Origin of the sequence: Streptomyces sp. NPDC098789 (genome assembly GCF_044759975.1) — a bacterium.
GTDB lineage: Bacteria > Actinomycetota > Actinomycetes > Streptomycetales > Streptomycetaceae > Streptomyces.
Window position 1 is genome coordinate 1 of sequence record NZ_JBIWAJ010000020.1, and the last position, 114,610, is coordinate 114,610.

Genomic DNA, 114,610 nt, shown 5'->3' on the forward strand with positions numbered 1-114,610 from the left:
CGCGCCACCCGCGACGACGGCCTTGACCGCCGCGATCCCGCCGTCCACCGTCGGGAAACCCGCCGGGAGATACGCCACCAACGCCGCACGATTCTGCGACTTGGCCTTCGCCAGGGTGCGGGCGAGGAGATCGACGTTGCCCGTGTGCGCGCTCACTTGGTGGCTCCTTCGGTGCCGTCGTAGAGGCCGAAGTAGCGGGCCGCCGTGTCCATGTCCTTGTCACCGCGACCGGACAGGTTCACGATGATCAACCCGTCCTTGCCCAGCTCCTTGCCCAACTCCAGAGCCCCGGCCAGCGCATGCGCCGACTCGATCGCCGGAATGATGCCCTCCGTGCGGGAGAGGAGACGCAGGGCCTGCATCGCCTGGTCATCGGTCACCGCCCGGTACTCGCCCCGGCCCGCATCCTTCAAATACGCGTGCTCCGGGCCGATCCCCGGATAGTCCAGACCCGCCGAGATCGAATACGGCTCGGTGATCTGACCCTCCTCGTCCTGGAGAACGTAGGAGCGTGAACCGTGCAGGATTCCCGGCTCGCCAGCCGACAGGGTCGCCGCGTGCTCACCCGTCTCGATCCCGTGCCCGGCCGGCTCGAAGCCCACCAGGCGCACGTCCGTGTCCGGGATGAACGCGTGGAAGAGACCGATCGCGTTCGAACCGCCACCCACACACGCGGCGACCGCGTCCGGCAGCCGACCCTCGCGCTCCAGGATCTGGCGACGCGCCTCCACACCGATCACCCGATGGAAGTCACGCACCATCGCCGGGAAGGGGTGCGGACCCGCGACCGTACCGAACAAGTAATGCGTGCGGTCCACGTTCGCGACCCAGTCACGGAACGCCTCGTTGATCGCGTCCTTCAACGTCCGCGAACCCGACTTGACCGCGATGACCTCGGCGCCCAGCATCCGCATCCGGGCGACGTTCAGCGCCTGGCGCTCGGTGTCGATCTCACCCATGTAGATCGTGCACTCAAGACCGAACAACGCACAGGCGGTGGCCGTCGCCACGCCGTGCTGACCCGCGCCGGTCTCCGCGATCACCCGCGTCTTACCCATGCGCTTGGTCAGCAACGCCTGACCCAACACATTGTTGATCTTGTGCGAACCCGTGTGGTTCAAGTCCTCACGCTTGAGGTACACCGTCGCCCCGCCCGCGTGCTCCGCGAACCGCGACACCTCGGTCAGGGCGCTGGGGCGGCCCGTGTAGTTCACGAGCAGGTCGTTCAGCTCGGCCGCGAACGCCGGATCGACCTTCGCCTTCTCGTACTCCGCCGCAACCTCATCCACCGCGGCGACCAACGCCTCCGGAATGAACTTGCCACCGAAATCACCGAAATAGCCCTCGGTGTTCGGGACCGGTCCCCCCGCGTCCGGGAAGAAGGAAGTGGTGCTGGTCGTGGTCATGACCGGGTCTCCTCGGGGGTGTTCTCTGCGTGCTCTGCGTGCTCTGCGTGCTCTGCCTGCTCTGCGTTCTTCAGTTGTGCCACCAGCGCCGCCGGGTCGGCCGAGCGCATCAGCGTCTCGCCGACCAGGACCGCGTCCGCGCCGTCCGCGCGCAGGCGGCGGGCGTCCGCCGGGCCGCGTACGCCGCTCTCGGCGATCAGCACCCGGTCGGCCGGGACCTGCGGGCGCAGCCGGCCGGTGAGCCCGAGGTCCATGCGGAAGTCGCGCAGGTCGCGGTGGTTGACCCCGATGTTCACAGCGCCGAGGCCGAGCGCGGTGTGCGCCTCCGCCTCGCTGTGCACCTCCACCAGGACGTGCAGGCCGAGGCCGGTCGCGTACGCGTACAGCTGGGCCAGCCGCTCGCCGGTCAGCGCCGCGACCACGAGCAGGACCGCGTCCGCGCCGAAGGCCCGGCCCTCCGCGATCTGGTACTCGTCGACGATGAAGTCCTTGCGCATGACGGGCAGGCCGACGGCCTCCCGTACGGTCGCCAGGTCCTCGGGGCGGCCGCCGAAGCCCTCGGTGTGCGCGAGGACCGAGAGCGCGCAGGCGCCTCCCGCCTCGTAGGCGCGGGCCAGCTCGGCGGGCCGGTAGTCGTCGGTGAGCGGGCCCTTGAGCGGGCTACGGGGCTTGAGCTCGGCTATGACGCCGAGGCCGGGGGCGCGCAGGGCCGCGCCGAAGTCCCGTACGGGGGGAGCCACGGCGGCCCTGCGCTCGATCTCGGCGAGCGGGACCTCGGCGCGGCGGGCCTCGGTCTGGCGGTGAGCGGCCGCGATCAGCTCGGCCAGCAGACTGCTGCCGGGTGCCGCTGCCGCTGCGGGCTCTGCCGCGGGCTCCGGGGTGGTGGTGCGGGTCAACGTACGACTCCTCGTCGTGTCATGGGGTGCGTGTCACGCGGCGGCCGGGACCGGGCTGCGGGCCGCTCCCACGGCCGTCCAGGCGTCGAGCACGGCGGCGGCGCGGCCGCTGTCGATGGCTTCGGCGGCGCGCGCGATCCCCGTGTGCCAGTCCTCGCAGCGCCCGGCCGCCCGCAGCGCGGCGGCCGTGTTGAGCAGCACGATCTCCCGGTGCGGGCCGGTTGCACCGCCCAGGACGCGGCGTACGGTCCGGGCGTTCGCGGCGGCGTCGCCGCCCCGCAGGTCCGCCAGGGTGGCGGGGGCGAGGCCCAGCTCGGCGGGGTCGAGCCGGTAGGAGGTGGTGCGGCCGTCGGCGAGTTCGACGACCCGGGACGGGGAGCAGGTGCTCAGCTCGTCCAGGCCGTCCTCCGCGCAGAACACCAGCGCGCGCTCGGTGCCGAGCCGGTGCAGGACCTCGGTCATGACCTCCAGCAGGGCCGGGTCGGAGACGCCGAGGGTCTGGTAGCGGGCGCCGGCCGGGTTGCAGAGCGGGCCCAGCACGTTGAACACGGTCCGCACGCCCAGCTCGCGGCGGGGCCCGGACGCGTGCCGGAAGGCGGGCTGGAAGACGGGCGCGAAGAGGAAGGTGATGCCCACCTCGGCCAGGCAGGCGGCCGCCTCCGCCGGGCCGGCGTCGATCCGTACGCCCAGGGCTTCCAGGACGTCGGCGCTGCCGCAGGCCGAGGAGGCGCTGCGGTTGCCGTGCTTGGCGACCGGTACCCCGCAGGCCGCCGCGACGATCGCGGCGGTGGTGGAGATGTTGAAGGTGTCGTGGCCGTCGCCGCCGGTACCGCAGGTGTCGAGGACCCGGCCGTCGCCGGGCAGGCGGGTCCCGAAGGAGCGGGCGGTGGCGACGAGGCCGACGATCTCCTCGACGTCGGCGCCGCGGGCGGACAGGGCCATGGCGAATCCGGCGATCTGGCCGGGGGTGGCTTCCCCGGCCAGTACGGCGGCCATGGCGCTGCCCGCCTCGTCGCGGCTGAGGCGGCGGCCCGCCGCCAGGGTGCGCAGGGCGTTCTTCACCGGGCGGCTCCTTCGAGCGGGAGCGCGGGCTCGGGCGTGGGCGCAGGGGCGGGGACCCGGACCGAGTCGACGAAGTTGGCGATGATCCGGTGGCCCTGCTCGGTGAGCACCGACTCCGGGTGGAACTGCACGCCGTACGTGGGGTGCGCGCGGTGGCGCAGGCCCATGACGGTGCCGTCCTGGGCCCAGGCGTGGGCGACCAGTTCGGGCGGCAGGCTCGCGGGGCCCACGGCCAGGGAGTGGTAGCGGGTCGCGGTGAAGGGGTCCGGGAGGCCGGTCAGGACGCCCGTGCCGTCGTGCCGCACCCGGTCGGTCTTGCCGTGTACGGGCCCCACCCGGACCACGTCGGCGCCGAAGGCCTCGGCGATCGCCTGGTGGCCCAGGCAGACGCCGAGCAGCGGGAGCCGGCCGCTGAGCGCGCGCACGGCGGCGAGGCTGATGCCCGCCTGCCCGGGGTTCCCGGGGCCGGGCGAGATCAGGACGGCGTCGTGGGCGGCCAGCTCCTCGATGGTGACGCCGTCGTTGCGGTGGACGAGCGGCTCGGCGCCCGCCTCGGCCAGGTACTGGACGAGGTTGTAGGTGAAGGAGTCGTAGTTGTCGATGACCGCGATGCGCGGGGCCGGGACGGACGCGGGGGTGCTCATGCGCCGGCCTCCGCCCGCTCCACCGCGGCGAAGAGCGCCTGCGCCTTGTTGAGGGTCTCGCGGTACTCCGCGGTCGGGTCGGAGTCGGCGACCACCCCGGCTCCGGCCTGGACCCACGCCCGGCCGTCGGCGATGACCAGGGTGCGCAGCGCGATGGCCGTGTCCAGATCGCCGCCGGTGCCGATGAAGCCGAGCGCGCCGCCGTAGACCCCGCGCCGCTCCTGCTCCAGCTCGGCGATGATCTCCATGGCGCGGATCTTCGGGGCGCCGGAGACGGTGCCCGCGGGGAAGGTGGAGCGCAGCGCGTCGAGCGGTGTACGGCCCGGGGCGAGGTCGCCGCTGACCGTGGACGACAGGTGCATGACGTGCGAGTAGCGCTCGACCTCCATGAGCCGGTCGACCCGGACGGTGCCGGGGGCGGCGATCCGGCCGATGTCGTTGCGGCCGAGGTCGACGAGCATGACGTGCTCGGCGCACTCCTTCTCGTCGGCGAGCAGCTCCGCTTCCAGGGCCGCGTCGGCGGCGGCGTCGGTGCCGCGCCAGCGGGTCCCGGCGAGCGGGCGGGTCTGTGCCCGGCCGTCCTCGACCTTGACCAGGAGCTCGGGCGAGGCCCCGATGACGTGCCGGCCGCCGCCGAGGGAGAGGTGGAACATGTACGGCGACGGGTTGACGGCGCGCAGGTGGCGGTAGACGTCCAGGGGCGCGGCGGCCAGCGGCTTGCTGAACCGCTGGGAGAGCACGACCTGGAAGATGTCGCCGGCGCGGATGTACTCGCGGGCGGTCTCGACCATGTCGAGGAAGCGTTCCTCGGTGGTGTGGGCGCGCCAGGCGGAACGGTCCTGCTGATCGGCGGTCCGGGTCCGGGCCAGCGGTCGGTTCCCCGCGCCCGTGGCGGCCACCGCGGGGTGGTCGCCGTAGAGCCGCTGGTGGGTCGCGCAGATCCGGGCGACGGCGTCCTCGTAGCTCTCGGCGGCCGTGTCGTGCAGGGTCGTGATCAGCACCCGGCGGGTGGCGTGGTCGAAGACGACCAGGTCATCGGCCTGGAGGAACACCGATTCGGGCATGTCCGGACCGGGTCGGGGCGCGCTGGGCAGCCGCTCGAAGTGACGGGCGCTCTCGTAGCCGAGGTAGCCCACGGCCCCGCCGTGGAAGGGCGGGAGCCCGGGCAGCCGGGCGACGTCGCGCTCCGCCAGCGGCTGGAGCGCGAGGAGCGGGTCCCCGTCGCCGAGCGGGAGCGGGCGGGTGCGGTGGGCGATGTACGAGTACCGCGCGACGGCGACGCTCGTGTCGGTCCCGATGACGCTCTCCAGCAGCAGGCCGGTCTCGTCGGGTCCGCAGAGGCGGGCGAAGGCCGTCACCGGGGTGAGGGTGTCGGAGAGCAGCTCGATGTAGAGCGGTACGAAGGCGTGGCGGGCGGCGAGGTCCAGCGCGGCGCCGGCGTCGGGCAGCACCCCCGCCCGCAGGTCGACACCCTCTTCGACGGGGGCGGTCATGCGTCGGCCCCCGATCCGGGAGTCGATCCGGGAGTCGGCCCGGGGATCGGTCCGGTAGTCGGCCCGCGCAGCGATCCGGGGAGCGGATCCACCCCGCGGTCCACGGCGGCCTCGGCCAGGTCGAGGATCCGCGCGCAGTCCTGCGCGTCCGCTCCGACGGCGACCAGCGCGGCGAGCCGCGGGATGGCCTGGCGGGGCGGCAGGAGCAGGGTGTCACCGGGCCCGGCGAGCACCACGGTGTGCGCGATGCCGGGCACGGCCGCGGCGGCGGTGAGGTCGAGCGGACGGGCGAGGCCGTCGGTGGCCGCGTACACGAAGCGGACCTCGGCGGTGTTGCCGCGCGTCGGGGTCAGGTCGGGGAGCCGGCCGAACGCCAGCTCGGCGGCGACGGCGACCAGGTCGATCCCGCTGGCCAGGGCGCTGATGAAGGGGATCAGGTCGCCGCCGAGGCGGGCGTTCAGCTCGATCAGGCGCGGACCGCGGGAGGTGAGGCGGACCTCGGCGTGCGTGACGCCGGTGGTGACGCCGAGCACCCGGTGCACGCCGATGACCAGGTCGCGGACCTCGTCCGCCCAGGGCTCGCCCTCCGCGGTGGCGACCAGGTGGCCGACCTCCTCGAAGTACGGGGCGAAGCCGAGGCGCTTGCGCGCGACGTGGACGACGTGGACCTCGCCCTCGTGGACGGCGCTGTCGATGCTGATCTCGGGGCCGTCGAGGTACTCCTCGACCAGGACGCCGTGGCCGGTGGGCAGCGTGGCGAAGGCGGCGCCGTCGGCGAGGGCGAAGGCCGCCCGCACCTGGTCCTCGTCGTCGGCTCGGGTGACCCCGATGCTGCCGGCGAGGGCGCGCGGCTTGAGGACCACGGGATAGCCGAACTCGGCGGCGGCCAGGGCCGCTTCGTCCGCGGAGGTGACGAGTCGGTGGCGCACCGCGGCGAGGCCCGCACCGGCGAGCAGCGTGCGGGTCGCGTACTTGTCGCGGCAGCGGCCGGCGGCCTCGGCGGACAGGTGCGGCAGCCCGAGCTTGGCGGCGGCCGCGGCGGTCGCCTCTACGGCCGTCTCGTCCCAGGTCAGCACGGCCGCGGAGGCGATGTCGGGACCCGCGAGGGCGAGTACGGCATCGGCGATCGCGACCGGATCGGACAGGTCGGTGACGGCGTAGGAATCGAGGTGCTCGCGCTGCCAGTCCGGCTCCGCGGAGAGCACCGCGGAGAGGGTGTAGCGGGCGTGCAGGGACTCGAAGGAGTACGCGCGGTAGGGGCGCCCGCCGCTGCCGACCACGATCAGCCGCGGGGCGGCCGGGGCGGCGGACGGGGCTGCGGACGTGGTCGCGGAGGCGAGCGCGGGAACGGCTACGGGCGCGGGCGCGGGCGGGGGCGGGGGCGGGGAGTGCGAGGTCATGGCCGCGCCCCTCAGACCTGGGCCGCGTCGGACGCGTCGAGCGGCGCGAGGAGCTCGGTCAGCTCGTCGAGCACGCCCTTCAGGTCACCCGCGAGGTCGGCCGGGGCGTGGAAGACGGACGGGTCGGCGGGGTCGGTCAGCTCGCCGACACCGGGGACGGACAGGCTGCGCTCCGCGGCGCGGAAGCCGATCCGGGTGAGGATCGGGCGCAGCATCTCGACGGCCGGCACGCCGCCCGAGGGGCCCGCGGTGTAGCTCAGGAGGGCGACGGGCTTGTCCTGCCACTCCTGGTACAGGAAGTCGATGGCGTTCTTCAGCGGCGCGGTGAAGGCGCCGTTGTACATGGGCATCACGAAGAGGTAGGCGTCGCCGCGGGAGACCGTGGCGCTCCAGTCCTTGGTGTGCTGGTGGACGTACGCGCCCTCGGACGGGTGTCCGGGCTCGTCGAAGAAGGGCAGGGCGGCCTCGGCGAGGTCGACGGTCTCGACCTCGAAGCCGCCGTGGCGGCCGGCCTCGGCGGCGGCCCAGGTGGCGACGGCGGGGCCGACGCGGCCGGGGCGGGTGCTGGCGATGACGATCTGCAGGCGGGGCATGTGGGTTCTCCCTGGTGGACGTTCCGGTGGTCACCGCGGATCGTCCGGAGGGGCGTGGGCCCCTGCAGTGATCCGTAGGTAAGCAGCCGAGCGGGGCCCCGCGCAACCGGATCCGGCCGCCCCGGACGGTCCGGCCCGATCCTTCGCCCCCTTCTGTCCGTTTCTGGCCGCCCGGAGCTCCCTGGCGCATTCACGACAGCCGTAAACGCGCAGCCCGGGACGCGGGTGCCGCCGGGGGTCGCCGCTGCCACAGTGAAGCCACGTCACCGCGGATCACACCGCTTCCCACCTCCCCCACAGGGCCCCTGCCCCGCCCGGGGCCTGTGCCCCATCCGGGGCCTGTGCCCCATCCGGGGCCTGTGCCCCACCGCAGCCTCCGGCGGCGCCTCAAACGCCGGCGAGGCTGCGGCGGGACCCCACCGCGCCGCCGCGCATTCGGCGGCTTCCCCTTCGTGCCGTGATCCGGCATGCCCCGATCCGGCAGAAATGGAGACCGCCCATGGAGAGTCCCGTCACCGGCCGCTACGTCGAGGAGACCCGGCGCCCGGACAGCGAGCTGCGCACGCTCACCGCACGCGCCACCGTCCCCGCCGCCTACGCCAAGACCTACGGGCACGTACTGCTGCCCCGGCCCGCCTTCGTCTCCGAGCGCGAGATCAGCGCCTTCGCCGACGACCTCGCCGCCCTCTTCCGCGTCCTCGTCTCGCTGCCGGAGCGCTGCTACGGCGGCGACCTCGACCGCTACGGCGCGGCCATCGGCCTGCCGCCCGAACTCTGCGAGGTGATGCGCGAGGGCGCCGGTGGCGACCCGCTGCTCTACGCCCGCGCCGACGCCTTCCACGACGGCACCGGCTTCCGCCTGCTGGAGCTGAACGTCGGCAGCGAACTGGGCGGCATCGACAGCGCCCAGCTCAACCGTGCCTTCCTCGACGTCCCGGCCTTCCGCGCCTTCGCCGAGCAGCACCGGCTGGGCCACACCGACACCATGGCGGAGCTGGTCACCGAGCTGTACGCCGCGGCGGCCGCCCGGACCGGAGCCGGACCCGTCACCGGCGCCCCGGCCGTGGCCCTGTTGGAGGCGCCCGGCGCGCTCGGCGAGCACGACGGGGTCTTCCTCTCCATCCAGGAGGACCTGCGCGGCCACGGCATCGACCTCCAGCTCGGGGAGGTCCAGGAGCTCACCGAGGGGCCGGACGGCAGGCTGAACCTGCACGGCCGCCCGCTCGACGTGATCCTGCGCTTCTTCGCCGCGGGCCAGATCGCCGGCGACCCGACCGCTCGGGCCGCGCTGAGCCTGGTCAACCGGGCCCACGCGCAGGGCCGTACCGCCCTGTTCACCCCGCTCGAAGGGGCCCTGTTCACCAGCAAGGCCGCCCTCGGCCTGCTGCACCGTCCGGCCGTCCGCGCCGAGCTGACCGGGGCCGAGCTGGAGCTGATCGACCGGGTGCTGCCGCGGACCTGGGTGCTGGGGGCCGACGGGTGCGAGGACGCCCTGGAGCACGCCCGTACGCACCGCGCCTCGCTCGTGCTCAAGCCCGGCATCGGCTACAGCGCCGACGGCGTGGTCATCGGCCGGGACGTCGACGACGAGGCGTGGGCGGCGGCCCTGGAGGCCACCGCCCTGCGCGACTACGTGGCGCAGGAACTGGTCGTACCGGCGCTGGAGCCCGCCCTCGACCCGGACACCGGCCTCATCGGGGAATGGGTCGCGAACTGGGGGATCTTCGTCACCCCGCGCGGGTACGGCGGCGCCTTCGTCCGCGCCCTCCAGCCGCGGGACGGCTCGGTCATCACCTACGCGAACCCCGGCACCCGCGGCACCTGCGTGTTCACCCACCCGGAAGACGAGGAGCCCCTGGCATGAGCATCAGCATGAGCACCGAAAGCCTCACCGAAGACCTCACCGAGCAGAGCCGCGCCGCCGCACACCGGCCGCACGTCGTCGTCGTCAACCGCTGGCGCGAGCGGTACGCGGAATTCACCCGCTACATCGACCACTCCGCGCACCGCGTGAGCTACGTGAGCACCGAGGTCGGCACCGGTTCCGTGCCCGCCGAGGCCCACGAGGTCGTCCTGGTCCCCGCGACCGACGACCTGGAGCGGGTCCGCGCCGAGGTGCGCGCCCTGGCCGCCCGGCACGGTGCGCCCGCCGCGATCGTCGCCCTCAAGGAGGACGACCTGCTGGTGGGGGCCGCGCTGCGCGAGGAGTGGGACGTACCCGGCCCGCGCCAGGCCTCGCAGATCGTCTTCCGCGACAAGTACGTGATGTGCCGCGCGGTCGCCGAAGCGGGCCTGGACGTACCGGACTTCGCCGCCGCCACCGACGCGGCCGCCGTCCGCGCCTTCGGCGACGACACCGGCTGGCCCGTCATCGTCAAGCCGCGCACCGGCAGCTCCAGCTCCGGCGTGGTGCGGGTGGACCGCCCCGAACAGGTCGCCGAGCTCGACCTGGACAGCGAGCCGATGCTGGTGCAGGCCTTCGTCGACGCACCGATCTCGCACGTCGACGGGGTCTTCGACGGCGAACGGCTGCTCGCCTGGCGGGCCTCCCGCTACCTCAACACCTGCCTGGGCTTCCGCGACGGGAACCACCTCGGCTCCGTCGAGATCGACGACCCCGAGGTCAACGCGGCCGTGGAGCGGGCGGCCACCGCCTTCCTCGGCGCGCTCTCCCCCGGCCGGGCCACCGTCTTCCACCTCGAAGTCTTCATCGACCGGGACGCGGACGGCAGCCCCCACTGCCGCTTCCTCGAATGCGGCGCACGGGTCGGCGGCGCCGAGATCGCCTTCCTCTGGCGCGAGGTGCACGGCTACGACCTGATGCACGCCGCGTGGCAGCTCCAGCTGGACCTCCCGCTGCCGCCCGTCCCGGCGGCGGCCGCCGCTCCGCACGCCGCCGACGAGGTGGCCGGCTGGATGCTCGTGCCCGCCCCGGCCGAACGGCCCTGCCGCATCACGGAGTCGACCTCCATGACCGGCCGCGCCCGCGGACCGTACGCCGAGGTCGTGCTGCGCCCGGGCGAGGTGCTGCCCGACGCGGACGCCTACTACGAGCACGTCGGCGGCAGGTTCCGCTTCCGCGCCGCGACCGGCGCCGAGGCCGAGGCCGCCATCACCGCCACCGCCAAGGACTTCCGGGTGCGCGCCGAGCCGCTCGCCCTGTCCACCACCACCGCCTGACAGGAGCACCGTGGCCAAGGACTATTCGGTTCCCGTACTCGACGGAGACGGGGACAACGACTACACGCGCTACATGCGGACCGACACGCTGCTGTCGCTCCAGCGCCGCCCCGAGGACATGATCCACCGGGACGAGATGCTCTTCCAGGTCGTCCACCAGTCGACCGAACTGTGGCTCAAGCTCGCCTGCCACGAGGTCGAGGAGGCCACCCGGCAGATCGACGCGGGGCAGCTCGACACCGCCGCCCGGCTGCTCGGCCGCGCCTCGCTGAGCGCGCGGATGACCGCCGACCAGCTGGAGATGATGCGGCAGCTGGCCCCCTGGGACTTCCAGATCATCCGTACCGTCCTCGGGCACGGTTCGGGCTTCGAATCCCCGGGCTGGAAGGCCGCCCGGCTGGTCAGCCAGGACCTGGAGAAGGCGTTCCGGCGGCTGACCGAGGCCCGCGGCACCGACCTCGTCGAGGTCTACCGCAGCGGCCAGGACACCCCGGAGTACCGGCTCGCCGAGGCGCTCATCGACTGGGACGAGCGCATCTCGCTGTGGCGCACCCAGCACTACAAGATGGCCACCCGGGTCATCGGCCACTCCGTGGTCGGCACCAAGGGCGCGCCGGTGGAGTTCCTGGCCAAGCTGATCGGGCACAAGTTCTTCCCGCAGCTGTGGGAGCTGCGCACCGAGCTGACGCTGAGCGGTCCGATGGGCGAGGACGAGCCGGCCCCCGAGTACGCCGAGTACCTGGAGGGCGTCGCGCCGCCGGCCTGCCCGATGGGCCCGGCGTGAGCTCCGTCGCCACCGGCACCACGGACGGCACCACCACGAACGGCATGGACACCACCGGCACCACCACCGGCGTCACGGCCGCCGCCTTCCGGCGTGCCTTCCCGATGCTGGAGCGGACGGTCCACCTGGCCAGTTGCAGCCTCGGCGCCCGGTCCGACGCGGTCGACGCCTCCCTGGAGCGCATGCAGGAGGCCATCGGCGCGCGCGGGGCGCCGTGGGACCGCTTCGAAGGGGAGGTGCACGAGGCCCGGGAGAACATCGCCGCCCTGATCGGCGCGAGCCCGGACCAGATCGCGATCCTGCCCAACGCCTCCGTCGGCGCCTACCAGGTGGTCTCCACCCTGTCCCTGGAGACGCCCCGGACCGAGATCGTCACCACGGTCGAGGAGTTCCCCTCCATCGCGCACGTCTGGCTCGCCCAGCGACCGCGCGGCGCCCGGGTCCGCTTCACCGGGGACCGGGCGGGCGGGCGGGTCACGACGGCCGACTACACGGCCGTCCTCGGCCCCGGCACCGCTCTGGTCTCGGTGCCGATGTCCACCTACCAGTACGCCGAGCGGCCCCCGGTGGCGGAGATCGTCGGGGCCGGCCGCGAGGCCGGGGCGCTGACCTTCGTCGACGCCTACCAGGCCGTGGGCGTGATGCCGGTGGACGTCACCGAGATCGGCTGCGACTACCTGGTCGCGGGCACGATGAAGTACCTCGCCGGCCTGCCCGGCCTGGCCTTCCTCTACGCGCGCGCCGGCCTGACCACCGACCGGGAGCCGCGGCTCACGGGCTGGTTCGGGCGCATCGAGCCGATGGCCTTCGACCCGCTGCGGCTCGACTTCCCGGCCGCCGCCCGCCGCTTCGAGACCGGGACCCCGGCCGTGCCCGCCGTCTACGCCGCGAACGCCGCCTTCGGCCTGTTCGACGGCGTCGACTGGGCCGACGTACGACGCCACGTCGGCGCCCTGGTCGACCTCGCCGCACGCACCCTGACCGCCCAGGGCGAGCGGGTCCGCCGGGCCCGGACGCCCGAAGTCCAGGGCGCCCACCTCGCGCTGTACGACGTCGACCCGCGCTCCCTGTCCGGATGGCTGGCGACGCGGGGCATCGCGGTCAGCCCGCGCGGCCCCGTCGTGCGCCTGTCCTTCCACTACTACAACTCCGCGGCCGACGTGGAAGCCCTGTGCCAGGCGGTGCGCGCCTTCCGCGCACTGACCGGACCCGCCGTCCCTCCGGTCGCCGTCCCCGTCCCGCTCCCGCACCCGCTCCCGAAGGTGAGACCCCCAGAGTGAAAGAGCTGACCGACTGGCTGGCCGATCCCGTACCCGGCCGGTTCCCCTACCCCGCGGTGCTCCAGGAGTTCCACCTCGTCGGCAAGCACTTCGTGTCCGACGCCACCCTGAAGTCCCTGGCCCTGGCCCGCGAGCGGCTCGCCCCGCAGCCGACCCCGGCCGCCGACGCGGCCGGGCGCCTGCTCCTGGACCGGTTCCTGGACACCGCGCTCGACAAGTGGGACGGGCGCTACGACTACCCCACCTACACCTCGCTCGGCGTGCTGGGCCTGCCCACCGCCGACGACGGCCCGCAGGCCGCCGCCGCGGCCCGGGTCACCCGGGACCGACTGACCGCGCAGCTCCTCGCCGACCTGCTGCGGTTCGAGCTGGCCGCCGCCGAGGGGCGCACCGCGTGGCTGCCCGAGATGCGGCCCGACGCCCGGATGGTGGAGAAGCGCCACCGGCTCGCCGTCCGCGTGGCCCGGCCCGCCCTGGAGCGGCTCGGGCTCGGGGACCGGCTCACCGCCGCCGACCCGGCCGGGCAGGCCGCCCAGCTGTGGGCGCTGGCCGACGGCGAACTGCTGGACGAGCACGAGCGCCAGGTGCTGCGGCTCAGCATGCTGCCGGTCTACGTGTCGCACGACGAGCACATGTTCATCCGGGTGCTCCAGACCTTCGAGACGACCTTCGCGCTGCTGGCGCTGAGCATCCGTACGGCCATCGGCCACCTCGACGGCGCCCGCACCGAGGAGGCCGCGGCCCACCTGGCGGTCGCCGAGAGCGCGCTCGCCGAATCGGCCCCGCTGTTCTCGCTGCTGGCGACGATGCAGGTCGAGTCGTTCCGGGTGTTCCGCGACTACACCGAGGGCGCCAGCGCGATCCAGTCCCGCAACTACAAGCTGGTCGAGTCGCTGTGCCGGGTCCCGGACCAGGACCGGCTCGACTCCCCCGCCTACCGCTCCACCCCCGAGGTGCGCGAGCGGATCCTGGCCGGCCAGCAGACCCTCGACGAGGCCTGCGCCGGCGCCCAGGGCGACCCGCGCTTCACGGCCGCCGACCGCGAGGTGCTGACCGCCTCGATGCTCGGCTTCGCCGGGGCGCTGCGCCGCTGGCGCCAGACCCACTACCGGATCGCCGTGCGGATGCTCGGCACCCGCTCGGGCACCGGCGCCACCGAGGGCACCCCGTACCTCAGCTCCGTGCGCAAGATCCCGGTCTTCCGCAGCGTCACGGAGGAGCCGGACACCGACGGCGCCCCCCGCGACCTCCCCAGCGGCCTCCCCGCCGATCTCCCCGCCAACCTCTCCGGCACCCTCTCCGGCTCCGGCGGCCACCCGAACGAAGGCGAAGCAGCAGCATGAACAGCGACCAGATCCCCGTGGGCATCGTCGGCGCCGGCCCCGTCGGCATGGCCCTCGCCGCCCGCCTGGCCTCCTTCGGCATCCCCTCCGTGCTCTTCGAGCGCGATCCCGAGCTGCGCAAGCAGGGCTCCAAGGCCTGCCTGATCCAGGGCGACGTGCTGGAGGTGCTCGACAAGTTCGGTTGCGCCGAGACCATCGGCGCCGAGGGCGTCACCTGGACCACCGCCCGCACCTACGTGCGCGGCAAGGAGATCCGCGCCGCCGAGTACACCCGCCGGATCGGCTACGGCCCCTTCGTCAACATCTCGCAGTTCCGCATCGAGCAGCTGCTGCTGGAGAAGATCGAGTCCGAGCCGCTCGCCGAGGTCCGCTGGGCGCACGAGATCACCGACGCCGTGCAGGACGCCGACGGGGTCACCGTCACCGCCGACACCCCGGCCGGCCCGCGCACCTACACCTGCCGCTACCTCGTCGCCTGCGACGGCGTGCGCAGTCCCATGCGGGCGCTCACCGGCGTCGCCTGGACCGGCTACAGCCACCAGGACCGCTTCCTGATCACCGACCTGAAGGTGAAGCTGCCGCTCGCCAAGGAGCGCCACTTCCACTACGACCCGCCCTTCAACCCGGGCCGCCAGCTGGTCATGCACCCGCAGCCGAACGACATCTGGCGCATCGACTGGCAGCTCGCCCCGAACACCGACATCGAGGCCGAGCGCGCCGACGGCCGCTTCGACGAGCGCGTGCGCGCGGTGATCGGTGACGTGGACTACGAGATCGACTGGCTGTCCACCTACCGCTTCCACCAGCGCGTGGTGGAGAACTTCCGGATCGGCCGGATCTTCTTCGCGGGCGACTCCGCCCACTCCCTGCCGCCGTACGGCTCCCGCGGCATGAACAGCGGCATCCAGGACGCCGACAACCTCGCCTGGAAGCTCGCCCTCGTGCTGCGCGGCCGGGCCGACGACGCCCTGCTCGACACCTACCACGACGAGCGCTACGCCGCCGCGAAGGAGAACCTGGCCGTCACCGAGGCGACCATCAGGTTCATGGTGCCGCCGAACCTGCTGCGGCGCACCGTCCGCAAGGTGCTGCTGACCCTCTCCCGGCCCTTCCAGGGCGCCCGCGACAAGGTCAACAGCGGCAAGATGGCCGAGCCGCACACCTACGTCGACTCCCCCGTCGTCGAATCCGCGCTGCGCCACCCGCTGTTGGGCGCCTTCGCCCCGGACGCCCGGATCTCCGCGCCCGGCGCCGCCCGCCTGCGCGAGCTGTACGGCGCCGGTTTCACCGGCCTGTACTTCGCCCCGGACCGGGAGACCGCCCGCGCCTTCGCCGAGCGCGCGCTCGCCGACACCCGCGGCCTGACCGCCGACCTGATCGTGGTCCTGCGCGAGGGCGAACTGGCCGTACCGGCCGCCGGCCCCGCCGACGACATGCCCGCGGGCGTGACCGTACTGCGCGACCGCGACAACGTGCTGCGCGCCGCCTACCTGGCCACCGAGGGCACCTGCCTGGTCGTCCGCCCCGACGGCCACCTGGGCGCGCTGGCCGACGCCGACCGTCCGGAGCGCTACGGCGACACGCTCGCCCGCTGCGCGCTGGCCACGGCCGGCGCCGCCGAGGACACCGCGGCCGACGTCCGGGTCCCGGTCGGCGTCTGACCCGGCCCCGCACCCCCCACCCCTCTTCCCTTCCCCCGCAGGAGCACCCCATGACCGTCCCCCGACTCCCCACCCACGGCTGGCTCAACGGCGCCGTCGTCGACTGGGAGAACTGCACCGTCCACGCCCGCTCGCAGGGCGCCTTCTGGGGCGCCAACGTCTTCGAGGGCCTGCGCGCCTACCGCCGCCCCGACCGCTCGGGCCTCGCGGTCTTCCGCATCGACGAGCACCTCGCCCGACTGCGCCGCTCGATGAAGGCGCTGCGCATGGAGATCCCCTTCACCGACGAGCAGCTCAAGCAGGGCGTGCTCGACGTGCTGAAGGCCAACGCCTTCGACGAGGACGCGCACATCTGCGTCGTCTCGTACTTCAACATGGGCCCGAACGGCGACCCGCTCAGCCACACCGACGACGCCGGCGCCCACATCACCACCACCCGCGCCCCGCGCGGCCGCGGCTTCGACGGCGGACTCTCCGCGACCATCTCGTCCTGGCGCCGGATCAGCGACGACAGCATGCCGCCGCGCATCAAGGCCGGTGCGAACTACCACAACAGCCGGCTCGCCCACCACGAGGCCGTGCGCAACGGCTACGACACCACGCTCCTGCTCAACCAGCGCGGCACCGTCTCCGAGGCGCCCGGTTCCTGCGTCGTGATGCTGCGCGACGGCAAGCTCATCACCCCGCCCGGGACCAGCGGCGTGCTCGAAGGCATCACCGTCGCCACCCTCGGCGAACTCGCCGCGAACGAGCTGGGCATCCCGATGGAGCGCCGCGAGATCGACCGCACCGAGCTGTACACCGCCGACGAGGTCTTCGTCGCGGGCACCCTCGCCGAGGTCGCCCCGGTCACCACCATCGACCGGATCCCGGTCGGCGACGGCGCACCCGGCGTGACCACCCGCAAGCTCCAGGAGCTCTACGACGCGGTGGTGCGCGACCAGCACCCCGACTACCGGCACTGGAACACGATCGTCCACACGACGGAGACCTCCGCATGAGCACCGCCGCCGCCAACGTCCCCACCACGGCCACCGCCCTCGCGCCGCTGCTCGGCGCCCTCCTCGACGGCTCCGTCGAGGTCGTCGACCTCACCTCGCCGCTGTCCGAGCAGACCCCGCTGATCCAGCTCCCGCCGGAGCGCGGCCAGCCCTGGCCGTTCGCGCGCGAGGTCATCAGCCACTACGACGAGGCCGGACCGACCGTCTACTGGAACAACATCCGCCTCTCGGAGCACACCGGAACCCACTTCGACGCGCCGGTCCACTGGCTCACGGGCCGCGACCTCGACGACGTCTCCCAGGTACCGCCGCAGCGCCTGGTCGGCCCCGCCGCCGTGCTCGACTTCTCCGCCGAAGCCGCGGCCGACCCCGACTTCCTGCTCCAGCGCCACCACGTGGAGGCCTGGCAGCAGGAGCACGGCGACCTCCCGGCGGGCGGCTGGCTGCTCTACCGCACCGGCTGGGAGGCCCGCCAGGGCGACCAGGACACCTTCCTCAACGGGCGGCACACCCCCGGCATCGCCCCGGACTGCGCCCGCTGGCTCGCCGAGGAGACCGCGGTCATCGGCATCGGCGTGGAGACGGTCGGCACCGACGCCGGACTCGCCGGCGAGTTCGAGGACCAGCCCTACCCCTGCCACTGGTACTTCCACGGCGCCGACAAGTACGGCATCACCCAGCTGCGCAACCTGCACCGGCTGCCCGCCCAGGGCGCCGTGCTGATCGCCGCGCCGCTGCCCATCGTCGGCGGATCGGGCAGCCCCGCCCGCATCCTCGCCCTCGTACCCGCCGCCGTACCCGCCGCCGGCGCCTGACCGTCCCCCGTTCCCGCCGCCCCGGAAGGCACCCATGAGCCCGACGCCCGACGCCCTGGCCGCGCTCCGCCGCAGGTCGGTCAACCGCATCCTGGTCCTGCACGGCCTGTCCTCCTTCTGCTACGGCATGGTCTTCCCCTTCATCGGGATCCACCTGGCCGCCCAGCCGCGGATCGGGACGGCCGGGGTCGCCGTCTACTACGGCGCCAGCGGCCTGGCCAACCTCGCCGTGTCACTGCTGCTCACCGCCGCGGTCGTACGCGTCCCCCGGCACCTGCTCGGCGTCCTCGGCCTGCTCCTGTGGGTCGGCTGCTTCGGGGTGCTGACCGGCGCCACGACCCTGCCCGAGGCGGGCGCGGCCGCCGTGCTCGGCGGCGCGGGCCAGGGCGCCTTCATGGCCGCGATCATCCCGATCGTCAACTCCCTGGTACCGCCCGAGGAACGGCGCGCGGTCTTCGCCCGCCGCTACCAGATCCTCAACGCCACGCTGGCGGGCGGCTCCCTGGTGGCCGGCCTGTTCCTCGCCGCCTTCTCCCGGGAGGCCATCACCTGGCTGCTGCTGGTGAACGCCGCCGGATACCTGCCGGTCGCCCTCGTCTTGGTCCTGGCCCGCAAGGTCCCCGGGATCGCGGAATCCGCGGCGGCCGGCCCGGCACCCGACGGCGCGGCGCCCGAAAAGGCCGCCCCCGCCTTCGGCACCGGCATGCTCGTCCGCGCCTCGCTGACCGCCGCCCTGTTCCAGTTCGGCGCGTACCTCTTCGGCTTCAGCCAGTTCGAGGCCACCGCCCCGCTCGTCGCCGACCAGCTCATGGGCACCGGCATCGGCTGGATCTCGGTGATGCTCACCGTCAACGTCGTGGTGATCGTGGCCTGCCAGCGCCCGCTCGGGAAGCTGCTGGAGAAGCACTCCGAGGAACGCGGACTGCGCCTCGCCGTGGCCCTGTGGGTGATCGGCTTCCTCTGCGCCGGCCTGAGCGCCTTCGGCCCCGGGCCCGTCCAGCTCACCGGGCTGATCCTCTACGCGGCCTTCTTCGGCCTCGGCGAGTGCGCCTACTCGTGCTCGTTCCACCCCTGGCTGATCTCCAAGGTGCCCGACCGCGAGCTGACCCGGGCCAGCGCCCTGTGCAACTCGATGATGGGCATCGGCATGTTCTTCGGCCCCTCCGCGGGCATCGCGCTCATCGGCCTCGGCGACCCGCTCTGGGTCTGGCTGCCGCTGGCCGCCCTGTGCGGGCTCGTCGCCCTCACCACCCTGCGCCGCAGGGCCCGTACCGCCGCCGACTCCGGCGCCACCGCGCTCGTACCGGCCGGCTGACCCCCGTGACCACCACAACGGAGAACCCCATGCAGCCCGACGACATCGCCGTCCTCGACCAGCAGATCATCCACCTCGTCGGCCGGCGCGCCGAGGCCGCCCGCGCGCGCACCCGCGCCCGCGTCACCTCCGGCGGCGCCCGGACCTCCCTGACCGAGGAGAACGTGGTCATCGACCGCTACCAGGAGGAATTCGGCCGCCCCGGGGTCAACCTGGCCCTGCTGCTCCTCGGCCTCCCGGACCGGCTGCCCCGGCGGTGAGCGCCGTCCGCTGCTACGTCTACGCCCGCACGCCCGCCGCGGAAACCGGCGCCCCGGCCGGCCCCTGGCGGGTGGGCGTCCTGCCCGGCGGGACGCTCGCCCTGCCCCACGCCCCGCTGGCCGCCGCGGCCGACCCGGCCGCGGCGGCGGCCGCACTGGTACGGGAGCTGACCGGCCGGATCCCCCGGCTCGTCGCCCCGCCGGTGCCCCCGCTGGAGGGGGCCGGAGCCGCATGGTGGATCCGGTCGCCGCACGGGGGCCCGTACGCGCGCGAACACGAGCACGTGATGGTCCTGCCGGGCCCGCCGCCGCCCGGCCTGGACTGGCTCGCCCCGACGCCCGCGCGGCCCCTGCTCCGGGACGAGAACCTGCGGCTCGCGGCGGCGCTCGGCGCCGTCCTGGACGCACTGCTCGCCGGGCGCACCGACCCCGCCGTCATGCGGGCCATGACCTTCGGCCACAGCCGCCGGGACGTGGGCCCGCCTAGGCCCCGGGCCCAGTGGTGACGGGGGCCGCACCCTCCCCGGCCGCACCCTCCCCGGCCGCGCCTTCCACGACCGCACCGCCCCCGGCGCCGCCCGCCCGGGACTCGCCGTCGAGCACCACGCCCGCCTCCTCCAGGCCGACCAGGTAGCCGATCTGGAAGCGGCTCTTCGCGTCGAGGGACCGCATGATCTCCGCGACGTGCCGCTGCACGGTCCGCACCGACATCCCGAGCCGGCGCGAGATGGCCTTGTCGTCCAGGCCCTCGGTCAGCAGCCGCACGATCGAGTGGCGCAGGTCCTCGGAGACCTGCTTCGCCCACTCGCGGTCGAAGCTCACGGGGAACGGGTCCGCCGCCCGCCACGCCGTCTCGAACGAGGTCACCATGAACGCGACCAGATTGGGCTCGTAGACCACCAGGGCGTGCGCCGAGTTCCCCTGCACGCTGACCACCGCCGCCCGGCGGTCGTAGATCAGCATCCGGTCCGGGCCGTCGGCGAGGGTGCGCACCTCCGCGCCGCGCTCCATCATCCACTCGGCGAACTCCACCGTGTGCTGGCTGTAGCGGGCCGGGTGCTGGTAGATCGACCGGCTGCTCACCCCGCGTTCGAGCAGCCGCGCCATGCTGCCGCGCGCCTTCTGCAGCGCCTCGGGGTCGCGCGCGCCGCCCGGCTGCACGTGCAGCGCCTCGGTCTGGCAGCTGTCCGTCAGCCCGTCGATCAGCCGTCGTACGTCGTCCAGATCGGTCAGCAGTTCCACGGCCTTGCGCTGCTGGCGCTGCTGACCCAGCTGGTAGCAGGGCCCCAGCGTGGCGAAGGAGGTACGGATGCGCTCCACCGCTTCGGCCTGCCGGCGGATCCTGCGCTCCATCGGCCACAGCAGCTGACCGGCCGCGAACTGCGGGGAGACCACCGCCAGCCGGTTCGCGTTCTCCGCGTCCCGGCGCAGCAGCCGCAGCGCCTCCAGCTGCTCGACCGCCGCCTGTAGCTCCAGCTCGCCGAGCCCTAGCGGACCCGCCACCTCCTCCGGGGTGAAGGAGGGCAGACCGGCCACGAACTCGTAGAGCCGCAACCCGTCGGGCGTCAGCTCCGCCGGCGGCACCTCAGCGGCTCCGTTTTCGCCGTACTCCATCGACTTCGCCACCCTTCGTGTTTGCGACAGACGTGAATACCGCAGGTCAAGGGGGGTCCCGTGCGGCTCCTGCGCGCGGCAAGCTACTCGAAGACAAGCCAGCCGGCCATCCGGAATATGTCAAAAACTGGCTGATCAGCGCCGCATGTCGACCGGCAATCTGATGCTGTTCTGACCTATCAGCATGAAAAGGACCCACACAATGCAGTCGATCTCTGCCCGAATCGCCCTGCTCATCACCGGTGTAGCCGCGGCGCTGGCCCTCATTATCGGCCAGTCCCCTATGAATTCCAGCACCGGGCAGAACGTCGCCGGCGACAACGGCTGGTCCGCCCCGGTGAAGACGGCCACCACCTTCGACAACGGCTGGTCGTAGCACGCCCCCCGGGCACGACCTCCGGGGGGAAACGCCGAGGGGCCCTTCCCCGTCGCTCTCGCGACGGGGAAGGGCCCCTCAGTGCATGGTGCTCCGCAGAGCTACCAGGTCGGATCAGGCCTGAAATCAGGCGTTGATCTTGGTGACCTGGCCGGCGCCGACGGTCCGGCCACCCTCACGGATGGCGAACTTCAGGCCCTCTTCCATGGCGACCGGCTGGATCAGCGCGACGGTCATCTCGGTGTTGTCACCGGGCATGACCATCTCGGTGCCCTCGGGGAGGGTCACGACGCCCGTTACGTCCGTGGTACGGAAGTAGAACTGCGGGCGGTAGTTGTTGAAGAACGGGGTGTGACGGCCACCCTCGTCCTTCGACAGGATGTAGGCCTGAGCCTCGAACTCCTTGTGCGGGGTGACCGAGCCGGGCTTGATGATGACCTGGCCGCGCTCGACGTCCTCGCGCTTGATGCCGCGGAGGAGCAGACCGACGTTCTCGCCCGCCTGGCCCTCGTCGAGGAGCTTGCGGAACATCTCGATACCGGTGACCGTGGTGGTGGTCTTGGTCTCCTTGATACCGATGATGTCGACGGTCTCGTTGACCTTCAGGACACCACGCTCAATACGACCGGTGACGACGGTGCCACGACCGGTGATCGTGAAGACGTCCTCGACGGGCATGAGGAACGGCATCTCGGTGTCACGCGGCGGGGTCGGGATCGCCTCGTCGACAGCGTCCATCAGGCCGAGGAGCTTCGCGCTCCACTCGGGGTCACCCTCGAGCGCCTTGAGCGCGGAGACCTGGACGACCGGAAGGTCGTCGCCCGGGAACTCGTAGTCGGAGAGGAGCTCACGGACCTCGAGCTCGACGAGCTCCAGGATCTCCTCGTCGTCCACCATGTCGGCCTTGTTCAGGGCGACGACGATGTACGGAACGCCGACCTGGCGGGCCAGGAGCACGTGCTCCTTGGTCTGCGGCATCGGGCCGTCGGTGGCGGCGACCACGAGGATCGCGCCGTCCATCTGCGCGGCACCGGTGATCATGTTCTTGATGTAGTCCGCGTGACCCGGGCAGTCGACGTGGGCGTAGTGACGCGCCTCGGTCTGGTACTCGACGTGCGCGATGGAGATGGTGATACCGCGCTGACGCTCTTCAGGAGCCTTGTCGATCTGATCGAAGGCCGAAGCCGCGTTCAGGTCCGGGTACTTGTCGTGCAGCACCTTGGTAATGGCGGCCGTGAGGGTCGTCTTACCGTGGTCAATGTGACCGATGGTGCCGATGTTGACGTGCGGCTTAGTCCGCTCGAACTTCGCCTTCGCCACGGGGTCCTCCTGGAGAGTGGTTCTGTACGCCTTACAGATTGGCGCCAGGTGATCTTTGCTGGAAAGCCGGTACCCCGGGGCAACCGGAGGGTTGCTCCTGTTGCCCCTGAGGCTCCGGTGACAAGCCTAAAGCGTGTACTCGGAAGAGTTACTCGCCCTTGGCCTTCGCGATGATCTCCTCAGCGACGTTCCGGGGAACCTCGGCGTAGGAGTCGAACTGCATCGAGTAGCTGGCGCGACCCGAGGTCTTGCTGCGGAGGTCTCCGACGTAGCCGAACATCTCCGAGAGGGGCACGAGGCCCTTCACGAGGCGAGCGCCGTGACGCTCCTCCATGGCCTGGATCTGGCCACGGCGGGAGTTGATGTCACCGATGACATCGCCCATGGACTCTTCGGGCGTGGTGACCTCAACGGACATCATCGGCTCGAGGAGCACGGGAGACGCCTTGCGCGCGGCCTCCTTGAAGGCCTGCGAACCGGCGATCTTGAAGGCGAGCTCCGAGGAGTCGACCTCGTGGTAGCCACCGTCGAGAAGAATGACGCGGACGCCAGTCATCTCGTAGCCCGCGAGGATGCCGAACTGCATGGCTTCCTGCGCACCCGCGTCGACCGAGGGGATGTACTCCCTCGGGATGCGGCCACCGGTGACCTTGTTCACGAACTCGTACGCCGGACCGTCGGCCTCGAGGATCGGCTCGATCGCGATCTGCACCTTGGCGAACTGACCGGTACCACCGGTCTGCTTCTTGTGGGTGTAGTCGTGACGCTCGACGGTCTTGCGGATCGTCTCGCGGTAAGCGACCTGCGGCTTGCCGACGTTGGCCTCGACCTTGAACTCGCGCTTCATACGGTCGACCAGCACCTCGAGGTGCAGCTCGCCCATACCGCCGAGAATGGTCTGGCCGGTCTCCTCGTCCGAGTGGACGTGGAAGGAGGGGTCCTCCTCGGCCAGGGACTGGATGGCGACACCCAGCTTCTCCTGGTCGCCCTTGGACTTCGGCTCGATGGCGACCTGGATGACCGGAGCCGGGAAGTCCATGGACTCCAGGATCACGGGGGCCTTGTCGTCACACAGCGTCTCACCGGTCGTGGTCTGCTTCAGACCCATGACGGCGACGATGTCACCGGCGCCCACCGCGGCGATCTCTTCACGCTTGTTCGCGTGCATGCGGTAGATCTTGCCGATGCGCTCCTTCTTGCCCTTGACGGAGTTCAGCACCGCAGTGCCGGCCTCCAGGCGGCCCGAGTAAACCCGGACGAAGGTGAGCTTGCCGAGGTGCGGGTCGCGCATGATCTTGAACGCGAGCGCCGAGAGGGGCTCGTCGTCCGAGGGCTTGCGCTTCACGACGACCTCGGCGTCCCGGACGTCGTGGCCTTCGATGGCCTCGATGTCCAGGGGCGACGGGAGGTAGCGGATGACGGCGTCGAGCAGGGGCTGAACACCCTTGTTCTTGAACGCCGTGCCACAGAACACCGCGGTGATCGTGGCGCCGGTGCCCTTGCCGGAACCGATGATGATGCGACGCACGGCGTCGTGCAGCTGCTCGGCCGTGGGCTCGATGCCCTCGAGGAACAGCTCCATGATCTGGTCGTCGTTCTCGGCGACCGTCTCCACCAACTTGGCGTGCCACTCAGCGGCGGCTTCCTTGTGGGTGTCCGGGATGTCGACGATGTCGTACATCTCGCCCTTGGTCGCCTCGGCGGACCAGACGAACGCCTTCATGGTGACCAGGTCGACAACGCCCTGGAAGTCCATCTCGGCGCCGATGGGGAGCTGCATGACGATCGGAACCGCACCGAGGCGGTCCTTGATCATGTCGACGCAACGGTGGAACTCGGCGCCGGTGCGGTCGAGCTTGTTGACGAAGCAGATGCGCGGGACGCCGTAGCGGTCCGCCTGACGCCAAACGGTCTCGGACTGCGGCTCGACGCCGGCCACACCGTCGAACACGGTGACGGCGCCGTCGAGGACGCGGAGCGAACGCTCCACCTCGACGGTGAAGTCGACGTGACCCGGGGTGTCGATGATGTTGATGGTGTGGTCAACATCTTCGAGCGGCCAGTGACAGGTGGTGGCGGCAGACGTGATGGTGATACCACGCTCCTGCTCCTGCTCCATCCAGTCCATCGTGGCTGCGCCGTCGTGGACCTCACCGATCTTGTACGACACACCGGTGTAGAACAGGATGCGCTCGGTGGTGGTCGTCTTGCCCGCGTCGATGTGGGCCATGATGCCGATGTTGCGCACCTTGGCCAGGTCAAGCGAAGTGGTAGCCATATCGGCTCAGTCTTCTCTCGGTCTCGATGTGGGTTCGGACTACCAGCGGTAGTGCGCGAAGGCCTTGTTGGACTCGGCCATCTTGTGCGTGTCTTCACGCTTCTTGACGGCAGCACCGAGACCGTTGGACGCGTCCAGCAGCTCGTTCATGAGGCGCTCGGTCATCGTCTTCTCGCGGCGGGCGCGGGAGTAACCCACGAGCCAGCGCAGCGCGAGGGTCGACTGACGACCCGGCTTGACCTCGATCGGCACCTGGTAGGTGGCGCCACCGACACGGCGGGACTTGACCTCAAGCGACGGCTTGACGTTCTCGAGCGCGCGCTTCAGCGTGATGACCGGGTCGTTGCCGGTCTTCTCGCGGAGGCCTTCCATGGCGCCGTAAACGATGCGCTCAGCGGTGGAGCGCTTGCCGTTCATGAGGATCTTGTTGATGAGCGACGTCACCAGGGGAGAACCGTAGACCGGGTCGATGATGACCGGGCGCTTCGGGGCGGGGCCCTTACGAGGCATTTCTACTTCTCCTTCTTGGCGCCGTAGCGGCTGCGGGCCTGCTTGCGGTTCTTGACAGCCTGGGTGTCAAGCGCACCGCGGATGATCTTGTAACGAACACCCGGCAGGTCCTTCACACGGCCACCACGCACGAGCACGATGGAGTGCTCCTGCAGGTTGTGTCCCTCACCCGGAATGTAGGCCGTGACCTCGATGCCGGAGGTCAGACGCACGCGCGCGACCTTACGGAGCGCCGAGTTCGGCTTCTTCGGGGTGGTCGTGAACACACGCGTGCAGACGCCGCGACGCTGGGGCGAAGCCTCAAGCGCGGGGGTCTTTGTCTTCTCGACCTTGTCCTGCCGGCCCTTACGGACCAGCTGCTGGATCGTAGGCACTACTTCTCCGGTTTCTGTGTGCCGTGTAGTGAAGCTAACCTGGAACATTTGCCGACCCACGCGGTCGGGTGTGTCGTACCCGCTCAGCCCCCGCTCAGCGCGGAGACCCTACGGATAACGGTGGCCAGTGCGGCTCGCGTGCGGTTGATGGACACGCACGGGAGCCCAGGCACACCCCAGGCACAAGGTCTGAGCGTACCTACCGCATTCACTCCGGTCAAAACAAATGCCCCCGCCGGGTCGCTCGCCCCCGGGGGCCCGGCCCACGGCCGCTTAAACTACCCGAAACGATCCATCGTACCGATCATCGAACAGCGCGCGACCCGGCGCCGGCCCCGGTGGGCCCCCGCGGACGCACGGCGCACCGACGGCATCGGCGAGCATCAGGAGCAAGACATTGGGCACCGTGGCATCGGAGCGGTCGACGGTCGGCGATCCGCCCCCAGAGCCCGCACGGCCCGCCCGCCGCCGCCTGCGGCCGGTCCTGCGGCGGCTGTACGCGCCCCTGCTCGCCTTCCTCGTCACCTCGGCCGCGTTCTGCTCGGCCTGGGCGCTGCGCGGGAGCTACCCCTTCGGCAACACCGGGCGGGCCCTGAACGACCAGGCCAACCAGTACGTGCCCTTCCACCGCGCGCTCTGGGACCTGGTCCACGGGCAGGCCGCCGGCGACCTGCTCTTCACCTGGCGCGGCGGCTTCGGACAGCAGTTCCTGTCCGACTACTACACCTACCTCGGCAACCCGCTGTCCTGGCTGACCGTGCTGGTCCCGCGGGCCCGCGTCGACCTCGCGGTCTTCCTGGTCACCCCGCTCACCATGGGGCTCGCGGCGGCCCTGATGGCCGTCTACCTCGGCAAGCTGGTCCCGGGCCCGTGGTGGCAGCGCGGGGTACTGGGCGCCTGCTACGGCCTGTGCGGATGGGCGCTGAGCGACGCCTCGTACATCCCCATGTGGCTGTGGGGCCTGGTGGCGCTGCCCATGCTCGGGATCGCGGTCGAATGGTGCCTGGAGCAGCGGCGCTGGCCCTCGGTGGCCCTCCTCGTCGCGCTGGCCTGGTACGGCAACTTCTACACCGCGATGATGGCGACGATGGCGGCCTGCGTGCTGCTCGCCGTCCGTCTCATCACCCGGGACATGGAGTCCGGTGCGCGGCTGCGGGCCGTGTGGCGCGCGGGCTCCGCGGCGGCGGTGGGCATCATGCTCACCCTCCCCCTCCTCCTTCCGTCCTTCCTCTCCAGCGGCGCGGCGCAGCCCACCGACGCCTCCTCCTTCCACCCGCAGCGCATCGAGGTCTTCCTCAGCGGGATGCTGCCCGCGACCCACCTGTGGGGCGGCCGGCCCCGGCTCTACATCGCCTCGCTCGGCCTGATCCTGGCCGGCTCCTTCCTCCTGAACACCGCCGTCGCCAAGCGCACCCGCCTGGTGTGGGGCGCCGCGATCGTGCTGGTGGCGGCCTCGTTCCAGTTCCCGCCGACCCAGTACCTGTGGCACGGCCTGGCCGTCCCGAACGGCAACCCGTACCGCGAGGCCTTCGTCTTCAGCGGGATGCTGGTCGTGCTGGCCTGGCTGGCCCTCGCCCACCGGCCGCGCCCGCTGCACCTGGCGCTCAGCGCGGCCCTGCTGGTCGTCGCCACCTTCGTCCTGCGCCACACCAACGACTTCGGCGGCGCCACCTGGGCGGCGGTCCTCGGCGGCGGGGGCGTCTCGCTGCTCGCGCTGCTGCTCCTCGTGACCAGCGGCAAGCGGCGCTACCTCGTGCCCGTCGCCGCCGTCCTCATGGTCGGCGTCGTCTTCGCGGAATCCACCCTGGCCGCGGTGAACGCCGACGAGCGCCGGGCCCGCGAACGCTGGGCCGCGCCCGCCGTGACCTCGAACCGGTCGATCTCCCAGCACTTCGACGCCGTCCGCGACGTGGACGGCTGGCCCGCATACCGGACCGACTCCGGCGCGCCGCAGACCGCGTACAACGACGCCCTCGCCCTGCGGGCCGAGGGTCCGCAGTACTACAGCAGCTACCTCCCCGAGGCCACGTACAAGGCCCTCGAACCCCTCGGCTTCGGCTACAAGAACGACGGCCGCACCTTCTTCGGCGCCGACAACCCGGTCCTCGACGCGATCTTCTCGATCGGCGCCCGGGTCCGCCCGGGCGACGCCCCGAACAGCTGGACTGCCAGCCGCTTCCCGGCCCCGCCCCTGGTGACCGTCCACAGCGCCCCCTTCACCTCGCCGAACCCCGCCGACAGCGTTTACGCGCACCAGGAGGACGTGCTGGGCGCCGCCGTCTACGACGTCCCGAAGGTCACCCGCACGGGCCCGGACACCGCACAGACGTACACCGCCCGGTGCACGCCCGGCTCCGAGCTGTACTGGTACTCCCCCGCCCTCTACGGCACCGTCGTCAGCGACGGCACCCGGCGCCCGATCGAGGACAAGCTCTCCGGGGTCATGAAGCTCGGCGCGGTCCCGGCCTCCGGCACGGTCGAGGTGACCGTGGAGACCCGCTCCCAGGGCGCCGCCCCCGAGCACCCCGTCGGCTGCCTGGACCGCGGCCGCCTCGACGCGGCCGTCGCCCACCTGAAGGCCACCGGGGCCACGAAGGTCACCGCGAGCGGCCACGGCATCGAGGCCACCCTCCCCCGCGGCGCCTCCGGCACGGCCGTCTTCGCGATGACCGACGTCCCCGGCTGGCAGTGCACCGCGGGCGGCGCCGCCACCACCCCGACCGCCCACCACGGCCTGGTCGCCCTCCCGGTGACCCCGACCACCGGCACGGTCGCGTGCAGCTTCACCCCCCGCGGCCTCACCCCGGGCCTGGCAGCCGCCACCCTGGCCCTCCTGGCCCTCACCTCGGTAACGGTCACCTCCCTCCGCCGCCGCAGGACGGGCGCCGCGTAGGGGGGACGCACCCACGCACACGCCGAAGGGGGGCGCCGCCGGATCTCCGGCGGCGCCCCCCTTCGGCGTTTCGCAGCGCCGCTCCGGGTTCCACGACCCGGGAACGCCGCAGGGCGGTCACCCTCTCGGGTGACCGCCCTGCGGTGCTTGTCTACTGCGCTACTGGAGCGACTCAGCCGTTGTACGGGCCGTAGTCGTAGTCCTCCAGCGGGACGGCCTGGCCGGAGCCGGTGCCGAAGGGCGAGTAGTCGATGTCGTCGTAACCGACGGCCGAGTACATCGCGGCCTTGGCTTCCTCGGTGGGCTCGACCCGGATGTTGCGGTAGCGGGACAGACCCGTACCGGCCGGGATGAGCTTACCGATGATGACGTTCTCCTTGAGGCCGATGAGGCTGTCGGACTTGGCGTTGATCGCCGCATCCGTCAGGACTCGGGTCGTCTCCTGGAAGGAGGCGGCCGACAGCCAGGATTCCGTCGCCAGCGAGGCCTTGGTGATACCCATCAGCTGCGGACGGCCGGAGGCGGGGTGACCGCCCTCGGTGACCACACGACGGTTCTCGGTCTCGAACTTCGACCGCTCGACGAGCTCGCCCGGAAGCAGCTCCGCGTCGCCGGACTCGATGATCGTCACGCGGCGCAGCATCTGCCGAATGATGATCTCGATGTGCTTGTCGTGGATCGACACGCCCTGCGAGTTGTAGACCTTCTGGACTTCGCCGACCAGGTGGACCTGGACCGCGCGCTGACCGAGGATGCGCAGCACGTCGTGCGGGTTGGTGGCACCCGCGGTGAGCTTCTGGCCCACCTCGACGTGGTCACCCTCGTGCACGAGGACCTTGGCGCGCTTGGAGATCGGGAACGCCGTCTCCTCGGCACCGTCGTCCGGCGTGATGACGATCTTCTTCGTCTTCTCGGTCTCCTCGATCCGCACGCGACCGGCGGCCTCGGAGATCGGGGCGACACCCTTCGGCGTACGGGCTTCGAAGAGCTCGACGACACGCGGCAGACCCTGCGTGATGTCGTCACCGGCCACACCACCGGTGTGGAAGGTACGCATCGTCAGCTGGGTACCGGGCTCACCGATGGACTGGGCGGCGATGATGCCGACCGCCTCACCGATGTCGACCAGCTTGCCGGTGGCGAGCGAGCGTCCGTAGCAGAAGGCACAGGTGCCGACCGCGGACTCACAGGTCAGGACCGAGCGGGTCTTGACCTCCTCGACGCCGTTCGCGATGAGGGCGTCGATGAGCACGTCACCGAGGTCCACGTTGGCCGGCGCGATGACCTTGCCGTCGATGACGACGTCCTCGGCCAGCATGCGGGCGTAGATGGAGGTCTCGACGTCGTCGGCCTTGCGCAGAACACCGGTCTCGTCCTTGACGCCGATCTTCAGCTTCAGGCCGCGCTCGGTACCGCAGTCCTCCTCGCGGATGATGACGTCCTGCGAGACGTCCACCAGACGACGGGTGAGGTAACCCGAGTCGGCGGTACGCAGGGCGGTGTCCGCCAGACCCTTACGGGCACCGTGCGTGGAGATGAAGTACTCCAGAACGGTGAGGCCCTCACGGAAGGACGCCTTGATCGGACGCGGGATGGTCTCGTTCTTCGCGTTCGACACCAGACCACGCATACCGGCGATCTGTCGCATCTGCATCATGTTTCCTCGGGCACCCGAGTCAACCATCATGAAGATGGGGTTCGTCTTGGGGAAGTTCGCGTTCATCGCCTCGGCAACCTCATTGGTCGCCTTGGTCCAGATCGCGATGAGCTCCTGCGTGCGCTCGTCCTTGGTGATCAGACCGCGCTCGTACTGCTTCTGGACCTTCTCGTCCAGCTCCTCGTAGCCCTTGACGATGGCCTTCTTGGCCTCGGGCACGACGATGTCGGAGACGGACACGGTGACGCCCGAACGGGTCGCCCAGTGGAAGCCCGACGCCTTCAGGTTGTCGAGCGTCGCCGCCACGATGACCTTGGGGTAGCGCTCGGCCAGGTCGTTGACGATCTCGGAGAGCTGCTTCTTGCCCACCGAGTAGTCGACGAACGGGTAGTCCTCGGGCAGCAGCTCGTTGAAGAGCGCACGGCCCAGGGAGGTGCGCAGACGGAAGCTGTCGCCCGGCTGGAACTCCTGCTCGCCCTCTTCGGCCACCGGGGGCACCCAGCCGCGCGGCGGGATGGTGCCCACCGGGAAGCGGATGTCCACGGAGGACTGGAGCGCCAGCTCACCGTTGTCGAACGCCATGGTCGCCTCGGCCGTGGAGCCGAACGCGCGGCCCTCGCCCTTGGTGTCACGGAGCTCACCGTCGGTGGTCAGGAAGAACAGACCGAGGACCATGTCCTGGGTCGGCATCGTGACCGGACGGCCGTCGGCGGGCTTCAGGATGTTGTTCGAGGACAGCATCAGGATGCGGGCCTCGGCCTGCGCCTCCGCGGAGAGCGGGAGGTGCACGGCCATCTGGTCACCGTCGAAGTCCGCGTTGAACGCGGTGCAGACGAGCGGGTGGATCTGGATGGCCTTGCCTTCGACCAGCTGGGGCTCGAAGGCCTGGATGCCGAGGCGGTGCAGCGTGGGCGCACGGTTCAGGAGAACCGGGTGCTCGGCGATGACCTCTTCGAGCACGTCGTAGACGACCGTGCGGCCGCGCTCGACCATGCGCTTCGCCGACTTGATGTTCTGCGCGTGGTTCAGGTCGACCAGGCGCTTCATCACGAACGGCTTGAAGAGCTCCAGCGCCATGGCCTTGGGCAGACCACACTGGTGCAGCTTCAGCTGCGGACCGACGACGATCACGGAACGCGCTGAGTAGTCCACGCGCTTACCGAGAAGGTTCTGACGGAATCGACCCTGCTTGCCCTTGAGCATGTCGCTCAGGGACTTCAGCGGGCGGTTACCGGGACCGGTCACCGGACGACCACGACGACCGTTGTCGAAGAGGGCGTCGACGGCCTCCTGGAGCATGCGCTTCTCGTTGTTCACGATGATCTCGGGGGCACCGAGGTCGAGAAGGCGCTTCAGGCGGTTGTTGCGGTTGATCACGCGGCGGTACAGGTCGTTCAGGTCGGAGGTCGCGAAGCGGCCACCGTCCAGCTGCACCATCGGACGCAGGTCCGGCGGGATCACCGGCACGCAGTCCAGCACCATGCCCTTGGGGCTGTTGCTGGTCTGCAGGAACGCGGAGACGACCTTGAGGCGCTTGAGCGCACGGGTCTTCTTCTGGCCCTTGCCGGAACGGATGATCTCGCGGAGGCGCTCGGCCTCTTCCTCGAGGTCGAAGGACTCCAGGCGCTTCTGCAGCGCCGCGGCACCCATCGAACCGTCGAAGTACGTGCCGAAGCGGTCACGCAGCTCGCGGTAGAGCAGCTCGTCGCCCTCGAGGTCCTGGACCTTGAGGTTCTTGAAGCGCGACCAGACCTCGTCCAGACGGTCGATCTCGCGCTGCGCACGGTCGCGCAGCTGCTTCATCTCGCGCTCGGCACCTTCGCGCACCTTGCGGCGCACGTCGGCCTTGGCGCCCTCGGCCTCGAGCTCGGCCAGGTCGGTCTCGAGCTTCTTGGCACGGCCTTCGAGGTCCGAGTCGCGGCGGTTCTCGATCTGCTGGCGCTCGACGGAGACGTGGGCCTCCAGCGACGGGAGGTCGCGGGTGCGGCGCTCGTCGTCCACGAACGTGATCATGTACGCGGCGAAGTAGATGACCTTTTCGAGGTCCTTCGGCGCGAGGTCCAGCAGGTAGCCAAGACGCGACGGAACGCCCTTGAAGTACCAGATGTGGGTGACGGGAGCGGCAAGCTCGATGTGGCCCATCCGCTCGCGGCGCACCTTGGCGCGCGTGACTTCGACGCCACAACGCTCACAGATGATGCCCTTGAAGCGGACACGCTTGTACTTGCCGCAGTAGCACTCCCAGTCCCGGGTCGGACCGAAGATCTTCTCGCAGAAGAGTCCGTCCTTCTCGGGCTTGAGCGTGCGGTAGTTGATGGTCTCCGGCTTCTTGACCTCGCCGTGGGACCAGGTTCGGATGTCGTCCGCGGTGGCAAGGCCGATCCGCAGCTCGTCGAAGAAGTTGACGTCGAGCACTGTGCGTCAATCCCTCTTTCGGGGTCGAGTCTCAATCATGGTCTGAACGGTCCCGGGGATGACGGGGGGCTCTTGAGCGAGCCCCCCGTCAGGCCCGTCAGACCTCTTCGACGCTGCTCGGCTCACGCCGGGACAGGTCGATACCGAGCTCCTCCGCCGCGCGGAAGACGTCCTCGTCGGTGTCGCGCATCTCGATGGACATGCCGTCCGAGGACAGCACCTCCACGTTGAGGCAGAGCGACTGCATTTCCTTGATGAGCACCTTGAAGGACTCGGGAATGCCCGGCTCGGGGATGTTCTCGCCCTTGACGATGGCCTCGTAGACCTTCACGCGGCCGGTCACGTCATCGGACTTGATGGTCAGCAGCTCCTGGAGGGCGTAAGCGGCGCCATAAGCCTCGAGCGCCCACACCTCCATCTCACCGAAGCGCTGGCCACCGAACTGCGCCTTACCACCCAGCGGCTGCTGCGTGATCATCGAGTACGGCCCGGTCGAACGGGCGTGGAGCTTGTCGTCGACCAGGTGGTGGAGCTTGAGGATGTACATGTAGCCGATCGAGACCGGCTCCGGGAACGGCTCGCCGGAGCGGCCGTCGAACAGGTGCGCCTTGCCGGTCGGGAGGACCAGACGGTCCCCGTCGCGGTTCGGGATCGTGTGCTCGAAGAGGCCGGAGATCTCGTCCTCGCGAGCACCGTCGAACACCGGGGTGGCGACGTTGGTGCCGGGCTCGACGCGGTCGGCGCCGATCACCTTCAGGCGCTCGGCCCACTCCTCGCCGAGGCCGGAGACGTCCCAGCCGCGGCTGGCGAGCCAGCCGAGGTGGATCTCCAGGACCTGTCCCGGGTTCATTCGGGACGGGACACCCAGCGGGTTCAGGATGATGTCGACCGGCGTGCCGTCCTCAAGGAAGGGCATGTCCTCGATCGGAAGGATCTTGGAGATGACACCCTTGTTGCCGTGGCGGCCGGCGAGCTTGTCACCATCGGTGATCTTGCGCTTCTGGGCCACGTAGACGCGGACCAGCTGGTTGACGCCCGGGGGAAGCTCGTCGCCCTCTTCGCGGTCGAAGACGCGGACGCCGATGACCTTGCCGATCTCACCGTGAGGAACCTTGAGCGAGGTGTCGCGCACCTCGCGGGCCTTCTCACCGAAGATCGCGCGGAGCAGACGCTCTTCCGGGGTCAGCTCGGTCTCGCCCTTGGGCGTGACCTTGCCGACCAGGATGTCGCCCGCGACGACGTCCGCACCGATGCGGATGATGCCGCGCTCGTCGAGGTCCGCGAGGACCTCCTCGGAGACGTTCGGGATGTCCCGGGTGATCTCCTCGGGGCCCAGCTTGGTGTCACGGGCGTCGACCTCGTGCTCCTCGATGTGGATCGAGGAGAGGACGTCGTCCTGCACGAGGCGCTGCGACAGGATGATCGCGTCCTCGTAGTTGTGACCTTCCCAGGGCATGAACGCCACGAGCAGGTTCTTGCCGAGGGCCATTTCGCCCTCTTCGGTCGCGGGACCGTCGGCGAGGACCTGGGACTCGATGATCCGGTCACCCTCGTTGACGATGACCTTCTGGTTGACCGAGGTGCCCTGGTTCGAGCGGGAGAACTTCGCGACGCGGTACGTGGTGTACGTGCCGTCGTCGTTGGCGACGGTGATGTAGTCGGCCGAGACCTCCTGGACGACACCGTCCTTCTCCGCACGGATCGAGTCACCGGCGTCGACCGCACAGCGGTACTCCATGCCGGTGCCGACGAGCGGCGCCTCCGCCTTGATGAGCGGAACGGCCTGGCGCATCATGTTCGCGCCCATGAGGGCACGGTTGGCGTCGTCGTGCTCCAGGAAGGGGATCATCGCGGTCGCGACGGACACCATCTGGCGCGGGGAGACGTCCATGTAGTCGACGTCGTCGCCGGCGATGTAGTCGATCTCGCCACCACGACGGCGGACCAGCACGCGGTTCTCGGTGAAGCGCATCTCGTCGTTCAGGCCGGCGTTGGCCTGGGCGATGACGAAGCGGTCTTCCTCGTCGGCCGTCAGGTAGTCGACGTCGTCGGTGACGACACCCTCGATGACCTTGCGGTACGGGGTCTCGACGAAACCGAACGCGTTGACGCGACCGTAGGACGCGAGCGAACCGATCAGACCGATGTTCGGGCCTTCAGGGGTTTCGATCGGGCACATGCGGCCGTAGTGCGACGGGTGAACGTCTCGGACCTCGAAGCCGGCCCGCTCGCGGGACAGACCACCGGGACCCAGCGCCGAGAGACGACGCTTGTGCGTCAGACCCGACAGCGGGTTGTTCTGGTCCATGAACTGCGACAGCTGGCTGGTGCCGAAGAACTCCTTGATGGAGGCGACGACCGGCCGGATGTTGATCAGGGTCTGCGGCGTGATCGCCTCGACGTCCTGGGTCGTCATGCGCTCGCGCACGACGCGCTCCATACGAGCCAGACCCGTGCGGACCTGGTTCTGGATGAGCTCGCCGACGTTGCGCAGACGACGGTTGCCGAAGTGGTCGATGTCGTCGGTCTCGACGACGATCGCCCGACCCGACTCGCCCACCGTCTCGGTCTCGCCGGCGTGCAGCTTGACCAGGTAACGGATGGTGGCGATGACGTCGTCCGTCGTCAGCACACCGGCGTCGAGGGGCTCGTCCGCGCCGAGCTTCTTGTTGACCTTGTAGCGACCGACCTTCGCGAGGTCGTAGCGCTTCGGGTTGAAGTAGAGGTTCTCGAGCAGCGTCTGCGCGGCCTCACGGGTCGGCGGTTCGCCCGGACGCAGCTTGCGGTAGATGTCGAGCAGCGCGTCGTCCTGGCCCTGGGTGTGGTCCTTCTCCAGGGTGGCGCGCATGGACTCGTACTCGCCGAACTCTTCCAGGATCTGCTCGGTGGTCCAACCGAGAGCCTTCAGGAGAACGGTGACGGACTGCTTGCGCTTGCGGTCGATGCGGACACCGACCATGTCGCGCTTGTCGACCTCCATCTCCAGCCAGGCACCCCGGGACGGGATGATCTTGGCGGAGAAGATGTCCTTGTCGGACGTCTTGTCGATGGAGGAGTCGAAGTAGACACCGGGGGAACGGACCAGCTGCGACACCACGACACGCTCGGTGCCGTTGATGACGAAGGTGCCCTTGTTCGTCATGAGCGGGAAATCGCCCATGAAGACCGTCTGGGACTTGATCTCACCGGTCTCGTTGTTGGTGAACTCGGCCGTGACGAACAGCGGCGCCGCGAAGGTGAAGTCGCGGTCCTTGCACTCGTCGACGGAGTTCTTCGCAGGCTCGAAGCGGTGGTCGCGGAAGGTCAGCGACATCGACCCGGAGAAGTCCTCGATCGGCGAGATCTCCTCGAAGATCTCTTCCAGACCGGACTTGGTGGGGACGTCCTGTCCGCTCTCCAGAGCCGACTCGACGCGAGACTTCCAGGCGGCGTTACCGAGCAGCCAGTCAAAGCTCTCGGTCTGCAGCGCCAGGAGGTTCGGAACCTCGAGAGGCTCCTTGATCTTTGCAAAGGAGATGCGCAGCGGGGCGGTGCTGGCACCGTTGTTCGTATTGGTCGAGGCGTTGCGCGAGGCGGCCAAGAGGGGGTCCTTCCGAGGGCTCGGACTCACTACGCGCGTACCGGTCCCAGCTGACACAGAAGAGGAACTTCCCCTATCCGGTCCAAAGGACCAGGTGAGGGTGCTCGATCAGGTGTGCTTCAGCGTAGGTATGCCCCTGGCGACGGGCAGGGGGCAGCTAACAGGCAGCGCAAAGGGTCAGTGTAGCCACTTGGCTCACTGATGTCCAGACCAGATTTCTGGAGTCCGGCAACAGGCCTTCCCCTTGTTGTTGAACGCTGCGGCGCTCGCACACAGAGCGCGTATCAGTACTGCCCTCTTTGTAACCGATCCATACCTCGGGATCCGGATCGGCCTCCTTCATGTGGCAACGGGACTGAGAATTGCGCGCCGCGTGCCGTTCGTCAAGGCCCCCTGCTCCGAGCGGATCATCACCGGGCCCTGTCTCGGAGCAACGATGATCACCCTACTCCCCAACGAGAGCAGGGCAAATCAGGCACTGCGGGTACGCCAAAGGGCGACCACCCTTACGGGTGATCGCCCCTTGGAGAGGCCCTGTGAGGGCCTCAGAGGTGTTACTTGACCTCGACCGAGGCGCCGGCGCCCTTGAGGGACTCGGCAGCCTTCTCAGCGGCCTCCTTGGCGACCTTCTCGAGGACGGGCTTCGGAGCGCCGTCGACGAGGTCCTTGGCCTCCTTCAGGCCGAGGGAGGTCAGCTCACGCACGACCTTGATGACCTGGATCTTCTTGTCACCGGCGGCGGTGAGGATGACGTCGAACTCGTCCTGCTCCTCGACCTCGGCGGGGGCGGCAGCGCCACCGGCCGGGGCAGCGGCGACGGCCGCGGCGGCGGTGACGTCGAACTTCTCCTCGAACGCCTTCACGAACTCGGAGAGCTCGATGAGGGTGAGCTCCTCGAACTGGGCGAGGAGTTCGTCCTGGGTGAGCTTCGCCATGATGGGCGATCCTTCCACTAAATCGGCAGGTGCCGGATGTATATAGAGGCGGGCGTGACGGCCCGCTTTGACCCACGCACTAGGCGGCGTGGGTCAGTGCGCGAGCCGAATTACTCGGCACCGCCCTGCTCGGCGAGCTTGACGCGAAGCGCTTCCGCAGTGCGGACGAACTTCGACGGCAGCGCCTGGAAGAGCGAGGCAGCCTGAGACTGCTTGCCCTTGAACGCGCCGGCCAGCTTGCTGAGCAGAACCTCGCGGGACTCGAGGTCCGCGAGCTTCTTGATCTCATCGGCGGTGAGCGCCTTACCATCAAGGACACCCGCCTTGATGATGAGGTTCGGGTTGTCCTTGGCGAAGTCACGCAGGCTCTTCGCCGACTCCACCGGGTCACCGGTGATGAAGGCGACCGCGGTCGGACCAGCAAAGTGCTCGTCCAGCGCGGTGATCCCGGCCTGGTTGGCCGCAATCTTGGTCAGCGTGTTCTTCACCACGGCGTACTGGGCGTTCTCACCGAGGGAACGACGCAGCGTCTTGAGCTGCGCCACGGTGAGGCCCCGGTACTCGGTCAGCACGGCGGCGTTCGAGTCGCGGAACTGGTCCGTGAGCTCGGCTACCGCGGCAGCCTTGTTGGGCGTCGGCATAGTGCTTCGGCCTCCTTCCGGGTGATGAGGACCGCTCAGAAGGGGCTAGACAAACAAAAACGCCCCGGCGCAGGCGCTCGGGGCACGGCTCGACCGGAACGAGTCCGGGAACTATCCACTGAACACCTGCGCAGGTCGTCCGCATCTAGCGAATCCTTCGGCCACCGTCCTCTTGCGAGCACGGCAACGACCAGCGGTCTTTGGCTTCTCCGGAAGCGTACGCGAACATCCCGCCCCGGAGCAAATCGTCCTTCAGCGCCCTCCCGCGCCCCGTGCGGGCCCCTGGCGGGCGCCGTACGGCCCCGGGCGCCCCGGCGGACCCGGGAGGCCGGGAAGCCCCGGCGAGGGCCGGCGAGGCTCCATGCGGCCGGGGAACGAAAACGGGCCCCCCACCTCCCGTGAGGGAGGCGGAGGGCCCGCCGAGATGCTGCCGGTGGGCCCGGGGGCCCTGCCGGATCAGACCGCGGCCGGGTCTTCCTCGACGAGGAGGTTCCGGGTGCGGTTCTGGTCCAGGATGATGCCGGGGCCCATCGTGGTGCTCAGGGCGGCCTTCTTGATGTAGCGGCCCTTCGCGGCGGACGGCTTCAGACGGAGGATCTCGTCCAGCGCGGCGCCGTAGTTCTCGACCAGCTGCTCATCGGTGAAGGAGACCTTGCCGATGATGAAGTGCAGGTTCGAGTGCTTGTCGACGCGGAACTCGATCTTGCCACCCTTGATCTCGGTGACAGCCTTGGCGACGTCCATGGTGACGGTGCCGGTCTTCGGGTTCGGCATGAGGCCACGGGGACCGAGCACGCGGCCGAGGCGGCCGACCTTGCCCATGAGGTCCGGGGTGGCGACAACGGCGTCGAACTCGTTGAGGCGGTTGCCCTTGGCGATCTCGTTGATCAGCTCGTCGTTGCCGACAATGTCGGCGCCGGCGGCTTCCGCGGCCGCTGCACGGTCACCGGTCGCGAAGACCAGGACCCGGGCGGTCTTGCCGGTGCCGTGCGGGAGGTTCACGGTGCCGCGGACCATCTGGTCGGCCTTGCGCGGGTCGACACCCAGGCGGAAGGCGACCTCGACGGTGCTGTCGAACTTGGTCGCGGAGGTCTCCTTGGCGAGACGGACGGCCTCGAGCGGGGCGTAGAGCTTTGCCCGGTCGACCTTGGCGTCCGCAGCGCGGAGAGTCTTGCTGCGCTTCACTTCTGCTCCTGTTTGCAGATAGCACCATGCGGCTTCCGCCGCGTGGCAGGTGTGGAGTCGTGGTGCGGACCAGCGCTGGTCCTACCACTGGGGGCGTGCGAGGGGCTGGATCAGCCCTCGACCGTGATGCCCATCGAACGAGCGGTGCCGGCGATGATCTTCTCGGCGGCCGCCAGGTCGTTGGCGTTCAGGTCGGGCATCTTCAGCGTGGCGATCTCGCGGACCTGGGCGCCGGTGAGCTTGGCGACCTTGGTCTTGTGCGGCTCGCCCGAGCCCTTCTCCACACCCGCGTGCTTGAGGATGAGGCGCGCGGCCGGGGGGGTCTTCGTCACGAAGGTGAAGGAGCGGTCGTCGTAGACCGTGATCTCCACCGGCACGACCATGCCACGCTGCGACTCGGTCGCGGCGTTGTAGGCCTTGCAGAACTCCATGATGTTGACGCCGTGCTGACCGAGCGCGGGGCCGACCGGCGGCGCCGGGTTGGCCGCACCGGCCTTGATCTGGAGCTTGATGAGCCCCGTGATCTTCTTCTTCTTGGGAGGCATTGCTCTCTCCGGGTCCTGTGAGAGTGTTTCGCCGCCAACCGGTCATCCGGATGGAGGCATACCGCACCACGATAACGGGTATCAGGGCGGGGCATAAAACCCAGCAGGTCAGACCACCCTTTTCGGGGCGATCTGACCTGGCGGGAAGCGTGTGTCAGAGGACTGACTCAGACCTGCTGGATCAGTTCTTCTGGATCTGGTCGAAGCTCAGCTCGACCGGGGTCTCGCGGCCGAAGATCTCGACGAGACCCTTGACCTTCTTCGAGTCCGGGTTGATCTCGTTGATGGTCGCCTGGAGCGTCGCGAACGGGCCGTCGGTGACGGTGACCGAGTCGCCGACCTCGAAGTCCAGGACCTCGATGGTGCGCTTGACGGCGGGCGCGGGCAGGCCGGCCTCTTCCGCGGCCAGCTTGGCGGCCTTCTCCTGCGCCTCGGGGGCGAGCATCTTGACGATCTCGTCGAGGGTCAGCGGGTACGGGTCGTAGGCGTTGCCCACGAAGCCGGTGACGCCGGGGGTGTTGCGGACGACGCCCCAGGACTCGTTCGTCAGATCCATGCGGACGAGAACGTAACCGGGCAGCTTGTTCTGCCGGACGTTCTTGCGCTCGCCGTTCTTGATCTGGACGATCTCTTCCTCGGGCACCTCGGCCGAGTAGATGAAGTCCTCGACGTTCAGCGAGACGGCGCGCTGTTCGAGGTTCGCCTTCACGCGCTTCTCGTAGCCCGCGTAGGTGTGGATGACGTACCACTCGCCGGGCAGGCTGCGGAGCTCGTCGCGCAGGGCCTGGATCGGGTCGACCGGCTCCGCGGGCTCTTCGTCCTCGGCCTCGGCGTCGGCCTCGTCGACCTCGGCGTCGTCCTCGGACTCTTCCTCGTCGGAAGCCTCGTCCTCGTCGGAAGCCTCGTCGGCCTCGTCCTCGACCGCGCTTTCGTCGACCTCGTCGGCCTCGTCGGCGTCGATCTGGGCGGCCTCGTCGGTCTCGTCGGCCTCTACGACGTGCACAGCAGCCTCTTCGGCGGCGACGCCGGCGTCGGCGTCCGCGATCTCGGCCTCGTCAGGGTTCGCAGCGTCCGCCGCCTCGACGATGTCGAGCGCGTCCTCGACGGACTCGACGGAGTCGGGGCTCGCGTTCAGGTTCGGGTCAGACACGGTGGCTGCTTCTTCCTGGATACAAAATGGGGTGGAACATGCGAAAACGGGCGGCACCCATCAAGGTGCCGCCCCCCGCGGGGACTAGCCGAAGACGAACTTGATGGCCGCGTTGAAGCCATAGTCAATCACGGTAACGAGACCGATCATGATGACCACGAACACGATCACCACGGTGGTGTAGGTGCTCAGCTGGTTGCGAGTCGGCCATACGACCTTGCGGAGTTCCGCGACGATCTGCCGGTAGAAGAGCGCGAGACGACCCAGAGGGCCCTTCTTGCCGCGCTTGCCGCCCTTTCGGGCCTTCTTCTCGCGGGTCTCGTCCTCGGCGTCAGGCATGTCGATGGAGCCCACGGCGTCCGTCACGTCTCTCACCTGAATCCGGGTCATGGCCGTGCCGCGCCCCGGTTGAGCCGCACGGCGGTGCATAGATGTAGGTACCTGCGCACACATCCGGCGAAGGAGTGTGGAGCAGGGCCGGAGGGACTCGAACCCCCAACCGCTGGTTTTGGAGACCAGTGCTCTACCAATTGAGCTACGACCCTTTGCGTCCCCCAACCTACCGCATCCGGACGAGTGCACGGAGTGCACGCGTTTTGGGGCGGTTGGTGAGGTCCAACGACAGGTGAGCATACGTGGTCGCGGCGCCGACGTCGAACAGACGCCGTCGGAGCTGCTCCGTCCGGTACCTGAAACGGTGTGCGGCGCCGGTTTGCAGTCTGGGACGATTGGCCGCATGACCTCTGCAACGCCTTCTTCCGAGCGCCGGGTGTCCGCCCGTATCGGCGCCATTTCCGAGTCCGCCACCCTCGCCGTCGACGCCAAGGCCAAGGCCCTCAAGGCCGCGGGCCGTCCGGTGATCGGCTTCGGCGCCGGTGAGCCCGACTTCCCGACCCCCGACTACATCGTCGAGGCGGCGGTCGAGGCCTGCCGCAACCCGAAGTACCACCGCTACACGCCGGCCGGCGGCCTGCCGGAGCTGAAGAAGGCCATCGCGGAGAAGACGCTGCGCGACTCGGGCTACGCCGTCGACCCGGCCCAGATCCTGGTGACCAACGGTGGCAAGCAGGCCATCTACGAGGCCTTCGCCGCGATCCTCGACCCGGGCGACGAGGTCATCGTCCCGGCCCCGTACTGGACCACCTACCCCGAGTCGATCCGCCTCGCGGGCGGTGTCCCCGTGGACGTCGTCGCCGACGAGACCACCGGCTACCGGGTCTCCGTGGAGCAGCTGGAAGCGGCGCGCACCGACCGTACGAAGGTCGTGCTCTTCGTCTCCCCGTCGAACCCGACCGGTTCCGTGTACTCCGAGGACGACGCCCGCGCCATCGGCGAGTGGGCCGCCGAGCACGGCCTGTGGGTCCTGACGGACGAGATCTACGAGCACCTGGTCTACGGCGACGCGAAGTTCACCTCGCTGCCGGTGCTGGTGCCCGCGCTCGCCGACCGCTGCATCGTCGTCAACGGCGTGGCCAAGACGTACGCCATGACCGGCTGGCGCGTCGGGTGGGTCGTGGGCCCCAAGGACGTCATCAAGGCCGCGACGAACCTCCAGTCGCACGCCACCTCCAACGTCTCCAACGTGGCGCAGGTGGCCGCGCTGGCCGCGGTGGCCGGGAACCTGGACGCCGTCGCGGAGATGCGCAAGGCCTTCGACCGCCGCCGCCAGACCATGGTCAAGATGCTGAACGAGATCGACGGCGTCTTCTGCCCGACCCCGGAGGGCGCGTTCTACGCGTACCCCTCGGTCAAGGAGCTGCTCGGCAAGGAGATCCGCGGTCAGCGCCCGCAGACCTCGGTCGAGCTGGCGGCCCTGATCCTGGACGAGGCCGAGGTCGCGGTCGTCCCGGGCGAGGCCTTCGGCACCCCGGGCTACCTGCGCCTGTCGTACGCCCTCGGTGACGAGGACCTGGTGGAGGGCGTGACCCGGATCCAGAACCTGCTGGCCGAGGCCAAGGCCTAGGCCTAGAGCGGCCGGCAGCCAGGTCCGAGCGGCGGTTCCCCTCGGGGGAGCCGCCGCTCGGGCGTTTCCCGCCCGGACCCGGTGCTGCCGCTGCGCGGGACTTGTCCCCTACCCGCCCTTCGCCCGTTCCCGGGGCTCTGCCCGGACCCGCGCCTCAAACGCCGGCGAGGCTGGATTTCCAGCCTCGCCGGGGCGGAAAGATCAGCCCCGTCCAGGGGCACTTTCAGCCTCGCCGGCGTTTGAGGCGCGGGGTCCGGGGCGGAGCCCCGGGGGGCCCGCGCAGCGGTACCCGCGCCCCCACCGGCCCCGCGCGCGCGTTCGGGCAAGCCCCCGATCGGTAAAACCCCCTCCCGCCGAGCGCCGCGGTACGGCAGGATCACCGGATGGAGCACGTACGCGATCTCACGCTTCTGCCGAAAGCCCACCTCCACCTGCACTTCACGGGGTCCATGCGCCCGTCGACCCTGCTGGAGCTGGCCGACAAGTACGGCGTGCGGCTGCCCGACGCGCTGACCGGCGGAGAGCCACCCAAGCTGCGGGCCACCGACGAGCGCGGCTGGTTCCGTTTCCAGCGGCTCTACGACGCCGCCCGCTCCTGCCTGCGCGAGCCCGACGACATCCGGCGCCTGGTGCGCGAGGCCGCGGAGGAGGACGTCCGGGACGGCAGCGGGTGGCTGGAGATCCAGGTGGATCCCACCTCCTACGCCCCGCTCCTCGGCGGGATGATCCCGGCCGTGGAGATCATCCTGGACGCCGTGGACGCCGCCTCCCGCGAGACCGGCCTCGGCATGCGCGTGGTCATCGCCGCGAACCGCATGAAGCACCCGCTGGACGCCCGCACCCTGGCCCGGCTCGCCGTCCGCTACGCCGACCGCGGCATCGTCGGCTTCGGGCTCTCCAACGACGAGCGCCGCGGCATGGCCCGCGACTTCGACCGGGCCTTCGCCATCGCCCGGGAGGGCGGTCTGCTCGCGGCCCCGCACGGCGGCGAGCTGAGCGGTCCCTCCTCCGTCCGGGACTGCCTGGACGACCTGCGCGCCGCCCGCATCGGCCACGGCGTCCGGGCCGCCGAGGACCCGCGGCTGCTCCAGCGACTGGCGGACCGCCAGATCACCTGCGAGGTGTGTCCGGCGTCCAACGTGGCGCTGGGGGTCTACGAGCGCCACGAGGACGTTCCGCTGCGGACCCTCTTCGAGGCCGGGGTGCCGATGGCCTTGGGCGCCGACGACCCGCTGCTCTTCGGCTCGCGGTTGGCGGCGCAGTACGAGATCGCCCGCCGCCACCACGCCTTCACGGACCAGGAGCTGGCCGAGCTGGCCCGCCAGTCGGTGCGCGGTTCGGCCGCGCCCGAGGACGTGCAGGCCAAGCTGCTGGCCGGGATCGACCACTGGCTGACCGGGTGAGCGCCGGGTGGGCGTCGGGGGCGGAGGTCATCGGGTGAGGCGCAGGTCGCCTTCCCAGCAGTCGGCCCGCACCCGGTAGCCGTCGGTGAAGCCGATCTCCAGGTGGGTGCGGCCCTGCTCGGGCACGGCGAACTCGGCCACGGTCGCCACGGTGTCGCCGAGGTGGCGCAGGAAGGGGTGGTCGCCGAGGTCGTCGCCGACTTCGATGCGGCCCCACTCCCCCATGTCGTACGGCTCGTGCGGCCGGGCCGACTCGACGATGAGGCACCAGTCGGAGCCGGTGGTGATCCGGGTGCAGTCGCCCTCGCTGTCGATCAGCCAGACGTCGAGCGGGGCCTCGGAGCGTTCGCCCTCGTAGACGTGCCAGGACGCGACGACGCTGCTGATCGCGCGCCCCACGAGCCGGGTGGGGTCGGTACCGGCCCCGTGCAGGGGACAGAGCATGGGCGGCCGGGGCTCCTCAGATGCTGACGCCGACCGTCACCGGTTCGTTGACCAGGGTGACGCCGAAGGCAGCGTGGACGCCCGCGACGACCTCGCGGGCCAGGGCGAGCAGGTCCTCGGTGGTGGCTCCACCGCGGTTGGTGAGCGCGAGGGTGTGCTTGGTGGAGATGCGGGCGGGGCCGGTGCCGTAGCCCTTGGTGAAGCCCGCCTTGTCGATCAGCCAGGCCGCGCTGGTCTTCGTACCGCCGCCGGCGGCCGGGTAGGCGGGCGGGGCGGTGTCGGGGCCGAGCCGGTCGTGGACGCGGGCGAGGAAGTCGGCGTAGGCCTCCTCGGTCAGGACCGGGTTGGTGAAGAAGGACCCGGCCGACCAGGTGTCGTGGTCCGCGGGGTCGAGCACCATGCCCTTGCCGGCGCGCAGCCGCAGGACGGTCTCGCGGGCGGTGGCGGCCGGGACCCGGTCGCCCGCCTCGACGCCGAGGGCGCGGGCGGTCTCCGGGTACTTGATCGGCGCGGAGAGCCCGCCGGCGGCCTCCAGGGCGAAGCGGACGCGCAGGACGACGTAGCGCTCCGGGTGCTCCTTGAAGGTGCTGTGCCGGTAGGAGAACGCGCACTCGGCGTTGGAGAGGGTGACCGTCTCGCCGAGGGCGCGGTCGTAGGCGACGACCTCGGTGATGGTGCTGGAGACCTCCTGGCCGTACGCCCCGACGTTCTGGACCGGGGTGGCACCGGCGGAGCCGGGGATTCCGGCGAGGCATTCGATGCCCGCGAGGCCGGCTTCGACGGTGCGGGCGACGGCGTCGCTCCAGTTCTCGCCGGCCGCGAGTTCGAGGGTGGTGCCGTCGAGGGCGAAGCCGGTGGTCGCGATGCGCAGGGCGGTGCCGTCGAAGCCCTGGTCGCCGATGACCAGGTTGCTGCCGCCGCCGATGAGGAGGAGCGGCGTACCGCTCTCGTCGGCCGCGCGCACGGCGGCGGTGACCTCGGCGTCGGTGGTCGCGGTGACCAGCCGGGTCGCCGGGCCGCCGAGGCGGAAGGTGGTCAGCGGGGCGAGGGGGGCATCGTGGAGTTCCTGCACGTGGACAAGAGTACGGTCCGCGTCCCCCTGTCGATGCGGGGCCACGGACCGTACGCGCTCTGGTCGGGTGGGATGGGACTCAGTGGTTCCGCTTCTCCTCGGCGAGCCGGCGCTCGGCCTCGGCCCAGGAGATCGGGAGCTCGCTCGCCCGAACGGTCCAGAAGGTGAAGGCGGCTTCCTTGGTGTAGGCGCTCGCCGCCCGGGCGCTGGAGCGGTGCGGCTCGCTGCCGGCGAAGCGGTAGAGCGCGCCGCGGTCCTCCCAGGCGGAGAGGGTGAGGAAGGTGCGTCGGAAGGTCCGGGCCCGCAGGGCGGCGCCGTGGGCGCCGGGTGCCTTGCGGATCTGCCCGATGATGCGGGGGGCCTTGAGGAAGAACCGGAAGGCCCCGGTGAGGGTGGCGGTCTCGAAGCGGGAGGCCATGACGTAGACCTCGGCGTCGGGCTCCGCCCGGTGGGGCGTGGACCAGGGGATGTCGGGCACGGCGGCCACTCCTTCGGTGGATCCGGGGCGGGGGCGGGGTGGGGCGGGGTGGGCTGGGGCGGGTCAGTGGGTCGACACCTTCTCGGGCGCGGCGGCGGCGCCCCCGGCCCGGTCGGCCGCCGGGGCCACGACGGGCGACGGCCCCGACTGCTGCGGCTGCTTGGCCTTGCGGGGCAGCAGCAGGGCCAGCAGGGCGGCCAGCGCGACGGCGCTCGCGCCGATCCACAGGGCCGGGACGGTGCCGTCGGTGAAAGTCTGGGGCGTCTCGTAGCCGCCCTGGGAAGCGAAGACCGAGGCCAGGACCGCGACGCCGAGGGCGCCGCCCAGCTCGCGCAGGGCGCTGTTGGCTCCGGAGGCCCTGCCCTGGTCGGCGACGCTCACCGTGGACATCAGGACGTTGGAGGCGGGGGCGAAGTACAGGGCCATGCCGATGCCGCTGAGGATCAGCGCGGGCAGCTGGGCGGCGTACGTCACGTCGGCGGCGAGCACCGCGGCGAACCAGCCGAGCCCGAGCGCCTGGAAGGCGAGGCCCGCGGCGACGACCGGGCGGCCGCCGATCCGGTCGGAGAGGATTCCGGCGATCGGGGCGACGATCATCGGCATCCCGGTCCAGGGCAGCATGCGCAGGCCCGCCTCGGTGGGCGAGTAGCCGGCGGCGCCCTGGAGGAACTGGCTGAGCAGGAAGATCGAGCCGAACATCCCGAGGAACATCAGCAGGCTGGCCAGGTTGATCCCGAGGAAGCCGCGGTCGCGGAAGAGCCGCATCGGGAGCATCGCGTGGGGGTTGCCGGAGCCGTGGTAGACGAAGCCGGCGACGAGCAGGACGCCGACGATCAGGCCGGTCAGGACCAGGGGGCTGGTCCAGCCGTCGGCGTTGGCGTTGACCAGGGCGTAGACGATGCCGAAGAGGCCGGCGCTGATCAGCAGGGTGCCGGGGATGTCCAGGCGGGAGCCAGGCGCGGTGGACTCGGCCAGGCGCAGCCGGGCGAGGGGGATCAGGGCGAGGCCGATCGGCACGTTCAGCCAGAAGATCCACTGCCAGGAGATGTGCTCGGTGAGGCTGCCGCCGATGAGCGGACCACTGGCCACCGCGAGGCCGGTGACGGCTCCGTAGATGCCGAGGGCCATGCCGCGGCGGGCGGCCGGGACGGCGGCGGTGAGCAGGGTGAGCGTGAGCGGCATCATGACCGCGGCGCCGATGCCCTGGATGGCGCGGGCGGCGATGAGGGCGTCGATGCCGGGCGAGAGGGCGGCCGCGGCGGACGCGCCGGTGAAGACGGTGAGGCCGGCGATGAAGAGCTTGCGGCGGCCGAACCGGTCGCCGAGGGCGGAGCCGAACATCAGCAGGACGGCGAAGGTGAGGGTGTAGGCGTTCACCGTCCATTCGAGGTCCTCCAGCGCGCCGCCGAGATCCGTGCGGATGGCGGGGAGGGCGGTGGTGACGACCAGGTTGTCGAGGGCGGCCATGAAGCTGGCGACGCCGGTGAGGACGAGGGCCCAGACGGCGGGGCCGCGCAGCCGGGTGTCGGTGGCGGGCTGGACTGGAGTGTTCACGGTTCCCCCTGGAACGTTAGTTATCAATTACTAACTTTCGTGCCCAAAAAAAGGGAGATGCACGGGAACGCGCACCTCCCGACCCTCACGCCTCGGGGCGCTCCGGGCGGGTCCGGGACGGGTAGCACCCTTCCCAGACCCGGTGGCCGGGCGGAAATCCCATGGCGGCCAGGGTGTTGATCAACATCCCGCAGGCCATGAACTCCGTGACCCCGCCGGGGCCGTCGCCGAGGGCCGCCTCGACGGTCTCCCAGAGCTCCATCCAGCCGCTGCGGACCATCTCGCCGAAGGCGGGCTCCCCGGCCGCCTCGGCGGCGGCGACGGTGACGTAGAGCTGGAGCTGCATCTGGAGCTTGTCGGGGTGCTCCGCGATCAGCCGCATGTAGGCCGTGGCCATCGAGTCGAGGGCTTCCTCGCCCTCCAGCCCCTTGGCGGACTCCTCGAAGACGGCGCGGATGTCCTGCACGCAGCGGGCGGCCGCGGCGAGGAAGATGGCCTGCTTGTTGGGGAAGAGGCGGAAGAGGTAGGGCTGGGAGACACCGACGCGCTTGGCGATCGCCTCGGTGGAGGTCCCGTAGTAACCACCGCGGGCGAATTCGTGCATCGCCGCGCGAATGACGCTCTCGCGCCGCTCGTCTGCGCTCATCCTGGCCATGCCCCTAAGTTAGTGGCCAATCACTAACTAAGTCAACCGCCAGAACCCCCACACACACGACCACCGAGGGCCGCCCCCGCGAACAGGGCCGGCAGAACGCCCGGGACGGCACGGCGGGCGACGCCAGCCGGTGCCCCCAACCCGAGCAGACAGGCAGGGCCCATCGGAGACCCGGGGGTGTCCCCGCAACCCGAGCAGGCGGGCCAATCGGATGCCCGGGCGGTGTGGCGCGGGCGCCGGGGGGTGTCCCCGCAGGTCGAGCAGAACACCACCGCCCACCCACTCCGACCCGCCCAGTTCTGCGAGCCGAGGAGACACCCCCCGGCGCCCGCGCCACACCGCCCACCACCCCGACCCGGCCAGTCCGAAACCAGCCCGAGGCCGGGGCAGGGCCGGGGCCGGGGCAGGGCCGGGGCAGGGGCAGGGCAGGGGCCGGGGCAGGGCAGGGCCAGGCCAAGGGGCCAAGGCAGGCCCCGGCCCATCAGGCCAGCTGGACCACCGCGCGGGACATGCCCAGAACCTTCAGCCCGGCACTGGTGGCCGTCAGGTCCACCCGCACCCGGTTCTCGTCCAGCTTCGCCGCGACCTTGGCCGTGACCTCGATCACCGCACCCAGATCATCGTTCGGCACCACGACCGGCTTGGTGAACCGCACCCCGTACTCGACCACCGCACCCGGGTCGCCCACCCAGTCCGTGACCACCCGGATCGCCTCGGCCATGGTGAACATGCCGTGCGCGATCACGTCCGGCAGCCCGACCTCCTTGGCGAACTTCTCGTTCCAGTGGATCGGGTTGAAGTCACCCGACGCCCCCGCGTAGCGGACCAGGGTGGCCCGCCGCACCGGGAAGCTCCCGGCCGGCAGCTCGGTGCCGACCTCCACGTCCGCGTACTGGATCCGCGCAGCCATGTCAGACCTCCTCAGTGACGGCGGCCGGTTCGGCGGGCGCCCGGGACACGAGCTTCGTCCAGGCCGTCACCACGTGCTCGCCGGTCTCGTCGTGGACCTCACCGCGGATGTCGATGATGTCGTTGCCCGCGAGGGACTTCACGGCCTCGATGGTGGACGTCACCAGCAGCCGGTCACCCGCCCGGACGGGCCGGGTGTAGGCGAACTTCTGGTCGCCGTGCACCACGCGGCTGTAGTCCAGGCCGAGCTGCGGGTCCTCGATGACCTGACCGGCCGCCTTGAACGTGATGGCGAACACAAAGGTCGGAGGCGCGATCACGTCCAGGTGACCCAGCGCCTTGGCCGCTTCGGGGTCGGTGTAGGCGGGATTGGCGTCGCCCACCGCCTCCGCGAATTCGCGGATCTTCTCCCGGCCGACCTCGTACGGATCGGTGGGCGGGTAGCTCCGCCCCACGAAGGACTGGTCGAGCGCCATGGCTCACTACCTCCTGTGTTGGATACGAAAGGACATGCAGAAACGACACAAGGCCGCCCCCCTTGCAGGGGACGACCTTATGACGGAGCCTGTATTCGAGAAACCGCTGGGGTCAGCGGGTCTCGCGGTGCGCGGTGTGCGAGTTGCAGCGCGGGCAGTGCTTCTTCATCTCAAGACGGTCCGGGTCATTACGCCGGTTCTTCTTGGTGATGTAGTTCCGCTCCTTGCACTCCACGCAGGCCAGCGTGATCTTCGGGCGGACGTCGGTGGCAGCCACGTGAGTGCTCCTTGACGGAAAATAGGACGGATGAACGCATACAAGAGTAGCCGACCGGGAGACCGACCCCGCAATCGGCTACTGTGTGTAGCGGCGACCGGACTTGAACCGGTGACACAGCGATTATGAGCCGCTTGCTCTACCGACTGAGCTACGCCGCTTTGGTGTTGATTGCTCCCCCACCCTAAAGCAGGTGGAGGGACTTTCTCACCAGAGCCCCAATGCGGAATCGAACCGCAGACCTTCTCCTTACCATGGAGACGCTCTACCGACTGAGCTATTGGGGCGAGCGATGAAGACATTACACGGTTGCCCGCCGATCGCCCAAATCCTTTGCGGCAGCTGGCCTCCGGCCGTGATCCAGAACTCGGATCGGGCCGGCCCGGAAGCCTGATCGGGGCCGGATCACCCCGGCCCCGCCGATCGAACCCGGCTCCGCCAGAGCCATTCCAGCCTCGCCCGGGGGCCCCTCCAGCGGTAGCTGGGGGAGTTCGAGGCGCGGGTCCGGGTGGAGCCCGGGGCGGCCCGCCAGGGCCGTTGTCCCCTGCGGGGCTCCTGGGGCTCCGCCCCAGACCCCGCGCCTCAAACGCCGGCGGGGCTGAAACTTCCGCACCCGCACCCGCAGGGAAGGGCACCACACCGGTACGACTATTGCGCCCTTCCCCGAAGCGGACGGCACCGCACCCTAGGCTCTGAACACGCTGCGTGATCTTGGGCCGCGGGCCGCGGCCACGGGGGCCCAGGAACCGCCCGAGCCCCCGCAGGAGCGCGATGCCCGACAGCCAGCCGCCGCAGCCGTCCCATTCCCCGCGCGGCGGCCGCGACGAGGGCGGCGGCCAGGGCCCCGCTCCCACCCCCGCCGACACCACCACCCTGCTGCTGGCCGGCGCCCGCCTCCTCGACGGGCGCACGGTCGACGTGCGGCTCGGCGGCGGTCGCATCCAGGCCGTCGCCGCCGCCGGGAGCCTGCACTCCCCCACCTCCTCGCGGGTCGACCTGACCGGCCACCTCCTGCTCCCCGCCCCCGCCGAACCACACGCCCACGGGGACACCGCGCTCACCGCCGACGGCGAAGGGCCCGTGTCCCACACGGCCGACGAGGTCCAGCGCCGGGCCACCGAGGCGGCGCTGCTCCAGCTCGGCCACGGCGCCACCGCCATCCGCTCGCACGTCCGCATCGCCGACGCGCACGGCCTCGGCCCGATGGAGGCGGTGCTCCAGGCCCGCCGCTCGCTGCGCGGGCTCGCCGACCTCACGGCGGTCGCCGTGCCCCGCCGACTGACCGGGATCGCGGGGGCCGAGGGGCGGGCGATGCTGCGCGACGCGCTCAAGATGGGCGCGGCCGTCGTCGGCGGCTGCCCGGACCTCGACCCGGACCCGACCGGCTTCGTCGAGGCCGTCCTGGAGCTGGCCGGCGAGCACGGCTGCCCGGTGGACCTGCACACGGACGGTGACGATCCCGCCCGCCTCGCCCGGCTCGCGGCCATGGCCGGCGGGCTGCGCCCCGGCGTCACCATCGGCCCCTGCGGCGGCCTCTCCCGGCTCCCCCTGGACGTGGCCGCCCGCGCCGCCGACCAACTGGCCGCGGCGGGCGTACGGGTCACCTGCCTGCCCCAGGGGGATTGCGCGGCCCTGGAGCGGCGCGGGCTGCGCACGGCGCCCGTACGGCTGCTGCGGGCGGCCGGGGTGCGGGTCGCGGCGGGCAGCGGGGCCCTGCGGGACGCCGGGAACCCGGTCGGTCGCGGGGACCCCCTGGAGGCCGCGTACCTGCTCGCCTCGCAGGGCGGGTTGCGGGCGGCGGAGGCCTACCACGCGGTGAGCACGGCGGCCCGGGAGGCGATGGGCCTGCCGGAGGTCCGGGTGGAGGCCGGGTTCCCGGCGGAGCTGCTCGCCGTGCGCGGCGAGCGGATCGCGGCGGTGCTGTCCCTCGCCTACAGCCGGATCGTGATCCACCGCGGGCGGGTGGTGGCCCGTACCAGCGCCGTGCGCGAGTACTGCGACTCGGCGGTCGCGGTCGCCCTCGACCTGCCCCGACAGGGCCGTACGGAGCCCGGCCCCTGAGCGTCGGCGCCGACTTCGGGCGCGGGGGCGCGCGCGTCGACGTACGGTCGACTCATGCGCATTGTCATCGCTGGTGGACACGGTCAGATCGCCCTGCGGCTGGAGCGCCTGCTCGCCGCACGCGGATACGAGGTCGCCGGGATCATCCGTGATCCGGCACAGGGCGACGATCTCCGGGCGGCCGGTGCCGAACCCGTCCTGTGCGACCTGGAGTCGGCGACCGTCGAGCACGTGGCGGGCATCCTGCAGGGCGCCCAGGTCGCGGTGTTCGCGGCCGGCGCGGGCCCGGGCAGCGGCGTCGGCCGCAAGGACACCGTGGACCGGGGCGCGGCGGTGCTGTTCGCCGACGCGGCCGAAAGGGCGCGCGTACCGCGGTTCCTGATGGTGTCTTCGATCCGGGCGGACGCGAACCACCCGGGTGACGACGTCTTCGACGTCTACCTGCGCGCCAAGGGCGAGGCCGACGACCACGTACGGACCCGGCTGGGCCTGGACTGGACGGTCCTGCGGCCCGGGGCGCTCACCGACGAGGCGGGGACGGGCCTGGTCCGCCTGGAGGCGACGACGGGCCGCGGGCCGGTCTCCCGCGACGACGTGGCGGCGGTCCTGGCCGAGCTGGTGGAGACGCCGGCGACGGCCGGACTGACCCTGGAGCTGGTGTCGGGCACGACGCCGGTCGCGGTGGCCGTCAAGGCGGTAGCCGGCAACTGACGGCCGGACCGTCCGCCCCTCGGACCCTCGGACCCTCGGACCGTCGGACCGTCAGAAGTCGGCGTCCACCCGGTCGTCGGAGCGCAGCACGGAGTCCTGCGCGAACTGCTTCTCGTACGCCCGGCGGATCCGTTCGATGCTCGCGCCGCGCTCGTCCGCACCCTTCTCCGGATAGAGCAGGACGACCTCGTAGGAGGTCTCGCGGACGACCTTGCCGTCGGGACCGCGCCACTGTCCGCGGCCCGGCTGCACGGTCAGCCCCTCGGGGAAGGCGGGGGTGATCTCCCGGTCCAGGAAGCGGTCGAACTCCCGCTCCGCGACCGGGGGCGCCCCGCCGGGGCGCGCGGTGCCGAAGTAGAGCCGGGTCTCGCGGTAGGGATCGCCCGTGTGCCCTTGCAGCGCGGCCCCGACCAGGGCCGGGATGCCCGCTCCGAGCAGGGCGAGCAGCACCCCGCCGCCGACCTTCCCGCGGGTGTCAGTAGTCCACATCACGCCGGGTGAACGACCGTCGGCCCGCGACGTTGCGGCCGCCGCGCCCCGCGCGTGGCATCCGGACGAGGCGCCCGACGGCCGCCGCGGGGCCCCGACCGCCGCGCCCCGGGGGCGTTTTCACCCGCCGAAGCCGGGTAGCCGCGCCGTCAGACAACCAATCAGCGGAGGCAACTCATGGGCATCGGTGGATGCATCATCCTGATCGTGGTGGGCGCCATCCTCACCTTCGCCACCGACTGGAAGCTGGAGAGCGTCAACCTTCCCCTGGTCGGTCTGATCATGATGGCGGTGGGTGCGATCGGCCTCGCCGTGTACACGAGCATCTACAAGCGTCGCCGCACCGCGGGCGCGATCCCGGTCGTGGAGGAGACCCGCCGGGACATCCTCTGACCCCGGCGACCTCCATCGCCGCCTGCCCGACTCCGGCGACCCCGGCAACTCCGGCGACCCGGGCGACCCCCGGAGAACGAAGAAGTCCCCCTCTTCCGCGTTTCCGCGAGGGAGGGGGACTTCTTTACCACGTGGCGGCGCCAGGATTCGAACCTGGGTAGGCTAAGCCGACGGATTTACAGTCCGTTCCCATTGGCCACTCGGGCACACCGCCATGGGAGGAAGCCGTTGATCTCCGCCTTGCGGCGGTGCTCTCTGGCAACGACGTAAACGATACCCGATGGACAGGGGTGCTTCGCCACTCGATTCCGCCGCGCGGCCGGTGACGTGCTCCGCAGGGGGTCCGCGGGGGTGTGCGGGTGGCGGATCGGACACCGACGCCCGGGCTGTCCGGTCCGATCAGGGAGACAGGGCCTAGGCTTGACGGCGCGGCCGGGGAACATCCGGCGCGTGCCCCTGTGGGCCATCACAGCCGACTTCAAGGAGCCACAGCACATGGCCGACTCCAGTTTCGACATCGTCTCGAAGGTCGAGCGGCAGGAGGTCGACAACGCCCTCAACCAGGCCGGCAAGGAACTCTCGCAGCGCTACGACTTCAAGGGCACCGGCGCCACGATCGCCTGGTCCGGCGAGAAGATCGTCATGGAGGCGAACTCCGAGGACCGCGTCAAGGCCGTCCTCGATGTGTTCGAGACCAAGCTGGTCAAGCGGGGCATCTCGCTGAAGGCGCTCGACGCCGGTGAGCCGCAGCTGTCCGGCAAGGAGTACAAGATCTTCGCCACGATCGAGGAAGGCATCTCCCAGGAGAACGCCAAGAAGGTCGCGAAGATCATCCGGGACGAGGGCCCCAAGACCGTCAAGGCCCAGGTCCAGGGCGAGGAGCTGCGCGTCACCTCGAAGAACCGCGACGACCTCCAGGAAGTCCAGGCCCTGCTCAAGGGCAAGGACCTGGACTTCGCGATCCAGTTCGTGAACTACCGCTGACCCACGGGCAACCGGGTACGGCCGCCGAGGGCGCAATGGGGATCCTCCCGTTGCGCCCTCGGCCGTTCGGGCGGGTGTTCAAGGGACGGCGCCCGGGGGGACGGCGCTCGGTGGGGTGTGCGCGGGGCGCGTGCGGCGCGCGGGCCCCGGGGGGCTTCGGTGCGGACTGGGCCCGGCGGGATGCGCCCCACCAGGCTGGGTGGCATCGATCACCGCGTGGGCAGGGGGACCCGAATGCCAGGGGACGGCACTTTCCGTCAGGACGTGGGAGCGTCCGTCGTGGTGGCGCTGGTGGCGCTGCCGCTGTGCGTCGGAGTGGCGGTGGCCTCCGGGGTGCCCGCCGAGCTGGGGATCGTCACCGGGGTGGTGGGCGGGCTGGTCACCGGCTGGTTCCGCGGGAGTTCGCTCCAGGTCAGCGGTCCGGCGGCGGGGCTCACCGTGTTGGTCTTCGAGGCGGTGCGGACGTACGGCGTCGCCGCGCTCGGGGTGCTGGTCCTCGCCGCCGGGCTGATCCAGCTGGCGATGGGGGCGCTGCGCCTGGGGCGGTGGTTCCGGGCGATCTCGGTGGCCGTCGTCCAGGGGATGCTCGCCGGGATCGGGCTGGTGCTGATCGCCGGGCAGTTGTACGCCGTGGCCGGGGTGGACGCGCCCGCGCGGACGCTGGCGAAGTTCGCGGGGCTCGCGCGGCTGCTGGCGGAGGCCGACTGGGCCGCCATCGCGCTCGGGGCCGCCACCGTGCTGGTGATGGTGGGCTGGCGGCGGCTGCCGGAGCAGGTCCGGGTGGTGCCCGGGGCCCTCGTCGCGGTCGCGGCGGCGACCGGGGCCACCGTGCTGCTGCGGCTGCCGGTGGCCAAGGTGGAGGTCACGGGGGTGCTGGACGCCGTATCGACGCCGGGCTGGGGGCAGTTCGCCGTACTGGGCTCCGCGGGCGCCCTGGGGACGGTGGCGGCCTTCGCACTGATCGCCTCCGCCGAAACCCTCTTCAGCGCGGCCGCCGTGGACCGGATGCACCACGGGCCGCGCACCGACTACGACCGCGAACTCATCGCCCAGGGCGCCGGGAACACGGTCTGCGGGCTGCTCGGCGCGCTGCCGATGACCGCCGTGATCGTGCGCAGCGCCGCCAACGTCGAGGCGGGGGCGCGCACCCGGGCCTCGCGGGTGCTGCACGGGGCGTGGCTGCTGCTCTTCGCCGTGCTGCTGCCGCACGCGCTGGCCGTCGTACCGCTGGCCGCGCTGGCCGGCGTACTGCTGCACGCGGGGTGGAAGCTGCTGCCGGTGCGCGGGGTGGCGGCGCTGTGGCGCTCGCACCGCGGGGAGGCGGTGGTGCTGCTGGCGACGGCGGGGGCGATCGTGGCGACGAACCTCTTCGAGGGGGTGCTGGTGGGGCTGGTCCTCGCGGTCGCCAAGGCGGCCTGGGAGACCTCCAGCGTGCAGGTGGAGGAGGTGTGGGAGGGGGACGTGCTGTGCCTGCGGGTGGCGGGCAACGCCAGCTTCCTGCGGTTGCCGCGGCTGCTCGACGTGCTCGACGCGCTGCCCGGCGACCGGGCGGTGCGCTTCGACCTGACCGGGGTGCGCCACCTCGACCACGCGTGCCTGACCGCGCTCGACGGGTGGCAGGCGCAGCGGGCGAAGCGCGTGGCTTCGGCTCCTGGTCACGGGGGCGTCACCGGGCTCGGTTAAAGTCCCGGCCGTGATGGGGACGCGGGCGGGAACAGCGGGTAGTGGCGGACCGGGTCGTGGTGGACCGGGTGGCGGGGCGGCCGGTGGGCTCAGGCGGAGCCTCGGGGTGGGCGACGCGGTCGTCGTCGGCCTGGGCGCGATGGTCGGGGCGGGCATCTTCGCGGCGTTGGCCCCGGCGGCCCGGGCGGCGGGCGGCGCCCTGCTCACCGCGCTCGCCGTGGCCGCCGTGGTGGCCTCCTGCAACGCGTGGTCCTCGGCCCGGCTGGCCGCCCGCCATCCGGCGTCCGGGGGGACGTACGTGTACGGGCGCGAGCGGCTCGGGCCGTTCTGGGGGTACCTGGCGGGGTGGGCCTTCGTCATCGGCAAGACCGCCTCCTGCGCGGCGATGGCGCTGACCGTGGGCGCGTACCTGTGGCCCGGGCGGGAGCACGTGGTGGCCGTGGTCTCCGTGGTGGCGCTGACCGCCGCGGGGTACGGCGGCGTGCAGAAGTCGGCCCGGATCGCCCGGGTGATCGTGGCGGTCGTACTGGCGGTGCTCGCCGGGGTCGTGGCGGCCTGCCTGACCTCCGGCGCGGCCGACGTCGCCGGCGCGTTCGGCGGGGGCGGGCCGGGGCCGGACGGGTCCGGGGGCGTGCGGGGGGTGCTGGGGGCGGCCGGGCTGCTGTTCTTCGCCTTCGCCGGTTACGCCCGGATCACCACGCTGGGCGAGGAGGTCCGCGATCCGCGGCGGACCATCCCGCGCGCCGTGCCGCTGGCGCTGGGCGTCGCGCTGGCCGTCTACGCGGCGGTGACGGTGGCCGTGCTGTCGGTGCTGGGGGTCGACCGGTTGGCCGGGTCGGCGGCGCCGCTGTCCGACGCGGTCCGGGCCGCGGGATGGGGCGGGCTGACGCCCGTGGTGCGGGCCGGGGCGGTACTGGCGGCCCTGGGCTCGCTGCTGGCGCTGGTGCTGGGGGTCTCGCGGACCGCGCTGGCGATGGCCCGGGACGGTCACTTGCCGCGCGCGCTGGCGGCCGTGCACCCGCGCCACGGGACGCCGCACCGGGCGGAGGCCGCGGTGGGGGCGGCGGTCGCGGTGCTGGCCGCGACCGTGGACCTGCGGGGGGCGATCGGCTTCTCGTCCTTCGGGGTGCTCGTGTACTACGCGATCGCCAACGCGGCGGCGTGGACGCTCGGCGGGAGCGAGGGGCCGGGCGCGGACGGTCGCGGGGTGGACCGCGGCGGGCGGGTGGTGGCGGCCGCGGGGCTGGCCGGGTGCGCGGCGCTGGCCTGCGCGCTGCCGCCGGCCTCGGTGGCGGCGGGCGCGGGGGTGCTGGCGCTGGGCGCGCTGCTGTACGGCGTCGGCGAACGACGGCGGCCCGGCCCCCCTGCGGGGTCCGGGCCGGCGGCGTAGCTGCGCGGGAGGGGTCAGACCCCGGCGTTCTCCCGGCCCTTGGCCCCGGAGCCCTTGGCTCCGGAACCCTTGGCCTCGGGGCCCTTGGCGGGGGACGCGTCGGAGTCGTAGCCGATGAAGAACGTGGGACGGCGCTGCACGGCGGTGTAGATGCGCCCGATGTATTCGCCGAGCAGTCCGACGCATATCAACTGGACGCCGCCGAGGAAGAGCATCGCCACGAAGAGCGAGGTCCAGCCCGGGACGGTGTGCCCGACGAGCCAGATGACGAAGGTCACGGCCATCAGCACGAAGCAGGAGAAGAAGCTGAAGACGCCGAGCCAGGTCGCCAGCCGCAGCGGGGCGGCGGAGAAGTTGGTGATGCTGTCGACCGCGAGCCGGATCATCTTGCTCAGCGGGTACTTGGTCTCGCCCGCCACGCGCTCGTCGCGGTGGTAGGTGACCTCGCCGCTGGGGAAGCCGAGCCACGGCACGAGCAGGCGGTACACCTGGTGCTGGTCCGGCAGCGCCTTGAGCGCTTCGACGGCCTCGCGGCTGAGCAGTCGGAAGTCGCCGGCCTGCGAGGGGACCTGCTTGCCGACGATGCGGCGCATCAGCCAGTAGTAGAGGCCCGCGGTGCGGCGCTTGAAGCCGGTGTCGGTGCTGCGGTCGCTGCGGACGCCGTAGACGATGTCGAGGCCCTCGGCGACGGCCAGGTCGAGCATCTCCGGGATCTTCTCCGGCGGGTCCTGGAGGTCGGCGTCGATGCTCGCGACGTACGCGCCCTTGGAGCTGTGCAGACCGGCGGTCAGGGCGGCCTGGTGGCCGGAGTTGCCGCGCAGCTTGACGATGCGCAGCTCGGGCCAGGTCTGCCGGAACTCCTCCAGCAGCTCGGCGGTGCGGTCGGCACTGCCGTCGTCGACGGCGACGACCTCGTAGCTGACACCCGTACCGTCGAGCGCGGGCCGCAGGCGTTCCACCAGCGCGGGGAGGGCTTCCTCCTCGTTGTACATCGGAACGACAACCGACAGTGTCGTCGTGGACGACGCTTCCGACATGGGTAATCCTGCCCGTGGTTTGACCTGATGGTGCCTGGGTATCAGAAACGAATCATAGTACGAATCGACTCCCCTGCTGCCCTCCGGCCCACCGGAGCCCTCTGTCGTGGCCGCTCGGCTGGTAGCCTTGCGATAGCCTGACAGCTTTCTTGCGCCCCTGGGTCCCTTTGCGAGTTCACGGCCGGTACGCAGCTCGCCGCGACTCTGCGCGCGGCTGCCTGCTCCCCCGCTGACGCTCTTGCCACTGCCGCTCACTGCTGTGCGCCGGGCGGCTGTCCTCATGACTCCCCGGCTCACCGGCGGGATGTCCATGACAGGCATTCGATCGGCGAGACAACGGGAGCAGAACGTCTGATGGGCACGATGCACAGCAGCCCCTCCATACCGGACACGGAGACGGGGACCACCACGAGACCGGGCGGTAGGGGTCCCGGAGGGCCCGCCACCACGGCCGGGCCACGGACGGTGCTCCTGCGCTTCCTGCCCGCCCTCGCCACCGTCGCCTTCTTCGTCGCGGCCCTGGTCGCCTCGGACACGTCGCTCGGCGACATCGGCCGCTACGCCTTCTACGTCCTGTGGGGCGTTCTGCTCCCCGGCACCCTGGTCTACCGGTCGCTGCGGCGCCGCGCCCACACCCTGATCGAGGACCTCGCCTTCGGCGCCGTCACGGGTCTCGCCCTCGAACTGGTCGCCTGGGCCGTCTTCATGGCCCTCGGCATCCAGTCCGCGGTGACGCTGTGGCCGCTGGCCGTCGTGATCCCCTTCGCCGCCGTACCCCGGCTGCGACGGCACTGGCGGGTACGCGGCTACACACCGGTACCGATGGGCTGGTCCTGGTCGATCGCGGCCACGGTGGCGGGCGCCACCGGCTACCTCTACCGGGTCTACATGGACCGCAACCCGATCCTGCCCCTCAACGACCAGACCCGGCAGTTCGTCGACGTCTCCTACCAGATGTCCCTGGCGGGCAACGCGAAGCACAACTTCCCGCTGACGCTCCCCCAGGTCTCCGGCGAGCCACTCGAATACCACTGGTTCGCCTTCGTCCACGAGGCCATGACCAGCATGGTCGGCCACATCGACCTGCCGGTCGTCCAGCTGCGCCTGATGATCCCCGCGCTCGTCGCGCTCACCATCGTCATCACCGCCGTCGTCACCTGGCGGCTGTCCGGTCGGGCCTGGGCCGGACCGGTCGCCGCCCTGCTCATCTTCCTGGTCGGCGAGTTCAACGCGGGCCCGGCCTGGACCCCCTTCGGCTCGCCCCAGACCACGCTGATGATCTGGGCGAGCATCTCCATGACCTACAGCATCCCGCTGCTGGTGGCGCTGATCGGTGTCGTCGGCGAGGGGCTGCGCGAGCGGTCCGCGGACGATCCCGTACCCGCTCTGGGCCGTACGACGGTCATCACGCTCGTCGCACTGTTCGCCCTGGCGTCCTGCGCCGCGAAGGCCACCTCCGTACCCGTGACGCTCGCCGGGCTGGCGCTGGCCGGACTCGTGGTGCTCCTGCGGACCCGCCGGATCCCCTGGCTGATCGTCGGCATGGGCGGCGCGGTCGGCGCGGCCCAGCTCTTCTCCACCGCCGTGATCTTCAACTTCAAGAGCTACGGCCTGAAGGTCGCCCCGCTGTCCAACATCCAGGGGCTGTGGGCCGATCCCTCGGACGTCCGGACCGGGCTCGGACAGCTCGTCCTGGTCGCCCTGGTGTGGTTCGCGTTCCTGATCAACACCCAGCTGCGACTGGCGGGCGCGCTGCCGCTGCTGTGGCGCGGGAAGCTGAAGCTCGATTCCGTGCAGTGGTTCCTGCTCGGCGGGACCATCGCCGGACCGGCCGTCTACCTGCTCCTCAACGGCTGGAACTCCAGCTACTTCACCCACGCCGGGCTCGCCTTCGGCGTCATCCTGTCGGGCTGGGGCTACGCCGAGGCCTTCGAGCGGGCCGGGCTCTCCGCCCGCGGCCGCTGGCTCCTGGCCGCCGCGTCGGTGTTCTTCACCCTGGCCCTCACCTGGGTCTTCGTCGTCCACGGCCCCGGCTGGCAGCACCGCGTCGAGCACGCGATCGCGACCCGACACCCCGCCCCGGGCTCGGTCCTGGGTGCCTTCGCATCCTCGTCCAGCGGCAGCGGCCCCGCGGCCGCGCTGGCCCCGATGGTCGCCGCGGGGCTCGCCCTGCTGCTCCTCGCGGTCGTCGGCGGGCTCCTCTGGTGGCTGGCCGCCCGCCGCTTCACCGCCCTGCGGCGGCGCGGCACGGTCGTCCTGCTGAGCGCCGCGCTGCTGGCGGGCGCACCGACGCTGGTGTCGGACCTGCGGACACCGAAGTGGGACGCGACCGTATGGGGGTCCTTCCCGCTCCCCGCGGGCAAGGTCGACGCGGCCCGCTGGCTGCGCGCACACAGCGAACCCTCCGATGTCATCGCGACCAACGAGCACTGTTGGTCCCCGGACGACTTCCAGGACCCCACGGCCTCCTGCACGGACTACCGGACCTTTGCCGTCAGCGGCTACTCGGAACGATCGGTGCTGGTCGAGGGCTGGGGCTTCGCACCGCGGGTCATGGCGATGGGCGACGCGGGCGGCGCCGGCCCCGAGTTCTGGGACGCGGACCTGCTCAAGAAGAACGACGCCGCCTTCTACGCGCCGACGGCCGCCCTGCTGGACGAGCTGCGCGACCGGCACGGGGTGCGCTTCCTCTTCGTCAACCGCAAGGCGGGGGCCGAGTCCGGCGAGTTGAAGAAGCTGGCCGACCCCGTCTTCGACAACGGCCGGATCGCGATCTATGAGATCCGCGGGGCGCACGGGACCCGCTGATCCCGACCGGGACCCACTGATCCCTACGTACCGAAGACCGAAAGGGCCGGTCGACCGCCGTGGCGGTCGGCCGGCCCTTTCGGTGTGCGGGCGCGGGTGGGGCGGGGGCGCGGGTGGGGCTCAGCGCGAGGCGAAGGGGGCGTCGGTCGGGACGATCTCGCGGCCGAGCGGGAGCAGGGCGAGCGGGACCATCTTGAAGTTCACGATGCCGAACGGGATGCCGATGATCGTGACGCACAGCGCGAGGCCCGTGACGATGTGGCCCAGCGCGAGCCACCAGCCCGCGAGGACCAGCCACAGGACGTTGCCGACGCAGGACGGGGCGCCCGCGTCCCGACGCTCGACCGTGGTGTACCCGAAGGGCCACAGGGCGTAGATCGCGATCCGGAACGCGGCTATGCCGAAGGGGATGCCGATGATCGTGATGCAGAGGACCAGGCCGGCCAGGGCGTAGCCCATGCAGAGCCAGAATCCGCTCAGCACGAGCCAAATGACGTTCAGGATGGTTTTCACTGCTGACGGCCTGCCATCTGTTCGAGCCGGGCGATGCGCTCGGCCATCGGGGGGTGGGTCGAGAACATCTTCGACATTCCTTCGCCCGGACGGAAGGGGTTCGCGATCATCATGTGGCTCGCGGTCTCCAGCCGGGGCTCCGGGGGCAGCGGGAGCTGCTTGGTCCCCGCGTCGAGCTTGCGCAGGGCGCTCGCGAGGGCCAGCGGATCACCGGTGAGCTGGGCCCCGGAGGCGTCCGCCTCGTATTCGCGGGAGCGGCTGATGGCCAGCTGGATCACGGACGCGGCGACCGGGCCGAGGATCATGATCAGCAGCATGCCGATCAGGCCCGGGCCCTCGTTGTCGTTGGACCGGCCGACCGGGATCAGCCAGGCGAAGTTCACCAGGAACATGATCACGGAGGCGAGGGCTCCGGCGACCGAGGAGATCAGGATGTCCCGGTTGTAGACGTGGCTCAGCTCGTGGCCGATGACCCCGCGCAGCTCGCGCTCGTCGAGGATGCGCAGGATGCCTTCGGTGCAGCAGACGGCGGCGTTGCGCGGATTGCGGCCGGTGGCGAAGGCGTTTGGGGCCTCGGTCGGGGAGATGTAGAGGCGGGGCATGGGCTGGCGCGCGGAGGTCGAGAGCTCGCGCACCATCCGGTAGAGCTCGGGCGCCTCGAACTCGCTGACCGGGCGGGCGCGCATCGCGCGTAGAGCCAGCTTGTCGCTGTTCCAGTACGCGTACGCATTGGTCCCGAGGGCGACGAGGACGGCCACGACGAGGCCGGTCCGGCCGAAGAAACTACCGATGACGATGATGAGTGCCGACAGCCCGCCGAGGAGTACGGCGGTCTTCAGCCCGTTGTGCCGGCGGTGCACGGTACGCCCTCCAAGTGGTGCGGCAGGGGACCCGTCCAGGATCGGTGGATCAATGGATCTGTGAGCTGTGAGCTGTGGGCTCGGAAGCTGTGGGCTCTGAGCTGCGATCTGTGGATATGTGATCTGTGGATCTTTTGGATCGGCGGATCCGAGGGTCTCCGGTCCAGTGGACCCTTCCTCCCTGGTCAACGCCAGGCGGGCGCGACGGGTTCCCGCCGCGGCCCCGGGCGGGGGCGGGGGCGGGCCGGGCGGCGGCCGGGGGCGGGCCGCCGGGCGGGCGTTACTCCGTACGGGTTACTGCGGGAACAGTGCGGTGGATGCGAAACGTAGTACCAGCTGAGGGGCGCCCGACAACACAAGAGCGACAGCAGCGGTGAGGGCGATGGCCGCGACGACGGGCAGCGGGGCCTTGGGGCGGGATGCAGCCGGGGCCACCGGGGCCGGAGCGGCCGACGCGGAGTCCGCGTCCGGGGAGCGGAAGAGCAGCGCCGTCCACTGGAGGTAGTAGTAGAGCGCCACGACGACGTTCACCGCCATGACGACCGCGAGCCAGCCCAGCCCGGCGTCCACGGCCGAGCGGAAGACGGTGACCTTGGCGAAGAGGCCGATGATGCCCGGGGGCAGGCCCGCCAGGCACAGCAGGAAGAAGGCCAGCGACAGGGCGGCGAAGGGCCGCGTCGCGTACAGGCCGCGGTAGTCGCTGATCCGGCCCAGTGGGCTCGTACGGGCCACCAGGGCGGCCACGGCGAAGGCGCCCAGGTTCACGGCGGCGTACATCAGGGCGTAGGCGACGGTGGAGCCGATCTGCTCCCGGCCCGCGTGTGCCGCGGCCGCGATGGGAACCAGCAGGTAGCCGGCCTGGCCGACCGAGGACCAGGCCAGCAGGCGGACGGCGCTGTGCGCGCGGTCCTTGGCCTGGCGCAGCGCGGCGGCGTTGCCCAGGGTCATGGTGAGCGCGGCCAGCACCGCCAGGGCCGGGCCCCAGACGTCGGAGTACGCCGGGAAGGCGATCACGGTGACGAGGATGAGGCCGGTGAAGCCGACCGCCTTGCCGATGACCGAGAGGTAGGCGGCGATGGGCAGCGGGGCGCCGACATAGGTGTCGGGCACCCAGAAGTGGAAGGGCACGGCGGCCGTCTTGAAGGCGAAGCCGACGAGGGTGAGCGCGACGCCCGCCATGGCCAGGGTGTCGAGTTGTCCGGGGACGTGCTGGAGGCCGTCGGCGACCCGGTTCAGGTGCAGGCTGCCCGTCGCGGCGTAGACGAAGCTGACGCCGAGCAGGGAGACGGCGGTGGCCGTCACCGAGGACAGGAAGAACTTGAGGGCGGCCTCGGAGGAGAGCCGGTCGCCCCGGCGCAGGCCGACCAGCGCGAAGGCGGGCAGCGAGGCGACTTCCAGGGCGATGATCAGGGTCGCCAGGTCACGGGCGGCGGGCAGCAGGGCCGCGCCCGCGGCGGAGGAGAGCAGCAGGAACCAGAACTCCCCGGCGGGCAGCCGGCCCTCCTCGACGGCCGTGACCGACAGCAGGGCGGTGACCAGGGCGCCGCCGAGCACCAGGAACTGCACGACCAGCGTGAAGTGGTCGGCGGTGTAGCTGCAGGCGCTCGCGTCGCCGATGAGGCAGAAGGTGGCCCGGTCCCCGGCGCGCAGCGGCAGCAGGGCGAGGGTGGCGACGGCCAGGCCCGCGACGGCGCTCCAGCCGAGGAGCGACTTCTTCCGCTCGGGCACGAAGAGGTCGGCGACGAGGATGACGAGCCCGACGGCGGCCGCGATGACCACCGGCGCGATCGCGAGCCAGTCGACGGACTGGACCAGACTGGCCGCGCCCGGCTGTGGGGCGGCGGCCGTGCCGGCCACGCTGGCCGCGGTGGCCGCGTACAGGGCCGTCATGAGTTGCCTCCTGCGAGGAGCTTCTGGACGGCCGGGTCGGTGAGGCCGAGGAGGACTGCGGGCCACAGGCCGGCAAGGACGGTGAGGGCGGCGAGCGGGGTCCAGGCCGCGAACTCGTAGTGCTGGATGTCGGCCACGGCGAGCGGGGCCTGGTCCGCGGGGCGGGCCAGCGGGTCGCCCATGCAGATGCGCCGTACGACGACCAGCATGTAGGCGGCGGTGAGCAGGGTGCCGAAGGCGCCGATCGCCATGAAGGTGAGGAAGGCGGGCCGGGACAGCCCCGCGGCCGGGTCGAAGGCGCCGAACAGGGTCAGCATCTCGCCCCAGAACCCGGCGAGGCCGGGCAGCCCGAGGGAGGCCACGGCGGCGAAGGCCAGGAGCGCGCCGAAGCGGGGGGCTCGGCCGTAGAGGGCCGCGCCGGTGGCACCGGCGAGGGTGTCGAGGTCGCTCGTGCCGTAGCGGTCCTTGAGCGCGCCGACGAGGAAGAAGAGGAGGCCGGTGATCAGGCCGTGGGCGATGTTGGCGAAGAGGGCGCCGTTGACCCCCGTCGGCGTCATCGTCGCGATGCCGAGGAGCACGAAGCCCATGTGGCCGACCGAGGAGTAGGCGATCAGGCGCTTGAGGTCGCCCTTGGCACCCTTGCGGGCCAGCGCGAGGCAGGCCAGCGATCCGTAGACGATGCCGATGACGGCGAGGGCGGCCAGGTAGGGCGCGAAGGTGTGCATGCCGTCGGGGGCGACGGGCAGCAGGATGCGGACGAACCCGTAGGTGCCCATCTTCAGCATGACGCCGGCCAGCAGCACGGAGCCGACCGTCGGGGCGGCCGTGTGGGCGTCCGGGAGCCAGCTGTGCAGCGGCCACATCGGGGTCTTCACGGCGAGCCCGATGCCGATCGTGAGGACGGCGATCAGCTGGGTGGTGTGGGAGAGCCCGCGCCCGTTGTCGGAGGCCAGCGCCACCATGTCGAAGGTGCCGCCGTCGAGCCCGATCAGCAGCAGTCCGAGGAGCATGACCACGGAGCCGAGCAGCGTGTAGAGGATGAACTTCCAGGCGGCGGCCTGCCGCTGCGCACCGCCCCAGCGGGCGATGAGGAAGTACATCGGGATGAGGACCATCTCGAAGGCGAGGAAGAACAGCAGCAGGTCCAGGACGGCGAAGGTGGCGAGGGTGCCGGACTCCAGGACGAGCACCAGCGCGACGAAGGCCTTCGCGGAGGGGCCCGCGGGGAGCTTGAAGTAGCTGTAGAGCGCGCAGAGGAAGAACAGCAGCGCGGTCATCAGGAGGAGGGGGAGCGAGATGCCGTCGATGCCGAGGTGGATCCGGACGTTCAGGGCCTGGATCCAGCTGATGTCCGTCGTCGCCTGGAAGCGCGACGGGGCGTCGTGGTCGAAGCCCAGGGTGAGGGCGATCGCCGCGGCGAGGATCACGCCGGTCACGGTCACGCCGTGGCGCAGCACGGCCTGTTCGGGGCTGCGTCCCTTGAGCCCGGGCGGGGCCGGGAGCAGCGCCGCCACGGCACCGAGGAGCGGTGCGGCCACGATGAACGCCAGAAGGAACTGCATCACGGATGCGCTGATATCAATCACGGCTGACTCACGGCTCACGATCCGGCGTTGACGTTGGCGAGGACGGCGGTGGCGAGCGCCAGGACCACGGCGCCGGCGAGCAGGGCGCTCAGGTAGCTCTGCACGTTGCCGGTCTGGGCACGGCGTACGAGGGTGCCGAGCAGCCGGGGGGCACTGCCCGCGCCCCGGACGTAGGTGTCGACGACCTCGCGGTCCAGGAAGCGGACGAGGCTCGCGGCGCCCCGGACGGGGCGGACGAACAGCGCGTCGTAGACGGCGTCCAGGTGGAAGCCGGCGGCCGCGTGGCGGTGCAGGGGGCCCAGGAGCGCCTTGCCGGGATCGGCGGCGGGCGCGCCGGCCGGGGCGAGGGAGCGGCCGCGCTGCCACAGGCCGTAGGTGAGCAGCGCGCCGATGACGGCCGCGCCCGTACCGAGGACCACGGTGAGCAGGGTCGGCTTCAGTTCCCCGCCGTCGAACCAGTCGGGGAGCGTCCACGCGGCCAGGCCGAAGCCGAGCGAGGGGAGGGCGAGCAGCCACAGCACGCCGGTCATGCCGAGCGGGTCCTTGTGGTGCTCGGGGGCGGCCGCGCCCCGGCCGCGGAAGGCCAGCAGCCACAGCCGGGTGGCGTAGGCGGCGGTGAGCAGGGCCGTCAGCACGCCCGCGACCAGGACCAGCCAGCCGGCCGTCGTCGGGGCGGCGGCGGAGTGCCCGGCGGCCGCCTCCTCGGCGGCGACCAGCACGGTCTCCTTCGAGAAGAACCCGGCGAAGGGCGGCACGGCGGCGAGGGCGAGGAGCGCGATCGTCATCGTCCAGAAGGCGTCCGGGATGCGCTTGGCCAGGCCGTCCATCCGGGCCATGGCGGCCAGGGAGTTCGTACCGGCGGCGTGGATGATCACGCCCGCGCCCAGGAACAGCAGCGCCTTGAAGGCGCCGTGCGACAGGAGGTGGAAGACGGCGGCCCCGCGGTCGCCGACGGCCAGGGCCCCGGTCATGTAGCCGAGCTGGCCGATCGTGGAGTAGGCGAGCACCCGCTTGATGTCGTCCTGCGCGAGGGCGGCCAGCGCGGAGCCGACCATCGTCACGGCCGCCATCACGGCCATGACCACCATCGCGGCCCGGGAGGCCGTGAAGACGGGCAGCAGGCGCGCGATGAAGTAGATGCCGGCGGCGACCATGGTCGCCGCGTGGATCAGCGCGGAGACGGGCGTGGGACCGGCCATCGCGTCGGGCAGCCACGTGTGCAGCGGGAACTGCGCGGACTTGCCGGCGACCCCGGCGAGCAGGAGCAGCGCGATCAGGGTCGGGTGGTCGAGCCCGCCCGCCGTGACGGCCCCGAGGATCTTGGTGATCCGGAAGGAACCGGCGTCGGCGGCGAGCGCGAACAGGCCGATCAGGAAGGGCACGTCACCGAGCTTGGTGACGAGGAAGGCCTTGAGGGAGGCGGCCCGGGCGGCCTCGGTCTCCCAGTAGTGGCCGACCAGGAAGTACGAGCAGATGCCCATGATCTCCCAGCCCACCAGCAGCACCATCAGGTCGCCGGAGTAGACGACGAGCAGCATGGCGGAGGTGAACAGCGAGACCAGACCGGCGTAGGAGGGGTAGCGCGGGTCCTCGCGCAGGTACGCCGTCGAGAAGATCTGCACGCAGGTGGCGACGACACCGACGAGGACGGCCGCCAGGACGGCGAAGCCGTCCAGGCGGAGCGCCAGTTCGATCGGCACGGAGCCGGTCGGCGTCAGTTCCGTCGCGGCGTCGACGGCCTGCCCGCCGCCGTGCCGGACGGCGACCAGGACGGCCAGTACGGCGGCGGCCAGCGTCGGCAGGACGGCGAGCGGGCGGACGAATCCGGGGGCCTTGCGGCCGAGGAGCAGTCCGGCCAGCGCGCCCAGGAAGGGCAGCAGCGGGACGAGGACGGCGAGGGTCGTGGTGCTCACGCGGTTACCTCGCTCTGGCTGTTCGGGGCGCCGGGTGCGGTCCGGGCGTCGTGGGCGGCCGTCGGCTCCGCGGTGTCACGGAGCCGGTCGACGTCCGCGGTGCCGCGGTTGCGGTAGACCATCAGCACGATGGCCAGGCCGATGCCGATCTCGGCGGCGGCGACGGCGATGGTGAAGAGGGTGAGCGCCTGCCCGGCGTGCAGGCTGTCGCGCAGCCAGACGTCGAAGGCCACCAGGTTGAGGTTGACCGCGTTGAGCATCAGCTCGACGGACATCAGGACCAGGATGGCGTTGCGCCGGGCCAGCACTCCGTACAGGCCGGTGCAGAAGAGGAGCGCCGCCAGTACGGCGGGATAGGCGAGGTGCATCAGCGCTGCCGCTCCTTGTCTTCGGGGCCGCCGGCCGGGTCGGCTGCCCGGTCCGCTGCGTGGTCCGCGGCCGGGTCGGACTTCCGGGAGAGCACGATCGCGCCGACCAGGGCGGCCAGCAGCAGGACCGACAGCGCCTCGAAGGGCAGCACCCAGTGCTGGAAGAGGAACTCGCCCGACACCTTGGTGGAGCCCTGGGCCGGACCGTCGAGGTCGATCCAGGTGGTGCGGAAGGCGTCGACGACGACCCACACGAGGCACGCGGCGGCGGCCACGGCGACCGCGAGCGCGACCCAGCGGTTGCCGGAGTCGGCGTCCGGGGAGCGGCCGATGGGCGCCTTGGTGAGCATCAGCCCGAAGAGCAGCAGGACGACCACGGAACCGACGTAGATCAGCACCTGGACCCAGGCGATGAACTCGGCGGTGAGCAGCAGGTACTCGACGGCGATCCCGCCGAGGGCGACGACCAGCCAGAGGGCCGCGTGCACGAGCTGCTTGGTCGTGACCGTGATGAGGGCCGCGCCGAGGGTGGCGAGGCCGACCAGGACGAAGGCGATCTCGACGCCGGTCGGGGAGAGGAATCCGGGGCCTGCCGCGGTGGTGGCGGCGGCCAGGGTGGCGGCGGGGCTCACGCGTCTGTCTCCGGGGTGGTCTCGGGCGGCGTCGCGGCGGCCGCGGCCGCTGCCGCCGCGGCGGCCTCGGCCTTCTCGACGGCCTTGCGGGCGGCCGCGATCTCCTTGGGCTCCTCGGCGGCGGGGTCGAGCGCGGGCGGGGCCGGGACGGTCCACATCCACTCGCGCAGCTTGTCGCGCTCGTGGGTGAGTTCGTGGATGTCCGTTTCCGCGTACTCGAACTCCGGCGACCAGAAGAGGGCGTCGAAGGGGCACACCTCGATGCAGATGCCGCAGTACATGCAGAGCGAGAAGTCGATCGCGAAGCGGTCGAGGACGTTGCGGCTGCGCTCGCGCCCGCCGGGGACGGACGCGGGGACCGTCTCCTTGTGCGAGTCGATGTAGATGCACCAGTCGGGGCACTCGCGCGCGCACAGCATGCAGACGGTGCAGTTCTCCTCGAAGAGCCCGATGACCCCGCGCGAGCGCGGCGGCAGTGCGGGCTGAACCTCGGGGTACTGGGCCGTGTGCGAGCGCTTGACCATGGTGCGCAGCGTGACGGCGAGGCCCTTGGCGAGGCCGGATCCGGGGACGGGAGACATTACTGGATCGCCACCTTCACGATGCCGGTGAGCGCGATCTGGGCGAGCGCGAGCGGGATGAGTACGGTCCAGGCGAGCTTCTGGAGCTGGTCCTCGCGCAGCCGCGGGTAGGTCACGCGCAGCCAGATCACGACGAAGGCGAGGACGGCGACCTTGAGCAGGGTCCAGACCCAGCCGAGGTCGTCACCGCCGAAGGGGCCGTGCCAGCCGCCGAGGAAGAGGACGGTGGTCAGTCCGCACAGGACGACGATGCCCGCGTACTCGGAGAGGAGGAAGAGGGCGAAGCGCAGTCCGGTGTACTCGGTGTACGCGCCGAAGATGATCTCGGAGTCGGCCACGGGCATGTCGAACGGCGGCCGCTGGAGTTCGGCGAGGCCGGCGGTGAAGAAGACCACGGCGCCGACGATCTGCCAGGGCAGCCACCACCACTCGAAGGCCCCGACGATGCCGGTCAGGGACACGGTCCCGGCGGCCATCGCGACGGAGGCGGCGGCGAGCAGCATCGGCAGCTCGTACGCGAGCAGCTGGGCGGCCGTGCGCAGACCGCCGAGCAGCGAGAACTTGTTGGCGGAGGCCCAGCCGGCCATGAGGCTGCCGAGGACTCCGATGCCCATGACCGCGAGCGCGAAGAAGATCCCCGCGTCGATGACCTGGCCGACCGCCCCGTCGCCCGGGCCGATGGGGATGGCGAGGAGGACGAGGAGGTAGGGCAGCAGCGCGACGGCGGGTGCGAGCTGGAAGATCCGCCGGTCGGCGTTGGCCGGGACGATGTCCTCCTTCTGCGCGAACTTCACGCCGTCGGCGACGAGCTGGGCCCAGCCGTGGAAGCCGCCCGCGTACATGGGGCCGAGGCGGCCCTGCATGTGGGCCATCACCTTGTGCTCGGCCTGCCCGACGACGAGGGGCAGGACCAGGAAGCAGACGAAGACGACGATCAGTCGCAGGGCGACGTCGAGGACGTCGTTCACGCGGGACCTCCTGCGGAGGGCTCAGTGGGATCCGGGGCCGGGGTCCTGGTCGGCTCGGCCGGCTCCGCCCGGCCCGTACCCGGTTCGCCTCCGGCGGGGGTGGCGGGGGCCGGCTCGGCGGGTCCGCCCGGCGCGGCGGATTCCGGCGCGGGCGCCGGTACGGGCTCGGGTGCGGCCGGGGTCGGCTCGGCCGGGGCCGAGGTCGGTGCGGCCGGCGTCCCGGTCGGCTCGGGGGCGAAGGCGGGCTTCGGGTCGTGCCAGGGGGCGTCCGAGCTGCGCGGGGCGGCGCGGCGGGGCGCGGGTGCCGGGGCGTCCGCGGTCGGGGACACGGGTGCCGGGGTCTCGGGGGTCCCCTCCGGCGTCGGCTGGCTCGCCGAGCCGTCGGCGACCGAGCGGGTGCGGCGGGCCGGGCGCGGGGGCGCCTGGTTCTCGGAAGGCTCGGGGGTCCCCTCCGGAGTCGCCTGGCTCGCCGAGCCGTCGGCGACCGAGCGGGTACGGCGGGCCGGGCGCGGGGGCGCCGCGACGTCCGCGTCGGGCGCCGGGGACCCGGGGGCCCCTTCCGTCGCCTGGCTCGTCGAGCCGTCCGCCACCGAGCGCGCCCGGCGCACCGGGGCGCCCTCGCGGGCCGCTCCCGCCGCGCGCGCGGGTCCGGCACCGGCCGCGCGGGGGGTGCGAGCCGGGCGGGTGGGGGCCGGGGGGAGCTGGCCCTTGAGGGGGCCCCACTCGTTCGGGTCCGGCACGCCCGGGGGAAGCATCTGGCGGCGCTTCGGACCGTCGGGGTCCGCGCCTTCGCCCGGTTCCTTGGCTCCGGGCCAGGCCTTGGCGACCCGGGCGGCCAGGACGAAGTCCTTGCGCAGCGGGTGGCCCTCGAAGTTCTCGGGGAGGAGCAGCGGGACCAGGTTCGGGTGGTCCGTGAAGGTCACGCCGAACATCTCGAACGTCTCGCGCTCGTGCCATGCCGCGCCCGCGTACACCGCGACCGCGGACGGCAGCGAAGCCGCCGCGTGCGGGACGGTGGTGCGCAGCAGCAGGCGACGTACGCGGTGGTTCTCCAGCGCCACGACGTGCGCGCAGATCCGGAAGCCGGTGCCCGGTTCGTCGACGGCGCTCAGCCAGTCGAAGTAGGTGCAGCCCAGTTTGTCGCGCGCGATCTCCAGCGCGGGGATCCAGCTGCCGACGGGCACGTCGACCGTCAGGACGTCGTAGGCGTAGGACCCGAGGGCCTCCTCGCCGAAGACCTGCGGGGCGCCCTCGGGGAGGGTCTCGTAGAGGTTCATGCGCGGCTCTCCTCCGTCGGGAGGGCCGGCGGCGGCGTGACCAGAGGGCTCGTCAGCTGGGCCACGGACGGCCCCTGCGCATAGCGCTCCGCGAGCGATTCGCGGGCGATCTTCTCCTGGAGCTTGAGGATGCCCTGGAGCAGCGCTTCGGGCCGGGGCGGGCAACCGGGTACGTAGACGTCGACCGGAATGATCTGGTCCACGCCCTTCGTCACGGAGTACGAGTCCCAGTACGGTCCGCCGCAGTTGGAGCAGGCGCCGAAGGAGATGACGTACTTCGGCTCCGGCATCTGCTCGTACAGCCGCTTGACGGCCGGGGCCATCTTGTCCGTCACCGTGCCCGATACGATCATCAGGTCGGCCTGGCGGGGGCCGGGCGCGAAGGGGATCACGCCCAGCCGGATGAAGTCGTGGCGCGCCATGGACGCGGCGATGAATTCGATCGCGCAGCAGGCCAGTCCGAAGTTGAAGACCCAGAGGCTGTAGCGGCGGCCCCAGTTCAGGACCACCTTCATCGGCTCGGGGGCCAGGCGGGAGAGCACGCCCAGGCGCTTCGGTTCCGGGAGCAGCTGGGGCTCGGCCGGTGTCACGCCCATTCGAGGACGCCCTTCTTGTACGCGTAGAGCAGGCCGACGGCCAGGAAGCCCAGGAAGATGAACATCTCCACGAGCGTCGTGGCCCCGTAACCCGCGGCGGCGAACACGGTCGCCCAGGGGAAGAGGAAGATCGAGTCGACGGCGAAGATGACGTAGAGGAACGCGTAGACGTAGTAGCGGACCTGGGTGTGCGCCCAGCCCTCGCCGACGGGGTCCACGCCGCACTCGTACGTCAGCAGCTTTTCCGGCGTCGGCACGGACGGGCGCAGCAGTCGGCCCGCGCCGAAGGCGACGGCCACGAAGAGCACGCCCAGGGCGGCGAGCAGTCCGACGACCGAATAACTCCGGAAATAGTCGGCTGCGAGCACGGTCACGGCCATCGGTACCGCGGGTTCGGGCACGTCCGCTCCTCGCTCCCGGTCACTGTCGATGATCTGTTACGCACGGGAGTCTAGGGCCTGGCCTCACAGGGTGGGGTTATCCCCCGTTCACTCCCCCCGGTCCCCCCATGGCACCGGCGGGCCGCGCTTGACACGCTGTGGGGCATGACCGCGAACACCCGCACCACTCCAGCCGCCGACGAAGACCGTCCCCCGCCGGTCCGCCCCGCGTTCGGACGCGAGACCTGGGGGGAGGTCGCCCACCTCCTGCTGAACCTGCCGACGACGATCGTCGGATTTGTTTACACGGTGTTCATGGTGTCCATGGGCGGCGGTCTGGCGGTCACCGCGATGGGACTGCCGCTGCTCGCCTGCGGCCTGATCGGATCGCGCGCACTGGGACGCACCGAACGCGCCCGGGCGCGGGCCCTGCTGGGCTTGCGCGTGGAGGAACCGACCCCGATCCCCGGCCCGAAGCGCTCCGGGGGGTTCTTCCCCTGGCTGTGGTCGAGCCTCAAGGACCCGGTGGGCTGGCGGACCTCGCTGTACGGGCTGATCCGGCTGCCGTGGGGGGTGCTGACCTTCACGATCACGCTGGTCGGCCTGTTCGTGCTGTGGCCCGTGCTCCCGTACCTGACGCGCGCCATGACCCAGTTGGACCGCGCGATGGTACGGGGCCTGCTCTCGCCCGTGGACGAGCTGGAGCGGCGCATCGCCGAGCTGGAGTCGGACCGCGGGGTGGTCGTGGACACCGCGGCCGCGGATCTGCGGCGCATCGAACGGGACCTGCACGACGGCGCGCAGGCCCGGCTGGTCGCCCTGGCGATGGGGCTGGGCCTGGCCAAGGAGAAGCTGCTGGAGGACCCGCAGGCCGCGGCCGCGATGGTCGACGAGGCGCACGGCGAGGTGAAGATCGCCCTCCAGGAGCTGCGGGACCTCGCCCGCGGGATCCATCCGGCGGTGCTCACCGACCGCGGACTGGACGCGGCCCTGTCCTCGGTGGCCTCCCGGTGCCTGGTGCCGGTGAAGGTGGACGTCGACCTCGCCGAGCGCCCGGCGGAGGCGATCGAGGGGATCGCGTACTTCACCGTCTCCGAACTGCTCCAGAACGTCAGCAAGCACGCGCGGGCGCGACTCGCGAGCGTCGAGGTGTGGCGGGCCGGGAACCGGCTGCTGATCCGGGTCTCGGACGACGGGATCGGCGGGGCGCGGATCGCCGGCGGCGGCGGGACCGGCATGGCCGGGCTGGCGGAGCGGCTGGGGGCCGTGGACGGTGTGTTCGTCGTGGAGTCCCCGGAGGGCGGCGGGACCGTGGTGACGGCGGAACTGCCGTGGCGGCCGCGGGGCGTCTGACGCACCGCGCACCACGCACCACGCACACCGGTACGGGGCTCGCGGGCCCACGGGGATCACGGGGCCTTCCGCTGCGGCGGGAGGCCCCGCCCGCGTGCCGGGGCCCGCCGCCCCGGAACAGCCGGGCGCCCAGGGGGTGTCTGGTGGGGATAACCCCCCGGTGGGCACGCCGACGTACCGGATGGTCGCGCGGGGCGGGACGCGACAGGGTGGGGACGTAAGACAGGGCACAGGGACGGGACGGGATCATGGCGATCGGCTACGGCACGGGCTACGGCACGAGCGGGAACGGTGCGGCGAGGCGGGCGCCCTCGCTGCTCACGGCGCCCTTCGCGGGACGGACCTGGCGCGAGTTCGGGCACCTGTTGCTCGGGCTGCCACTCAGCACCCTGTACTTCTCGCTCGTCGTCACCGGCATCTCCCTGGGGGCCGGGCTGCTGGTCACCTTCATCGGCGTGCCCGTACTGGCGGGCGTACTGGCCATGGCCCGCCAGTTCGGGCACCTGGAGCGGTCCCGGGCGCGGGTCCTGCTCGGGATGGACATCGGCGACCCGGCGCCGGTGCGGGTCAAGGAGGGCGGCGGCGTGCTGGCCGCCACGGGCGCGGTGCTCAAGAGCGGGAGCGCCTGGCGGCACGCCCTGTACTCGGTGATCCACTTCCCGTGGGCGATCTTCAGCTTCACCCTGGCGCTGACGCTGTGGACCTACGGCTGGTCGATGCTGCTCTACCCGCTCTGGTTCTGGGTCTTCCCGGCCTTCACCGACCAGCCCGGCCTGCAGCTCTTCCAGAACGGCGATCACTACACCTTCTACCTGGACTCGCCGCTGCTGATCGCCCTCGCCTCGGTGGTGGGGCTCGTCTTCACCCTGGGCACCCCGTGGGTGATCCACGCCCTGGCGACCGTCGACCGGGTGCTGATCGGCGGGCTGCTCGGGCCGTCCCGGCTGGACCACCGGGTCGTCGAGCTGGAGTCGGACCGCGGGGTGGTCGTGGACACCGCGGCCGCCGACCTGCGGCGCATCGAACGGGACCTGCACGACGGCGCGCAGGCCCGACTGGTCGCACTGGCCATGGACCTGGGGCTGGCCAAGGAGAAGCTGCTGGAGGACCCGCAGGCCGCCGCCCGCATGGTGGACGAGGCGCACGGCGAGGTGAAGATCGCCCTCCAGGAGCTGCGGGACCTCGCCCGCGGGATCCATCCGGCGGTGCTCACCGACCGCGGACTGGACGCGGCCCTGTCCTCGGTGGCCTCGCGGTGCGCCGTTCCGGTCCGGGTGCAGGTGGAGCTGCCGGGGCGGCCCGTGGCCGCGATCGAGGGGATCGCGTACTTCACCGTCTCCGAGCTGCTCCAGAACATCAGCAAGCACGCGCGGGCCGGGGTGGCCAGCGTGGACGTGTGGAAGTCCGGGGACCGGCTGCTGATCCAGGTCGCGGATGACGGGTGCGGTGGGGCGAGCACGGCTGCGGGGGGTGGGCTCGCGGGGTTGGCGGAGCGGCTGGACGCGGTGGACGGCGTCCTGGTCGTCGACTCCCCCGTCGGCGGGGGCACGACCGTGACGGCGGAGCTCCCCTGGCGCGTCTGAGCCCCGGCGGGCCCGGCCGATCCGGCTCCGCCGGAGCCAAGGTCAGCCCCGCCGGCCAGACCCGGCCCCGCCGATCGAACCCGGCTCCGCCGGAGCCCATCCAGCCTCGCCGGCGATTGAGGCGCGGGTCCGGGCGGAGCCCGGGGCGGCCCGCCAGGGCCGTTGTCCCCTGCGGGGCTCCTGGGGCTCCGCCCCAGACCCCACGCCTCAAACGCCGGCGAGGCTGAGTTTGGCTCCGCCGGGCCGATGCCTCAAACGCCGGCGAGGCTGGATCGGGCGGGCCCGGACTGGAAGGGGCCCGGAGGTGGGGCGTGGTCCCGGGGCAGGGGCCCCGCCAGGCAGGGGCTTCGGGCCCCTTTTTTGGCGTGACGGAAGGCCCGGTGGGGGCTTCGACTTCGCAAAGTGGGCGCGTACACACACTTGTTGGCCCGGACCGGCCTTGACCCGGCCCCGAGGCTGGGATGCTTGGCTGTGTTTGGCTGTGCCAGGGATCGACAACGAGTGACGCGGGAGCTGCTGAGTCGTGGAAGACAGGGTGCGGGTGGTCATCGCCGAGGATTCAGTGCTGCTGCGTGAGGGCCTGACCCGGTTGCTGACCGACCGGGGGCATGACGTCGTAGCAGGCGTCGGGGACGCGGAAGCCCTGATCAAGACGGTGGCGGAGCTGGCGGCGGAGAACGCGCTGCCGGACGTGGTGGTGGCGGACGTACGGATGCCACCGACCCACACCGACGAGGGGGTGCGGGCGGCCGTACGGCTGCGCAAGGACTACCCCGGGATCGGTGTGCTCGTGCTGTCGCAGTACGTCGAGGAGCAGTACGCCACCGAACTGCTGGCCGGTTCCAGTACCGGAGTGGGGTACCTGCTCAAGGACCGGGTGGCCGAGGTGCGCGAGTTCCTCGACGCGGTGGTCCGGGTGGCCCGGGGCGGTACGGCCCTGGACCCCGAGGTGGTCGCCCAGCTGCTGGGCCGCAGCCGCAAGCAGGACGTGCTGGCGGGGCTGACGCCGCGCGAGCGCGAAGTGCTGGGGCTGATGGCCGAGGGGCGGACGAATTCGGCGGTGGCCAAGCAGCTGGTGGTCAGCGACGGAGCGGTGGAGAAGCACGTCAGCAACATCTTCATGAAGCTCGGCCTGTCGCCGAGTGACGGGGATCACCGGCGCGTGCTCGCCGTCCTCACCTATCTGAGATCCTGATCAACTGACACCCTGTCAGGTAATGCTGTAGCGCCTGGCGCGACGAGGGTGTCGGAAACCTGACGCGGAGTGTCTCCTCACCGATGGTTCGCGCGGCGGGAGACACTCCGGACCAGGCCGTCCCACGGGACGGTCCAGCATATGAGCGGCCCAAGGAAGGACACCCTTACCGACGTAGGGTTGGCCTTGCGAACGCCACGCCTCGAAGGAGGTCCAGTTCAGTGACCAGCCAGGTCAGTAGCCCAGCCGAGCAGGCCGACGGGGCCGGGGGTGCTGTAGTCGGTGGACAGCGCACGCCCGCGGGTCCCGGCGCGAAGGAAGTCCGTCGGCTGGACCGTGTGATCATCCGTTTCGCGGGTGACTCGGGTGACGGCATGCAGCTCACCGGTGACCGCTTCACGTCCGAGACGGCTTCTTTCGGCAACGACCTCTCCACGCTGCCGAACTTCCCGGCCGAGATCCGGGCGCCCGCCGGCACCCTGCCGGGCGTGTCCTCGTTCCAGCTGCACTTCGCCGACCACGACATCCTCACGCCCGGTGACGCGCCGAACGTACTGGTCGCGATGAACCCGGCCGCCCTGAAGGCGAACATCGCCGACGTGCCGCGGGGCGCGGACATCATCGTGAACACCGACGAGTTCACCAAGCGCCCGATGGCGAAGGTCGGCTACGCGGTCTCGCCGCTGGAGGACGGCTCGCTCCAGGCGTACAACGTGCACCCGGTGCCGCTGACGACGCTGACCGTGGAGGCCCTCAAGGAGTACGGGCTCTCCCGGAAGGAGGCCGAGCGGAGCAAGAACATGTTCGCGCTGGGCCTGCTGTCGTGGATGTACCACCGGCCCACCGAGGGCACCGAGGCGTTCCTGCGCGCGAAGTTCGCGAAGAAGCCGCAGATCGCCGAGGCGAACGTGACCGCCTTCCGGGCGGGCTGGAACTTCGGGGAGACCACCGAGGACTTCGCGGTGTCCTACGAGGTCGCGCCCGCGACGAAGGCGTTCCCGACCGGGACCTACCGCAACATCTCCGGGAACCTGGCCCTGTCCTACGGGCTGATCGCGGCCGGGCAGCAGGCCGACCTGCCGCTCTACCTGGGCTCGTACCCCATCACCCCGGCCTCCGACATCCTGCACGAGCTGTCCAAGCACAAGAACTTCGGCGTGCGGACCTTCCAGGCCGAGGACGAGATCGCGGGGATCGGGGCCGCGCTGGGGGCCGCCTTCGGCGGCTCGCTGGCGGTCACCACCACCTCCGGACCGGGCGTGGCGCTGAAGTCGGAGACGATCGGGCTGGCGGTGTCGTTGGAGCTGCCGCTGCTGGTCGTGGACATCCAGCGCGGCGGGCCCTCGACGGGCCTGCCGACCAAGACGGAGCAGGCCGACCTGCTCCAGGCGATGTACGGGCGCAACGGCGAGGCCCCGGTTCCGATCGTGGCGCCGCGGACCCCGGCCGACTGCTTCGACGCCGCGCTCGACGCGGCGCGGATCGCGCTGACGTACCGGACGCCGGTCTTCCTGCTCTCGGACGGCTACCTCGCCAACGGGTCCGAGCCCTGGCGGATCCCGGACGTCACCGACCTCCCCGATCTGCGGGTCCCCTTCCAGGACGGCCCCAACCACCAGCTCGCCGACGGCACCGAGGTGTTCTGGCCCTACAAGCGGGACCCGGAGACCCTGGCCCGCCCGTGGGCCGTGCCCGGCACGCCGGGGCTGGAGCACCGCATCGGCGGGATCGAGAAGCAGGACGGCACCGGGAACATCTCCTACGACCCGGCCAACCACGACTTCATGGTCCGCACCCGCCAGGCCAAGATCGACGGCATCCAGGTCCCCGACCTCGACCTCGACGATCCCGACGGGGCGACCACCCTCGTGCTGGGCTGGGGCTCCACCTACGGCCCGATCACCGCGGCCGTACGCCGGCTGCGCCTGGCCGGGACCTCCATCGCCCAGGCCCACCTGCGCCACCTCAACCCCTTCCCCAGGAATCTGGAAGAGGTCCTGCGGCGTTACGACAAGGTAGTGGTGCCCGAGATGAACCTCGGCCAGCTGGCCACCTTGATCCGGGCGAAGTACCTGGTCGACGCCCGTTCGTACACCCAGGTCAACGGCATGCCCTTCAAGGCTGAACAGCTCGCCACGGTCCTCCAGGAGGCCATCAATGACTGAGGTCACCGACGCCCCCGCCCAGGCACCGACGCTGCTGTCGCTGGTCCCCAAGGCCGAGGCCAAGCAGTCGATGAAGGACTTCAAGTCCGACCAGGAGGTCCGCTGGTGCCCCGGCTGCGGCGACTACGCCGTCCTGGCCGCCGTCCAGGGCTTCATGCCGGAGCTCGGACTGGCGAAGGAGAACATCGTCTTCGTCTCCGGGATCGGCTGCTCCTCCCGCTTCCCGTACTACATGAACACCTACGGGATGCACTCCATCCACGGCCGCGCCCCCGCCATCGCCACGGGCCTGGCGACCTCGCGCCGCGACCTGTCGGTCTGGGTCGTCACCGGTGACGGCGACGCCCTGTCCATCGGCGGCAACCACCTGATCCACGCCCTGCGGCGCAACGTCAACCTCAAGATCCTGCTCTTCAACAACCGGATCTACGGGCTGACCAAGGGCCAGTACTCGCCCACCAGCGAGGTCGGCAAGCTCACCAAGTCCTCCCCGATGGGCTCGCTCGACGCGCCCTTCAACCCGGTCTCGCTCGCCATCGGGGCCGAAGCCACCTTCGTGGCCCGCACCATCGACTCCGACCGCAAGCACCTCACCGAGGTCCTGCGCGCCGCGGCCGACCACCAGGGCACCGCCCTCGTGGAGATCTACCAGAACTGCAACATCTTCAACGACGGCGCCTTCGAGGTCCTGAAAGACCAGGAACAGGCGCAGGAGGCCGTCATCCGCCTCGAACACGGGGCGCCCATCCGCTTCGGGACGGACGGCTCCAAGGGCGTCGTGCGCGACCGCGCCACCGGCGACCTGCACGTCGTCACGGTCACCCCGGACAACGAGGCCGACGTCCTGGTCCACGACGCGCGCATCGCGTCGCCGACCAACGCCTTCGCCCTCTCCCGGCTCGCCGACCCGGACACGCTGCACCACACGCCCATCGGCGTGTTCCGCAACGTCGAGCGCCCCGTCTACGACACGCAGATGGCCGACCAGCTCGACACCGCCATCGAACAGCACGGCAAGGGCGATCTGAGCACCCTGCTCACCGGCAACGACAACTGGACCGTCGTCGGCTGAGTCCGGCGCCACGGCCCCGCGCACGGGGGCCCGGATCCCGGCCGATGGCTACGGGGTCCGGGCCCCGTCGTACGCCGCCCGCGACTCGTCGTATGCCGCCCGCGCCCCGTCGTAGGCCGCCCGGGCCGCCTGGACCTCGCCCGTACGGCGTTCCGTCCAGCGGGCCAGCGCCCACACCTGCTCGGCGGCCTCGCGCCCCAGTGGGGTGAGCGAGTAGTCGACCCGCGGCGGGATCACCGGCTGCGCGACCCGCAGCACGAAGCCGTCCCGCTCCAACGTCTGGAGGGTCTGGGCCAGCATCTTCTCGCTGACCCCGCCCACCTCGCGGCGCAGTTCGCTGAAGCGGAACGACCGCTCCACGAGCGCGGCCAGCACCAGGACGCCCCAACGGCTGGTGACGTGCTCCAGGACGCCCCGAGAGGGGCACATCGGCGCCTTCACACTTACTTCCATGCCAGTACCTTACTTCAAAGTAGGTACTTACAAATAGTTAGCGCGCTCCGTAGGGTGGTGTCATCAACCGCAGGAACCCCGCGGGAACCCCCTGAAGGAGCACCCCATGAGCATCGTCGTCACCGGAGCCACCGGAGCCCTCGGCCGCCTGGTCCTGGAGGACCTGCTGGCCACCGTCCCCGCCACGGAGATCGCCGCCGTCGTCCGCAACGAGGCGAAGGCCGCCGACCTGGCCGCGCGCGGCGTCGAGGTGCGCGTCGCGGACTACAGCGACCCCGCGAGCCTGGAGGGCGTCTTCCGCGCCGGGGACCGGGTCCTGATGATCTCCGGCAGCGAGGTCGGCCAGCGGGTGCCGCAGCACACCGCGGTGATCGGGGCCGCGAAGGCCGCCGGGGTGGCCCAGCTCGCCTACACCGGGATCCTCGGCGGCCCCGAGGCCGACTTCGACCTCGCCGCCGAGCACCGCGTCACCGAGCAGCTCATCCTCGACTCCGGGCTGCCGCACACCTTCCTGCGCAACGGCTGGTACCACGAGAACTACACCGCCCAGCTGGGCAACGTCCTGGAGCACGGCGCGGTCGTCGGCAGTGCCGGCGAGGGCCGGATCGCCTCCGCGGCCCGCGCCGACTACGCCGCCGCGGCGGCCGCCGTGGTGACCGGCGAGGGCCACCTGAACAAGGTGTACGAGCTCAGCGGCGACACCTCCTGGAGCCTGGCGGAGTACGCGGCCGAGGTCGCGGCGCAGTCCGGCCGCGAGATCGCCTACGCCTCGGTCCCGGCGGACGCGCACCTCGACGTGCTGACCGGCGCCGGCGTCCCCGCGGGCTTCGCCGCGATCCTCGTCGACGTGGACGCGGCCATCTCGCGCGGCCGGCTCGCGGGCACCAGCGGGGACCTGGCCAAGCTCATCGGCCGCCCGACCACCCCGATCGCCACCGCGATCGCGGGGGCCCTGGCCTGAGCCGCGGTGGAGAGGATCCGGATGTCATGACCGTCACCCCTCAACGGGCATGACATCCCGCTCCGGCGGCGCTACCTTCGTGAGGTTGGCGTGAAGTGACCCTGGAGGGCCCGTGAGGACAGACGACGAGCAGCGCACGGGTCTGCTCTACGGATTCGGCGCCTACGGCCTGTGGGGGCTGGTGCCCCTCTTCTGGCCCTTGCTCAAGCCCGCCGAGGCGATCGAGATCCTCGCCCACCGCATGGTGTGGTCCCTGGTCGCCGTCGGCCTCGCCCTGCTCGTGATGCGCCGCTGGGGCTGGATACGGACCCTGGTCGGCCAGCCGCGCAAGCTCGGCCTGACCGCGCTCGCGGCCACCGTGATCTCGATCAACTGGGGCCTGTACATCTGGTCCGTCAACCACGGCCGGGTGGTCGAGGCCAGCCTCGGCTACTTCATCAACCCGCTGGTCACCATCGGCATCGGCGTCCTCGTCCTGGGCGAGCGGCTGCGCCGCACGCAGTGGGTGGCGGTCGCCGTCGGCTTCGCCGCCGTCGTGGTGCTGGCGATCGGCTACGGGCGGCCGCCGTGGATCTCCCTGGTGCTCGCCTGCTCCTTCGCGACCTACGGGCTGCTCAAGAAGAAGATCAACCTGAACGGCCTGGACTCGCTGGCCGCCGAGACCGCGCTGCTCTTCCCGCCCGCCCTCGGCTACCTCGTGTGGCTGACGGTCCAGGGCCACTCCACCCTCACCACCGGAGGCGCCGGGCACGCCGCCCTGCTGGCCTCGACCGGCCTGGTCACCGCGATCCCGCTGGTCTTCTTCGGCGCCGCGGCCATCCGGGTCCCGCTCTCCACCCTCGGCCTGCTCCAGTACCTGGCCCCGGTCTTCCAGTTCGGCCTCGGCGTCGTCTACTTCCACGAGGCCATGCCGCCCGAGCGCTGGGCCGGCTTCTCCCTCGTCTGGGCCGCGCTCGCGCTGCTCACCTGGGACGCGCTGCGCACCGCCAGGCGCTCCCGCGCGGCCCTCGCGGCGACCGTTTCGGCCACCCTTTCGACGACCGCGGCGGCCACCGCGGCCCCGGCCGCGGGGACCGCTCCCGGGGCGCCGGCCACCCCTGTGACCCCGGCGCGCGAACCGGCGTAGCCGCGCATCATCCACCGCTCGATCCCCGGTACGGAACCTCCGTACCGGGGATCGTCCGTTTTCCGAACCCCACTGACCGGATTATGACCTTGACGGGCAGTCATACTCTCGCTGAACATCAGGCTCGCACTGACGCACTAACGCTCACTTGCTCTATCCCCTCAGTTCCGTCATATCCCCGCGGAATCCCGGAGCCCCCACATGAGCCTGTCCGTCTCTCGGCGCCTGGTCGCCGTCACCGCGATCGCGGTGGCCGGCCTGTTCGCCTCCACCGCCCCCGCGGCGCTGGCCTCCCCCACCGCGGCCACGGCCGCGCCGACGCCGCCCGACATCCCCATAGCCAACGTCAAGGCGCACCTGACCCAACTCCAGTCGATCGCCACCGCCAACGGCGGCAACCGCGCGCACGGCAAGGCCGGCTACAAGGCCTCGATCGACTACGTGAAGGCCAAGCTGGACGCGGCCGGTTACACCACCACCCTGCAGACCTTCACCTCCAGCGGTGCCACCGGCTACAACCTGATCGCCGACTGGCCGGGCGGCGACCCGAACTCGGTCCTGATGTCCGGCTCGCACCTGGACTCCGTCAGCGCCGGCCCCGGCATCAACGACAACGGCTCCGGTTCGGCCGGCATCCTCGAAACGGCCCTCGCCGTCTCCCGCGCCGGGCTCCAGTCCACCAAGCACCTGCGCTTCGGCTGGTGGGGCGCGGAAGAGCTGGGCATGGTCGGATCGACGTACTACGTCAACAACCTGCCGAGCGCCGAGAAGGCGAAGATCTCCGGCTACCTGAACTTCGACATGATCGGGTCGCCGAACCCGGGCTACTTCGTCTACGACGACGACCCCACGATCGAGCAGACCTTCAAGACGTACTTCGCCGGCGTCGGCATCCCCACCGAGATCGAGACCGAGGGCGACGGCCGCTCCGACCACGCCCCCTTCAAGAACGCGGGCATCCCGGTCGGCGGCCTCTTCAGCGGCGCCGACTACACCAAGACCGCCGCGCAGGCCCAGAAGTGGGGCGGCACCTCCGGCAAGGCCTTCGACGCCTGCTACCACCGGTCGTGCGACACCTCGGCGAACATCAACGACGCGGCGCTGGACAAGAACAGCGACGCGATCGCCTACGCGGTCTGGACCCTGGGCGCGTCCACCCCGGTCCCGCCGGGCCCGTCCTTCGAGAACACGACGGACTACACCATCCCGGACTCCCCGGCCGCCGGCGTCAGTTCGCCGATCACCGTCTCGGGGGTCACGGGCAACGCCCCGGCGACCACGAAGGTGGACGTGAACATCGTCCACACCTACCGCGGTGACCTCCAGATCGACCTGATCGCCCCGGACGGCACGGCGTACCGGCTGAAGAACTCCAGCTCGGACTCGGCCGACAACGTCATCGCCTCCTACACGGTGAACGCGTCGAGCGAGGTCGCCAACGGCGTCTGGAAGCTCCAGGTGAAGGACGTGGCCGCGCAGGACACCGGCTACATCAACAGCTGGAAGATCAGCTTCTGAGCACGCTGAACACCCTGAGCACCCGAACACCCTGAACGCGCCGCTGCCGTCCGCTTCCCTCCGGGGACGCGGGCGGCAGTCGTGCTACGTGCCTTCGGCGCGCACCCGCAGGGTCTTCGGAACCGGCTCCTGTATCTGGGAGCGCAGCTCCTCGGCCACTGCGGCGATGTCGACCCGGCCCAGCTTCGCGGCCTCCACGAGATCACCGAGCGCCTCGGGCGAGGGCAGTTGCTTCGCGCCGGCGACCCGCAGGTACGAGCGGGTCGCCGCGGCCGCGTAGAACTCGTTCATCGGGGATTCCAGCGCCGGGCACACCGCGAGGGTGTGCAGGAACGCGGCGGCCCGCCAGGCGGTGTCGGGGGCGGGCTGCTCGGGGACCAGCACCAGATCGTTCTGGTGTCGGGCCACCGCGGCGGCCACCCCGGAGGGATCCCACACGGCGGGATCGGACGGGAGGTGGTGGGCCAGAGCGGTCCAGGCCCACTCCATGGTGATCTTCAATGGCCGAACCGCTCCTGGAAGTAGCCCCAGTGGTCGGCGAACTCCTCGATGCCGGAGAGGAAGTTCTTGCGGTCCTCGTCCAGTTCGCGTTCGGTGACCTCGGTGATCAGCGCGGTGACCGTCGTCCCCAGCGCCGCCGCGCGCGCTTTGAGGCGCTCGTGGAACTCTTCCTCCAGGCGGATGGTGACGTGTCTCGACATGGCACTCACGGTACAGCGGGCCCGCTGTACCGAGGAGAGTTATGCCGCAAGGGTGGCCCGGGACACAAGTCCTGGGCCACCCTTGTCGTACCTGTGCCCACATCCCGCGGGCGTCCGGACTACTTCGCGGCGTTGGCCGCCTGGACCAGGGCGTCCTTGGTGAGCGCGCCCACGTAGACCTTGCCGTCGTCCGTGATCAGCGCGTTGACCACGCGGGTCGAGAAGATCCGGCCGGAGCCGAACTTCCCGTTGACCTTGTCGCCGAGGCTGTCGAGGAGCTGCTTGGCCTCCTTGGGGGCGCCCTTCTCGTTCGCCTTGCCCTCGAAGTCCTTCAGGCCCTTGCCCGTGCCGGAGTCGATCCGGGCGACCGCGCCCCAGCCCTCACCGAGGACCGTGGTCTCGCCCTTGGCCCCGCCGCCGGTCAGGCCGTTCAGGCCGGGGATCGGCAGGGAGTCCATGCGGCGCTGCGCCTTGTCCCCGTGCGAGGCGTCGGAGCCCTCCTGCACCTTCGCGCCCTTGGGCGGGGTGAAGGTGAAGGTGTCGGCGGCGGGCTTGGCGAAGTCGACCTTGCTGAAGCCCGCGTCCAGGATCGGCTTGCCGCCCTGGCTGGAGAGCACCTGGACGCGCAGCGGCACGCCGTTCTTGGCGTCCACCGCGATCTGGACGGACCCGATGGTGGAACCGGACGCCTTCGGCTTGAGCACCAGCTGGTAGGCGTCGCGTCCGGCCACCTGGGCCGTGTCGCCGACGCTCACGTCGGTGGTGGGTCCGGCGGCCTTCAGGGCCTCCTCGGCGAGCTGCGCGGGCGAAGTGCCGAGCCGGTCGGCCGTCTTGTGCTCCTTGCCCTTCTGCCCCGCCTTGGCGCCCGCTTCCTTGTCGTGGAAGACCTCGTTGGACTTGCTGTCGTAGCCCCAGACCTCGTCACCGTTGTGGATGAGGCTGTACTCGTCCTTGCCGTCCAGGAAGGTGATCCGCTGGCGGTCCGGGCCGTCGGCCGCGACCTTGAAGGTGTGCGTGCCGGTGGCGAGCTGCGTGAGCTTGTCCTCCGGGTTCGCGGAACCGCCGGCGACGCCCCCGCCGCCGAGCAGGCCGGTCGCCAGCTTCGGCAGGCCGAGGTCGGTGCTGATCTTCGCGGTGCCGGACAGCTGCTGGGTGTCCGATGCCGCGATCTTCTCGATGAGCTGCTGCGCCGTCACCTTCGGAAGGTCCGGTCCGCTCGCGTTGGCGAAGGCCGGAATGAGCCCGACGGTCGCCACGGCCACTCCCACGACCACGACCGGTACCGCGTACCGCGAGGCCTTGCGAGAGGTCTTTACGTTCGCTGCCATGTCTCTGCCCTACCTCTGTGTGTAGGCGGCGACCTACCCATCCCGACATCTCAACGTCCACCCCGCGCCGCCACTCTCACCCGATCTGGTGGGGATGTGTGTCTCTATCTGACCAAACGGAGGCGCTCCGGGGCATCACTCCTCGGAGCCAACTCCGTGTACGCCCGTGGGATGACATGACGAAGGCCCCCCGTCCCCATCCCGTAGGGGGTCGGAGGGCCTCGCCTCTGTCTTAGGTCCTAGCGCAGGGCCGGCCGTGGGCTCGACGTGGGCTAGCCGGCCCGGTGGACCACCGCGTCGCACAGCTCTTCCAGGGCGGACTTCGCGAAGCACTCGGGCAGCGGGGCCAGCGTGGCCCGCGCGTCCTCGGCGTAGCGGATGGTGTCGCGCCGCGCCTGCTCCAGCGCCGGGTGCACCCGCAGCCGGGACAGCACCTCGGCGTGCCGGGCGTCGTCCGTCAGGTCGCCGTCCAGGAGGCGCACGAGCTCCAGGTCCTCCTCCCGCCCGTCCCGGGCGGCCATCTCCCGCAGCCGCAGCACCGGCAGGGTCGGGATGCCCTCGCGCAGGTCCGTGCCCGGCGTCTTGCCGGACTCGTGCGAGTCGGAGGCGATGTCGAGGACGTCGTCGGCGAGCTGGAAGGCGGTGCCGAGGCGCTCGCCGTACTGCGTGAGGATGTCGACGACCGACTCGTCGGCGCCGGACATCAGGGCGCCGAAGCGGCCCGAGACGGCGATCAGCGAGCCGGTCTTGCCCGCGATGACGTCGAGGTAGTGGGCGACGGGGTCGCGGCCGTCGCGCGGACCGGCCGTCTCCAGGATCTGACCCGTCACCAGCCGCTCGAAGGCCTCGGCCTGGATCCGCACGGCCTCGGGGCCGAGGTCGGCCAGGATGTGCGAGGCGCGGGCGAACAGGAAGTCACCCGTCAGGACCGCCACGGAGTTGCCCCAGCGCGTGTTCGCGCTGTCCACACCGCGCCGGACGTCCGCCTCGTCCATGACGTCGTCGTGGTAGAGCGTCGCGAGGTGCGTCAGCTCCACGACCACCGCGGACGGCACGATGCCGGGCGCGTAGGGGTCGCCGAAGCGGGACGCGAGCATCACCAGCAGCGGCCGGAACCGCTTGCCGCCGGCTTTGACCAGATGCTGTGCGGCCTCGGTGATGAAGGGGACTTCGCTCTTGGTGGCCTCCAGCAGACCCGCCTCGACTGCGGCCAGTCCGGCCTGGACATCGCTCTCAAGAGCCTGGTCCCGCACGCTCAGTCCGAACGGCCCGACGACGGTCACGAGGGGTACTCCTGTCTGCTGACGATCACGGTGACGATCACCTGGATTGTCGATGTGTCGCTGCCATCACTCAAGCCAGCGTATCCGGTCTGTTTTCGATCACCGAGAGCGCCCGCCCGGTCGCGACCAGCGCACTGCCCGAACCGCACCGGTATGTTCTTAAGGAGCCAATACGACCGGAGAATGCGTTTTGTCCAGAACTGCGCCTGATATCGACGAACCGGCGGACCCGGAGGCCGACCAGCCGCCGCCCGGCGACGACCACGCCTTCCTCGGCCACCCCAGGGGCTTGGCGACGCTCTCCGGACTGGAGGTCTGGGAGCGCTTCTCGTTCCTGGGCATGCAGGCCATCCTGGTTCTCTACTTCGCGGACACCGTAGTCAACGGCGGCCTCGGAATGAATCCGGGAACCGCCGCGTCCGTGTCGGCCGCCTACGGAACCATGGTCTACCTGGTTTCCGTGGCCGGCGGCTGGCTCGCCGACCGGATCCTCGGCTCCTACCGCTCCGTCCTGTGGGGCGGCGTCCTGATCGCCTGCGGCCACTACGCGATGGCCGTGCCGACCGCCGCCATGACCTGGGTGGGCCTCGGCCTGATCAGCGCCGGCACCGGCCTGCTCAAGCCCAACGTGGCCAGCATGGTCGGCAAGCTCTACCGCACCGACGACCAGCGCCGCGACGCCGGATTCGCCCTGTACTACATGGGCATCAACATCGGCGCCTTCGCCGGTCCCCTCATCACCGGCTGGCTCGGCGAGCACAAGGGCTGGCACTGGGGCTTCTCCGCCGCCGCGATCGGCATGACGGCCGGCCTGATCCAGTACGTGCTGGGACGCCGCCATCTGGCCGGACGAAAGCACTCCGCCGAGTACCCCCTCGCCCCCGCGGCGATGCGCCGCGCCGTGTGGAGCATCGTGGGCGGCCTGCTGGGCGTGGCGGTCCTCGCCACCCTGACGGCCCGGCTCGGCTGGCTCACCATGGGCCGGTTCGTCGACCTGCTCACCCTGATCTCGGTGATCGCCCCGGTCGTCTACTTCGCCGTCATGTTCCGCAGCCCCCGGGTGAGCGCCGAGGAGCGCGGACGGCTGCGCCCGTACGTGGTGCTCTTCCTCGCCTCCGTCGCCTTCAACTTCATCCTCTTCCAGGCGTACTCGACGATGATGCTGCTGGCCTCGACGAACGCCCAGACCTCCATCCTCGGCTTCCACTTCCCGGCCAGTTGGTACGCCTCCGCGCTCGGCGCCTTCGAGGTGGCGCTGGCCCCGGTCGTCGCGGCCGTCTGGGTCCGGATGGGCCGCCGCCAGCCGCACTCCTCCAACAAGATCGCCCTCGGCGTGATCCTGGGCGGCCTGTCCTTCCTGTTGATGGTCATCCCGACCTCCGGGCACGGGGGCGACGACGCCTTCAAGATGGCCGCCTGGTGGATCGTCGGCTCCTACCTGCTGCTCGGCCTCGGCGACGTCCTGCTGGAGACCTCCGGCATGTCGGCCACCACCAAGCTCGCCCCGAAGGCCTACGCCAGCCAGACCATGGCCCTGTGGTTCCTCTCGCTGGCCCTCGCCAACGGCATCCAGGCCCAGGTGGTCAAGCTCTACGGCAAGGTCTCCGTCCCCGCCTACTTCGGCGTCAACGGCGCGATCGCGGTGGCCGCCGGCCTGGCCGTGATCGCCCTCGCGCCCTGGCTGAAGCGCACGATGCACCCCGTGCACTGACCGGCCGCCCGGCCGTCCGCTCGTCCGCCTGTCCACACGTTCCCAGTACTGCGAGGGGCTGAGGCCGCGCATGAACATCCGTACCGACTTCCCGTACGGGACCACCCACGAGGATGTCCGGATTCCGCTCCCCGACGGAGTGACGCTGTACGCCCGTATCTGGCGGCCCGTGACGGACGAACCCGTTCCGGCGCTGCTGGAGTACCTCCCGTACCGGCTCAGCGACTGGACCGCGCCCCGCGACCAGCAGCGCCACCCCTGGTACGCCGGGCACGGCTACGCCTCGGTGCGGGTCGACGTGCGCGGCCACGGCAACAGCGGGGGCCACCCCGGCGACGAGTACGACGCGCGGGAACTGGCCGACGGGGTCGCCGTCGTCGAGTGGCTGGCCGCGCAGCCCTGGTGCACCGGCGCGGTCGGCATGTTCGGCATCTCCTGGGGCGGCTTCAACTCCCTCCAGATCGCCGCCCTCGCGCCCGAGCCGCTCAAGGCGGTCGTCACCGTCTGCTCCACCGACGACCGCTACGACAACGACGTGCACTACATGGGCGGCTCCGTCCTCGCCGTCGACATGCACGCCTGGGCCGCCACCATGCTCGCCTTCGCCGCCCGCCCGCCGGACCCGCTCTACGCGGGCGACGGCTGGAAGGAGCAGTGGCTGGACCGGCTGGAGGCGCTCCAGCCGCTCGTCCACACCTGGCTCGCGCACCAGACCCGCGACGCGTACTGGAAGCACGGCAGCGTCTGCGAGGACTACGCGGCGATCGGCGCGGCCGTCCTGGCCGTCGGCGGCTGGCACGACCCCTACCGGGACACCGTCCTGCGCCTCGTCGAACACCTGCCGGCCGAGCGGGTGCGCGGCCTGATCGGCCCCTGGTCGCACCAGTACCCCGACCGCGGCCTGCCGCCGGGACCCGCGATCGGCTTCCTCCAGGAGACCCTGCGCTGGTGGGACCACTGGCTCAAGGGCGTGGACAACGGGGTCATGGACGAGCCGCTGCTGCGCTCCTGGATCAGCGAGTCGCACCGCCCGGCGACCGTCTACGAGCGGATGGAGGGCCGCTGGGTCGGCGACCCGGCCTGGCCCTCGCCGGCGGTCGCACCGCACACGTACGCGCTCCAGGGCGACCCGGTCCTCGTCGTGTCCCCGCAGCACACCGGCCTGGACGCGGGCCGCTTCTTCCCCTTCGGCAACGACGGCGACCTGCCGCCGGACCAGCGCGAGGAGGACGCCAAGTCGGCCTGCTTCGAGTTCCCGGTGGGCGCGGGCGGGCGGCTGGAGGTCCTGGGCCGGCCCCGGGTCACCCTGCGGCTGCGGATGGACGTGCCGTACGGGCAGGTCGTCGCCCGGGTCTGCGACGTGGCGCCCGACGGGTCCTCGACGCTGGTCACCCGGGGCGCGCTGAACCTGTCCGCGCGGCGGGGGCGGGACAAGGCGGTGCCGTGGCCGGTGGGCGCGTACGAGGACGTCACCTTCGAGCTGAACGGCATCGGGCACGCCTTTCCGCCCGGGCACCGGATCCGGCTCGCGGTGTCCTCCGCGTACTGGCCGTGGATCTGGCCGCGGGCCGGGTCCGAGGCGGGCTGGACGCTGGAGCCCGCGGGGAGCGCGCTGACCCTGCCGGTCCGGGACCCGGCCGTGGGGGCGGGCCCGGAGGTCGCCTTCGAGCCGCCGGAGCAGTCCGAGGGCCTCGGCGTGGTCTATCCCGAGACCCTGGACGAGCCGCGACCGGAGCGGCTGGTCGTGCGGGACGTGGCGCGCGGGCTCTGGCGGCTGGAGGTGGACCCGCGGTACGGCGGGACGCGGGTGTACCCGGACGGGCTGGAGTTCAGCGAGGACGCGCGGGAGGTGTACGAGATCGAGGACGGCGACCCCTTGTCGGCCCGGACCGTCTCGCACTGGCGGATCCGGCTGCACCGGCCGGAGCGGGGGTGGGACGCGAGGGTGGAGACCCGGTCCCGGATCTCGTGCGACGAGGGCGGCTTCGTGACGTCGGACGAGGTCGTGTGCCGGGAGGGGGACGAGGTCCTCTTCCACCGGACCTGGGAACGGCGCCTGCCGCGCGCCGCGGGCTAGGCCGGGCCGCTGCCCTCAAGCGCCGGGCGGGCTGAATCGGGCCCGGCCCGCCCGCGCGGCCTACCGACTGCCCTCAAACGCCGGGCAGGCTGGGATCAGCCTCGCCGGCGTTTGAGGCGTCCCCGGAGGGAGGGCGGTCGCGGCGCGGGGCCTCCGGCGGGGCAGATCAGCCCGGCCGGCGATTGAGGCGTCCCCCGGGTCCCGCTACGCGTACAGGCGTTCCAGGACCACCGCGATGCCGTCCGCCTCGTTCGACAGGGTCACCTCGTCCGCCACCGCGACCAGCTCGCGGTGCGCGTTCGCCATCGCCACCCCGTGGGCGGCCCAGGCGAACATGGGGATGTCGTTCGGCATGTCGCCGAAGGCGATCGTCGAGGAAGCGTCCAGGCCCAGGACGGCCGCCGCCCGGCCCAGCCCGCTGGCCTTGTCGATGCCCGGTGGCTGGATCTCCACCGTGTGTTCCCCGGCCATCGTGATGTTGACGAGGTCACCGACCACGCCCCGGGCGACCCGGGTCAGCTCGTCGTCGTCCAGCTCGGGGTGCTGGAGCAGCACCTTGTTGATCGGGGCCGACCACAGGTCCGCCCGGCGCGGCACGCGGACCGTCGGCAGGTGCGGGTGCCACATCCGGTAGCCGGGCCCCATCAGCATCTCCGCGTCCAGACCCTCCCGGTTGACGGCCGCGAACACCTCGCCGACCTCCGCTTCGATCTTGCCGAGGGCGACCTCCGCCAGATCCCGGTCCAGGGCGACGGAGTGCAGCATCCGGCCCTGCGCCGCGTCGTACAACTGCGCGCCCTGTCCGCACACCGCGAGCCCCGTGTAGCCGAGGTCGTCCAGGACGTGCCGGACCTGTGGGACGGGGCGCCCGGTGACGATGATGTGCCGGGCGCCTGCTGCGCGCGCCGTCGCGAGCGCCGCGTACGAACGGGCGGAAACTGTGTCACCTGCGCGCAGCAGCGTCCCGTCCAGGTCAGTGGCGATCAGGGCGTACGGGAGGGCGCGAAGGGGGGCGGAAGTCACGGGTTCAAGGATACGGACCTCGTTGGACAAGTCCTACAAATAGCGCCCGAATCCGGCCTCCCGCAGGCCTCACCAGGCACGTAACGTGTCAACAAAACCCGGGACACCCCCGGGCCGCCCGGAAAGCGAGGCAGTATCCCATGCCCCTGCAGAGCCCCCTCGACGTACCCGAGGGCGACCCGTTCGGGCCGCACAACCTCCCGTACGGCGTGTTCTCGACCGCCGAGGAGACGGGCGGGGCCGCGGAGCCCCGGCGGCGCGTCGGCGTGCGGATCGGCGGGTACGTGCTGGACGCCGGAGCCGTCGCCCTCGCGCTCGGGTCCCCGTACGCCGGGCTGCTCGGCCAGCCCTCCCTCAACCCGCTGCTGGCGGCCGGCCGCACCGCCTGGCACGACGTGCGCCGCGCGCTCACCGCGTGGGTCACCGACCCGGGCCACCGGCCCGCCGTCGAGCCCCACCTGGTGCCGCTCGAAGCCGTCACCATGCACCTGCCGTACGAGGTCGCGGACTACGTCGACTTCTACGCGAGCGAGCACCACGCCACCAACGTCGGGCAGATCTTCCGCCCCGACGGTGACGCGCTCACCCCCAACTGGAAGCACCTGCCCATCGGTTACCACGGCCGCGCGGGCACCCTGATCGTCTCCGGCACGGACGTCGTGCGGCCCTCGGGCCAGCGCAAGGCGCCCGCGGACCCGGCGCCCGTCTTCGGCCCGAGCATCAAGCTCGACATCGAGGCGGAGGTCGGCTTCGTCGTCGGCACCCCCTCCGAGCTGGGCACGGCCGTGCCGCTCGGCGACTTCCGGGAGCACGTCTTCGGCCTCTTCCTGCTGAACGACTGGTCGGCGCGCGACATCCAGGCCTGGGAGTACGTGCCGCTCGGCCCCTTCCTCGGCAAGTCCTTCGCGACCTCCGTCTCCGCCTGGGTCACCCCGCTGGAGGCCCTGGACGCGGCCCGCGTGGCGCCCCCGGCCCGCGACTTCCCGCTGCTGCCCTACCTCGACGACTCCGACGCCGGCGCCGACGAGCAGGGCGGCTTCGACCTGCACATCACGGTCGCGATCAACGGCCACGAGGTCGCGCACCCGCCGTTCTCCTCGATGTACTGGACCGCGGCGCAGCAGCTCGCCCACATGACCGTCAACGGCGCCTCCCTGCGCACCGGCGACGTCTACGGGTCCGGCACGGTCAGCGGCCCCGAGACCGGCCAGCGCGGTTCGCTCCTGGAGCTGACCTGGAACGGCCGCGACGCCCTGGAGCTCCCGGACGGCAAGCGGACCTTCCTGGAGGACGGCGACACCGTCACCATGACCGCCTGGGCCCCGGGCCCCGACGGCACCAAGGTCGGCCTCGGCGAGGTCACCGGCACGATCGCGGCCGCCCGCGTCACAGCCGGCCGCATCGCGGACGCCCGCTAGTCCACACCTCGGGACGCACGGCTGCGGCGGGGTGGCGGATCTTTCCGCCACCCCGCCGTCGTCCCAGGTCAGAGCGGTACGCCGGGTGCCGCCCGGTGGCGCAACACTGCGGCAACACCACCGCCCGGGGCCCCTCGGTATGTTCCGTCGCATGCCAGCCGAACGCCTCCGTGAGCACACCGTCCCGGTCGCCGCAGCGCGCCGCCGACGGCTGCGCGCGGACCGCGCCCGGCAGCTCGCCGACCTCCTGCGCCACCAGGTCCTCGCCGGCCACTACCCCGGCGGGGTCCTCCCGCTGGAGGACGCCCTCGCCACCGACTACCGCGCCAGCCGCAACACCGTCCGCCAGGCCCTCGACCTGCTGCGCGGCGAGCGGTTGGTGGCCCGCCAGCCCGGCGTCGGCACCGTCGTCGTCTGCGAGAAGTACCCGCACGGCCTCGACCGCCTCCAGGGCCTCGCCGAAACCCTGCACGAGCACGGCACCGTCAGCAACGAGGTCCGCACGATGGGGCCCGTACCGGCCCCGGCGCCCGTCGCCGAGCGCCTCGGCGTGCCCGAACACGCCGACGTGCTCTACATCGAGCGGCTGCGCCGGCTGAACGGTCTGCCGCTCTCCCTCGACCTCACCTACATCCCGATGGACATCGGCGCCGGGCTCCTCGACTGCGACCTGGAGCACACCGACGTCTTCCGGCTCCTGGAATCCCTGACCGGCGGCCCGCTGGGGCACGCCGAGATCACCCTGGAGGCCGTCAGCGCCGACGCGCACTCCGCCGCCGTCCTCCAGGCCCCGCGCGGCGCCGCCGTGCTGATGCTGGAGCGGCTCACCCACCTCGCCGACGGGCGCCCCGTCGACCTGGAGTTCATCCGCTTCCGCGGCGACCGGATCACCATGAGCGGACTGCTGCGCCGCGACCGCTGAACCCCCTGTTCCCTCCCCTTCCCCTCCTTCCTGGAGACAGCCATGCCTCTGGCCCCCCAGCGCGGCGACGTGCCCGTGACCATCGACGAGTCCCTGTGCATCGACGGCTGCACCCTCTGCGTCGACATGTGTCCGCTCGACTCGCTCGCCATCCACCAGGACAGCGGCAAGGCCTACATGCACGTCGACGAGTGCTGGTACTGCGGCCCCTGCGCCGCCCGCTGTCCCACCGGTGCGGTGACCGTCAACATGCCCTACCTGCTCCGGTGAAAGGCCCGATCCCCATGCGCACTCCCCCGCGGACCGCCCCGCGTACGAGAACCCTCGCGTCCCTGCTCCTCCTGGCGCCCCTGGTCACCGCCTGCGGCGGCCAGGGGGAGGGGACGGACGGCGCCAGGACGGTCACGGTGACCGTCGGCTACCAGTCGAAGACCATCAACACCGTCACCGCCGGCACCCTGCTGCGCTCCCTCGGCTACTTCGAACAGGAGCTGGCGGCCCGCGGCGAGCGGGACGGGGTCACCTACAAGGTCGACTGGCAGGACTACGCGACCGGCGCGCCCATCACCGCCCAGATGACCGCCGGGAAGATCGACATCGGTTCGATGGGCGACTTCCCGCTGCTCATCAACGCCGCCCGCGGCAAGGAGCTGAAGCAGCCCACCCACCTGGTCTCGGTGACCGGCTACAACCTCCGCGGCGGCCTCAACACCATCGTCACCGCGCCCGACTCGAAGCTGGAGTCACTGGCCGACCTGCGCGGCAAGAAGGTCTCCACCAGCGTCGGATCGGCCGCGGACGGCACCCTCGTCCGCGCCCTGCAGCGCGCCGGGATCGACCCCGACAAGGGCATCCAGAAACTCAACCAGCAGCCCAGCGTGGGCGCTTCGGCGCTCCAGGCGGGCAGCGTCGACGCGCTCTCGCAGTTCGTGGCCTGGCCGGGCCAGCTCGCCTTCGAGGGCCGGGCCAAGGCCCTGTACGACGGGGCCGAACTGAAGCTGGCGACCTTCCACGGAGTCACCGTCCGGGAGAAGTTCGCCCACCAACGGGCCGGCGTCCTCGACGACTTCCTGCGCGCCCAGCAGAAGGCCACCTCCTACCTGCGCGACCAGCCCGTGGCCGCCGCCGAGTCGGTGGCCAAGGCGACCGGACTGCCCGCCGAGGTGGTCTACCTCTACAACGGCGCCGACGGCATAGCGACCTTCGACCCGGCGCTGCGGCCGGAGTTGATCGACGCGCTCAAGCAGGACGTGCCGGTGCTGACGGCGGCCAAGCTCGTCGGCGGCGTCGACGTGGACGCCTTCGTGGACCCGGAGCCGCTGCGGCGGATCTCCGCGGCGGCCGGCCCGGCCTACCCGGCAGCCACCGGCGCCCGCTCCCGGCTGTGGCTCAAGGGAGCGGACCGGACCACCGCCTACGACTCCCCGCGCGAGCTGCTGCGGGCCGTGCGCGCGGCGGGCGGCCAGGTCCGGGCCGGCTACGTACCGGACGCGGTGACCGGCACCCCGTGGTTCGCCGACAAGGCGGTCTGGGTGGCCGAGGGCGCCGAGCTGCGCGCCTTCGTGACCCCCGCGGGCGCCGCGGCGTACGTCGCCGCGCACTCCGGCGGCGGGGCCCGCACGGTGACCTACGAGGAGGCCCTGGGCCTCGCCGGGTCCCCCGCGTGAGCGGCGCGGGCGATACGGGCGGCGCGAGCGACACGGGCCGCGCGGGCAGCGCCGGTCGCCGGCTGCTGCGGCTGGCCTCGCTCGGGGTCGCGCTGCTCGCGTGGCAGCTGCTCACCTCGCTGGACGTGAACCTCTGGCTGCGCTTCGAGCAGTTCCCGACGGTCGGCGAGGTCGCCGCGAAGTTCGCCGAGCGGGCCGCGACGGGCCCGTACTGGCAGGACCTCGCCGACAGCCTGCGCCGGATCGTCACGGGCTTCGCGCTCGCGGCGGTGGGCGGGGTGGCGGTGGGCACCGCGATCGCCCGCTCGAAGGTGGCCGCCGACCTGCTGGGGCCGGTGCTGGAGGTGCTGCGGCCGATCCCCGCGATCGCGCTCGTCCCGGTGGCGATCCTGCTCTTCCCCTCCAACGAGCAGGGGATCGTCTTCATCACCTGCGCGGCCGCCTTCTTCCCCGTCCTGGTCTCCACCCGGCACGCGGTGCGGGCGCTGAGCCCGGTGTGGGAGGAGGCCGTCCTGACCCTGGGCGGCGGGCGGGCCCGGGTGCTGTTCTCCGTGGTCCTGCCGGGCGCGCTGCCGGGGATCTTCGGCGGGCTGTCGGTCGGCATCGGGGTGTCCTGGATCTGCGTGATCTCCGCCGAGATGATCTCCGGCGAGTACGGGGTCGGCTACCGCACCTGGCAGGACTACACGGTGGTCGACTACCCCGGCGTCTTCGTCGGCATGGCCACGATCGGCGCCCTCGGCTGGCTGACCTCGACGGCCGTCGAACGGATCGGCCGCCGACTGACCGACTGGCTCCCGCAGCGCGGCGCCCGCTCCACGCCCACCGCCCGGATCCCCCGCCCGCGCGGGCCACGGGGCCGCACGCCGCGGGGCCGGACCGCGCACGACCACACGGTGAAAGAGGTGACCCCCGCATGAGCACGGTCAGCACGGCCACCGACCCGGCCGCACACAAGAGTCGGCCCGCCGCCGCGGGGGCGCGGTTCGCGCTGCGCGGCGTACGCCTCGGCCGCGGCCCCGCCACCGTGCTCGACGGGGTCGAGCTGGAGGTCGAGGCGGGCGAGGTGCTGGCCGTCGTCGGCCCCTCCGGCTGCGGGAAGTCCACCCTGCTGCGCACCCTGGCCGGACTGTTGCCGCCGCTCGCGGGCAGCGTGGAGCAGGACGGCCGGCCGGTGCTGCGCCCGGAGGCGGACCGGGCGCTGGTCTTCCAGGACGACGCCCTGCTGCCCTGGCGGACGGTGCGGGCCAACGTCGAACTCCCGCTCGCCATCCGCCGGGTGCCCCGGGCCGAGCGGCGCGCCACGGCGGCGGGCTGGCTGGAGCGGGTGGGGCTGGCGGACCACGCGGACAAGCTCCCCCACCGGCTCTCCGGCGGCCAGCGCCAACGGGTCCAGCTGGCCCGGGCGCTGGCCGGCGGCCCGCGGGCCGTCCTGATGGACGAACCCTTCGGCGCGCTCGACGCCCGTACCCGCGCCGAGATGCAGGACCTGCTGGTCGAGGTCCTCGCCGGGACCGGCGCGACCGTCGTCTTCGTCACGCACGACGTCGACGAGGCGCTGTTCCTGGGCGACCGGGTCGCGCTGCTCGCCGCCGGGCGCGTGCTCGACGTACCGCGTCCGCGCGAGCGGTCGGCGGCCGGCGACGCCCCGCAGGGCGCCCTGCGCGCGGAGGTCCTGCGCTCGCTGCGCGAGGACCCGCCGGGCCCCGACGGCAACACCCCCTGATCTGTACCGAACGGAAAGGCAGCACCCGTGGACATCCCCGCGATCGGCTCGGCCGAGGAGATCTCCTGCGACGTCCTCGTCATCGGCGGCGGCACCGCCGGGACGATGGCGGCGCTGACGGCCGCCGAGCGGGGTGCCCGCGTGCTCCTGCTCGAAAAGGCGCACGTACGGCACTCCGGCGCCCTCGCCATGGGCATGGACGGCGTCAACAACGCGGTCGTGCCCGGCCGGGCCGAACCCGACGACTACGTCGCCGAGATCACCCGGGCCAACGACGGGATCGTCGACCAGTCCACGGTGCGCCAGACCGCGACGCGCGGCTTCGCCATGGTGCAGCGCCTGGAGCGGTACGGGGTGAAGTTCGAGAAGGACGAGCACGGCGAGTACGCGGTCCGCCAGGTGCACCGCTCCGGCTCCTACGTGCTCCCCATGCCCGAGGGCAAGGACGTCAAGAAGGTGCTCTACCGGCAGCTGCGCCGGCGCGAGATGCGCGAGCTGATCCGGATCGAGAACCGGGTGATGCCGGTGCGCGTGCTCACCTCGCCCGAGGACGGCCGGGCGATCGGGGCGGCCGGCTTCCACACCCGCACGGGCGCCTTCGTGACCGTGCGCGCCGGCGCGGTGATCCTGGCGACCGGCCCCTGCGGGCGCCTCGGACTGCCCGCCTCCGGCTACCTCTACGGCACGTACGAGAACCCGACCAACGCGGGCGACGGCTACGCCATGGCCTACCACGCGGGCGCCGCCCTGACCGGCATCGAGTGCTTCCAGATCAATCCGCTGATCAAGGACTACAACGGGCCGGCGTGCGCGTACGTCGCCAACCCCTTCGGCGGCTACCAGGTCAACCGGCACGGCGAGCGGTTCGTGGACTCCGACTACTGGTCGGGCCAGATGATGGCCGAGTTCGCCGCCGAACTCGCCTCCGACCGGGGGCCGGTGTACCTCAAGCTCAGCCACCTCCCCGAGGAGTCCATCAGCTCCCTCGAATCGATCCTGCACACCACCGAGCGCCCCACGCGCGGCACCTTCCACGCCGGCCGCGGGCACGACTACCGCACCCACGACATCGAGATGCACATCTCGGAGATCGGCCTGTGCGGCGGCCATTCGGCCTCGGGGGTGCGGGTCGACGCGCACGCGCGCACCACGGTGGACCGGCTGTACGCGGCCGGGGACCTGGCCTCGGTGCCGCACAACTACATGATCGGCGCCTTCGTCTTCGGTGACCTGGCGGGCGCGGACGCCTCCCGGTACACCGCCTACGAGGGCCCCCTCCCGGCGGACCAGGTGGCCGCCGCGCACGAGCTGGTCTACCGGCCGCTGCGCACGCCCGACGGGCCGCCGCAGCCGCAGGTCGAATACAAGCTCCGGCGGTTCGTGAACGACTACGTCGCCCCGCCGAAGACCGGCGCGAAGCTCTCGCTCGCGGTGGCCGCCTTCGACCGGATGACCGGGGAGATCGCCGAGATGGGCGCGCGCACCCCGCACGAGCTGATGCGGTGCGCGGAGGTGTCCTTCATCCGGGACTGCGCGGAGATGGCCGCCCGTTCCTCGCTCGCCCGCACGGAGTCCCGCTGGGGGCTCTACCACGAGCGGCTCGACCACCCCGAGCGCTCCGACGAGGACTGGCTCTACCACCTGGACCTGCGCAAGTCCCCCGGCGGGGCGATGGAGTTCACGGCGCGCCCGGTGGAGCCGTACCTGGTGCCGGTGGCGGAGTTCGCACCGGCGGGCGGGGCGTCCCGGCACCTGGGCGAGGTGCACCCGCTGGACGTCGCGACGGCGGGAGCGGGGACGGGGGCGGGGAGCTCGCCGGTGGCGCGGACGGTCGGGGCCCCGGTGACGGCGGCCGTCGTTCCCTGGGCCCCCGCCGCCGGCTCGCCCCGGATCCTCGAACTGCTGGCGCTGGCGGAGGAGGCGCCGGGGCTGGCGGCGCTGCGGCCCTACCTCGTCGACCCGGACCCGGCGGTGCGCGCGGCCGCCGTGGCCGCGGTCAGCGAGAGCGTCCCGGCGGGGACCGGACCCGCGCTCGCCGAGCGCCTCGCCGACCCCTCCCCCGCGGTACGGGCGGTGGCCGCCGCCTCGCTGCGGGAGCTGCTGGAGGTGCTCCCGGCGGAGCCCGCGCTGGCCGCCGGGCTGCGGGCCGCGCTGGCGGTGACGGACCCGCGGGTCGCCGACCCGGTGGTCCGCTCGGCGGCGCTGGAGGCGCTGCGGGCGCTACGGCTGGGGGACGCGCCGCTGTACGCCGGCCACCTCGACGACCCCGAGGCGGAGGTGCGGATCCACGCGGTGCGGGCCCTGGTGTCGGTGGACGCGGTGGACGCCCTCGCGCGGGCCGCCGGGGACGGGGCGCGCGAGGTCCGGGTGGCGGTGGCCAAGGGGCTGGCGGCGGTGCGCGGTGCGCGCCCGGAGCCGCTGGAGGTACTGCTCGGCGATGCGGACCCGCTGGTGCGGGGGGCGGCGCTGGGGGCGCTGGCCACCACCGGGTGCGGGGGCCCGTACGCCGACCGGGCGGTGGCCGCGCTGTCCGGGGACCCGGCGTGGCAGGTCCGGGCGGGGGCCGCGGCCGCGCTGTCCGCGGCGCGGCCCGGGGTGGCGGTGGCGCGCCTCGCCGGGGCGCTGGCCGACCCGAACGCCGACGTCCGCAAGGCCGTCGTGCTCGCCCTGCTGGCCCACCGGGTCGAGCCGGCCGCCCGCGCGGCGCTCGCGACGGCCACCGCCGACCCGGACGCGGACGTGCGCGCCTACGCCGCCCGGGCGGCCGCCTGAGCGGGCGCCGCCCGCCCTCCTTTGGGTGAGCACCGCGTGCGCCCGCCCGCGCCCCCGCACAGGGTGGACGCACGCCCCCACCTCAGGAGCCCCGATGCACGCACGCCCCCTGAAGGCCGCCCTGACCTGCCTGGCCGCCGCGTCCCTCGCCCTGGCCGCCGTCCCGACGGCCCAGGCGGTGGACGGGCCCGCGCCCGACCCCCGCAACGTCCAGGCGATGCGGGACATGGCCACGGCGATGGCGGTGACCGCCAAGTACGTGGACGAGCGGGAGGCGCTCAAGGACGGCTACGTCCCGCACGGCGAGGAGTGCATGACCAATCCGTTCGGCGCGGGCGCCATGGGCTACCACTACGTCAAGCAGGCCAACTGGGGTTCGAAGGACCCGAGCCGGCCGACCGCGCTCCTCTACAGCACCGCGAAGGACTCCCACGGCCGGCGCAAGCTGGAGACCGTGGAGTGGATGTCCACCGACCGGGACCAGGACCTGAAGACCTCCGACGACCGGCCGAGCATGTTCGGCCTGCCCTTCGACGGCCCGATGCCGGGCCACTGGGCGGGCATGCCGAAGCACTACGACCTCCACCTGTGGGCCTACCGCGACAACCCGGCGGGCCGCTTCCACAACTGGAACACCGCCCTGACCTGCCCGAAGAAGGCCACCACCCCGACCGACCCGGCGCACGTTCACCCGTAAGGGCGGTGCTTCCCCATTTCTCGGCGATACGCTGAACGGACTCGCGAGACTCTGCCCCATGGGAGCACTGATGAGCGTCGAATCCGTAGCGCCACAGCCTGAACCGGAGCCGGGGCCACGCTGGCCGATCCCGCCGGCGGGCGGCTGGACCGCGGACGACCTGGACACGCTTCCGAATCTGCCTCCACACACGGAGCTGATCGACGGGAGCCTGGTTTTCGTGAGTCCGCAGAGCGTCTTCCACGAGCGGGCCATCGACTTGTGCAAGTGGCAACTGCAATCGGTGGCCCCTGATGACTACGAGGTCTTCCGCGAAATCACCATCGACATCGACAAGAGGAACCGGCCCGAGCCGGACGTCGTCGTCGTGCGAGCGGACGTTGTCGACGCTCTGGAACAGACTGCCTTCCCTGCCGAGGCCGTGGTTCTCGCCATCGAAGTGGTCTCCCCCGACTCGATCGGGCGTGACCGCGAAGCGAAGCCCTTGAAGTACGCCAAGGCCGGGATCCTCCACTTCTGGAGGGTGGAGAACAAGGACGGCCGGGCCGTCGTCTACGTCTACGAACTCGACCCCGCAACCGAGAAGTACGTCGCCACCGGCATCTTCCACGATCGGCTGAAGGTCACCGTCCCCTTCCCCGTCGACCTCGACCTCGACGCGATCACGCCGAAGCGGCGACGCCCCGAGTAGTCCCGCACGCCGATACGCGCCAGGGCCCGGCCCCCTTCCGAGGGGGCCGGGCCCTGGCGTGCGTACGGTGTCGGGTGGTCAGCGGACGAACGTGCTCGCGTGGCCGGCCAGTTCGAGGAAGTACTGGGGTGCCACGCCCAGGACCACCGTCACGGCGACGCCCACCGCGATCGTGGTCATCGTCAGCATCGAGGGGACGGCGACGGTCGGGCCGTCGGCCTTCGGCTCGCTGAAGAACATCAGCACGATGACCCGGATGTAGAAGAACGCCGCGATCGCCGAGGAGATCACACCGACCACGACCAGCGCGCCCGCGCCGCCCTCCGCCGCCGCCTTGAAGACCGCGAACTTACCGGCGAAGCCGGAGGTCAGCGGGATACCGGCGAAGGCGAGCAGGAAGACCGCGAAGACGGCCGCCGTCAGCGGGGAACGCCGGCCCAGACCCGCCCACTTGGACAGGTGCGTGGCCTCGCCGCCCGCGTCGCGCACCAGCGTGACCACGGCGAAGGCGCCGATCGTCACGAAGGAGTACGCCGCCAGGTAGAAGAGGACGGAGGAGACGCCCTCTTTCGACGTGGCGATCACACCGGCCAGGATGAAGCCCGCGTGCGCGATCGAGGAGTACGCCAGCAGCCGCTTCACGTCGGTCTGGGTGATCGCGATGATCGCGCCCGCCAGCATCGTGACGATCGCGACGCCCCACATCACCGGGCGCCAGTCCCAGCGCAGGCCCGGCAGGACCACGTACAGCAGGCGCAGCAGCGCGCCGAAGGCCGCGACCTTCGTGGCCGCCGCCATGAAGCCGGTGACCGGGGTCGGGGCGCCCTGGTAGACGTCCGGGGTCCACATGTGGAAGGGGACGGCGCCGACCTTGAAGAGCAGGCCCATGAGGATCAGCGCGCCGCCGATCAGCAGCAGCGCGTCGTTGCCCATGGTCCCCGCGAGGGCCGGGTCGATCTTCTGGACGGTGCCGTCCACCACGTCCGCGATGACGGAGTACGAGACGGAGCCCGCGTAGCCGTACAGCAGCGCGATGCCGAAGAGGAGGAAGGCGGAGGAGAAGGCGCCCAGCAGGAAGTACTTGACCGCGGCCTCCTGCGACATCAGCCGCTGGCGGCGGGCGAGGGCGCAGAGCAGGTAGAGCGGGAGGGAGAAGACCTCCAGCGCCACGAAGAGGGTCAGCAGGTCGTTGGCGGCCGGGAAGATCAGCATCCCGGCGACCGCGAACAGCATCAGCGGGAAGACCTCGGTGGTGGCGAAACCGGCCTTGACCGCGGCCCGTTCGCTGTCGCTGCCCGGGACGGACGCCGCCTGGGCGGCGAAGGAGTCCACCCGGTTGCCGTGCACCTCCGGGTCCAGGCGCCGCTCGGCGAAGGTGAAGACGGCGACGACGGAGGCCAGCAGGATGGTGCCCTGCAGGAACAGCGCCGGTCCGTCGACGGCGATGGCGCCCATCGCGGCGATGTGCGCCTTGGTGGTGCCGTAGCCGCCGGCGGCGAGGCCGACCACGGCCGCGAAGGCCGAGGCCAGTGCGGCGGCGGTGACGAACACCTGGACGGCGTACCGGGCCCGGCGCGGGACGAACGCCTCGACGAGGACGCCGATCAGCGCGGCGCCCAGCACGATCAGCGTGGGCGAGAGCTGGGCGTACTCGATGTGCGGGGCCGGGATCTTGTCGATCGGATCGGCGGCCAGGGCCCACAGGCCCACGGCGGTCGTGCTCACTTGGCGGCCTCCACGCTCTGTACCGGCACGCTGGGCTTGGGGTCCTGCTGCTTCACGTCGGACATGGTGTGCTTCACCGCCGGGTTGACGATCTCGGTCAGCGGCTTCGGGTAGACGCCGAGCCCGATCAACAGCGCGATCAGCGGGGCGACCACCAACACCTCCCGCAGGCGCAGGTCCGGCATGGTACGGATCTCCTCCTTGAGCGGGCCGGTCATGGTGCGCTGGTAGAGGACCAGCGTGTAGAGCGCGGCCAGCACGATGCCGAAGGTGGCGATGATGCCGACGACCGGGTAGCGGGCGAAGGTGCCCACCAGGACCAGGAACTCGCTGACGAAGGGCGCGAGGCCCGGCAGCGAGAGGGTCGCCAGTCCGCCGATCAGGAAGGTCCCGGCGAGCACCGGGGCCACCTTCTGCACGCCGCCGTAGTCGGCGATCAGCCGGGAGCCGCGGCGCGAGATCAGGAAGCCGGCCACCAGCATCAGCGCCGCCGTCGACAGGCCGTGGTTGACCATGTAGAGGGTGGCGCCGGACTGGCCCTGGGAGGTCATCGCGAAGATGCCCAGGATGATGAAGCCGAAGTGCGAGATCGAGGCGTAGGCGACCAGCCGCTTGATGTCCCGCTGGCCGACCGCGAGCAGCGCGCCGTAGACGATGCTGATCAGGGCCAGGACCAGGACGACCGGGGTGGCCCACTTGCTGGCCTCGGGGAAGAGGCCGAGGCAGAAGCGGAGCATCGCGAAGGTGCCGACCTTGTCGACCACCGCGGTGATCAGGACGGCCACCGGTGCGGTGGCCTCGCCCATCGCGTTGGGCAGCCAGGTGTGCAGCGGCCACAGCGGGGCCTTCACCGCGAAGGCGAAGAAGAAGCCGAGGAACAGCAGGCGTTCGGTGCCCTGGGACATGTCCAGGGTGCCGGCGGCCCGGGCGGCGATGATCTCCTGGAGGGAGAAGTTCCCCGCGACCACGTACAGCCCGACGACCGCGGCCAGCATGATGAGCCCGCCGGCCAGGTTGTAGAGGAGGAACTTGACCGCCGCGTACGAGCGCTGCGCGGCCGCGTTCTCGTCCGACCCGGAGTGTGCCCGGTCCCCGAAGCCGCCGATGAGGAAGTACATCGGGATGAGCATGGCTTCGAAGAAGATGTAGAAGACGAAGACGTCGGTGGCCGCGAAGGAGATGATCACCATCGCCTCGACCAGCAGGATCAGGGCGAAGAAGCCCTGGGTCGGGCGCCACCGGGAGGGGTGCCACGTGGCGGAGCCACTAGTCGGCTCGTCCAGGGGGTCGGCGTCGTGCCAGCCCGCCGCGATGATGAACGGGATCAGCAGCGCGGTGAGCGCGATCAGCGCCACCCCGATGCCGTCCACGCCGACCTCGTAGCGGACCCCGAAGTCCTTGATCCAGGAGTGGGATTCGGTGAGCTGGAAGCGGTCACCGCCCGGATCGAAGCGGACCGCGACGAGGACGGCCAGCGCCAGTGTCGCCAGCGAGACGAGCAGCGCGAGCCACTTGGCGGCGGTCCGGCGCGCGGCCGGTACGGCCGCCGTCAGGATCGCGCCGACCGCGGGCAGCGCCGCCGTCGCCGTCAGAAGCGGGAAATTCATCTCACACCGCCCTCATCAGCAGGGTCGCGGCGATCAGGATCGCCGTGCCCCCGAACATCGAGACCGCGTAGCTGCGGGCGTAGCCGTTCTGGAGCTTGCGCAGCCGTCCCGACAGCCCGCCGACCGCGGCGGCCGTACCGTTGACCACCCCGTCGACGAGGCTGTGGTCGACGTAGACGAGCGAGCGGGTCAGGTGCTCGCCGCCGCGCACCAGCACGACGTGGTTGAAGTCGTCCTGGAGCAGGTCCCGTCGGGCCGCCCGGGTCAGCAGCGAGCCGCGCGGGGCGACCACCGGGACGGGCTTGCGGCCGTACATCGCCCAGGCGACGCCGACCCCGAGGACCAGCACCACCATGGTGGACAGGGTCACCGTCAGGGCGCTGACCGGCGGGTTGCCGTGCTCGTGCCCGGTGACCGGCTCCAGCCACTTGAGGAAGCGGTCGCCGATCCCGAAGATGCCGCCCGCGAAGACGGAGCCGAAGGCCAGCACGATCATCGGGATCGTCATGGACTTCGGGGACTCGTGCGGCTGCGGCGCGCGGCCCTCCGCGTCGGGCTGCCAGCGCTTCTGGCCGAAGAAGGTCAGGAGCATCACGCGCGTCATGTAGAACGCGGTGATCGCGGCGCCCAGCAGGGCGACGCCGCCGAGGATCCAGCCCTCGGTGCCGCCCTTGGCGAAGGCCGCCTCGATGATCTTGTCCTTGGAGAAGAAGCCCGACAGCCCCGGGAAGCCGATGATGGCGAGGTAGCCGAGGCCGAAGGTGACGAAGGTGACCGGCATGTAGACGCGCAGGGCGCCGTACTTGCGCATGTCGACCTCGTCGTTCATCCCGTGCATCACGGAACCCGCGCCGAGGAAGAGGCCCGCCTTGAAGAAGCCGTGCGTCACCAGGTGCATGATCGCGAAGACGTAGCCGATGGGGCCGAGGCCCGCGGCCAGGATCATGTAGCCGATCTGCGACATCGTCGAGCCGGCGAGGGCCTTCTTGATGTCGTCCTTCGCGCAACCGACGATCGCACCGAAGAGGAGCGTCACCGCGCCGACCACGACGACCGCGGTCTGCGCGTCCGGCGCCCCGTTGAAGATGGCGCCCGAGCGGACGATCAGGTAGACGCCGGCGGTCACCATCGTCGCCGCGTGGATCAGGGCCGAGACCGGGGTCGGGCCCTCCATCGCGTCGCCGAGCCAGGACTGGAGCGGCACCTGGGCCGACTTGCCGCAGGCGGCGAGCAGCAGCATCAGCCCGATGGCCGTCAGCTTGCCCTCGGATGTGTCGCCGACCGCGCCCAGGACCGGGCCGAAGGCGAAGGTCCCGAAGGTGGTGAACATCAGCATGATGGCGATCGACAGGCCCATGTCGCCGACCCGGTTGACCAGGAAGGCCTTCTTCGCGGCGGTCGCCGCGCTGGGCTTGTGCTGCCAGAAGCCGATGAGCAGGTACGACGCCAGGCCGACGCCCTCCCACCCGACGTACAGCAGCAGGTAGTTGTCGGCGATGACCAGGATCAGCATCGCCGCGAGGAAGAGGTTGAGGTAGCCGAAGAAGCGGCGGCGGCGCTCGTCGTGCTCCATGTACCCGATCGAGTACACGTGGATGAGCGTGCCGACGCCGGTGATCAGCAGGACGAAGGTCATCGACAACTGGTCGAGCTGGAAGCCGAGGTCGGCCCGGAAGCCCTCCACCGGGATCCAGCTGAAGAGCCGCTGGTGCATCGCCCGGTCCTCGGCGGCGCGGCCGAGCATGTCGGTGAAGAGCGCCACGCCGATCCCGAAGGAGACGGCGGCGAGCAGGGTGCCGAGCAGGTGCCCGACCTTGTCGAGCCGGCGGCCGCCGCAGAGCAGCACCGCCGCTCCGAGCAGGGGCGCCGCTACGAGCAGCGCGATCATGTTCTCCACGGTGAGCGCCCCTTACAGCTTCATCAGGCTGGCGTCGTCGACCGAGGCCGAGTGTCGGGTACGGAACAGCGACACGATGATCGCCAGGCCGACCACGACCTCCGCGGCGGCGACCACCATCGTGAAGAAGGCGATGATCTGACCGTCCAGGTTGCCGTGCATCCGGGAGAAGGTCACGAAGGCCAGGTTGCAGGCGTTGAGCATCAGCTCGACGCACATGAACAGGACGATCGCGTTCTTGCGGATGAGCACGCCCGCCGCGCCGATGGTGAACAACAGGGCGGCGAGATAGAGGTAGTTGACGGGATTCACTTCGATGCCTCCTCACGGCCGAGCCGCTCGGACGAGGCCTGCTCCAGCGCCTTCAGGTCCTCCAGCGCCTTGCCGGACACGTCCCGGATCTGGCCCCGGGCGCGCAGGGTCTGGTTGACGGTCAGCTCGGACGGGGTGCCGTCCGGCAGCAGACCGGCGACGTCCACCGCGTTGTGCCGGGCGTAGACGCCGGGGGCGGGCAGCGGCGGGAGCTGGACGCCCTCGCGCACGCGCCGCTCGGCCAGCTCGCGCTGGGTCGCGGCCCGCTCGGTGCGCTCGCGGTGGGTGAGCACCATCGCGCCGACGGCCGCCGTGATGAGCAGCGCGCCGGTGATCTCGAAGGCGAACACGTACTTGGTGAAGATCAGCGTGGCCAGGCCCTCGACGTGGCCCGCCGAGTTGACCTTCCCCAGCCCGTTGAAGTGGTTCAGGGAGGCGTTGCGGATCCCGGCGATCAGCAGGATGCCGAAGCCGAGCCCGCACAGCAGCGCCAGCCAGCGCTGGCCCTTGATGGTCTCCTTGAGCGAGTCCGCGGCGGTGACGCCGACGAGCATGACCACGAAGAGGAAGAGCATCATGATCGCGCCGGTGTAGACGATGACCTGGACGACGCCCAGGAAGTACGCCCCGTTGGCGAGGTAGAAGACCGCCAGGATGATCATCGTCCCGGCCAGGCACAGCGCGCTGTGGACGGCCTTCTTCATCAGGATCGTGCACAGCGCGCCGAGCACGGCGACGGTGCCCAGGACCCAGAACTGCACGGCCTCACCCGTGGAGGTGAGCGAGGCGGCGGCCACGGCGTTCACGCGCCCACCTCCTCGGACTCGGCGGCGCCCTCGCCCTTGGAGACGGCGACCTGGCGGACCGTGCCCGGAGCGGCCTCCGTCACCAACCCGCGGTAGTAGTCCTGGTCGTCCGTGCCCGGGAAGATCGAGTGCGGGGCCTCGACCATGCCCTCCGTGAGCCCGGAGAGGAGCTGCTCCTTGGTGTAGATGAGCGCCTCGCGGCTGGAGTCGGCCAGCTCGAACTCGTTCGTCATGGTCAGCGCCCGGGTCGGGCACGCCTCGACGCACAGCCCGCACAGGATGCAGCGGGCGTAGTTGATCTGGTAGACGCGGCCGTAGCGCTCGCCCGGGGAGTAGCGCTCCTCCTCGGTGTTGTCCGCGCCCTCCACGTAGATCGCGTCGGCGGGACAGGCCCAGGCGCACAGCTCGCAGCCGATGCACTTCTCCAGGCCGTCCGGGTGCCGGTTGAGCTGGTGCCGTCCGTGGAAGCGCGGGGCCGTGGTCTTCTGCTGCTCCGGGTACTGCTCGGTCAGCCGCTTCTTGAACATGGCCTTGAAGGTCACGCCGAAGCCGGCGACCGGGTTCTGCCACTTCTCGTTCTCGTCGGTGTCAGACATCCTCAGCACCCTCCTCTCGGTCACTGTCGTTGTTCGGCCCGCCACTGACGATCAGCTCCCGCTCGGTGCGGGGACGCCTGCGCGGTACGGGTGCCAGGAGCTGGCCTGGCTTCGGCGGAACCGGGAAGCCGCCCGCCAGCGGATCGAAGGGCACGGCGTCGCTCACCGCGGCCTCGGCGGCCGCCTTCCCCTTGCGGTCGCGGAAGACGTCCGCGACCAGGGACAGCAACAGGACCGCCACGACGCCCCCGCCGACGTACAGCACGATCTCCGAGAAGTCGTACCGCTCGTTGCGCAGCGCCCGCACGGTCGCCACCAGCATCAGCCAGACGACGGAGACCGGGATGAGGACCTTCCAACCGAGCTTCATCAGCTGGTCGTAGCGCACGCGGGGCAGCGTGCCGCGCAGCCAGATGAAGAAGAAGAGCAACAGCTGGACCTTGAGGACGAACCAGAGCATCGGCCACCAGCCGTGGTTCGCGCCCTCCCAGTACGTCGAGATCGGCGCCGGGGCCCGCCAGCCGCCCAGGAACAGGGTGGTCGCGACCGAGGAGACGGTGACCATGTTCACGTACTCGGCCAGCATGAAGAGCGCGAACTTGATCGAGGAGTACTCGGTGTTGAAGCCGCCGACCAGGTCGCCCTCGGACTCCGGCATGTCGAAGGGGGCCCGGTTGGTCTCGCCCACCATCGTGACGACGTAGATGATGAAGGACACCGGCAGCAGCACGATGAACCAGCGGTCGCCCTGCGCCTCCACGATCTTCGAGGTCGACATCGACCCGGAGTAGAGGAAGACCGAGGCGAAGGCCGCGCCCATCGCGATCTCGTAGGAGATCATCTGCGCGCAGGAGCGCAGGCCGCCGAGCAGCGGGTACGTCGAACCGGACGACCAGCCCGCGAGCACGATGCCGTAGATCCCGACCGAGGCCACCGCGAGCACGTACAGCATCGCGATCGGCAGGTCGGTGAGCTGCATCGTGGTGCGCTGGCCGAAGATCGAGACCTGGTTGTCGGAAGGCCCGAAGGGGATCACCGCGATGGCCATGAAGGCCGGCACCGCCGCGATGATCGGGGCCAGGATGTACACCACCTTGTCGGCCCGCTTGACGACGATGTCTTCCTTGAGCATCAGCTTGACGCCGTCGGCCAGCGACTGGAGGAAGCCCCAGGGGCCGTGCCGGTTGGGGCCGATGCGCAGCTGCATCCAGGCGACGACCTTGCGCTCCCACACGATGGAGAAGAGCACGGTCACCATCAGGAAGGCGAAGCAGAACACCGCCTTGATGAGCACCAGCCACCAGACGTCCTTGCCGAAGAGCGACAGGTCCTCGGCAGCCATCTGTACGCCTTGTACGCCGTTCACGCGTCCACCTCCGAAATGGCGTCGCCGGTCTCGGCCCGCCGGGTCGCGGGGCCGATGCGGACCAGGGCGCCCGGACGGGCACCGGTGTCCGCGAGGACGCCGGATCCGGTGGAGTTCAGCGGGAGCCACACCACCCGGTCGGGCATCTCGGTGATCCGCAGCGGCAGTTCCACCGAGCCGGCCGGTCCGGTGACGGCGAGGACGTCGCCGTTCTTGACCCCGGTCTCGGCGGCGGTCGCCGCCGACAGCCGGGCACCGGCCTCGTGCCGGGTCCCGGCCAGGGCCTCGTCGCCCTGCTGGAGCAGACCCTGGTCCAGGAGCAGCCGGTGGCCCGCCAGGACCGCCTCGCCCACGCCCGGCCGGGGCAGCGGCGCGGTGTCCACGCCCTGCGCGCCCGCGCGGGCGCCGGCCCAGGGCCCGAGCCGGTCCAGCTCCCGGCGCACGGCGTGTACGTCGGCCAGCGCGATCGGTCGGTCGGCGGCGTCGGCCAGCATGTGCAGCACGCGGGCGTCGGCCGGGGCCAGCCGGCGGGTCATCTGGTCGGGCTTCAAGGCGGCCTCGAACGGGCGCACCCGGCCCTCCCAGTTGATGAAGGCACCGGCCTTCTCCGCGACGGCCGCCACCGGCAGGACCACGTCCGCGAGATCGGTGACCTCGCTCGGCCGCAGCTCCAGGCAGACCACGAAGGCCTCCTTGAGGGCTTCGCGGGCCCGGACCGGATCCGGCAGGTCGGCGACCTCGACGCCGCCGACGAGCAGCGCGCCCAGTTCACCGCTGGCCGCCGCCTCGACGATCTGGCCGGTGTCGCGGCCGTAGCGGTGCGGGAGTTCGTCCAGCCCCCAGGCCGCGGCGACCTCCTCGCGGGCCCGCGGGTCGGTGGCCGGCCGGGCCCCCGGCAGCAGGGACGCCAGCGCCCCCGCCTCGATCGCGGCCCGCTCGCCGGCCCGGCGCGGGATCCACACCAGGTGGGCGCCGGTCGCGGTGGCCGCCCGTACGGCCGCGGTCAGCGCGCCCGGGACGGCCGCGAGCCGCTCGCCGACGACGATGACCGCGCCCGGCAGCCGCAGCGCCTCGGCGGCCGCGTGAGCGCCGTCCTCCAGACCGGTGCCGGAGGCGAGGGCGTCCAACCACTCGGGCTCGGTGCCGGGGGCGGCGGCCAGCAGGGTGCCGCCCGCCTTCTGCAGACCGCGGGTGGCGAAGGGCGCGAGGCCGAAGGTGCGCTGCTTGCGCCCCAGGTGGGCCTTGCGCAGCCGCAGGAAGACCCCGGGGGCCTCCTCCTCGGCCTCGATGCCGACGAGCAGGACGGCGGGCGCCGCTTCCAGCGAGGTGTAGGTGACTCCGTCACCGTCGAGGTCCTTGCCGCGGCCGGCGACCGAGGAGGCCAGGAAGTCGCTCTCCTCCGCGCTGTGCACCCGGGCCCGGAAGTCGATGTCGTTGGTGTCCAGCACCACCCGCGCGAACTTGGCGTAGGCGTAGGCGTCCTCGACGGTGAGGCGACCGCCGGTGAGCACCCCCGCCCGGCCGCGCGCCGCGGACAGCCCGGCGGCCGCGGCCGCCAGCGCCTCGGGCCAGCTCGCCGGGGCGAGCACCCCGTCGCTGCCGCGCACCAGCGGGGTGGTCAGCCGGTCGGGACGCTGCGCGTAGCGGAACCCGAAGCGGCCCTTGTCGCAGACCCACTCCTCGTTGACCTCGGGGTCCTCGGCGGCCAGGCGGCGCAGCACCTTGCCGCGGCGGTGGTCGGTGCGGGTCGCGCAACCGCCCGCGCAGTGCTCGCACACGCTCGGCGAGGAGACCAGGTCGAAGGGGCGCGAGCGGAAGCGGTAGGCGGCGGAGGTGAGCGCGCCGACCGGGCAGATCTGGATGGTGTTGCCGGAGAAGTACGACTCGAAGGGGTCGTCCTCGCCGGTGCCGACCTGTTGGAGCGCGCCGCGCTCCAACAGCTCGATCATCGGGTCCCCGGCGATCTGGTTGGAGAAGCGGGTGCAGCGCGCGCACAGCACGCAGCGCTCGCGGTCCAGCAGCACCTGGGTGGAGATCGGGACCGGCTTCTCGTAGGTCCGCTTCTGGCCCTCGAAGCGGGATTCGGAGTTGCCGTGCGACATCGCCTGGTTCTGCAGCGGGCACTCGCCGCCCTTGTCGCAGACCGGGCAGTCCAGCGGGTGGTTGATGAGCAGCAGCTCCATCACCCCGCGCTGGGCCTTGTCCGCGACGGGCGAGGTCTGCTGCGTCTTGACGACCATGCCGTCGGTGCAGGTGATCGTGCAGGAGGCCATCGGCTTGCGCTGGCCCTCCACCTCGACGATGCACTGGCGGCAGGCGCCGACCGGGGCGAGCAGCGGGTGGTCGCAGAACCGGGGGATCTCGACGCCGATCTGCTCGGCGGCCCGGATGACCAGGGTCCCCTTGGGCACCGACAGTTCGACGCCGTCGATGGTCAAGGACACCGTGTCCTCGGCCTTCGGCCGCGGCGCCGCCTCTCCGCCACCGGCGGGAGCATTACTGGTGACGGTCACGCGTTCACCTCCGTGTCAGCCCAGAGGGTCGACTTCTTGGGGTCGAAGGGGCAGCCCTTGCCCGTGATGTGCTGCTCGTACTCCGCGCGGAAGTACTTCAGCGAGGAGAAGATGGGGCTGGCCGCGCCGTCGCCGAGCGCGCAGAACGATTTGCCGTTGATGTTGTCGGCGATGTCGTTCAGCTTGTCCAGGTCCGACATGACGCCCTTGCCGGCCTCGATGTCGCGCAGCAACTGGACGAGCCAGTACGTGCCCTCGCGGCACGGGGTGCACTTGCCGCAGGACTCGTGCGCGTAGAACTCGGTCCAGCGGGTGACCGCGCGGACCACGCAGGTCGTCTCGTCGAAGCACTGGAGCGCCTTGGTGCCCAGCATGGAACCGGCCGCGCCGACGCCCTCGTAGTCCAGGGGCACGTCCAGGTGCTCCTCGGTGAACATGGGGGTCGAAGAGCCGCCGGGGGTCCAGAACTTCAACCGGTGCCCGGGGCGGATGCCGCCGCTCATGTCGAGGAGCTGGCGCAGGGTGATGCCGAGGGGGGCCTCGTACTGGCCGGGTCCCACGACGTGCCCGCTGAGCGAGTACAGCGTGAAGCCGGGGGACTTCTCCGTCCCCATCGACTTGAACCAGTCCTTGCCCCGGTTCAGGATCGCGGGAACGGACGCGATGGACTCGACGTTGTTCACCACGGTGGGGCAGGCGTAGAGCCCCTCGACCGCGGGGAAGGGGGGACGCAGCCTGGGCTGGCCACGCCTTCCTTCGAGCGAGTCGAGGAGCGCGGTCTCCTCACCACAGATGTACGCGCCCGCGCCCGCGTGGACCGTCAGTTCCAGGTCCAGGCCGCTGCCGAGGACGTCCTTGCCGAGGTAGCCCGCCGCGTACGCCTCCCGCACGGCCTCGTGCAGGCGGCGCAGTACGGGGACGGTCTCGCCGCGCAGGTAGATGAAGGCGTGCTGCGAGCGGATCGCGTAACAGGCGATCACGATGCCCTCGATGAGGGAGTGCGGGTTGGCGAAGAGCAGCGGGATGTCCTTGCAGGTCCCCGGCTCCGACTCGTCCGCGTTCACGACCAGGTAGTGCGGCTTGCCGTCACCCTGCGGAATGAACTGCCACTTCATTCCGGTCGGGAAGCCGGCGCCGCCGCGGCCGCGCAGCCCCGAGTCCTTCACGTAGGCGATCAGGTCGTCCGGGGTCATCGCCAGCGCCTTGCGCAGGCCCTCGTACCCGTCGTGGCGCCGGTAGGTCTCCAGCGTCCACGAGTTCGGCTCGTCCCAGAACGCGGAGAGCACGGGCGCCAGCAGCTTCTCGGGGCTGGTGCCGTTCTCGTTCAGTTCGGTGGTCACCGTCATCACTCCCCCTCCTCGGCGCTCGCCTCGGCGCGCGGGCCGACGA

At 71.4% G+C, this 114,610-nt stretch carries 99 protein-coding genes, 4 tRNA genes and 1 pseudogene (1 of these 104 cut by a window edge); 41 read left to right on the forward strand and 63 right to left on the reverse strand.

Translation table 11 applies throughout. The annotated features are described in order from the left end of the window. The 8 genes and pseudogenes from ACIQWR_RS31805 to ACIQWR_RS31840 form a co-directional block, all read right to left on the reverse strand. A pseudogene (locus tag ACIQWR_RS31805) lies at positions 1 to 156 on the reverse strand (tryptophan synthase subunit alpha); the annotation flags it as partial. Continuing rightward, a complete protein-coding gene (gene trpB / locus ACIQWR_RS31810; protein ID WP_404016699.1) occupies positions 153 to 1,406 on the reverse strand; it encodes a tryptophan synthase subunit beta in 1,254 nt (417 codons plus the stop codon). The pseudogene ACIQWR_RS31805 and the gene trpB, both read right to left, overlap by 4 nt. After that, the gene (gene trpC / locus ACIQWR_RS31815) at positions 1,403 to 2,302 is read right to left on the reverse strand and encodes an indole-3-glycerol phosphate synthase TrpC (protein ID WP_404016701.1); all 900 of its coding nucleotides are present in this window, start codon (positions 2,300 to 2,302) and stop codon (positions 1,403 to 1,405) included. The genes trpB and trpC overlap by 4 nt, the downstream gene beginning before the upstream one ends. A gap of 33 nt (positions 2,303 to 2,335) precedes the next feature. After that, positions 2,336 to 3,364, reverse strand: a complete 1,029-nt coding sequence (gene trpD, locus ACIQWR_RS31820) for an anthranilate phosphoribosyltransferase (RefSeq protein WP_404016704.1) — start codon at positions 3,362 to 3,364, stop codon at positions 2,336 to 2,338. Further along, complete coding sequence (locus ACIQWR_RS31825; RefSeq protein WP_404016706.1) at positions 3,361 to 4,008, reverse strand: anthranilate synthase component II; 648 nt, start codon at positions 4,006 to 4,008, stop codon at positions 3,361 to 3,363. The genes trpD and ACIQWR_RS31825 overlap by 4 nt, the downstream gene beginning before the upstream one ends. Then, positions 4,005 to 5,501, reverse strand: a complete 1,497-nt coding sequence (locus tag ACIQWR_RS31830) for an anthranilate synthase component I family protein (RefSeq protein ID WP_404016709.1) — start codon at positions 5,499 to 5,501, stop codon at positions 4,005 to 4,007. Before ACIQWR_RS31830 ends, ACIQWR_RS31825 begins: the two co-directional genes overlap by 4 nt. Next, positions 5,498 to 6,901 carry an ATP-grasp domain-containing protein gene (locus ACIQWR_RS31835; protein ID WP_404016712.1) on the reverse strand — a complete coding sequence of 468 codons (1,404 nt, stop codon included), beginning with the start codon at positions 6,899 to 6,901 and terminating at the stop codon, positions 5,498 to 5,500. The genes ACIQWR_RS31830 and ACIQWR_RS31835 overlap by 4 nt, the downstream gene beginning before the upstream one ends. An 11-nt stretch (positions 6,902 to 6,912) precedes the next feature. Next, positions 6,913 to 7,494: an NADPH-dependent FMN reductase gene (locus tag ACIQWR_RS31840; RefSeq protein WP_399259394.1), complete on the reverse strand. Its 582-nt coding sequence runs from the start codon at positions 7,492 to 7,494 to the stop codon at positions 6,913 to 6,915. Between the two features lie 499 nt (positions 7,495 to 7,993). Between ACIQWR_RS31840 and ACIQWR_RS31845 the strand changes: the two genes are divergently transcribed. From ACIQWR_RS31845 to ACIQWR_RS31895, 11 genes are read left to right on the forward strand one after another with little or no spacing between them, the layout of a single operon-like run. After that, positions 7,994 to 9,358, forward strand: coding sequence for a hypothetical protein (locus tag ACIQWR_RS31845; protein WP_404016715.1), 1,365 nt, complete (start codon positions 7,994 to 7,996; stop codon positions 9,356 to 9,358). After that, positions 9,355 to 10,674 carry an acetyl-CoA carboxylase biotin carboxylase subunit family protein gene (locus tag ACIQWR_RS31850; RefSeq protein WP_404016717.1) on the forward strand — a complete coding sequence of 440 codons (1,320 nt, stop codon included), beginning with the start codon at positions 9,355 to 9,357 and terminating at the stop codon, positions 10,672 to 10,674. The genes ACIQWR_RS31845 and ACIQWR_RS31850 overlap by 4 nt, the downstream gene beginning before the upstream one ends. A 10-nt stretch (positions 10,675 to 10,684) precedes the next feature. Further along, positions 10,685 to 11,458: a tryptophan 2,3-dioxygenase family protein gene (locus ACIQWR_RS31855; RefSeq protein ID WP_404016720.1), complete on the forward strand. Its 774-nt coding sequence runs from the start codon at positions 10,685 to 10,687 to the stop codon at positions 11,456 to 11,458. Beyond that, complete coding sequence (locus ACIQWR_RS31860; protein WP_404016723.1) at positions 11,455 to 12,738, forward strand: aminotransferase class V-fold PLP-dependent enzyme; 1,284 nt, start codon at positions 11,455 to 11,457, stop codon at positions 12,736 to 12,738. Before ACIQWR_RS31855 ends, ACIQWR_RS31860 begins: the two co-directional genes overlap by 4 nt. After that, entirely contained in the window at positions 12,735 to 14,081 is a 1,347-nt protein-coding gene (locus ACIQWR_RS31865) for a tryptophan 2,3-dioxygenase (RefSeq protein WP_404016725.1), read from the forward strand. The genes ACIQWR_RS31860 and ACIQWR_RS31865 overlap by 4 nt, the downstream gene beginning before the upstream one ends. Further along, entirely contained in the window at positions 14,078 to 15,742 is a 1,665-nt protein-coding gene (locus ACIQWR_RS31870; protein WP_404016727.1) for an FAD-dependent monooxygenase, read from the forward strand. The genes ACIQWR_RS31865 and ACIQWR_RS31870 overlap by 4 nt, the downstream gene beginning before the upstream one ends. A 50-nt stretch (positions 15,743 to 15,792) precedes the next feature. Further along, complete coding sequence (ilvE, locus tag ACIQWR_RS31875; RefSeq protein ID WP_404016730.1) at positions 15,793 to 16,743, forward strand: branched-chain-amino-acid transaminase; 951 nt, start codon at positions 15,793 to 15,795, stop codon at positions 16,741 to 16,743. Next, positions 16,740 to 17,558, forward strand: coding sequence for a cyclase family protein (locus ACIQWR_RS31880; protein ID WP_404016733.1), 819 nt, complete (start codon positions 16,740 to 16,742; stop codon positions 17,556 to 17,558). The genes ilvE and ACIQWR_RS31880 overlap by 4 nt, the downstream gene beginning before the upstream one ends. Before the next feature lie 34 nt (positions 17,559 to 17,592). Then, positions 17,593 to 18,873 carry an MFS transporter gene (locus ACIQWR_RS31885; protein WP_404016735.1) on the forward strand — a complete coding sequence of 427 codons (1,281 nt, stop codon included), beginning with the start codon at positions 17,593 to 17,595 and terminating at the stop codon, positions 18,871 to 18,873. 29 nt (positions 18,874 to 18,902) lie between these two features. After that, positions 18,903 to 19,133 carry a chorismate mutase gene (locus ACIQWR_RS31890; protein ID WP_354382757.1) on the forward strand — a complete coding sequence of 77 codons (231 nt, stop codon included), beginning with the start codon at positions 18,903 to 18,905 and terminating at the stop codon, positions 19,131 to 19,133. Next, positions 19,130 to 19,639, forward strand: coding sequence for a hypothetical protein (locus ACIQWR_RS31895; RefSeq protein WP_404016737.1), 510 nt, complete (start codon positions 19,130 to 19,132; stop codon positions 19,637 to 19,639). The genes ACIQWR_RS31890 and ACIQWR_RS31895 overlap by 4 nt, the downstream gene beginning before the upstream one ends. On the opposite strand, the gene ACIQWR_RS31900 is transcribed toward ACIQWR_RS31895, so the two are convergent. Then, on the reverse strand, positions 19,617 to 20,747 hold the full coding sequence (locus tag ACIQWR_RS31900; protein ID WP_404016739.1) for a LuxR C-terminal-related transcriptional regulator: 1,131 nt from the start codon (positions 20,745 to 20,747) through the stop codon (positions 19,617 to 19,619). The genes ACIQWR_RS31895 and ACIQWR_RS31900 overlap by 23 nt on opposite strands. 202 nt (positions 20,748 to 20,949) lie before the next feature. On the opposite strand from ACIQWR_RS31900, the gene ACIQWR_RS31905 reads away from it, so the two are divergent. Continuing rightward, positions 20,950 to 21,123, forward strand: coding sequence for a hypothetical protein (locus ACIQWR_RS31905; RefSeq protein WP_404016741.1), 174 nt, complete (start codon positions 20,950 to 20,952; stop codon positions 21,121 to 21,123). Between the two features lie 126 nt (positions 21,124 to 21,249). Here the strand turns inward: ACIQWR_RS31905 and tuf are convergent, their stop codons facing one another. The 4 genes from tuf to rpsL all read right to left on the reverse strand — a co-directional run bounded on the left by tuf (position 21,250) and on the right by rpsL (position 25,605). After that, a complete protein-coding gene (gene tuf, locus ACIQWR_RS31910) occupies positions 21,250 to 22,443 on the reverse strand; it encodes an elongation factor Tu (RefSeq protein ID WP_399259381.1) in 1,194 nt (397 codons plus the stop codon). A 148-nt stretch (positions 22,444 to 22,591) separates the two neighbouring features. Then, entirely contained in the window at positions 22,592 to 24,721 is a 2,130-nt protein-coding gene (gene fusA / locus ACIQWR_RS31915) for an elongation factor G (protein ID WP_399259380.1), read from the reverse strand. Between the two features lie 39 nt (positions 24,722 to 24,760). Next, on the reverse strand, positions 24,761 to 25,231 hold the full coding sequence (gene rpsG, locus ACIQWR_RS31920) for a 30S ribosomal protein S7 (RefSeq protein ID WP_399259379.1): 471 nt from the start codon (positions 25,229 to 25,231) through the stop codon (positions 24,761 to 24,763). A 2-nt stretch (positions 25,232 to 25,233) separates the two neighbouring features. Then, entirely contained in the window at positions 25,234 to 25,605 is a 372-nt protein-coding gene (rpsL, locus tag ACIQWR_RS31925) for a 30S ribosomal protein S12 (protein ID WP_007265893.1), read from the reverse strand. Positions 25,606 to 26,011: 406 nt separating this feature from the next. Here rpsL and ACIQWR_RS31930 point away from each other — a divergent pair, with 406 nt between their 5' ends. Beyond that, on the forward strand, positions 26,012 to 28,498 hold the full coding sequence (locus ACIQWR_RS31930) for a YfhO family protein (RefSeq protein WP_404016745.1): 2,487 nt from the start codon (positions 26,012 to 26,014) through the stop codon (positions 28,496 to 28,498). 172 nt (positions 28,499 to 28,670) lie between these two features. On the opposite strand, the gene ACIQWR_RS31935 is transcribed toward ACIQWR_RS31930, so the two are convergent. The 9 genes from ACIQWR_RS31935 to ACIQWR_RS31975 form a co-directional block, all read right to left on the reverse strand. After that, the gene (locus ACIQWR_RS31935; RefSeq protein WP_404016748.1) at positions 28,671 to 32,570 is read right to left on the reverse strand and encodes a DNA-directed RNA polymerase subunit beta'; all 3,900 of its coding nucleotides are present in this window, start codon (positions 32,568 to 32,570) and stop codon (positions 28,671 to 28,673) included. Positions 32,571 to 32,667: 97 nt separating this feature from the next. Further along, positions 32,668 to 36,150, reverse strand: coding sequence for a DNA-directed RNA polymerase subunit beta (gene rpoB, locus ACIQWR_RS31940; protein ID WP_404016749.1), 3,483 nt, complete (start codon positions 36,148 to 36,150; stop codon positions 32,668 to 32,670). 554 nt (positions 36,151 to 36,704) lie between these two features. Next, positions 36,705 to 37,085 (reverse strand): 50S ribosomal protein L7/L12, encoded by a 381-nt coding sequence (rplL, locus tag ACIQWR_RS31945; protein ID WP_404016752.1) that lies wholly within the window; start codon positions 37,083 to 37,085, stop codon positions 36,705 to 36,707. Positions 37,086 to 37,195: 110 nt separating this feature from the next. After that, positions 37,196 to 37,726, reverse strand: a complete 531-nt coding sequence (rplJ, locus tag ACIQWR_RS31950) for a 50S ribosomal protein L10 (protein WP_330332008.1) — start codon at positions 37,724 to 37,726, stop codon at positions 37,196 to 37,198. A 456-nt stretch (positions 37,727 to 38,182) separates the two neighbouring features. Further along, positions 38,183 to 38,911, reverse strand: a complete 729-nt coding sequence (gene rplA / locus ACIQWR_RS31955; protein WP_404016755.1) for a 50S ribosomal protein L1 — start codon at positions 38,909 to 38,911, stop codon at positions 38,183 to 38,185. A 110-nt stretch (positions 38,912 to 39,021) separates the two neighbouring features. Further along, the gene (gene rplK / locus ACIQWR_RS31960) at positions 39,022 to 39,456 is read right to left on the reverse strand and encodes a 50S ribosomal protein L11 (protein WP_283452383.1); all 435 of its coding nucleotides are present in this window, start codon (positions 39,454 to 39,456) and stop codon (positions 39,022 to 39,024) included. Between the two features lie 181 nt (positions 39,457 to 39,637). Then, on the reverse strand, positions 39,638 to 40,606 hold the full coding sequence (gene nusG, locus ACIQWR_RS31965; protein WP_404016759.1) for a transcription termination/antitermination protein NusG: 969 nt from the start codon (positions 40,604 to 40,606) through the stop codon (positions 39,638 to 39,640). Positions 40,607 to 40,690: 84 nt separating this feature from the next. Then, positions 40,691 to 40,972 (reverse strand): preprotein translocase subunit SecE, encoded by a 282-nt coding sequence (secE, locus tag ACIQWR_RS31970; protein WP_351045363.1) that lies wholly within the window; start codon positions 40,970 to 40,972, stop codon positions 40,691 to 40,693. A 106-nt stretch (positions 40,973 to 41,078) separates the two neighbouring features. Further along, a tRNA-Trp gene (locus ACIQWR_RS31975) sits at positions 41,079 to 41,151 on the reverse strand. A gap of 191 nt (positions 41,152 to 41,342) precedes the next feature. Here ACIQWR_RS31975 and ACIQWR_RS31980 point away from each other — a divergent pair. Then, positions 41,343 to 42,569 carry a pyridoxal phosphate-dependent aminotransferase gene (locus ACIQWR_RS31980; RefSeq protein WP_404016762.1) on the forward strand — a complete coding sequence of 409 codons (1,227 nt, stop codon included), beginning with the start codon at positions 41,343 to 41,345 and terminating at the stop codon, positions 42,567 to 42,569. 383 nt (positions 42,570 to 42,952) lie between these two features. Further along, positions 42,953 to 43,972, forward strand: coding sequence for an adenosine deaminase (locus tag ACIQWR_RS31985; protein WP_404016765.1), 1,020 nt, complete (start codon positions 42,953 to 42,955; stop codon positions 43,970 to 43,972). Between the two features lie 27 nt (positions 43,973 to 43,999). On the opposite strand, the gene ACIQWR_RS31990 is transcribed toward ACIQWR_RS31985, so the two are convergent. From ACIQWR_RS31990 to ACIQWR_RS32035, 10 genes are all read right to left on the reverse strand, one after another. After that, positions 44,000 to 44,416 carry a hypothetical protein gene (locus ACIQWR_RS31990; protein ID WP_385786968.1) on the reverse strand — a complete coding sequence of 139 codons (417 nt, stop codon included), beginning with the start codon at positions 44,414 to 44,416 and terminating at the stop codon, positions 44,000 to 44,002. A gap of 16 nt (positions 44,417 to 44,432) precedes the next feature. Further along, a complete protein-coding gene (locus ACIQWR_RS31995) occupies positions 44,433 to 45,488 on the reverse strand; it encodes a UDP-N-acetylmuramate dehydrogenase (RefSeq protein WP_404016767.1) in 1,056 nt (351 codons plus the stop codon). Between the two features lie 79 nt (positions 45,489 to 45,567). Beyond that, positions 45,568 to 45,966 carry a DUF3291 domain-containing protein gene (locus tag ACIQWR_RS32000; protein ID WP_404016770.1) on the reverse strand — a complete coding sequence of 133 codons (399 nt, stop codon included), beginning with the start codon at positions 45,964 to 45,966 and terminating at the stop codon, positions 45,568 to 45,570. Between the two features lie 63 nt (positions 45,967 to 46,029). Beyond that, positions 46,030 to 47,520, reverse strand: a complete 1,491-nt coding sequence (locus ACIQWR_RS32005; RefSeq protein WP_404016773.1) for a DHA2 family efflux MFS transporter permease subunit — start codon at positions 47,518 to 47,520, stop codon at positions 46,030 to 46,032. Between the two features lie 85 nt (positions 47,521 to 47,605). After that, positions 47,606 to 48,175 carry a TetR/AcrR family transcriptional regulator gene (locus tag ACIQWR_RS32010; RefSeq protein WP_404016775.1) on the reverse strand — a complete coding sequence of 190 codons (570 nt, stop codon included), beginning with the start codon at positions 48,173 to 48,175 and terminating at the stop codon, positions 47,606 to 47,608. 481 nt (positions 48,176 to 48,656) lie between these two features. After that, positions 48,657 to 49,085 (reverse strand): MaoC family dehydratase, encoded by a 429-nt coding sequence (locus tag ACIQWR_RS32015; RefSeq protein WP_404016778.1) that lies wholly within the window; start codon positions 49,083 to 49,085, stop codon positions 48,657 to 48,659. Position 49,086: 1 nt separating this feature from the next. After that, positions 49,087 to 49,560, reverse strand: coding sequence for a MaoC family dehydratase N-terminal domain-containing protein (locus ACIQWR_RS32020; protein ID WP_404016781.1), 474 nt, complete (start codon positions 49,558 to 49,560; stop codon positions 49,087 to 49,089). Positions 49,561 to 49,672: 112 nt separating this feature from the next. Next, positions 49,673 to 49,837 carry a 50S ribosomal protein L33 gene (gene rpmG / locus ACIQWR_RS32025; RefSeq protein ID WP_006604855.1) on the reverse strand — a complete coding sequence of 55 codons (165 nt, stop codon included), beginning with the start codon at positions 49,835 to 49,837 and terminating at the stop codon, positions 49,673 to 49,675. An 88-nt stretch (positions 49,838 to 49,925) separates the two neighbouring features. Then, positions 49,926 to 49,998 (reverse strand) — tRNA-Met (locus tag ACIQWR_RS32030). Positions 49,999 to 50,051: 53 nt separating this feature from the next. Continuing rightward, a tRNA-Thr gene (locus ACIQWR_RS32035) sits at positions 50,052 to 50,124 on the reverse strand. A 484-nt stretch (positions 50,125 to 50,608) separates the two neighbouring features. Here ACIQWR_RS32035 and ACIQWR_RS32040 point away from each other — a divergent pair. Then, on the forward strand, positions 50,609 to 51,898 hold the full coding sequence (locus tag ACIQWR_RS32040; protein WP_404016785.1) for an amidohydrolase family protein: 1,290 nt from the start codon (positions 50,609 to 50,611) through the stop codon (positions 51,896 to 51,898). A gap of 54 nt (positions 51,899 to 51,952) precedes the next feature. Then, complete coding sequence (locus tag ACIQWR_RS32045; protein ID WP_399267680.1) at positions 51,953 to 52,609, forward strand: SDR family oxidoreductase; 657 nt, start codon at positions 51,953 to 51,955, stop codon at positions 52,607 to 52,609. A 51-nt stretch (positions 52,610 to 52,660) separates the two neighbouring features. Here ACIQWR_RS32045 and ACIQWR_RS32050 read toward each other — a convergent pair whose 3' ends face one another. Then, complete coding sequence (locus ACIQWR_RS32050; RefSeq protein WP_404016788.1) at positions 52,661 to 53,098, reverse strand: DUF3574 domain-containing protein; 438 nt, start codon at positions 53,096 to 53,098, stop codon at positions 52,661 to 52,663. 177 nt (positions 53,099 to 53,275) lie between these two features. On the opposite strand from ACIQWR_RS32050, the gene ACIQWR_RS32055 reads away from it, so the two are divergent. After that, the gene (locus ACIQWR_RS32055) at positions 53,276 to 53,491 is read left to right on the forward strand and encodes a DUF6458 family protein (RefSeq protein WP_404016791.1); all 216 of its coding nucleotides are present in this window, start codon (positions 53,276 to 53,278) and stop codon (positions 53,489 to 53,491) included. Positions 53,492 to 53,623: 132 nt separating this feature from the next. Here the strand turns inward: ACIQWR_RS32055 and ACIQWR_RS32060 are convergent. Continuing rightward, positions 53,624 to 53,705: transfer RNA gene (locus ACIQWR_RS32060), tRNA-Tyr, on the reverse strand. 281 nt (positions 53,706 to 53,986) lie between these two features. Here ACIQWR_RS32060 and ACIQWR_RS32065 point away from each other — a divergent pair. The 3 genes from ACIQWR_RS32065 (at position 53,987) to ACIQWR_RS32075 (ending at position 57,548) form a co-directional block, all read left to right on the forward strand. After that, positions 53,987 to 54,475, forward strand: coding sequence for a YajQ family cyclic di-GMP-binding protein (locus ACIQWR_RS32065; protein WP_399267683.1), 489 nt, complete (start codon positions 53,987 to 53,989; stop codon positions 54,473 to 54,475). A gap of 234 nt (positions 54,476 to 54,709) precedes the next feature. Continuing rightward, positions 54,710 to 56,158 (forward strand): SulP family inorganic anion transporter, encoded by a 1,449-nt coding sequence (locus ACIQWR_RS32070; RefSeq protein WP_404016794.1) that lies wholly within the window; start codon positions 54,710 to 54,712, stop codon positions 56,156 to 56,158. Positions 56,159 to 56,171: 13 nt separating this feature from the next. Then, positions 56,172 to 57,548: an APC family permease gene (locus ACIQWR_RS32075; protein ID WP_404017050.1), complete on the forward strand. Its 1,377-nt coding sequence runs from the start codon at positions 56,172 to 56,174 to the stop codon at positions 57,546 to 57,548. 14 nt (positions 57,549 to 57,562) lie between these two features. Here ACIQWR_RS32075 and ACIQWR_RS32080 read toward each other — a convergent pair whose 3' ends face one another. After that, positions 57,563 to 58,585 (reverse strand): glycosyltransferase family 2 protein, encoded by a 1,023-nt coding sequence (locus ACIQWR_RS32080; protein ID WP_404016797.1) that lies wholly within the window; start codon positions 58,583 to 58,585, stop codon positions 57,563 to 57,565. 354 nt (positions 58,586 to 58,939) lie between these two features. On the opposite strand from ACIQWR_RS32080, the gene ACIQWR_RS32085 reads away from it, so the two are divergent. Beyond that, positions 58,940 to 61,393, forward strand: a complete 2,454-nt coding sequence (locus tag ACIQWR_RS32085; protein ID WP_404016800.1) for a hypothetical protein — start codon at positions 58,940 to 58,942, stop codon at positions 61,391 to 61,393. A 120-nt stretch (positions 61,394 to 61,513) separates the two neighbouring features. Here the strand turns inward: ACIQWR_RS32085 and ACIQWR_RS32090 are convergent, their stop codons facing one another. The 12 genes from ACIQWR_RS32090 to ACIQWR_RS32145 all read right to left on the reverse strand — a co-directional run bounded on the left by ACIQWR_RS32090 (position 61,514) and on the right by ACIQWR_RS32145 (position 72,957). Next, on the reverse strand, positions 61,514 to 61,906 hold the full coding sequence (locus ACIQWR_RS32090; protein ID WP_404016803.1) for a YccF domain-containing protein: 393 nt from the start codon (positions 61,904 to 61,906) through the stop codon (positions 61,514 to 61,516). Further along, positions 61,903 to 62,766: a zinc metalloprotease HtpX gene (gene htpX, locus ACIQWR_RS32095; protein WP_404016805.1), complete on the reverse strand. Its 864-nt coding sequence runs from the start codon at positions 62,764 to 62,766 to the stop codon at positions 61,903 to 61,905. Before htpX ends, ACIQWR_RS32090 begins: the two co-directional genes overlap by 4 nt. Positions 62,767 to 63,060: 294 nt before the next feature. Further along, positions 63,061 to 64,656 (reverse strand): NADH-quinone oxidoreductase subunit N, encoded by a 1,596-nt coding sequence (locus ACIQWR_RS32100; protein WP_404016807.1) that lies wholly within the window; start codon positions 64,654 to 64,656, stop codon positions 63,061 to 63,063. Beyond that, positions 64,653 to 66,218, reverse strand: coding sequence for a NuoM family protein (locus ACIQWR_RS32105; RefSeq protein WP_404017053.1), 1,566 nt, complete (start codon positions 66,216 to 66,218; stop codon positions 64,653 to 64,655). Before ACIQWR_RS32105 ends, ACIQWR_RS32100 begins: the two co-directional genes overlap by 4 nt. A gap of 38 nt (positions 66,219 to 66,256) precedes the next feature. Next, the gene (locus ACIQWR_RS32110) at positions 66,257 to 68,155 is read right to left on the reverse strand and encodes an NADH-quinone oxidoreductase subunit L (protein WP_404016810.1); all 1,899 of its coding nucleotides are present in this window, start codon (positions 68,153 to 68,155) and stop codon (positions 66,257 to 66,259) included. Further along, positions 68,152 to 68,523 carry an NADH-quinone oxidoreductase subunit NuoK gene (gene nuoK, locus ACIQWR_RS32115; protein WP_404016813.1) on the reverse strand — a complete coding sequence of 124 codons (372 nt, stop codon included), beginning with the start codon at positions 68,521 to 68,523 and terminating at the stop codon, positions 68,152 to 68,154. The genes ACIQWR_RS32110 and nuoK (ACIQWR_RS32115) overlap by 4 nt, the downstream gene beginning before the upstream one ends. Continuing rightward, positions 68,523 to 69,155 (reverse strand): NADH-quinone oxidoreductase subunit J, encoded by a 633-nt coding sequence (locus ACIQWR_RS32120; protein WP_404016815.1) that lies wholly within the window; start codon positions 69,153 to 69,155, stop codon positions 68,523 to 68,525. Before ACIQWR_RS32120 ends, nuoK (ACIQWR_RS32115) begins: the two co-directional genes overlap by 1 nt. Further along, positions 69,152 to 69,736 carry a NuoI/complex I 23 kDa subunit family protein gene (locus tag ACIQWR_RS32125; protein WP_404016817.1) on the reverse strand — a complete coding sequence of 195 codons (585 nt, stop codon included), beginning with the start codon at positions 69,734 to 69,736 and terminating at the stop codon, positions 69,152 to 69,154. The genes ACIQWR_RS32120 and ACIQWR_RS32125 overlap by 4 nt, the downstream gene beginning before the upstream one ends. Next, positions 69,736 to 70,704 (reverse strand): NADH-quinone oxidoreductase subunit H, encoded by a 969-nt coding sequence (locus tag ACIQWR_RS32130; protein ID WP_404016820.1) that lies wholly within the window; start codon positions 70,702 to 70,704, stop codon positions 69,736 to 69,738. The genes ACIQWR_RS32125 and ACIQWR_RS32130 overlap by 1 nt, the downstream gene beginning before the upstream one ends. Beyond that, complete coding sequence (locus tag ACIQWR_RS32135) at positions 70,701 to 71,981, reverse strand: NADH-quinone oxidoreductase subunit C (protein ID WP_404016823.1); 1,281 nt, start codon at positions 71,979 to 71,981, stop codon at positions 70,701 to 70,703. The genes ACIQWR_RS32130 and ACIQWR_RS32135 overlap by 4 nt, the downstream gene beginning before the upstream one ends. Then, complete coding sequence (locus tag ACIQWR_RS32140) at positions 71,978 to 72,577, reverse strand: NADH-quinone oxidoreductase subunit B (RefSeq protein ID WP_404016825.1); 600 nt, start codon at positions 72,575 to 72,577, stop codon at positions 71,978 to 71,980. Before ACIQWR_RS32140 ends, ACIQWR_RS32135 begins: the two co-directional genes overlap by 4 nt. Beyond that, on the reverse strand, positions 72,568 to 72,957 hold the full coding sequence (locus ACIQWR_RS32145) for an NADH-quinone oxidoreductase subunit A (protein WP_404017056.1): 390 nt from the start codon (positions 72,955 to 72,957) through the stop codon (positions 72,568 to 72,570). The genes ACIQWR_RS32140 and ACIQWR_RS32145 overlap by 10 nt, the downstream gene beginning before the upstream one ends. Before the next feature lie 165 nt (positions 72,958 to 73,122). Between ACIQWR_RS32145 and ACIQWR_RS32150 the strand changes: the two genes are divergently transcribed. From ACIQWR_RS32150 to ACIQWR_RS32170, 5 genes are all read left to right on the forward strand, one after another. Then, positions 73,123 to 74,310 (forward strand): sensor histidine kinase, encoded by a 1,188-nt coding sequence (locus ACIQWR_RS32150; protein WP_404016828.1) that lies wholly within the window; start codon positions 73,123 to 73,125, stop codon positions 74,308 to 74,310. Between the two features lie 248 nt (positions 74,311 to 74,558). Continuing rightward, on the forward strand, positions 74,559 to 75,893 hold the full coding sequence (locus ACIQWR_RS32155; RefSeq protein WP_404016830.1) for a sensor histidine kinase: 1,335 nt from the start codon (positions 74,559 to 74,561) through the stop codon (positions 75,891 to 75,893). Between the two features lie 535 nt (positions 75,894 to 76,428). Then, positions 76,429 to 77,088 carry a LuxR C-terminal-related transcriptional regulator gene (locus ACIQWR_RS32160; RefSeq protein WP_404017058.1) on the forward strand — a complete coding sequence of 220 codons (660 nt, stop codon included), beginning with the start codon at positions 76,429 to 76,431 and terminating at the stop codon, positions 77,086 to 77,088. A 221-nt stretch (positions 77,089 to 77,309) separates the two neighbouring features. Beyond that, on the forward strand, positions 77,310 to 79,253 hold the full coding sequence (locus ACIQWR_RS32165) for a 2-oxoacid:acceptor oxidoreductase subunit alpha (protein ID WP_404016833.1): 1,944 nt from the start codon (positions 77,310 to 77,312) through the stop codon (positions 79,251 to 79,253). After that, positions 79,246 to 80,325, forward strand: coding sequence for a 2-oxoacid:ferredoxin oxidoreductase subunit beta (locus tag ACIQWR_RS32170; RefSeq protein WP_404016835.1), 1,080 nt, complete (start codon positions 79,246 to 79,248; stop codon positions 80,323 to 80,325). The genes ACIQWR_RS32165 and ACIQWR_RS32170 overlap by 8 nt, the downstream gene beginning before the upstream one ends. A 48-nt stretch (positions 80,326 to 80,373) precedes the next feature. On the opposite strand, the gene ACIQWR_RS32175 is transcribed toward ACIQWR_RS32170, so the two are convergent. Continuing rightward, a complete protein-coding gene (locus ACIQWR_RS32175) occupies positions 80,374 to 80,778 on the reverse strand; it encodes a winged helix-turn-helix transcriptional regulator (protein ID WP_404016838.1) in 405 nt (134 codons plus the stop codon). A gap of 106 nt (positions 80,779 to 80,884) precedes the next feature. Here ACIQWR_RS32175 and ACIQWR_RS32180 point away from each other — a divergent pair, with 106 nt between their 5' ends. The 3 genes from ACIQWR_RS32180 (at position 80,885) to ACIQWR_RS32190 (ending at position 84,383) form a co-directional block, all read left to right on the forward strand. Next, a complete protein-coding gene (locus tag ACIQWR_RS32180; protein ID WP_404016840.1) occupies positions 80,885 to 81,739 on the forward strand; it encodes an SDR family oxidoreductase in 855 nt (284 codons plus the stop codon). Between the two features lie 112 nt (positions 81,740 to 81,851). Beyond that, positions 81,852 to 82,865, forward strand: coding sequence for an EamA family transporter RarD (gene rarD / locus ACIQWR_RS32185; protein ID WP_404016843.1), 1,014 nt, complete (start codon positions 81,852 to 81,854; stop codon positions 82,863 to 82,865). 201 nt (positions 82,866 to 83,066) lie between these two features. Further along, positions 83,067 to 84,383, forward strand: a complete 1,317-nt coding sequence (locus tag ACIQWR_RS32190; protein WP_404016846.1) for a M28 family metallopeptidase — start codon at positions 83,067 to 83,069, stop codon at positions 84,381 to 84,383. An 84-nt stretch (positions 84,384 to 84,467) separates the two neighbouring features. Here the strand turns inward: ACIQWR_RS32190 and ACIQWR_RS32195 are convergent, their stop codons facing one another. The 4 genes from ACIQWR_RS32195 to ACIQWR_RS32210 all read right to left on the reverse strand — a co-directional run bounded on the left by ACIQWR_RS32195 (position 84,468) and on the right by ACIQWR_RS32210 (position 87,695). Beyond that, positions 84,468 to 84,884, reverse strand: coding sequence for a hypothetical protein (locus ACIQWR_RS32195; RefSeq protein WP_404016848.1), 417 nt, complete (start codon positions 84,882 to 84,884; stop codon positions 84,468 to 84,470). Then, a complete protein-coding gene (locus ACIQWR_RS32200) occupies positions 84,881 to 85,084 on the reverse strand; it encodes a ribbon-helix-helix domain-containing protein (protein WP_239516343.1) in 204 nt (67 codons plus the stop codon). Before ACIQWR_RS32200 ends, ACIQWR_RS32195 begins: the two co-directional genes overlap by 4 nt. Before the next feature lie 119 nt (positions 85,085 to 85,203). After that, positions 85,204 to 86,412 (reverse strand): outer membrane lipoprotein carrier protein LolA, encoded by a 1,209-nt coding sequence (locus tag ACIQWR_RS32205; protein ID WP_404016851.1) that lies wholly within the window; start codon positions 86,410 to 86,412, stop codon positions 85,204 to 85,206. Between the two features lie 272 nt (positions 86,413 to 86,684). Continuing rightward, a complete protein-coding gene (locus ACIQWR_RS32210) occupies positions 86,685 to 87,695 on the reverse strand; it encodes a polyprenyl synthetase family protein (protein ID WP_354382703.1) in 1,011 nt (336 codons plus the stop codon). Between the two features lie 190 nt (positions 87,696 to 87,885). On the opposite strand from ACIQWR_RS32210, the gene ACIQWR_RS32215 reads away from it, so the two are divergent. Both ACIQWR_RS32215 and ACIQWR_RS32220 read left to right on the forward strand, forming a co-directional pair. After that, positions 87,886 to 89,406 (forward strand): peptide MFS transporter, encoded by a 1,521-nt coding sequence (locus ACIQWR_RS32215; RefSeq protein WP_404016854.1) that lies wholly within the window; start codon positions 87,886 to 87,888, stop codon positions 89,404 to 89,406. A gap of 70 nt (positions 89,407 to 89,476) precedes the next feature. Continuing rightward, on the forward strand, positions 89,477 to 91,483 hold the full coding sequence (locus ACIQWR_RS32220) for a CocE/NonD family hydrolase (protein WP_404016857.1): 2,007 nt from the start codon (positions 89,477 to 89,479) through the stop codon (positions 91,481 to 91,483). 204 nt (positions 91,484 to 91,687) lie between these two features. On the opposite strand, the gene ACIQWR_RS32225 is transcribed toward ACIQWR_RS32220, so the two are convergent. Further along, on the reverse strand, positions 91,688 to 92,506 hold the full coding sequence (locus ACIQWR_RS32225) for a Cof-type HAD-IIB family hydrolase (RefSeq protein ID WP_404016860.1): 819 nt from the start codon (positions 92,504 to 92,506) through the stop codon (positions 91,688 to 91,690). 140 nt (positions 92,507 to 92,646) lie between these two features. On the opposite strand from ACIQWR_RS32225, the gene fahA reads away from it, so the two are divergent. The 9 genes from fahA (at position 92,647) to ACIQWR_RS32270 (ending at position 102,399) form a co-directional block, all read left to right on the forward strand. Further along, a complete protein-coding gene (fahA, locus tag ACIQWR_RS32230) occupies positions 92,647 to 93,924 on the forward strand; it encodes a fumarylacetoacetase (protein ID WP_404016862.1) in 1,278 nt (425 codons plus the stop codon). Between the two features lie 151 nt (positions 93,925 to 94,075). Continuing rightward, positions 94,076 to 94,846: a GntR family transcriptional regulator gene (locus ACIQWR_RS32235; RefSeq protein ID WP_404016864.1), complete on the forward strand. Its 771-nt coding sequence runs from the start codon at positions 94,076 to 94,078 to the stop codon at positions 94,844 to 94,846. Positions 94,847 to 94,888: 42 nt separating this feature from the next. Next, on the forward strand, positions 94,889 to 95,116 hold the full coding sequence (locus ACIQWR_RS32240) for a ferredoxin family protein (RefSeq protein WP_399267723.1): 228 nt from the start codon (positions 94,889 to 94,891) through the stop codon (positions 95,114 to 95,116). Between the two features lie 14 nt (positions 95,117 to 95,130). Further along, on the forward strand, positions 95,131 to 96,513 hold the full coding sequence (locus ACIQWR_RS32245) for an ABC transporter substrate-binding protein (protein WP_404016867.1): 1,383 nt from the start codon (positions 95,131 to 95,133) through the stop codon (positions 96,511 to 96,513). Next, positions 96,510 to 97,433, forward strand: coding sequence for an ABC transporter permease (locus ACIQWR_RS32250; RefSeq protein WP_404016870.1), 924 nt, complete (start codon positions 96,510 to 96,512; stop codon positions 97,431 to 97,433). Before ACIQWR_RS32245 ends, ACIQWR_RS32250 begins: the two co-directional genes overlap by 4 nt. After that, positions 97,430 to 98,239, forward strand: a complete 810-nt coding sequence (locus ACIQWR_RS32255; RefSeq protein ID WP_404016871.1) for an ABC transporter ATP-binding protein — start codon at positions 97,430 to 97,432, stop codon at positions 98,237 to 98,239. The genes ACIQWR_RS32250 and ACIQWR_RS32255 overlap by 4 nt, the downstream gene beginning before the upstream one ends. A gap of 27 nt (positions 98,240 to 98,266) precedes the next feature. Then, complete coding sequence (locus tag ACIQWR_RS32260; RefSeq protein WP_404016874.1) at positions 98,267 to 101,011, forward strand: fumarate reductase/succinate dehydrogenase flavoprotein subunit; 2,745 nt, start codon at positions 98,267 to 98,269, stop codon at positions 101,009 to 101,011. Between the two features lie 94 nt (positions 101,012 to 101,105). Further along, entirely contained in the window at positions 101,106 to 101,708 is a 603-nt protein-coding gene (locus ACIQWR_RS32265; protein WP_404016877.1) for a hypothetical protein, read from the forward strand. Between the two features lie 70 nt (positions 101,709 to 101,778). Continuing rightward, positions 101,779 to 102,399 carry a Uma2 family endonuclease gene (locus ACIQWR_RS32270; RefSeq protein WP_404016880.1) on the forward strand — a complete coding sequence of 207 codons (621 nt, stop codon included), beginning with the start codon at positions 101,779 to 101,781 and terminating at the stop codon, positions 102,397 to 102,399. Positions 102,400 to 102,477: 78 nt separating this feature from the next. Here ACIQWR_RS32270 and nuoN read toward each other — a convergent pair whose 3' ends face one another. The 10 genes in view from nuoN to nuoE are tightly spaced (at most 20 nt apart) and all read right to left on the reverse strand, a layout consistent with a single transcriptional unit that may run on beyond the window. Further along, positions 102,478 to 104,124, reverse strand: coding sequence for an NADH-quinone oxidoreductase subunit NuoN (nuoN, locus tag ACIQWR_RS32275; RefSeq protein WP_404016882.1), 1,647 nt, complete (start codon positions 104,122 to 104,124; stop codon positions 102,478 to 102,480). Continuing rightward, positions 104,121 to 105,731, reverse strand: a complete 1,611-nt coding sequence (locus tag ACIQWR_RS32280) for an NADH-quinone oxidoreductase subunit M (RefSeq protein ID WP_404016884.1) — start codon at positions 105,729 to 105,731, stop codon at positions 104,121 to 104,123. The genes nuoN and ACIQWR_RS32280 overlap by 4 nt, the downstream gene beginning before the upstream one ends. 1 nt (position 105,732) lies before the next feature. After that, a complete protein-coding gene (nuoL, locus tag ACIQWR_RS32285; protein ID WP_404016887.1) occupies positions 105,733 to 107,628 on the reverse strand; it encodes an NADH-quinone oxidoreductase subunit L in 1,896 nt (631 codons plus the stop codon). 12 nt (positions 107,629 to 107,640) lie between these two features. Next, on the reverse strand, positions 107,641 to 107,940 hold the full coding sequence (nuoK, locus tag ACIQWR_RS32290) for an NADH-quinone oxidoreductase subunit NuoK (RefSeq protein ID WP_007265827.1): 300 nt from the start codon (positions 107,938 to 107,940) through the stop codon (positions 107,641 to 107,643). Continuing rightward, positions 107,937 to 108,746 (reverse strand): NADH-quinone oxidoreductase subunit J, encoded by an 810-nt coding sequence (locus ACIQWR_RS32295; RefSeq protein WP_404016889.1) that lies wholly within the window; start codon positions 108,744 to 108,746, stop codon positions 107,937 to 107,939. Before ACIQWR_RS32295 ends, nuoK (ACIQWR_RS32290) begins: the two co-directional genes overlap by 4 nt. Then, a complete protein-coding gene (gene nuoI / locus ACIQWR_RS32300) occupies positions 108,743 to 109,342 on the reverse strand; it encodes an NADH-quinone oxidoreductase subunit NuoI (RefSeq protein ID WP_404016891.1) in 600 nt (199 codons plus the stop codon). The genes ACIQWR_RS32295 and nuoI overlap by 4 nt, the downstream gene beginning before the upstream one ends. Continuing rightward, on the reverse strand, positions 109,335 to 110,684 hold the full coding sequence (gene nuoH / locus ACIQWR_RS32305; protein WP_404017061.1) for an NADH-quinone oxidoreductase subunit NuoH: 1,350 nt from the start codon (positions 110,682 to 110,684) through the stop codon (positions 109,335 to 109,337). Before nuoH ends, nuoI begins: the two co-directional genes overlap by 8 nt. A gap of 20 nt (positions 110,685 to 110,704) precedes the next feature. Next, a complete protein-coding gene (locus ACIQWR_RS32310; RefSeq protein WP_404016893.1) occupies positions 110,705 to 113,221 on the reverse strand; it encodes an NADH-quinone oxidoreductase subunit G in 2,517 nt (838 codons plus the stop codon). Next, a complete protein-coding gene (nuoF, locus tag ACIQWR_RS32315; protein WP_354382690.1) occupies positions 113,218 to 114,567 on the reverse strand; it encodes an NADH-quinone oxidoreductase subunit NuoF in 1,350 nt (449 codons plus the stop codon). Before nuoF ends, ACIQWR_RS32310 begins: the two co-directional genes overlap by 4 nt. Next, on the reverse strand, positions 114,567 to 114,610 hold the 3' end of the coding sequence (gene nuoE / locus ACIQWR_RS32320) for an NADH-quinone oxidoreductase subunit NuoE (protein ID WP_404017064.1). Its footprint extends 679 nt past the window's final position; only the last 44 of its 723 coding nucleotides appear in the window; its start codon lies beyond the right edge, outside the window; the stop codon is at positions 114,567 to 114,569. Before nuoE ends, nuoF begins: the two co-directional genes overlap by 1 nt.

Bases quoted from the DNA above. Each gene is read 5' to 3' on its own strand.
- trpB (WP_404016699.1), bottom strand. From the start codon at position 1,406: ATGACCACGACCAGCACCACTTCCTTCTTCCCGGACGCGGGGGGACCG.
- ACIQWR_RS31825 (WP_404016706.1), bottom strand. From the start codon at position 4,008: ATGAGCACCCCCGCGTCCGTCCCGGCCCCGCGCATCGCGGTCATCGAC.
- ACIQWR_RS31830 (WP_404016709.1), bottom strand. From the start codon at position 5,501: ATGACCGCCCCCGTCGAAGAGGGTGTCGACCTGCGGGCGGGGGTGCTG.
- ACIQWR_RS31835 (WP_404016712.1), bottom strand. From the start codon at position 6,901: ATGACCTCGCACTCCCCGCCCCCGCCCCCGCCCGCGCCCGCGCCCGTA.
- ACIQWR_RS31840 (WP_399259394.1), bottom strand. From the start codon at position 7,494: ATGCCCCGCCTGCAGATCGTCATCGCCAGCACCCGCCCCGGCCGCGTC.
- ACIQWR_RS31845 (WP_404016715.1), top strand. From the start codon at position 7,994: ATGGAGAGTCCCGTCACCGGCCGCTACGTCGAGGAGACCCGGCGCCCG.
- ACIQWR_RS31850 (WP_404016717.1), top strand. From the start codon at position 9,355: ATGAGCATCAGCATGAGCACCGAAAGCCTCACCGAAGACCTCACCGAG.
- ACIQWR_RS31870 (WP_404016727.1), top strand. From the start codon at position 14,078: ATGAACAGCGACCAGATCCCCGTGGGCATCGTCGGCGCCGGCCCCGTC.
- ilvE (WP_404016730.1), top strand. From the start codon at position 15,793: ATGACCGTCCCCCGACTCCCCACCCACGGCTGGCTCAACGGCGCCGTC.
- ACIQWR_RS31880 (WP_404016733.1), top strand. From the start codon at position 16,740: ATGAGCACCGCCGCCGCCAACGTCCCCACCACGGCCACCGCCCTCGCG.
- ACIQWR_RS31885 (WP_404016735.1), top strand. From the start codon at position 17,593: ATGAGCCCGACGCCCGACGCCCTGGCCGCGCTCCGCCGCAGGTCGGTC.
- ACIQWR_RS31890 (WP_354382757.1), top strand. From the start codon at position 18,903: ATGCAGCCCGACGACATCGCCGTCCTCGACCAGCAGATCATCCACCTC.
- ACIQWR_RS31900 (WP_404016739.1), bottom strand. From the start codon at position 20,747: ATGGAGTACGGCGAAAACGGAGCCGCTGAGGTGCCGCCGGCGGAGCTG.
- ACIQWR_RS31905 (WP_404016741.1), top strand. From the start codon at position 20,950: ATGCAGTCGATCTCTGCCCGAATCGCCCTGCTCATCACCGGTGTAGCC.
- fusA (WP_399259380.1), bottom strand. From the start codon at position 24,721: ATGGCTACCACTTCGCTTGACCTGGCCAAGGTGCGCAACATCGGCATC.
- rpsG (WP_399259379.1), bottom strand. From the start codon at position 25,231: ATGCCTCGTAAGGGCCCCGCCCCGAAGCGCCCGGTCATCATCGACCCG.
- rplL (WP_404016752.1), bottom strand. From the start codon at position 37,085: ATGGCGAAGCTCACCCAGGACGAACTCCTCGCCCAGTTCGAGGAGCTC.
- rplJ (WP_330332008.1), bottom strand. From the start codon at position 37,726: ATGCCGACGCCCAACAAGGCTGCCGCGGTAGCCGAGCTCACGGACCAG.
- rplK (WP_283452383.1), bottom strand. From the start codon at position 39,456: ATGCCTCCCAAGAAGAAGAAGATCACGGGGCTCATCAAGCTCCAGATC.
- ACIQWR_RS31980 (WP_404016762.1), top strand. From the start codon at position 41,343: ATGACCTCTGCAACGCCTTCTTCCGAGCGCCGGGTGTCCGCCCGTATC.
- ACIQWR_RS31985 (WP_404016765.1), top strand. From the start codon at position 42,953: ATGGAGCACGTACGCGATCTCACGCTTCTGCCGAAAGCCCACCTCCAC.
- ACIQWR_RS31990 (WP_385786968.1), bottom strand. From the start codon at position 44,416: ATGCTCTGTCCCCTGCACGGGGCCGGTACCGACCCCACCCGGCTCGTG.
- ACIQWR_RS32010 (WP_404016775.1), bottom strand. From the start codon at position 48,175: ATGGCCAGGATGAGCGCAGACGAGCGGCGCGAGAGCGTCATTCGCGCG.
- ACIQWR_RS32015 (WP_404016778.1), bottom strand. From the start codon at position 49,085: ATGGCTGCGCGGATCCAGTACGCGGACGTGGAGGTCGGCACCGAGCTG.
- ACIQWR_RS32020 (WP_404016781.1), bottom strand. From the start codon at position 49,560: ATGGCGCTCGACCAGTCCTTCGTGGGGCGGAGCTACCCGCCCACCGAT.
- ACIQWR_RS32040 (WP_404016785.1), top strand. From the start codon at position 50,609: ATGCCCGACAGCCAGCCGCCGCAGCCGTCCCATTCCCCGCGCGGCGGC.
- ACIQWR_RS32045 (WP_399267680.1), top strand. From the start codon at position 51,953: ATGCGCATTGTCATCGCTGGTGGACACGGTCAGATCGCCCTGCGGCTG.
- ACIQWR_RS32050 (WP_404016788.1), bottom strand. From the start codon at position 53,098: ATGTGGACTACTGACACCCGCGGGAAGGTCGGCGGCGGGGTGCTGCTC.
- ACIQWR_RS32055 (WP_404016791.1), top strand. From the start codon at position 53,276: ATGGGCATCGGTGGATGCATCATCCTGATCGTGGTGGGCGCCATCCTC.
- ACIQWR_RS32065 (WP_399267683.1), top strand. From the start codon at position 53,987: ATGGCCGACTCCAGTTTCGACATCGTCTCGAAGGTCGAGCGGCAGGAG.
- ACIQWR_RS32070 (WP_404016794.1), top strand. From the start codon at position 54,710: ATGCCAGGGGACGGCACTTTCCGTCAGGACGTGGGAGCGTCCGTCGTG.
- ACIQWR_RS32075 (WP_404017050.1), top strand. From the start codon at position 56,172: ATGGGGACGCGGGCGGGAACAGCGGGTAGTGGCGGACCGGGTCGTGGT.
- ACIQWR_RS32080 (WP_404016797.1), bottom strand. From the start codon at position 58,585: ATGTCGGAAGCGTCGTCCACGACGACACTGTCGGTTGTCGTTCCGATG.
- ACIQWR_RS32085 (WP_404016800.1), top strand. From the start codon at position 58,940: ATGGGCACGATGCACAGCAGCCCCTCCATACCGGACACGGAGACGGGG.
- ACIQWR_RS32100 (WP_404016807.1), bottom strand. From the start codon at position 64,656: ATGACGGCCCTGTACGCGGCCACCGCGGCCAGCGTGGCCGGCACGGCC.
- ACIQWR_RS32105 (WP_404017053.1), bottom strand. From the start codon at position 66,218: ATGCAGTTCCTTCTGGCGTTCATCGTGGCCGCACCGCTCCTCGGTGCC.
- nuoK (WP_404016813.1), bottom strand. From the start codon at position 68,523: ATGCACCTCGCCTATCCCGCCGTACTGGCGGCGCTCCTCTTCTGCACC.
- ACIQWR_RS32125 (WP_404016817.1), bottom strand. From the start codon at position 69,736: ATGTCTCCCGTCCCCGGATCCGGCCTCGCCAAGGGCCTCGCCGTCACG.
- ACIQWR_RS32135 (WP_404016823.1), bottom strand. From the start codon at position 71,981: ATGAACCTCTACGAGACCCTCCCCGAGGGCGCCCCGCAGGTCTTCGGC.
- ACIQWR_RS32140 (WP_404016825.1), bottom strand. From the start codon at position 72,577: ATGGGCGTGACACCGGCCGAGCCCCAGCTGCTCCCGGAACCGAAGCGC.
- ACIQWR_RS32145 (WP_404017056.1), bottom strand. From the start codon at position 72,957: ATGGCCGTGACCGTGCTCGCAGCCGACTATTTCCGGAGTTATTCGGTC.
- ACIQWR_RS32150 (WP_404016828.1), top strand. From the start codon at position 73,123: ATGACCGCGAACACCCGCACCACTCCAGCCGCCGACGAAGACCGTCCC.
- ACIQWR_RS32155 (WP_404016830.1), top strand. From the start codon at position 74,559: ATGGCGATCGGCTACGGCACGGGCTACGGCACGAGCGGGAACGGTGCG.
- ACIQWR_RS32170 (WP_404016835.1), top strand. From the start codon at position 79,246: ATGACTGAGGTCACCGACGCCCCCGCCCAGGCACCGACGCTGCTGTCG.
- ACIQWR_RS32175 (WP_404016838.1), bottom strand. From the start codon at position 80,778: ATGGAAGTAAGTGTGAAGGCGCCGATGTGCCCCTCTCGGGGCGTCCTG.
- ACIQWR_RS32180 (WP_404016840.1), top strand. From the start codon at position 80,885: ATGAGCATCGTCGTCACCGGAGCCACCGGAGCCCTCGGCCGCCTGGTC.
- ACIQWR_RS32190 (WP_404016846.1), top strand. From the start codon at position 83,067: ATGAGCCTGTCCGTCTCTCGGCGCCTGGTCGCCGTCACCGCGATCGCG.
- ACIQWR_RS32200 (WP_239516343.1), bottom strand. From the start codon at position 85,084: ATGTCGAGACACGTCACCATCCGCCTGGAGGAAGAGTTCCACGAGCGC.
- ACIQWR_RS32205 (WP_404016851.1), bottom strand. From the start codon at position 86,412: ATGGCAGCGAACGTAAAGACCTCTCGCAAGGCCTCGCGGTACGCGGTA.
- ACIQWR_RS32220 (WP_404016857.1), top strand. From the start codon at position 89,477: ATGAACATCCGTACCGACTTCCCGTACGGGACCACCCACGAGGATGTC.
- fahA (WP_404016862.1), top strand. From the start codon at position 92,647: ATGCCCCTGCAGAGCCCCCTCGACGTACCCGAGGGCGACCCGTTCGGG.
- ACIQWR_RS32235 (WP_404016864.1), top strand. From the start codon at position 94,076: ATGCCAGCCGAACGCCTCCGTGAGCACACCGTCCCGGTCGCCGCAGCG.
- ACIQWR_RS32240 (WP_399267723.1), top strand. From the start codon at position 94,889: ATGCCTCTGGCCCCCCAGCGCGGCGACGTGCCCGTGACCATCGACGAG.
- ACIQWR_RS32245 (WP_404016867.1), top strand. From the start codon at position 95,131: ATGCGCACTCCCCCGCGGACCGCCCCGCGTACGAGAACCCTCGCGTCC.
- ACIQWR_RS32255 (WP_404016871.1), top strand. From the start codon at position 97,430: ATGAGCACGGTCAGCACGGCCACCGACCCGGCCGCACACAAGAGTCGG.
- ACIQWR_RS32265 (WP_404016877.1), top strand. From the start codon at position 101,106: ATGCACGCACGCCCCCTGAAGGCCGCCCTGACCTGCCTGGCCGCCGCG.
- ACIQWR_RS32270 (WP_404016880.1), top strand. From the start codon at position 101,779: ATGAGCGTCGAATCCGTAGCGCCACAGCCTGAACCGGAGCCGGGGCCA.
- ACIQWR_RS32280 (WP_404016884.1), bottom strand. From the start codon at position 105,731: ATGAATTTCCCGCTTCTGACGGCGACGGCGGCGCTGCCCGCGGTCGGC.
- nuoI (WP_404016891.1), bottom strand. From the start codon at position 109,342: ATGTCTGACACCGACGAGAACGAGAAGTGGCAGAACCCGGTCGCCGGC.
- nuoH (WP_404017061.1), bottom strand. From the start codon at position 110,684: ATGGCTGCCGAGGACCTGTCGCTCTTCGGCAAGGACGTCTGGTGGCTG.
- nuoF (WP_354382690.1), bottom strand. From the start codon at position 114,567: ATGACGGTGACCACCGAACTGAACGAGAACGGCACCAGCCCCGAGAAG.